Source organism: Nocardia sp. NPDC052566 (assembly GCF_044547285.1).
Taxonomy (GTDB): Bacteria; Actinomycetota; Actinomycetes; order Mycobacteriales; family Mycobacteriaceae; genus Nocardia.
In genome coordinates, this window is sequence record NZ_JBIUAF010000007.1 from 1 (window position 1) to 115343 (window position 115343).

The window sequence follows — 115343 nt, forward strand, 5'->3', positions numbered from 1 at the left end:
CGGCCCGCCGCCTCGCCCGTCACCCCCCCATCGGTGATACTGGGCCCCGCCCGGCGCTTTGGGTTCGCCCCCCCCCCTACCGGGGGGGCCGGGGGGGGGGGGGGGGCCCCCCCCGCCCCCCACCGCTCGCGGTGTGCTCGTTCGCCGGCTAGATCGGGCGCAGATCGATCACCTTGCGCAGCCGGGCGCGATCGCGTTCGAGCTTGCGCGCCTCGTACGCGATCGGGAAGTAGCGCAGGCGTTCCGGCAGCAGCGGCACCAGGCGTGCGATCAGCCAGCCGATGGCGCGCAGCTTGCGCTCGTCTGCCTCGGTCCACTCGAGGCCGAGCTTGCGGCGGGCGACCTCGGGGGTGGTGCCGACGGTGACGAAGTGCTGCAGGCTGCCGATCGGCGCGACCGCGCGCCGCCAGACCGGCGCGAGCACCCGCGGCAGTTGCTTGGGCGGGGCGATCGATCGGCTCACTTTCAGGAAGTCGCGGGCGGTGCCGGTCGCTACGAGCCGGTGCTCCAGCACCTCGGCGAAGAACTTCTCGAATGCGGCGAAGTTCTCCGGAATCTCCTTGGGCGCCACCGAGAAATTGCGCATCAGCTGCACGGTCTCCTGGTAGTACGCCTCCTTCTCGGCCGAGGTGAGCGGGCGGCGGCTGAAGTACTTCGCGTTCTCGGTGAAGGCGAAGGTGCCGGTATGCAGCACCCAGGCCCACGGCGCCGACGACAGCGCGGTGTGCCGTACGCCGTGCGCGTCGGTGGTGTTGAGCGAGGCGTGCATCGCGCGCAGCCGATCGGCCTCGGCGAGCGCCTCCTCGCCGCCGTACACCCACATCATCACCGACCCGATGCTGCGCACCGCGCGCCCGACCGGATCGGTGCGGAACGTGGAGTGCGCGTCGACCACCGCGGCGATGGTCGGCTCCATCGTCTGCAACAGAAAGGCGGCCCCTCCGGTCAGCGAGAAGGTGACCAGGCCGGCTTCGTCCCACATCCGCGTCCCCGGTTCGATCGGACGCCGAGGCGGCAGCCTGCGCGTGCCGGTGGACTCGACTACAGCGGACGCGGTCATCGCGATCTCCTTTGATCGACCAAGCTCGAAGCGTGAGAGTATTAGGCTAGCATTCTCTCATCGCTTCGTGCGAGACCGAACAAGGCGCTAGATCGGGCCGAGGACGCGATCGATGTAGTCGTTGGTGAAGGTGCCCTTGGGGTCGAAGCGGCGGCGGACCTCGGCGAAGCGGTGCCAGTCGGGGTAGCGGTCGCGCAGGGTTTCCGCGGTCTGGAAGTGGCGCTTGCCCCAGTGCGGGCGGCCGTCGTATTTGTCGAAGACCGCTTCGCAGGCGCGGAAGTACGGCTCGAAGTCCATGCCGCGGTACTGGTGCACGGCGATGTAGCAGGTGTCGCGCCCGCCCGCGGGGGAGAGGAACGCGTCGTCGGGGGCGACCCAGCGCACCTCGATCGGCATCGGCGTATCGAATCGCGTACCGAGCTCTTTGATTTCGCGAATGGCATCGACGGAATGCGCGCGCGGGATGGCGTACTCCATCTCGGTGAAGCGAATCAGCCGGGGGGAGGCGAACACTCGGTAGGAGCGGTCGACCTGGCGGCGGTAACTGCCCGCGTACGCGGCGCCGCGGTGGATCCACGGCACCATGCGCGGCTGGCGGCGGCCGAGGCGGCAGAGCGCGTCGAAGGTGTAGTTGGACATCAGGATGTCGGCGAACCAGTCGACGGCCTTGCCGCGCGGCTGTTCGGGCAGTTCGGTCCTGTTGTTGCGCTTGGTCATCGCCAGCGGGCTGTGCGCGAACATGTAGAACTCGAAGTGCTCGTTGTCGTCGACGTAGGAGTCCAGGTCGGCGAGCAGATCGTCCACCGGAATGGGACGCTCGATGCCCTCCAATACGAAGGAGGGCACCAACTGCACTGTCGCGGCGGTGATGACGCCGAGCGCGCCGATGCTGACCCTCGCCGCGCGCCAGCCGTCGGGATCGGTCTCGGCGTTCAGCTCGACCCGGCTGCCGTCGGCCAGCATCAACTCGATGGAATGCAGTGCGGCGGAAAGGTTTTGCAGCCGCGAGCCGGTGCCGTGGGTGCCGGTCGCCGTCGCGCCCGCGACGGTCTGTACGTCGATATCGCCGAGATTGGGGAAGGCGAGGTCGAGCGGGTGCAGCGCGTTGCTCGCGGCGTTGAGGGTGATGCCGGCCTGGACCCGCACCCGCCCGGTGGACTTGTCGACGTCGAGGATGCGGTTCAGGTTCGACAGATCGAGCAGCACGCCGTCGGTGAGCACGGCCTCGGTGAAGGAGTGGCCCGCGCCCGCCACGCGGACGGGCCTGCCGCTCGTGGCGGCGTTGCCGAGTATCTCGGCCACCTCGTCCACGCTGCGCGGGGTGGCGATGGTCGCCGGCGCGCAGGTTTGATCGCCGGCCCAGTTCACCCACGAGTTGGTCATGTGACCAACTGTAGGGGATCGGATGTGACCTGCGCTACCTCTGGCGGGTGTGTCTTATCGCTTACGCCCCTGGCAGACGGCGGCCTTGGCCCGTTCGACCTCGTCGTCGGTCAGCGGCGGGACCAGTAGCGGGCGCCGCGGTGTCGAGTCGGCGCGCACGCCGTTGAGGATGATCGCCACGTAGCGCTGCCAGACGTCCGGATTCGCGGTCCGCGCGAAATCGGCGATGCCGTCGACCATGTGGATCAGCGCGAAGAAGTCGGAGGCTTCGATGCCGGGGGCTACGGTGCCCGCCTCCTGTGCGCGCTCGACGATGCTGGCGACGCGCGGCTTGATCCGCTCGCGGACCATGGTGAACCGCTCCATATCGTCCTCGAGCTCGAGCATTACCTCGCTGAAGCCGCGGTTGGTGGCAAGGTACCGGCAGGCGTACTCGAAGAATTCGACGAGTCCCTGCCAGGGATCGGGGTGCTGATAGGCCTGATCGGCCATATCGGCGAACTCCGCGAGGTTCTGCTCGAAAACCTCGATGATCAGTTCCTTCTTGTTGGCGAAGCGCCGGTAGACCGTGCCGACGCCGACTCCCGCGCGTTCGGCCACGTCGTCCAGGGTGATCTCGAGTCCGTGATCGGCGAACAGCTGGCGGGCCGCGGCGATGATGCGCTGCTGGTTGCGCGCGGCATCAGCTCGCAGACGTCGGGGTGGAGACGGTGCCGTGGCGTGATTCACACCCACAGGGTAGCAAGTATCGGGATTAAGCGGAGGCGATATCTCCGTTATGGTGGTAGCTTTCACGGTAAGCGGAGAGGCGATCTCCGGATCAAGGCTTGAGACAAAGGGGACATATGACTACCACGATCAACCGTGGGGCGCCCGCCCCCGAGAAGTCCGCCGCGGGGCGCCGCGGATCACACGCTCTGCGCTGGTGGGTGCTCGCCGTCCTCGGCGTCGCACAGTTGATGGTCGTGCTCGACGCGACCGTGGTGAATATCGCGCTGCCCGCGGCGCAGCAGGATCTCGGCTTCAGCGACGGCAACCGTCAGTGGGTCGTGACCGGCTACGCCCTCGCGTTCGGCAGCCTCCTGCTGCTCGGCGGCCGCCTGAGCGACCTGTTCGGCAGGCGGACCACCTTCATCGTCGGCCTGGTCGGCTTCGCCGCCGCCTCGGCCATCGGCGGTGCGGCCACCAGCTTCGAGATGCTGGTCGCGGCCCGCGTCGGCCAGGGTGTGTTCGGCGCGCTGCTCGCGCCTGCGGCGCTATCCCTGCTCACCGTGACATTCACCGAGCCGTCCGAACGGGCCAAGGCCTTCGGCATCTTCGGTGCGGTCGCCGGTGCGGGCGGTGCGATCGGGCTGCTGCTCGGCGGCGCGCTCACCGAGTGGGCCTCCTGGCGCTGGGTGATGTTCGTGAATCTCGGCTTCGCCGCGGTCGCGCTGGTCGGCGCGGTGCTGCTGCTGGCCAAGCACGTGACGACCGAGCGGCCGAAGCTGGACATCCCCGGCACCGTCGTGGTGACCGCGGCGCTGTTCGGCATCGTCTACGGCTTCTCCCGCGCGGAATCGCACGGCTGGACCAACACCTGGACGCTGGCCTTCCTGATCGGCGGCGCGGTACTGCTCGCGGCGTTCGTCTGGATCGAAACCCGCGTGGCACATCCGCTGCTGCCGCTGCGCGTCGTGCTCGACCGCACCCGCGGCGCGTCGTTCCTGACCGTGTTCGTCATGGGCATCGGAATGTTCGCGATCTTCCTGTTCCTCACCTACTACATGCAGCTGACGCTGGGCTACTCGCCGATCATCACCGGCGTGGCATTCCTGCCGATGGTCGCGGGCATGGTCCTCTCCTCGACCACGGTGCCCTCGCTGCTGCTGCCGAAGGTGGGCCCGAAGATCGTGGTGGCCGGTGGCTTCCTGGTCGCCGCGGCGGGTATGGCCTGGCTGACCCAGATCGGCCTGGACACCGGCTACGCGACGCATATCCTGCCCGCGCTCATCCTGCTCGGCCTCGGCCTCGGTGGCGCCATGTCGACCGCGTTCCAGGGCGCGACCGCCGGGGTGCACCACGAGGACGCGGGCGTGGCCTCGGCGACGATCAACACCAGCCAGCAGGTCGGCGGCTCGATCGGTACGGCACTGCTCAGCACCATCGCCGCCTCGGCGGCGTCGGACTACCTGTCGAGCCATCAGCCGGGCCCGGCCGCGGTGGCGCAGTCGTTCATCGAGAGCTACACCACCAGCTTCTGGTGGGCCACGGCGATCTTCGTGGTCGGCGCCGTGCTGGTCGGTGTGCTGATGCCGAATGCGGTTCCGGTGCCGTCGGAAGGCGAACCGGTTCTCGCGCACTGATATTCGGTACGAACGACAGCGACCCGCGGCATTGCCGCGGGTCGCTGTCGTTCTGTCTGGAACTCTGCTGTCCGTCAGCAGTTGCTCGGCGCGGGGATACCGGCGAACCGGTCGGACAGGTAGCCGTATGCCCGCGGCGCGCCCTGGAAGATCGCGGAGCCGTGATCGGCGCCGGGGATCAGATCGAGCAGCACCGGCGTGCCCGACGCGCAGTAGCGGCCCATCACCTCGCGTGCCAGCCATGGATCGACCTGGTCGTTGGTGCCGTGCCACTCGTAGACCGGCACGCGCGGCACGCCGGGGAAGGTCTCCAGGCTGTTCTCGTGCAGGATGCGGATGGTCGTCGCGTCCGCGTCGAACATGTTGCCGTAGAAGACATCGTTGAAGCCCTTGTTGGCGCCCGCGTTGATGATCTCCTGGGTGCAGGCGTTGGCGACCTGATCGCGCAGCGCCCAGCCCGCCGGATTGAGGATCCGCTCCATCGGCAGCTCGGCCGGGTACTCGCGCTCGAGCCCGATGCCCGCCGCGAAGCCGAGGCCGAACAGCGGGCTCGGCTGCAGGCCGACGTCGCGGGCCAGCTTGCCGATGTTCACCGGCACGCCGCCCTGGGCGACGCCGACGATCGGCAGCTCGGGCGCGTACTCCGGGGCGAGCGCCGCCGCGAATCCGGTGGCCATGCCGCCGCCCGAGTAGCCGACCAAGCCGACCGGGCTACCCGCGAGATCGGCTGGGGGGAAACGCTTTACGGCGCGGATGCCGTCGAGGGTCAGCCTGCCGCCGAGCCGTGCCGCGCCGTAGGCGCTGGTCGGGCCGAGATGGTCGGGGACGGCGACGGCCCAGCCGCGGGCGAGCAGCAGGTTCAGCGCGGGCGCCTCCTGCATGGTGCCGTTGAACAGGCTGTGCGAGGGTGCGCACTGCATGCCGAGCGAGTTGACGAACGGCTGGTAGGACACGATCGGCCGATTGAGGCCGCCGCCCGCCGGAATCAGCACGGTGGTGACGGCGGCGATCGGCTGGTTCGCCGAATTGCTCGACCGGTACAGCAGCTGCCACGCCGTCGCGCCCGCGTACGCGCCCGTCGGCATCGGCCTGCTGCGGATGACATCGCCCGGCGCGAAATTGCCCACGTCGCCCGGCGCCCAGTAGAACGGATCCGGATCCGCGATCGGATAGATCGGCGTCGCGGTGGCCGGTGGCGCGTAGGCCAGGGCGGCCGCGGCGACCGACAGCGCTATCGCGGCAAGTCGCCGCCAGCTGCCAAGAGATTGCTGGCGCCCGGGTCGGCGAGCTGACGCCGGATCCCGGTGCGCGTTCGGTAGAGCTCGTCGTGCCGCCATCGTCGCTCCCGAGCTAGGTCTGTGAGGGGTGATGGCACTTCGGCAAACCTTCAGTGAATTCGTACGTGGTCGACGGCCGCATGTCAATGAACGAGGCTGTTCATCATCAAGCGCGGTGCGCCCAACCGAACAGACCGGGCGGTACACCGATACCATTGCGGCGGTCGCATCCAGGTCGGCAGGAGGTCAGGTGGTTCGGAGATCTCACACCGCCGCCGTCGAACCCGCGGTGCTGCTTGTCATCTCATTGGGCGGCGGGCTCGGTGCCGTCCTGCGTTACACGATCGGCGCCTGGTGGCCCGCGCAACCGCACCGCATCCCCTGGTCGACGTTCGTGGTAAATGTCATGGGATGCTTCGCAATCGGGATACTGATGGTTCTGATCACCGACGTATGGGTAGCCCACAGACTGCTACGCCCGTTTCTCGGCGTCGGTGTGCTCGGCGGCTTCACCACTTTTTCCACCTACAGCGTCGAGGTTCGTACACTGCTCGAATCGGGTGCCGCGATCGAGGCGTCGGAGTATCTCGGGGGGACGGTGCTTGCGTCACTGGGGGCGGTCGTGCTCGGTATGGGCATGACGCGATGGACAACTGGTACGACACGACGGACAACGTGAGCGGCGCGACGGAAGGGGGTCAGGCGATGAACGAAGCGACCGGACAGTGGCAGGCGGCGGCCCGGCTCACCGTGCTGCTCGACGAGGACGACAAGTGGCGCCACGGCCCGCTCTATCACGAGATCGTGGGGCGAGCCAGGGACGCGGGCCTGGTCGGCGCGAGCGTGTGGCGCGGCGTCGAGGGCTTCGGCGCCTCCTCGCGCATCCACACCAGCCGCATCCTCGATCTGGCCGAACATCTGCCCGCGCTGGTGATGGTCGTCGACGAGCCGGAGCGGCTGCGCGCGTTCGTCGAGCAGAACGCGGAACTGTTCACCACCGTCAATGTCTCCCTATCCCCGGTCGAGGTATGGCACGGGGCCGCCCGATGACGGCGGCGCTGGTCATCCTCGGCGGCATGCTCGGCGCACCGGCCAGGTACCTGATCGACCGGACGGTGGCCACACGTTTCGAATCCCTGCTGCCACTCGGCACTTTGACCGTTAACATTGTCGGTTCAGCACTGCTCGGCGGTTTGATCGGCGCGGGCGCACACAGCTGGCTGCTTGCGCTCGCGGGTACCGGCTTCTGCGGTGCGCTGACCACGTTCAGCACGTTCGGCTACGAGACCATCCGGCTCGTAGCCGACGGCGCCTACGCCTATGCCGCGGGCAACGTGTTGATCAGTGTCGTGGCCAGCCTGACCGCGGTGTACGCCGCCGCGTCCGCAACCGAGTGGTTGTGGACATGATCCTGATGACGAGCCGGGCGCAGCCGATACGGAAGGGAGACCCGAGCATGGCCCATGATCGAGCCGGGCGTCCCGCGCGACCGACCGACCTCGAGGACATCGCGCACCTGGTGACCGCCTACTACAGCCGCATCCCCGATCCGGCGGATCCCGCGCAGCTCGTAGCGTTCGGCACCTCGGGCCACCGCGGCTCCAGCCTGGACAGCGCGTTCAACGAGGCGCACATCCTGGCCATCACCCAGGCGATCGTCGAATACCGGGCCACCCGTGGCATCGACGGGCCGGTGTACCTGGCCCGCGATACGCACGCGCTGTCCGAGCCGGCGTGGACCACCGCGCTCGAGGTGCTCGCCGCCAACGACGTCACCGCGATCATCGACGCGCGCGACCGCTACACCCCCACGCCCGCGCTGAGTCATGCTGTGCTGCGCCACAATCGGGGCGGCACCAGGCACCAGGCCGACGGCATCGTCGTCACCCCGTCGCACAATCCGCCGCGCGACGGCGGCTTCAAATACAACCCGCCGCACGGCGGCCCCGCCGATACCGTCGCCACCGACGCCATCGCCGACCGCGCCAACGAGTTGCTGCGGACCGGGCTCGCCGGGGTCAAGCGCACCACGCTGCGGCATGCGCTCGACCACAACGTCGAACGCTACGACTACCTCGACCACTACATCGGCGACCTGCCGAATGTGCTGCACCTGGACGCGATTCGCGGTGCGGGCATCCGGCTCGGCGCCGACCCGATGGGCGGGGCGAGCGTCGACTACTGGGAGGAGATCGGGCAGCGCTACGACCTCGAGCTCGAGGTCGTCAACCCGTTCGTCGACCCGACCTGGCGATTCATGACCCTCGACAGCGACGGCAAGATCCGGATGGACCCGTCCTCGCGCTACGCGATGGCCTCGCTGGTCGCGATCAAGGACGACTACGACATCTCCACCGGCAACGACGCCGACGCGGATCGGCACGGCATCGTCACTCCCGACGGCGGGCTGATGAACCCGAACCACTTCCTCGCGGTCGCCATCGAATACCTGGTGGCCAACCGGATGGGCTGGGACGCGCTCACCAAGATCGGCAAGACGGTGGTGACCTCCTCGATGGTCGACCGGGTGGTCGGGGTGCTCGGCCGTGACGTGCACGAGGTGCCGGTTGGATTCAAATGGTTCGTGCCCGGATTGTTCAGCGGCAGCCTGGCTTTCGGCGGTGAGGAGAGCGCGGGCGCGTCGTTCCTCCGGCACGACGGCACCGTGTGGACCACCGACAAGGACGGCATCCTGCTCGCACTCCTCGCCGGTGAGATCGCCGCAGTGACGGGTCAGAGCCCGTCGGCGCGCTACGTCGAATTGGAGCGCCGCTACGGCAGCCCGGCCTACGCGCGCATCGACGCGCCCGCCAGCACGGAACAGAAAGAGCTGCTGGCGAAGTTGACTCCGGACATGATCAGCACACAGGAGGTCGCGGGCGAACCCATCACCGCGGTGCTCACCAGGGCGCGCGGCAACGGCGCGCCGCTCGGCGGGCTCAAGGTGACCACGGAGAACGCCTGGTTCGCGGCGCGGCCCTCGGGCACCGAGGACAAGTACAAGATCTACGCGGAATCGTTCCAGGGCGCCGAACACCTCGCACAGGTGCAGGCGGCCGCGCAGGAGTTGGTGGGACAGGCGCTCAACGGTGCGGAGTAGATCGGCGGGTAGAGCCCAGGCCCTGCCCACCGAGATCTGGGTGCTGGTCGGGGCCGCCTTCGTCATCGCGATCGGATTCGGGCTGGTATCGCCGGTGCTGCCGCAGTACGCGCGCAGCTTCGGCGTCGGTGTCGCGGCCGCCTCGGCCATCGTGTCGGCATTCGCGTTGATGCGGTTGCTGTTCGCGCCGATGAGCGGGCGGCTGGTGCAGAAGCTGGGCGAGCGGTGGGTGTACCTGGGCGGGCTGCTCATCGTCGCGGTGTCTACGGGCGCCAGCGCGTTCGCCCAAAGCTATTGGCAGCTGCTGGTGTTGCGGTCGGCCGGCGGTATCGGGTCGACCATGTTCACCGTGTCCTCGCTGGCACTGGTGATTCGGATGTCACCGCCCGAGCAGCGCGGGCGGGTGTCGGGGTTGTGGTCGTCGAGCTTCCTGATCGGCTCGGTCAGCGGGCCGATGGTCGGCGGTGCGCTCTCCGGGCTCGGGCTGCGCGCGCCGTTCCTGATCTACGCGGTGGCGCTGCTCGTCGCCTGCGCGATCGTCTATGTGAGCCTGCGCAATTCGACACTGGCCGCACCGGAACCGGTCGGCGGGCTGCGGTTGATGACCTTCAAGGAAGGGTTGGCCCGACCCGAATACCGCGCGGTGCTCCTCTCCAACTTCGCCAACGGTGCGGCGGTCTTCGGTGTGCGGATGGCATTGGTGCCGTTGCTCGTTGTCGAAGTGCTCGGGCAGCCGTCTGGAATGGCGGGTGTCGCGCTGACCGTCTTCGCGGCGGGCAATATGACCGTGCTGTTCACCGCAGGCCGACTATCGGACCGCTTGGGCCGCAAACCTTTCCTCGTCGCCGGATCGCTCATCTGCGCTGTCGGCACGGCCGGGCTCGGCATCGCACCGAGCCTGCCGTGGTTGCTCGGCACGTCGTTCGTCGCGGGTCTCGGTTCCGGCATGTTCACCCCGACCCAGCAGGCCGCGGTGGCCGACATCATCGGGCCCAAAGCCCGCGGCGGCCCGGTGCTCGCCGGTTTCCAAATGTCCGCCGACCTGGGCACCGTCATCGGCCCGGTCGCCGTAGGCGCCCTCGCCCAACAGATTTCGTACGGGCTCGCCCTAGCCGTAACCGGTGCGCTATTGGCCGTCGCCGCTGTTGTCTGGGCAGTAGTTCCCGAACCACTGCACCGCCGAGCCGCCGTCCTCGATATCCCCGAGGACGCCGCCGCTGAGCCGCCGGGCCCCAATCCGGTCCGCATCCCCCAACCCGCCAACCCTGCCACCGACGCACCGGTGCGCAAGTAGCGCGGTGCGCCGAGCGCAGTCAGATGGTCGTGCTCGACGGCGTGCCGGGCCACCATTCGACTGCGCTCGATAGGGTCAGCCGCCCGGTAGTACCTCGGGCTCGGGCAATACCGAGGGTTCGGGGGGCAGGGTGGGGGTTGTGTCGTCCTCGTCGGGGACGCAGACCCATTTGGCGCCGGTCCAGTTCCAATATGCTGGTCGGCCACCCGGATACGGGCACGGTTCGCCCTGCCTGGGCTGGTCGGGCGATTCGTTGGGGACACAGACCCATTTGGCGCCGGTCCAGTCCCAGTGTGCTGGTCCGCCGCCCGGGTACTGGCACGGGGCGCCCTGACGTGGGCCGGGTTCCGGTGGAGGTTTCGGCGCGGTGGTGCGCGGTGGTGGCGGAACCGGCTGGCCGGTCGGGCGCGGGGTGCCGGGGACGGGTGCTGCCGGTCGAGCGGAGGTAGTCGTCGCGGTGGTCGTCGGCGGCGCGGTCGTCGACGTCGCCGGCTTCTCGTCGCCGGAGTTTCTATCCGAGCGGGTCAGCACGACGGTCACGACCGTCAGGGCTGCGAGGATCGCCACCGCCACAGCCATCGCTGCCCATTTGCCGTTCTTGCCGCCATCGGGCGTGCCGAACCCATCGGATGACTGCGTCATTGCCTCGCCCTCGCGTCGTAGTGGGACCAACCTCAGGACAATCGCATCCGTCGGCACCGTAACAAGGTTGCCGATCACCAGCCCGTAGCCGCGCCGACGCGCACCGTCGAAGGGTGTTGCTGCACTCGCCGTACAGCACGGTGCGGCGCGCCGGGGGAGGGGCGGTGGGAGTGGTCGGGCAGAGTGTTGGGGTGAGCGAAACGCGGTCGAATTACACGCCTCGTCCGATGTCCAACCGGACCACGTATGCGTTGGGGGCGGTGGCCCTGGTGTTGATTGCGGGGATTGTGGTGCTGGCGTTGAAGTGGGGGCGGGACGGGGTTGCCATTCGCAACGACGGGTATGGGCCGGTACGGGATCCGGGGGTGCACTCGGTGTTGGCGCCGGATGGGACGATCACGCTGGGGAAGGCGGATGCGGCGAAGACGATCGATGTGTACGAGGATCCGATCTGCCCGGGGTGTGGGTCGATGGAGCGGACCTACGGGCAGGAGATCGCGCAGAAGATCGACGAGGGGAAGTTGGCAGTCCGCTATCACCTGGTGAACTTCTTGGATCCGAAGTCGGGCAGCAAGAACTACTCCACGAGGGCGATCGCGGCGAACGAGTGTGTCGCCGAAGCGGGTTCGGGGCCGGTGTACTCCAAGTTCCACGAGCTGCTGTTCACCAGCAAGCAGCCGAAGGAAGGCGGCGGTGATCTGAGCAACGACGAACTCGGCGCGATCGCCCGCGAGGCGGGCGCCACGGAGCCGGTGATCCAGTGCGTCACCGCGGGCACCAAGGTCGCCGCCGCGAAGATCAACGCCAAGACCGCCATGGACGCGCTGACCGCCAAGCTCGGTGACAAGGCGGCGACACCCGCGGTCTACGACGGCGACACCAAGATCGACGTCAACGACTCCGAGTGGGTGGTTTCGCTCACCAAGTGAATGGGGGACCGGGCCGTCGCTTCCACCGTCGACGGCCCGGCCCGCTCGACCGGTTCGGTCCGACTCCCAGATTCGGTACCGCCGTTGTCGAGCATGTGATTGGTCAGTGGATGGTCCGCCGGCGCCAGGACCTGGGGTCCACGGCGATCGGTCCGGTGGGTAGATGTTGTGGATGGATCACCCGGCCGGTCGATCCTTGCGTAGTGGGCGATCGGTTTCGTGCCTCGTCGTACCGCATGGTGTGGTCCGTGTGCGCCTGGTCAGCGGGCGGCGTTGTGTGCGGGAGTTGGCTCGTCCTCGGGGATTTCGTTGTCCTGGGCGATCTGACGGAGTTGACCGTGTACGACGACGTATCCGTTGAGCGGGTAGAGGAGGTCTTCGGCGGTGGGGCGGTCGGGGGAGTACGACGTATCGCCTGGCGGGGATTCGGTGCGGTGTAGTCCGGCGTAGGGCGGTGTCGGCGCTTCGATGTCGGTGTGCGGGAACAGGTATCGCGCGCCCTCGCGGACGGTGGTGTAGACGTCGCCTGTCGGTGCGGTCCATTGGAGTCGGTCCGTATCGGCGCGCCATACTCGCCAGGGGTGTTTCGCGTTGTCCGCCAACGTTTTCAGGCGGTGGTGGCGCGAGCACAGTACGGCGAGGTTAGTGCGTGCCGTATTGCGGTGCGCCGGAAGCAGTTCCGTGCGATCCAGTGCCGATTCGGCGGCGGGCATGACACACCCGGGGAATCGGCACATGCCGTCCACCGCGCGCACTTCGCGGTCCAGCCGCGGCGACGGCTGCCAGTGTGCCGCCGCGTCGGATTCGGCGACCTCGTCGGCGTCCGAGCGTTCCGGAATGACTTGGAAGCGTGCGTGTTCGGCGAGAATGCGAGCGAGTGCCGCATCGATCGGCCCGTAACCGGCGAGGAACGCGGGCGCTTCCTGCATACCGAGGAGCGTGTCGGCCGGGATGCCGATCTGGATCAGCGGCCTGCGCGGCGCCTCGATCGGCATATCCGACTTCGGACACCGTGCACCGCGCCCGCAGCGGCAGCGCAGATGCCCGGATCCGTCGGCCAGCGCCACCAACGCGTCGGCGCGGCGCTGCGGCATGGTCCGCGGGTCCTTCGCGCACACCTGCAGGCTCATCTCCCGCAGCCGCATCGCCACCGTCTGCGCGCCCGGTGCGGGTAGCAGTCCATCGAAGACGGCCATGCTGTCCTGTACCGCCCTGATCCGCACGTCGCGATCATCCTGGCGGCGCTCCCTGCGCCGCTGCGCGCCACCGGGATCCAGCCGAGCCACCCATCGCCGCGCCGCTTGCCGCAGCCGCACCGGATTCGTCCGGCCCGCCGCTTCGACCAGACGCGGTTCGACATCGTCCAGCACATCCCTGGCAACCGATCGAGTGTTGTCGATGATCACCCGCACTTTGGCGAGATCGATCCGGCCCGCGGCGAACGCGGCCCTGGTGCGCGGCAACGAATCCTCCAGCGCCATACCTATATCGATCAGCGCACCGGCCGTCGCCTCGTCGGCGTGCAGCGCCACCGCCGCCTCCGTCGCGGCGAATTCACCGGCCCGCACCCCGCCCGGCCCCGGCTCGGCGCTGTCCGCGCGATGCCGTCGATACAGCTCCCGCGCCGCGAACACCTCCGCCGCCTGCGCGACCGCGGCCGCCCCATGTGCCGTCCGAAGGGCGTCGATCAGCCCCTCATCGCTCATGGCCTGAAAGTCCATAGCCGAGAGATCGCTTCCATCGAACATGTGTTCGAGTCTACGTCCCTCGCTTCCCCCGCACCACCCCCGAATCCAGGCGATTTGGTTGCCGACACGCCATTGGTGTAACTTTCTTGAGGCGCGAGGGAAACACCCCGAAGCGCAGATCACCAGGGGCTATGGCGCAGCTGGTAGCGCACCACACTGGCAGTGTGGGGGTCAGGGGTTCGAGTCCCCTTAGCTCCACCGAAGATCCCGTGTTCGAATCCGAACACGGGATCTTTTGCGTTTCGGGTCTGGTTGTTCGAGGGTGCTGGCTGTGGTGGGCCGCTGAGGATGACGGGTGGTCAGGCGGCGGCTTCGAGGATGACCTGGGTGACGATGTCGGGGTGGGAGACCATTACCGAGTGGCTGGAACCTTCGACATGGGTGGTCTTGGCGCCCATTCGGTCGGCGAGCCATGCTTCCAGTTGGGGGCTGATGATTTGATCGTTGCCTGCGACGATGTACCAGGAGGGGAACTCGCGCCAGGCGGGGGCGCCGGAGACGAACTCGAAACGTGCTGCGTCACTGGGGCCTTGGACGGCGGCCATGATGCGCGCCTGCACCGGATCCACATCGGGGGCGAAGTATTCGACGAACTTGTCCTGCGGCAAGGTCACCCGCCCCTGGGGGTCGACGGAGAAGAACGCGGCCGAGGGCGGTTCGGGGAACTGGGCGCCGTGCTGGGCCACGGTTTCTCCTTCGTCGGGTGCGAAAGCCGCCACGTAGACCAGTGATTTGACGTTGCGCGCACCGTGGGCGGCGTTGGTGATGACGCAGCCGCCGAAGGAGTGTCCGACCACGACGGTGGGCCCGTCGAGAATGGCGAGCGCCTGGCGCACCTTGGTGACATCGTCGGGTATGGACGACAGCGGCTGCTGGGCGGCCACGACGTGGTGTCCGGCGTTTTGCAGTGCCGGGATGACCGCGGACCAGGACGATCCGTCGGCGATGGCGCCGTGAACGAGCAAGATGTTGACCATATCGACCTCCGGAAGGATAGGTTGCCGCTTGCTTGCCATGTGATCGAAAAGAGTATTTACCTGCCTATATTCAGTGTGCTGGATGCGGCCTGATCGCATTCCGGAACGGCGAAGATCGCGTAGTGGCAGGGCTGGACGCCGCGAGCTCGCCGGTCGCGTGCGTACTCAGCCGGTTTCGGATCCCGCGGCGAACGTCTCGACCCGATCGAGGCCGTCTTCGACCACCATGGTGTCGGCGGCGTACGTGATGCCGGGCCCAGGACCGTTCACTGAACACCGCGTCGCCTTCGTAGTGGCGCGTGGTTGACAGATCATGGGAGCTTAGGTGATAGTTCTCGCAGCGATATAGTTGCGCCCTCATCCCGAATTCACGGGAATCCATTCTCCTCCAACAACTTCGGCGATAGCCCCAGCGAAGCCCCGATCCGCGCAGGATCGGGGCTTCGCTCGTTCACGACGTTATTCGTGACGCGGGATCGGTGACAGGGGAGGGCGCACGCCACTCGCTACTCCCCAATTCCCCATTCTGGAGGCATTCATGCTGTTCAAATCCGCGCTGTCGACAAGCGATCCGGATCCCAACGACCGTGTCGCAGGCGCACAGAAGAGAAGGCCGGTTCACCGGAAGCTGGGCGCGGCGATCATGAGTTCGGTAGTTGTCGCAGCGGCGATGGTAGGGCTCAGTGCGGTGGGGGCGACGGCCGCGACCGGGTGTATCGCGTCGGGTACGGAGGCGGACATCAATGCCGCGCTGACCGGCAGCGGCGCCAAGGCCGTGCTGTGTCCCAATGCCGTGTTCACCCTCGCCGCCCCGGTCATGTTCACGGCGCCCGACCAGGAGGTGTCGACACAGGGCAATCCGACCGATCAGACCCGGGCGGTGCTGCTCGTCAACGGCAGCAAGCAGACGACGGCGGTCAACGGCGCCGGACAGAGCGGCGCCGTGCTGCGCAACGTGCAGGTCGACGGAAACCGGCCTGTACTGGGAAGTTTGAAGGGTGAGGCGCTCATCGTGATGGGTGGCGCGGGCACGGATCAGACCGTGCGGGAGATCGCCGCACGCGAGCCACGGAGCTGGTCGTCGCTGCACATCTTCGAGGGCGCCGTCACCGATGACGTGCCCCAGTGCCAGCGGGCGACCATCGTCGACAACCAGATCGGGCCGTCGGGCCAGGCCGACGGGACCTGGGCCGACGGTATCTCGCTTGCCTGCGGATCCAGCCTCGTCCAGGGCAACACCATCACCGACGCCACCGACGGCGCCATCGTCGTTTTCGGCGCCCCCGGCTCCACGATCCAGAACAACACCATCGTCGCCGTCTCCCGCCAGCTGCTCGGCGGCATCAACATGGTCGACTTCGCTCCGGTGGGCGGCAACTACACCGGGACCGTGGTCAGGAACAACGTGATCGACGGCAAGAGCCACTTCATCAAGGTCGGCATCGCGATGGGCCCCGCCATCTGGAACTGCGCGAGCGAGATCAACTACGGCGCCACCGTGACGGGTAATACGCTGCGGGGCTTGAACATCGGCTACGGCTACGCCGTCAACGGTGTCAGGAACTGGACCGTCACCGACAACGTCGACCAGGCGCGGCATGTCGGTGCTCCCGGCTTCGGCTGCGGCGGTTTTCCGTCGGCGCCGGGCGGCTTCCAGGTCGAGTCGTCGGCCTCGAGCACGCTCCAGCCGGAGTTCCAGAACGCGAAGCTCGGGTACGTGCTCGGTATCTCCGAGCCGCCGATCCTGCGCGTCCCCGTCACCGCACCCGCAGGCTGCGGGGTCGTGCGTGCCGACGAGGGCTTCGCCCCCGGTCAGTCGCTCTCCTCGTGCGACGGCCGCTTCACGCTCGCCCTGCAGAATGACGGCAATCTCGTGCTCTCGCAGTCCGGCAACCCCATCTGGGGCACCGCGACCAACGGCCGCGGCAGCGTGGTCGCCATCATGCAGCGGGACGGCAACTTCGTCATCTACAACGCGGCGGGCGAATCGGTCTGGTCGACCGGCACGAACCCCAACGGCTCGATCCTGGCGGTGCAGAACGACGGCAACGTCGTCGTCTACACGGCAGATGGCAAGCCGTTGTGGTCGTCGAAAACGGGCGGTCGCTGAGTCGCAACCTGCTGTGTTCCATGTCAGTTGATGTGTCAGGTCGCTGTCAGGTCGCTATCAGTCGGCCTGGTCAAAGTGTGTCCATCGAACAAAACACCGGGACCGACACGGAACCGGTTGAGATCGCCGGAGATTCGAAGGAGACAACAATGTCCATCACCCTGACCGACCAGGACAACAGCACCATCCGCACCGCCGCCTACGGTGCGCTCGCTCTGCTGTCCGCCGCTGGTGCGCCGCACAAGGGCAGCAGCCAGGGCTCGATCGCTCTGACCTCGGCGACCGGTGCGGTCGGGCACGTGCTCTCCGCTCGGGCCCGTGACATCCACTTGGACGGCAAGAATGTCGCCGAGCTGGCTGATCAGGTCTTGCCCGCGCTGACCGCCGCGATCACCCTGCTCGGCGAGCAGGACCCGGCCGAGGCCGCCAACTTCCGTGACACCGTGCTGGTCGCCGTCGACGCGACCGCTCAGGTCAAGGGCGCGCCGAGCCCGGCGGTGGCGGCGATGGCCCGTAAGATCGCCGCAGCCCTCGACGCCGCGTGACCCGTTTGCCGAGCCGACCGTGCACGGCCGGAAGTGGTTGCCGGACTGTTGATTTCCCCGGTCGTACCGGCCGGGGAGGGTGGAAGATCAGGAGGAAGATGTGACACGCGAATTGGTCTATACGGGCTTCATGTCGCTCGACGGCGTGGTCGATTCGCCGGGCGGTAAGGCCGAGGGCCACCGCAGTGGCGGCTGGGTGATGGAAACCGAATTCGTCCCCGAGGCCTACTCGCTCAAGGCCGAGGAGCTCGCCGACCACACGGCTCTGCTGTTCGGCCGACGCAGCTACGAGGCGTTCGCCCCGTTCTGGCGTGAGTCCGAGGACCACGCCGCGTACCAGGACCTCCCGAAGTATGTCGTTTCGACCAGCATCTCCGACGATGACATGGTCGACGGGTGGGGCCCGACCACGATTCTGCGGTCGATCGAAGACATCGCCGCGCTGAAGGACACCGACGGCGGCGCCATCTTCATCCACGGCAGCGCCGAACTGGCCCGCAACCTGGCCGACGCCGACCTGATCGACCGCTACAACCTGCTCGTCTTCCCGGTGCTGCTCGGTGCGGGCAAGGGGTTGTTCAGCCATGCGGACCGCGACAAGCAGAACCTGCGGCTGCGCGAATCTGCGTCCTACGCCAACGGTGTCACCAAACTGATTTACGACGTCGTGCACTGAGCAAGGCCCAGTTCTGCTCAACGATCCCCAGGTCGATGACCTGGGGATCTTTGTGCGTTATGCGGCCGACTCGTTCATCGCGCGGGAGGCAGGGTGAGGGCGGTGTGTGCCGGGCGGGCGGAGGTTGTGGAGGAGAGGTTGCGGAGGTTGGTGTTGCGGGTTTCGAGGGCTTCGGCGGTGGTGGGGAACAAGGTCGCTTCGCCGGTGGCGACCTGGGCCTGGTTCAGTTCGACGAAGGGGCGGGTGTGGTGTTCGTAGGCGGCGAAGGCAGTGGTGTGGTCGGGGTGGGTGGCCAGTGCGTCGGCGAGCATGTAGGCGCCGGCGAGGGCGAGGCTGGAGCCCTGGCCGGTGAGGAACGACGGGGCGTAGGCGGCGTCGCCGAGGAGCGCGATGCGGCCGCTGGACCAGCGGGGCATGCGGATCTGGCCGACGGTGTCGAAGAACAGGTCGTTCGAGTGGCGCATAGCGGTGACCATGGCAGGGATTTCCCATCCGTCGCCGGCGAAGGTGGTGGCGACGAGGTCGCGTTGTGCCTCGGGGTCGCGCAGGATTTCGGCGGGGAGCTCGGGGTGGGCGAAGGTGAGGAATGCGTGGAGCTCTTTGCTGTCGCCGACCGCGTAGAGCGCCGCCGCCCGCCCCGGAGTGTTCCAGAGCAGTACCTCGTGGGCGAGCCCGAAGGTGTTGGGCATGGTGAAGATCGCGAAGCAGTACCCCAGATGGTGGTGGAAGTGCTGCTCCGGGCCGAAGGCGAGTTCTCTTGTGCGCGAGTGCAATCCGTCCGCACCCAGGACCAGGTCGAAGCTGCGCTGGGCGCCGCCGCGGAAGGCGACGTCGACAGCGTGCTCGTGTTGGGTGAGCGTATCGATGGAGTCGTCGAATATGAACTCGACGTCGGCACGGACGGCCCCGTAGAGCGCTTCGGTCAAATCCCCGCGACGCACCTCGACGTCGCGTCCTTCGACCCCACCGGACACCGCCTGCGGGTGAACCACCGCCGCCGCAATGCCATTCGCATCGAGGAACGTCAACCGGCGCGACGCGATATGCGCCTGCCGCAGCCGCGGCAGAATGCCCATTCGGCGCGCCACCTCCACCGCGGTGCCGCGTACGTCGATCGGGTAGCCACCGTCTCGTACCCCGCTGGACTTCTCCACCACCGTGACCGCGAATCCGTGCCGGTGCAGCCAGAACGCCGCGGCGGGACCGGCGATGCTCGCGCCGGAAATCAGGACGGTTCTGGTATTCATTCGTGAACTCCCAAGTTCGAGAAAGAGATTCATCACGCCGCGAGCGACGATGAGTCGAGGCGGGTACGTCGAACGAGCGCGATGGCCAGCACCGTCGCGACCGCGAACGCGACGGAAGCGATTGCGACACAGCTGAATACGCCCGTGGCCGAGTTCACCTGCTCGCCGTCGACGACCACCGCGGTCGATTCGAGCACCGCGGCGCCGACGAAGTTCAACACCACCGCCCCGATCGAGACCATGACCATGACCAGGCTGGACACGATGCCCTGCCGTTCGGCGGAGGCGAAGCCGCCCGCCACGAGGAAACCGGATGTCCCGAGCGCGCCCACCGTGACACCGAGCAGGAACGCGAAGCAGAGCGCGGCGGGGAGCTGGGCGACACCGAGGAACATCCCCATGGTGACCACCGTGCCGAGCATGACCGCCCCGGCCAATGTCGAGGCCGGTCCGATGCGTGCGGCCAGCCATCCGGCCACCGGCCCGCCGAGCATGACACCGAGGCTGGGCGCCGCGAGCAACAGTGCCACCGATCCCTGGTCGGCCAGTCCGTATCCGAGGTGCTGAGCCGTCGAGACGTCACCGATGAGCGGGATGAGCTGAAGCATGCTCTGGTAGGAGCCGGCCGCGAGGAAGACGACGAGGAGCGTGAGCACCAGTGGTCCACCGAGATCCCTGACGTCGATCAGGGAATCGGGCTTTCGGCTCGAGACCAGGAACCAGCGGGCGGATGCCGCGACGCCACCGCCGAGGAGGGCCAGCGGGCCGACGGCGAGCCAGCCGAGATCCGAGCCCAGGCTGATGTAGCCGAGCATCCCGCCGAGGCCGCCACCGAGCAGGAGCGCACCGCCGACGTCGATGGCGCCCGGTGTGGTGATCGGGGATTCGGGAATGACGTTGCGTACGCAGATCGCCATCGCGACCGCGACGAAAGCCGCTATGAGGAACAGGATCTGGAAACCGAACTCCACTGCCAGCTTCTCGATGAGGAAGCGCGACGCGATATTGAGCACCGCGGAGCCGGAGGTCACGATGCCGACGATCACCATCGCGATGCGTGGCGCGCAGACGGCGCGAACGATTGCGACGGAAAGGAATACGGCGGCCAGCGCCGCTCCCTGCAGCATGCGTCCCGGCACGAATACCCAGATGCTGGGAGCCATGGCGCATACGAGGGCGCCCGCGCAGCTGAGGAGCAACGTAACCACGAGCACCCTGCGCTTGCCGTAGATGTCGGCGCTCTTGCCGAGCAGGGGCGCCCACATCACGCCCGCCAGCATCGCGGTGGCGTTGAGCCACGCCGCCTGGTCGGTACCGAAGTGGTCGAGCATGTCAGGCAGGACGAGCAGCGGCGCGGTGATCGCCTCGTCGACCACGAAGTTCACCATGACCAGGACGGCGACCAGGCCGATGAGCCGCCCGTTCCATCTCGTATGCAATCCGGTGCTCACACGAACTCCCTTAAGATACGTTTTAGTTTCTTATCGGCCAGAGTAGGGTGCGCGATAAGAAACGTCAAAGGATCTAAGGAGTGTTGTGGGACGGCGGCGCGGCGAAGCGCTCGAGGCGGCGATCCTCGAAGCGACCTGGGACGAGTTGAGTGAGCGTGGCTACGCGAACCTGACGGTCGACTCCGTCGCCCAGCGCGCGGGCACCAGCAAACCGGTGCTCTATCGGCGCTGGGCGGACAAGCGCAAGCTGGTCGAGGCCGCCGTCGTGCACCGCAACGCCGTTCAGCCGATCACCCCGCCCGACACCGGTTCCCTGCGCGGTGATCTGATCGCCACCCTCACCGAATTGAGCGAGAAGCGCGGGCCGTTCCTCGCCCAGCTCGGCCTGCTGCTCGCCGGCTACTTCGCCGAGACCGATACCGGTTTCGCCGAGCTGCGCGAGCTGATCCTCGCCGGACGCCGCTCCGGCCGCGACGAGATCATGCGGCGCGCCATCGAACGCGGCGAACTCGATCCGGCCAAACTCACCCCGCGAATCGCGGCCCTCCCCTTCGACCTGCTTCGCGGCGAGGCGATGATGACGCAGCGGCCGGTCGCGCCCGAGGTGATCGAGGAGATCGTCGACACGATTTTCCTCCCCCTGGTCCGCTAGCGGCGCGGTGTCTGACACTTCATCGAATCGCACTGCGGCGCAACAAGATCAAGAAATAGTTTTCCGGGTTCGCGGGCGTGGGAGGTGGGAGGCTTGGTGTTGTCGATGCTTGTCTCGTGCTCGAGGGGTGCCCCCATGACCATGCCCGCTGACGCCATTCCGGCGGCCCGGTTCTCCATCGTCGTCGACGGTCACGAGATCGCCTCGTTCTCCGATCTGCAGGGGATCGTCGCCGAAGTAGAGCCCTTCGCCTACCTGGAGGGTAGCGACAAGGAGGTGCGTTACAACCAGCTTCCCGGCAGGCTCAAACCGCCGCAGGTCGTCCTGAAGCGGGGGATGAACGGGAGCATGGAGCTCTGGGCGTGGCATGAATCCGTGCGCAGCGGAAACATGAAGGCGGCCAGGCGAAGTTGTTCGCTCATCATGTACAACACCGACGGCAAGGCGGTCGCCAAGTATTGGCTGGAGCGAGCCTGGCCCGCAAAGGTGGACATCTCGGCCATGAAGGCGGGCGCCTCCCAAATCATGTACGAGACAGTCACATTGGTCTGCGAGTACATGCAACGCATCGCCCCCTGAGCGTCGCCGGACTCGGCTGAGGACGACCGGGATGAGGGAGGCAAATAGGAGGATCCCGGCCGCTCGAAGCGGAGGCGCCTGACCAGGTCGAACCTGGAGTCATGGCAGCCGCGGATCGAGCGCAACCTGCGGCGGCTGCGCGACGGTGTATCCGGTCAGCCGCACCTACGAAATCTCGGCGTCGACATGGAAACCTCCGCGTGGCCGGAGGGGTGCATGGGAGCTGTCCCGCAACGTGATTCGTGGGCGATCACGGGTCATGCCGCGCGGCGGTAGGTAGAGTGAGGGGTATGTGGAGACCTCGGTTCCACCGCAGTCGGGCGACCATGGCGACCTTTTCGGTCGGGGTGGTCGTGTTCCTCGTCGGGGCGACGGGGTGTGGGGCGGTGACGAAGGGGGAGGCCTCGTCGGAAAAGCCCACTGGTGATGCGACATCGGCGGTTTCGAGTGTCGAGCTCGAGCAGAGTGGTGGGTTTGCCGGGGTTGTCGAGAGTTTTGTCGTTGATCGGGGGGTTGCGGATCAGCGGCGCGAGGAACTGTTCGGAATGGTTGGTAGTCAGCAGTTTCGGGCGCTGAAGGAGACGTACTCGGTGGAGAGTGGCTGCCGTGATCAGTTCTCCTATCGCGTGGTCGTGGCGTATGCCGATGCGACGACAAAAGAGGTGAGCACCGATGACTGCAGCCAGTCGCCGCAGTTGTTGACCGATGTGCGCACCCTCGTCAAACAGATCGGCGTGCCACGCAAGTAGGTGCCGGGTTCGATCGGCGGCGTCGTTACCTTTCGCCGCCGCGCCACGTCAGTGTCGGTAGCGATCGGAACACGGTCGCTACCAACCGAGTGCGAGGAGACCGAATCCGATGACCTTGCGTATGACGAACCCTTACTACCTGCTGCCCGAGGCGGGTGCGATTCCGGTGGCGCTGGAAAAGGCCGTCTCCGAAAGCGGCATGCCCCTGTCGACTTTGGCGATCGCTGCGATGCGGGCCAGTCAGATCAATCGTGGTTCCGCCTGCCTGTGGGCCGAGGTGAACTTGGCGAGGAAGGAAGGCATCACTGAGGATCAGCTCGCCACCGTCGCGGCATGGCGGGATTCGCCGTTTTTCGACGACGCCGAACGTGCCGCACTGGCGTTCGCCGAGGCGGTCACGGAAATGGCGCACAGCGGCGGTGACCTGGTCTCCGACGAACTCTGGGACACGCTGTCGCGCCATTACGACGAGCGGCAGCGCGCGGCGCTGATCCTCTGGCTGGCCGGCGGGACGATGTTCAACATCGTCAACAACGTGGTCCGGGAGGAGGCCGGGCAGGTCTGGGACAACGGGGTGCTCTAGCGCTGCGGCGATTTCAGCTTGTGGGCAGGCCGAGGATTCGGGCGGCCGCGGCGGCGGCGGAGACGCTGTCGCCGGTCGGGGAATCGGCGAAGCGCGTTGTACTCCGCCAGAACCGTTCGCCGTAGGCATACCAGTCTTCGGCCTGTGCGCCGATACCGAGCGGTGCGAGGTCGTCTGGGACGGCAGGGAGCGAAAGGCCCAGCGGCACTACTCTTTCGAGCTGTTCGAAATAGTGCTCCCAGCGGGGCTTGTAGTAGGCGGTGAGCAGGCCGGACCATTCGCGGTTGGCGTAGTCGAGTAGTCCGACCTGCCATCTATTGGCCCAGGTGGTCAGCACCAGCCGGGCGTCCTGCTCGAGTGCGCCGCGTTCGGCGTCGTCGGTCCCGGCGGCGATCGCCGCCGAAATCCACCGGCCGAGCAGGAATTCCGGTCGGGTGGCCGCCACGCGGTCCTGAATGTCGAACAAAGCGAGGAATTCCTGGGACTGCTGCCGGAATCGGTTCGCATCCCTGGCCCCGAAGGCCGCTTTTATATGGGGGAGAAGGATTCTGGCGCGATCGGCGATCATCTGCCGGGTCACGTCGATCAGGTCGTAGCGGTACGGATCGACAGCCCGCAGCCGGTCGGCGGCGGCGAGTAGCGCGGTGACGGCGGGCTCGAGCGCTCCCGGTGCGTAGACCAGATCCGGTGGCGCGGTCGAGCCGGCGACTCGGGCATCCAGGTCGGGCGGTGCGGTGAGCAGTGATCCGGCCCCGCCCTGATATTTCGGTAGGCTGCCATGGCTGTACGCGGTGTCCAGCAGAATGCGCCAGGCAGCCAGCGCGTCGGCATCTTCGGCGCCGTAGCGTGCGGTGACGAAATCGCGCAGCCACGCGGAGACGTCCGGTCGTGATTGTCGCCAGAACATGCCGGTGAGGAAGGACCATACGACAGGGTTGGTGTCGGTGCCCTCGGAGGTGATGCCGACCCCGCACAACGCACCGTGGCTCGGATCCGACAGTGCCGCAGTCCATTTGACCCCGTACTCGGCCAGCGGCCCGTACAGCTGCATGCGCTGGCCGAAGTTCTGCAACGCGCCGCACACCCAGTCGTGCGGCGCGTAGTCGCGGCGGGCGGTATGTGCATCGCCCGTCAGGTCGACCACCAGGGCCCGCCCGGCCGGGACGGCATCGAGGATGCTCTGCAGGGGCGCATTCAGCCACCCTTCCATCACCCATTTCCAGTCATCGCCGTCGTGGGCCAGTGCCTGCTGGATGCCGCGCGCCGCGGCGGCCGGATCGTAGAGTTCGGGCAGGGTGACGTTCTCGTGGAACATCGGAATGTACTTGAATGGTGTGTGTCCGAACCGAGTTCGCTGCGCTCGATAGAACAGTTCCGCGAGCCCGGCATAGCCATCGGTCCGTGGATCGACCAGGTCGGGGGCGGGACCGGCGACCCAGAGCCCGCCGGGTAGCACCTGCGCACCCGGATTCCGATCGGCGAATCCGGGCGGCACGATACCGCTGTAACCGGGCACCACCGGGGTGATGCCCAGTTCGCGCATCCGATCCAGGATCCGGCCGCCCAATTCGGCGCGGCGCTGCGCGTATTCCCAGCCTGGGTAGCTGCCGATACTCGCGCAGTTGCCCGCCCATTGCCAGGGCAGATGCGCGGGGCCGGTAAGCCAGCCGACGATCTCGTCGCGGGTGTAGCCGCTGGCGGTGAACGCGTCGATCCAGCAGATCTCCTGGCCGATCAGCATCAGTGCGGTATTGATTCCGCTGTACGCCAGAAAGTCCAGTTCTCTTTCCCACTGGCTCCAGTCCAGGTAGGGCGTTTGGTAACCGGCGGCGGTCATGTTGTATGTGTAGCGGAGGGGATATGGTGAGGACATCTCGATCCGGGTTCCCGGTACGATGAGCCGCGGCGAAATCCGATCGCCGTGGCGCGAAAGATGGCCGACGCCAGTGCTTTCGAGATAGTGACGCAATGCGCTGAGCAATGCGATGGTTGAGGTGCCCGACAGCACGACCGCACCGTCGCGCCCTTCGATGCGGAAGGTGTCGGTTCCGGTGCTCGGCAGCAGGCGCACAGTCAGCTTGCCCGACAGTTGCGGTACCAGGCGATCCATCGCGGCCCGAGCCGCCTCCGCGTCGTCGGTGGCGACAGCGCGCGCGGCGCCGCCTACGGTGCTCAGCAAGGCGCCGAATCCCACTGCGGTACTGCCCGTGAGCAAGGCCCGGCGGGACAACCGATATCCCCGGCCGGGGTCTGTCGTGAACCGCTCGCTGCCGGAGTTGTTGTCAGGATATTCGCGCATCCGTCAATGCCTTTCGCCACTCCGCGACAGAGTATGGCCAGGGCCGAATGTTTGAAATCCATCATTTTCACTGTCTTGGCGGCGCGAGATGGATGGGTCAGGCTGCGTCGGAAAGCTTGGTGTCGGTGGGCGGGGATTGACAGCGGCGGCGGGCGCGCAGGACGTGTTCCGGGGCGCCCGCGGCGCGGTCGAAGGCGAAGAAGACCAGTTTCACGGTCAGGGTGCGCCAGCGGTGCAGGAATCGGTTCGGGCGTGGGATGCCGAGTTCGGCGGCGGCCCAGGTGGGGAGCATGCCGAGCAGTGCCGACAGGAGGATGTTGGCGCAGAACCAGATCGGCGGGCGGGCCAGTGCGGCAATGATGGTGGTGCAGGGGCGGCCCCAGCGGGCGAAGAGGTTGCCGACGCGGTGGGAGCCGTCGCGGGCGACGGAACCGTGCCAGGAGCCGACCTCGTGCATGATCCACTGCGCTTCCGCCCGTGCGGCTTTCCGATCCGCGTCGTGCTCGGCGAGGTCGCCGCGGATATCCGCCCAGTACCTGTCGATGTCGGCCCCGGTGCGGGGAACCGATGTGCCGCCGAGCTTTTCGCCGATGGGGGCGATATCGGACCAGTACCGGTCGACCTCGTCGGTGCTCAGCGGGCGGCCGCTGAGTTCCTGGTAGCCCGTGAGGAATCCGCCCCAGATGGTTACGTGCACCCAGGTGATCAAGTCGGGGTCGGCGGCGTGATAGTCGCGGCCGTTCACGGTGCCCGCCACCGGAATGTGCATGCGGTTCACGGTATCGATGACCCGCTCGGCCACCGGTGTGGCGGAATAGGTTGTGGCACGGACGAATCCGGCGGTGCGAGCGAGGCGGGCGAGCGGATCCTCCCGCAGCGTCGTGTGTTCGAGGGTGCCGTGCAGCACCACCGGATGCAGCGTGCCGACCATGAGCCCGACGACACCGCCGAGCAGCGCCGCGGGCTCATGGCCGAGTACCCGCCATGCCGGACTGTCCGGACCGGTGATGCCCTGTTCGCCGCGCGGTTCGTCATAGGATTCCCACGGCAGGTAACCGGCGTCGAGGATGAGCACCGGCAGCCGATGCAGCAGTGGGCGCGGGCTGAAGCGGCCCCACACGCGTGTCGTTGATCCCATGGGCCCCTCCTGAGACTTCCTCCGAATAGTAGGACGCGCTGTCTCTCTCGGGAGTCGAATAACCTGGATCAGGGATGGTCCGCGGGTGGTTGGGGCCAGGCGGGCTGCGGCGGGCGCGCTTGTTCGAAGGCGGTGGCCAGCTGGAGGACGCGGACGTCGTCGAAGCGCCGGCCGACGAGCTGGACGCCGATGGCGGTGCCGTCGGCGGCTCGGCCACAGTCCATCGAGATGGCGGGATGTCCAGCGGGATTGAAGGGGACGGTGAAGGCGATGTGGCGGAAGGGAAGTATCGGATTGTCTTCGGGGGCAACCTGTTCGATCGGCCAGGTGGTCACCGGTGAGGTCGGCGTGATGAGGAAGTCCACCAGGTCCAGCCGGCGATCCACGGCGACGGACATGGCGTCGAACTGCGAGTAGCCATCGAAAATCGCGGCGGCGCCGAGGTTTTCCGCGCCCGAGCACCAGCTGAGGATGTACGGCAGGATCTTTTCCCTGCGGTCGGCGGGCAGTGACCGGATCTGGGCCCACTGGCGGATGCGCCAGAAATCGTTCAGTCCCGACAGCATGTCGTCGGTCATGAGGGGAGCGACGGGTTCGATACGGGCGCCGAGCGATTCGAGGAGTCCCGCGGCCGCGGCGACGGCCGCCGCGACCGCGGGCTCGACGGGCAGTCCGGTACCGGCCTCGGACATCAAGCCGATCCGGACGCCGGTGAGATCGAGTGGCGTCGACGCCATCGACCAATCCTGCGGCAGCGCGGGCGCGGTGGTATGGTCTCGCCGATCCGGCACCGCCGCGACCGCTGTCGCGAGCGCCGCGTCGGCGACGGTGCGGGTCAGCGGTCCGATGGCACGGCCGAGATAGGGCGGGACCACCGGGATCCGCCCGAAGCTCGGCTTGAATCCCACCAGCCCGCACCAGCCCGCGGGCAGCCGGATGGACCCGCCGATATCGGAGCCGAAGTGGATCGGCCCGTATCCGGCGGCGCCCGCGGCGGCGGCGCCCGAACTCGAACCACCCGGATTGCGCGCCAGGTTCCACGGATTGCGGGTGATGCCATGGAAACTCGACAGTCCGCTGGAGGACATCCCGTAATCGGGCATCGTGGTCTTGCCGAGCACGATGCCCGCCGCCTCCGCCACTCGATCGGCGGTGGGGCTGTTCTCGGTCGCGGGTATGAGCTCCGTGGCCGCCGAACCGAAAGGCGTTGGGCAGCCAAGGGTTCCGATGTTCTCCTTCAGCGTCAGCGGGATGCCGTCGAGCGCGCCCGCCGGTTCCCCGCGATGCCAGCGGGCGGCGCTGGCGACGGCCGCGGCGCGGGCGGGCTCCGCGTCGAAGGTGTAGAGCGCGTTGATATGCCGCTCCCAGCCGTCGACGCGAGCCAAGACCGCGTCGATCACCTCCACCGGCGAGAACACACCGTCGCGGTAGCCCGCCAGCAGTGCGGTGGCAGAAAGATCGGCCAGGTTGGTCATGATCGTTCCTCTCGCCGATGGGCGTCGATGACGCGGACACCAATCCCGCATCGTATCGACGGCCTCTGAAATGGCGGGCCGACTTCGCCGGATCGGCGGCACTGATCAGCCGAAACGCTTGTCCGGCAGCCGCTTCAGAGCGCTTTGACAGACTGCGCCTGTCCGGTACGGCCCAGCTGTAGGGGAGCGCATGTCCACGGAGACTTTGGGATCGCTGACGTTGGCGTTGCTGTTGCTGATCGGTGGCGCGAACCTGCTCGGGCTGCTGGCCGCGAAACTGCGGCAGCCCAAGGTCGTCGGGGAAATCCTGGCCGGTGTCCTGCTCGGGCCGTCGCTGCTCGGACTACTCGCGCCCGATACCGTCGCGCGGATTTTCGGTGACGGCGACCAGGATTCGGCCACCGTGGTCCTCGGCTTCCTCTATCACCTGGGGTTGCTGCTGCTGATGTTCGTCTCGGGCGCGGGCGTGCGCAACGTGCTCGGCAAGGAGAATTGGAAGCCGACCGCCTGGATTCTCGGCCTCGGCACCCCGCTGCCGTTCTTCCTCGCACTGTTCCTGGCTCCGCTGCTGCCGCTGGAGGAGTTCATGGGTGCGGCGGGCAGCAGACCCGCGGTGATCCTGGTGTTCGCCATCGCCACCGCGGTCACCTCGATTCCGGTGATCACCAAGATCTTCTACGACCTCGGCATTCTGCACACCCGGTTCGCCGGTCTGATCCTCGGTGCGGCGGTCGTCGAGGATATCGTGCTGTGGGGTGTGCTCGCGCTGGCCACCGCCATTGCCTCGGCCACCGTGACCGCCGGGGGCGGCGCACTGGCGGAAACCGTTTCGGTGCACGTGGTCGCCAATAGTGTGTACGTACTGCTCGCCATGACGGTGCTGCCGCCGCTGCTGCGCCGGCTCGGTCGCGCCCGCTGGAACATCATCGCCCAGCACACACCGGTCGCGTGGATCGTCGTCGTCGTGTTCGGTTACGTGAGTGTGGCCGCCGCGCTGGACGTCACGCTGGTCTTCGCGGCCTTCCTCGCCGGATTCGGCATCGTCGGCGGCATGAAAAGCACGGAGCATCAGCGCTTTCGGGCACCGCTGGAGGCGATCAACCATGTCTCCGGCGCGGTGTTCGTGCCGATCTACTTCGCCATCGTCGGCTACCGGCTCGACTTCACCAGGGGCTTCTCGCCGCTGATGATGGTCGGGTTCCTGCTCGGCTCCTCGGTGGTTGTCCTGTGCTCGATCGGCCTCGCGGCCAGGCTGGCCGGGTTCCGCCGCCTCGACATCATCAACCTGGCCGTAACCTGCAATGCCCGTGGCGGTCCCGGCATCGTGCTCGCCAGCGTCGCCTACGACGCGGGCATCATCAACGCCGCCTTCTTCACCACCCTGGTCCTCACCGCGGTGCTCACCTCCCAGGCCTGCGGCGCCTGGCTCGACTTCGTCCTGCGCCGAGGGTGGCCGCTGCTCGCCAGCGAAGGGCCGGTCGAGCAGCGCAGGCCCGAGGCCGCGGCACGTGGGACATGACGTGGCCTCAGTGTGGGTGCTGTGCCGCGTATTTCGCGCGTTCGAGTGCCCGTCGGCGGGCGCGGTCCGGGTTCTCCAAATCAGCAGGCAGGCCATGCTTGGCCAGTCGATGCGCACGGTTCATCGGCATGAAGGCCGTGGTGTAGAACAGGGCGAGGAGCAGCGCGAGCAGCACCATCGAACCGCGCAACCACAGTTCGCCGGGAAAGAGCAGGAATGCGGCGAAGAGGGGAGTGAAGGGCACCATGCCGCGGACGAGATGGCGTGGGGTGGCGTACTTCCCGGTGAGGTCGCGCCGAACCCAGTCACGCATCGAGTCGGGCAACGTGCGGCCGAACGCGTAGCCGACCCACTGAATCGGGTTGGGCCGCTTGCTCATTCGCGTGCTCCCTGCTCGCCGGTCGTGCCGGACCGGCGGGCGGCTACGTTGACGCGCGTGAGGACGTCCCGCAGTTCCTCGAGATCGGCGAGGCCGACACCGAGCCGCTGCACCACCGCTGCGGGGATGGCTTCGGCCTGCTGCCGCAGTGCGACGCCATCGGGAGTCAAGTTGATGACGAGGTTCCGCTCGTCCCGGTGATCACGATCCCGCCTGATCAACCCCGCGGCCTCGAGCCGCTTCAACAGCGGCGACAGCGTCGGCGAATCCAGCTGGATCGCCTCCGCGATCGCCTTCACCGACATCGGCGCCTCGCCCCACAGCGCCAGCATCACCAGATACTGCGGATGCGTCAGTCCCATCGGCTCCAGCAGCGGCCGATAAACCCCGAGCACCGCCCGGTTGGCCACCGCCAACGCGAAACACACCTGCCGATCCAACCGCAGCGGATCCTCGACCTCGGTCTCCATCCATCCTCCTAGACAACTCCCCGTCAGATTAGCGCATGAATAGTTCATGCGTTAACTGTCGGTTGCGGAGAGGCGCCCGGGTGGATACTTCGCGGTTCGGGGGACCGGCGGGAGCCGAGGCTCCCGCCGGTTCGGTGTGTCCCGGGGTGGGTCAGGTGGTGGTCAGTTCGACGGCGAAGGGGGTGTCTTCGGTGTCGAGTAGGCGTTGACGGGCCAGGCGCTCGCCTAGTTCGGGGATGGCGCCGGGCGGGGTGCCCGCGAGGTCGTCTACGCAGCGGCGGACTATGCCGCGTACCTGGTCGCGGGAGAACTGATGCTCGAACTCTTTGGTGAGGCGGTCGACCACTTGGTCGGTTACGGAGGGTGTGCGGGTCGCCGGGATATGGTCTTCCATCGTCCGTGCGTTGGTCACGGACCCAGCTTGCCGGGTCGAACGGCCCCGCGTCAGGGCCGAAAGACCTCGATGATCCATGTCACACTCGCGACACCGACTTCGGTTCGGCGCCTTTGTGATTCAGCGCACCAGTGCGGCGCACCCGTTGTCGAACGGCGTGCCGTCGAACCGGGACTGGAAGAAGGGGATGGTGGCCGGGATGAAGAGGAGGCCCGCCGCGAAGTGGTCGGCGCCCTGGTACTCCAGGTAGCGGACCGGGACGCCGCGGCGGCAGTACTCGGCGGCGAGTTCGCGTTCGTCCTTGGTCACGATGACGCCGTCGCCGGTGCCGTCGGCATTGCCCGCACCCAGGAGCAGCGGGCCCTTCGGGGTGCCCGAGTTGCCCATTCGGCCCTGTTCGATCATCGGCGCGAACGCGGGGATGGCGGTGAAGTCCTGATACTGCGGCAGCAGGAGCTGTTCGATGCGCAGGCCCGGGAATTTGGGTCCGTCGGGCGCGCACTGATCGGCAACCTCGGCGATGACCTGTTTGCCGTAATCCGAGAGGTACGGCGCCAGGTCGATGCCGAATCCGCGCGCCGAGCCCTCCAGCACGTACGGCAGCAGCGTCGCCCAATCCTGCTTGCCGTTGATGTAGTTCACGGTGTTGACGAGGTCGACCGGGTAACCGCCCAGCGCCGCGCCGGCGATGTTCAGCTCGGGCGCGTACTGCGGCGCCAGCTCGGCGGCGAACTCCGTGGCGATCGAACCGCCGGAGAAACCGGACATGCCGATCGGCGTCGACGACGGGGCGTCGAGGGTGCGCAACGCGGCGCGGATGCCGTCCAGCGTGGCGTACCCGGATTTGCGTCCGGCGCCGTATGCGCGCTCCGCGCCCTCGTAATCGCTGGTGACGACGGTGAATCCGGCCGCGAGATACGCGGCGAACAGCGGCGTGTCCGCGACCGCGAGCGCGCCGCCGCCGCGCACCGTGTAGGACGGATCGCAGCGCGCGCCGAGCGCGTCGTACGCCTCCTGGTAGGACACGATCCGCAGCGGACCGGATGCCGACGGTGGCCGGATGACGGTGGCCACCGTGGCCGCGGGCTCACCGAGCTGGCCGGTTGTCCGGTACAGCACCTGGGTCGCTTGGAGCGGCAACTGCGTACCCGTCGGCGCGAGGCCGACGGACCGCGTCCGCAGCACCGTGCCCGGCGCGACATCGGTCAGCGGTACGTCCGCGCGGTAGAACGGGTCGTCCGTCGGCAGCGGCAGCGCACTCTCCGCCTGTACCGCAGGTGCCGCGGCGAGCGAAAACATCGGCAGCGCAACGAGTGTCACCGCTACCGCAAGCATGCGCCGCCACCGCGGCCGGGAAACCTCGTTCCTCACCTGACATTCCTCATTCGGTTGTCTCCCACATGATCTCGACTCGCCGATGCTAACGCACATCTGGAAAGTGTCGTGACCACATTTCTGTGGGGAGGCGTCAGTCGCTGAGCGGTTCCGGCGCGGGCGCCGGTGGTTTGGCCGTTCTGGCCGCCATGGCGAGCAGCGGTTCGACGACGCGCGCGGCGACCGGGCCGAGTACGGCCATGAGCAGTACGTAAGTGGTTGCCAGAGCGGCGAATTCGGCGGGCACGACGTCCGCGGCGACCGCGAGTCCGGCGATGACGATGGAGAATTCGCCGTGCGCGACGAGTGCCGCACCGGCGCGGGCGCGACCGTTTCGCGATGCTCCGGCGTGTTTGGCGGCCCACCATCCGGTCGCGATCTTCGTCGCGGTGGTGACCACGACGAGCAGGCACGCCCAGCCGAGCACCGGCGGGATGGTGGTCGGGTCGGTGGTGAGGCCGAAAAGCACGAAGAACAAGGCCGCGAACAGGTCCCGCAGCGGTTCGAGGATCTTGGTCGCGTCCTTGGCGGTGGAGTCGGAGATCGCGATGCCGAGCAGGAAGGCGCCGACGGCCGCGGAAACCTGTACCGCGGAGGCGAATCCGGCCACCAGCAGCGCGGCGCCGAGGAGTTTGAGCAGGAAGATCTCGCGGTCGTCGCTGGCCACCACCGCGGAGACGTATTTGCCGTAGCGCAGGGCGATCACGAGCACGACGGTGACGGCGACCAGTGCGATACCGAGCGTTTTCAGGCCCGCGGCGATGCTCGCGCCCGCCAGCACGGCGGTGAGCACGGGGAGGTAGCCCGCCATCACGAGGTCCTCGAAAACGAGGATCGACAGAATGACCGGGGTTTCCCGGTTACCTAGTCGGCCGAGGTCGTTGAGTACCTTCGCGACGATGCCGGAGGAGGAGATGTAGGTGACCCCTGCCATCGCGATGGCGCCGGGGAAGCCCCAGCCGAGCGCGATGGCGACGACGACGCCGGGCGTCGCGTTGAGCGCGATGTCGAGCAACCCGGCCGGCCAGGATCTGCGCATCCCGGTAACCAGTTCCGGCGCACTGTATTCCAGGCCCAGTAGCAGGAGCAGCAGCACGACGCCGATTTCGCTGGCGAGGTGGATGAATTCGTCGACATGGCGTAGCTCGATCAATCCGCCTGTGCCGAAGATCAATCCGCCGATCAGGTAGAGCGGGATCGGTGACATGCCGATCCGTGCCGCGATCCGTCCGAGCACGCCGAGGCCAAAAAATACCGCGCCCAGCTGGATCAGCGCGAGCGCGGTTTCATTCGCCATCACGGGATCAGCCGTCGGTTAGGAGCTGGCCCGCGGCGTCCAGTCCCTCGGTCGTGCCGACGATCACCAGCAGATCCCCCGCGGTGAAGGTGAAGTCCGGGCCCGGTGAGGCGAGCACCTGCCCGGCGCGCATCACCGCGACTATGGATGATTTTGTCCGAGTACGCATTTCGGTCTCCCCCAGGGTTCGTCCGTCGTACGGCGAACCGTGCTGGATGGGGAACTGCCTGGTGTTCACGCCGTCGAGTTCGCCGTGCTCGGCGCGCAGTCGAGCGACCAGCTGCGGTGCGCCGAGCAGATTGGCCAGCGTTGCCGCCTCATCGGCGGTCAGCGCGATCTGGTCGGTGACGTCGGGGTTGTCGGCCCTGCTCGAGATCAGGTCGATCGTGCCGTCCCGATGGTCGATGACACCGATTCGTCGGCGACCGCTTTTGATCGGAAAGTCTTTGCGCACACCGATACCCGGCAGGGGCGTCACCTCAACGTTCACCCCGCCAGCCTAGCTTCGCCCTGGTCGCAACCCGACGACGGGGTGTCCGAATTGTCTGAATCATGTTACTCGCCAGGTGCTGACCGCAGAGCCTTTTCGAGTTCGGTATGCGCTGTCTGCTCGACGGTGCCGCGAGCCTCGTGGAAGGATCGGAGAGGTGACCAGCACACCCACCGAGTCGCAGCGCCTGAGCGACCTCGTGCGGTTGCGCAAGGTCCGCGATCGGATCGACCGGGAATACGCGCAGCCGCTCGACGTCGAGGCACTGGCCCGCGACGCCCATATTTCGGCAGGGCATCTGAGCCGCCAGTTCAAGCTGGCCTACGGTGAATCGGTGTACGCCTACCTGATGACGCGCCGCATCGAGCGGGCGATGGCGCTGCTGCGCATCGGCGAGCTCAGCGTCACCGAGGTCTGCTTCGCGGTCGGCTGCTCCTCGCTCGGTACCTTCAGCACCCGCTTCACCGAACTGGTCGGCATGCCGCCGAGCGCCTACAGGCGCGAGGCCGAACTGGGCACCGAGGGCATGCCCGCCTGCGTCGCGAAACAGGTCACCAGACCGATCAGGAATCGAGAAGCGTAGGCCGCCCGGCAAGCTTACGGTGATCCATATGGACCTCACCATTCACCAGACCTACCTGCCCCAGGACGACCCGGAGGCCGCACTGGCCTTCTACCGCGACACCCTCGGCTTCGAGGTGCGCAACGACGTCGGATACAACGGCATGCGCTGGATCACGGTCGGCCCCGTCGGCCAGCCCATGTCCATCGTGCTGCATCCGCCTGCCGCCGATCCCGGCATCACCGACGAGGAGCGCCGCACCATCACCGAGATGATGGCCAAGGGCACCTATGCCAGCATCAATCTGGCTACCGACGATCTCGACGGCGTCTTCGAGAAGCTACAGGCCAGCGACGCCGCCGAGGTGGTGCAGGAGCCGACCGACCAGCCGTACGGCGTGCGTGACTGCGCCTTCCGTGATCCCGCGGGCAACATGGTGCGGATCAAGCAGCTGGGCTAGCTCCGACCAGGTTGAATGGAGACACCATGACCACCGCCGCGAAGAAGAACAGCAAGGCGCCCGTGCCGTCCGCTGCCGACAGCCATGAGGTGATCCGCGTGGTCGGTGCGCGCGTGAACAACCTGAAGGACGTCAGCATCGCGATCCCCAAGCGCAGGCTGACGGTGTTCACCGGTGTCTCCGGCTCCGGCAAGAGCTCGCTGGTGTTCAGTACGATCGCCGCGGAATCGCAGCGGCTGATCAACGAGACCTACAGCACCTTCGTGCAGGGCTTCATGCCGACCCTGGCGCGGCCCGAGGTCGACGTGCTCGAGGGGCTGACCACCGCGATCATCGTCGACCAGCAGCGGATGGGCGCCGATCCGCGTTCGACGGTCGGCACCGCCACCGACGCCAACGCGATGCTGCGCATCCTGTTCAGCCGGATCGGCAAGCCGCATATCGGCTCTCCGCAGGCCTTCTCCTTCAATGTGGCCTCGATCAGCGGTGCGGGCGCGGTGAAGATCGAGCGGGCGGGCAAGTCCGTGCGTGAGCGCCGCAGCTTCAGCATCACCGGCGGCATGTGCCCGCGCTGTGAGGGCCGCGGCTCGGTCTCCGATATCGATCTCACTCAGCTGTACGACGATTCGAAGTCCCTGGCCGATGGCGCGTTCACCATTCCGGGCTGGAAGTCGGACAGCTTCTGGACGGTGCGGGTGTACGCCGAATCGGGCTTCGTCGACCCGGACAAGCCGATCCGCAAGTTCACCAAGAAGGAGATGAACGACTTCCTCTACAAGGAGCCGGTCAAGGTCAAGGTCGACGGCGTCAACCTGACCTATGAGGGACTGATCCCCAAGATCCAGAAGTCGTTCCTGTCCAAGGATCGCGAGTCGATGCAACCGCACATCAGGGCGTTCGTCGACCGGGCGGTCACCTTCACCACCTGTCCCGACTGCGCGGGCACCCGGCTCACCGAGGCGGCCCGGTCCTCGAAGATCAAGAAGATCAGCATCGCCGACGCCTGTGCGATGCAGATCAGCGATCTCGCCGAATGGGTGCGCGGACTGAACGAACCGTCCGTGCAACCGCTGCTGGACACGCTGGGACGCACGCTCGACTCCTTCGTGGAGATCGGGCTGGGCTACCTCTCGCTGGAGCGCCCGTCGGGCACGCTGTCCGGCGGTGAAGCGCAGCGGGTCAAGATGATTCGCCATCTCGGGTCCGCGCTCACCGACGTCACCTATGTATTCGACGAGCCGACCGCCGGACTGCATCCGCACGATATCCAGCGGATGAACAACCTGCTGATCCAGTTGCGCGACAAGGGCAATACGGTCCTCGTCGTCGAGCACAAGCCGGAGACGATCGAGATCGCCGACCACGTCGTCGATCTCGGCCCCGGTGCGGGTTCGGCCGGCGGCACCATCTGCTTCGAGGGCTCCGTCGCGGATCTGCGGACCAGCGGCACCAGCACCGGCCGCCATTTCGACGATCGCGCGGCGCTCAAAGAGCAGGTGCGTAAAGCCGACGGCAAGGTGGAGATTCGCGGCGCCACCCGGCACAACCTGCGGAAGGTCGACGTCGACGTCCCGCTCGGGGTGCTCTGTGTGATCACCGGTGTCGCCGGATCCGGTAAGAGCTCGTTGATCCACGGCTCGATCCCGGCGTCGGCGGGTGTGGTGTCGGTCGATCAGGCGCCCATTCGCGGTTCGCGGCGCAGCAATCCGGCGACCTACACCGGGCTGCTCGACCACATCCGCAAGGCGTTCGCCAAGGCCAACGACGTGAAGCCCGCGCTGTTCAGCGCGAATTCCGAAGGGGCGTGCCCGAATTGCAACGGCGCCGGTGTCATCTACACCGACCTCGGCATCATGGCGGGCATGGAGACCACCTGTGAGGTGTGTGAGGGCAAGCGTTTCGACGCGTCGGTGCTCGAATACCACCTCGCCGGACGCGATATCAGCGAGGTGCTCGCGATGTCGGCCGCCGAGGCCGCGGAGTTCTTCGGCCCGGGTGCGGCGAATATTCCTGGCGCGCACGCCATTCTCGAACGGTTCGTCGATGTCGGGCTCGGCTATCTCACCATCGGCCAGCCGTTGACCACGCTGTCCGGCGGCGAGCGGCAGCGGCTGAAGCTGGCCACGCATATGGCCGACAAGGGCGGGGTCTACGTGCTCGACGAGCCGACCACCGGCCTGCATCTTGCCGATGTGCAGAATCTGCTCGGCCTGCTGGATCGGCTGGTCGAATCCGGCAAGTCGGTGATCGTCATCGAGCACCATCAGGCGGTGATGGCGCATGCCGACTGGATCATCGACCTCGGCCCCGGCGCGGGTCACGACGGCGGCTCGATCGTCTTCGAGGGCACGCCCGCCGACCTGGTCGCCGCGCGGTCCACCCTCACCGGCGAGCACCTCGCGAGCTATGTCGGTGCGCCTGTGCCCAAGTCGCGAGCCCGCCGCTGACCGGCGCCTGATCCACCGGACCCGTCGCTGGGCGGTGTACGAGTTCTTCTCGTGCACCGCCTTTTTCATGGGTGTGTCGGCTTACGATGATTCCGGCCGTCCGGTTCTGCCTCCGAGATTGCTGTTTCGCCTTGGCGATCACGAATGCTGGTGTCCAAGTGGGAGATTCGTGGAGCGTCAAGGGCGCTGATCGAACCGTTCGGACCTCACTCTCGTGGTGTAGAGCGTGCCGCCCGTGTGGTCCCGCTCAGCTAGGTCGATCATGAATAATGTTGTCTCCCTTGCCCTGCGAGGCCGCGCGCTGCCCACTGCGGTTCGGTATTCGGTGAGGAATGAATATGGTTGATTTCGGTGCCGGAATTTGTCGGTTTCCCGTCGCGTACGACGCCGAGGCCGGGGCTTTCTGGGTATGCGGACACGCGTTGCCGAATGCCACGCGATTCTCTTCGAGCTACTGCGGGGAAGTCTGCCTCGATCCCGACGCGCGATTGCGCAGGCACGACAGCGTGACCGCCCTGCGGCGAGAACGAGAGTTGCGATCGGAGGTCATCGATCCGACCGGGGTGGACGGCGGCTGTATCCGGCGACGGGTTCGAGATCGCCAGTAGGAAAATGGAGACCCCGGGATGATTACAAAAGTCTCGAAGAAGATGAACGCGCACAAGACTTTCGATACGCACAGCTGGGACGGCGCGCCCAAACTCGCGGTCGAAGCGATCGGCACGTTCTTTCTCGTCTTCACCGTCGGCGCGGCGGTGCACAGCGGCGGTACGCTCGCGCCGCTGGCGATCGGTGCGGTGCTGATGGTGATGGTCTACGCGGGCGGTCACATCTCCGGCGGGCACTACAACCCGGCGGTGACGCTGGCGGCCCTGGTTCGCGGGCGCATCGAACCGCTTGTGGCCGTTGGTTACTGGCTCGTCCAGGTGGTGGCCGGTCTGGTGGCGGCGCTGGTCGTGCGCCTCGTCGTCGGCGACGCGCACGGCGACGCGTTGAATCCGTCCGGGCATATGCTCGCCGACGCGCTCGCGGTGGAATTCCTGTTCACCTTCGCGCTCGCCTACGTCGTGCTCAATGTGGCCACCAGCGCGGATCATCCGAACAACTCGTTCTACGGTCTCGCCATCGGATTCACCGTCGCGGCGGGAGCCATTGCGGTCGGCGGCATTTCCGGCGGCGTATTCAACCCGGCCGTGCTCTTCGGCGGGCTGGTGATGGGCTTGTTCGGTGCGTCGACGCTGCTGTACCTGATCGTCCAGCTGCTGGCGGGCGCCGCGGCGGGCTTGGTCTTCCGCGCGCTCAACCGCGCCGATGCGTGAGCGCTGGTGTCCCGGGCTACGTCGAGCGCAGTCATATGGCCCGCAATTACGGCGTGTCGCAGGGCCATTCGACTGCGCTCGACGGTCGAGCCGGTGCTAGGCGAAGTGGAACAGCGGAGGGAAGGCGAGTACGACGATCCACGCCCAGAGGGCATAGACGGCAAGGTATCTGGTTTGCCAGCGTTCGAGGCGGGTGAACGGGAGGCGATGACGGACGAAGCCGAGTAGCAACCAGGCGGACCAGGCCAGGTTGGTCAGCAGAATGATGTTCTCACCGAGTGCGGCGATTTTGTTCGGTGTGGAACCCCATTCGGTGATGCGGCCGGTGATCGCCGCGAGCACCAGCGCGTCGACGACGAGCGCGCTGACCACCAGGGCCAACTGCAACTTGTCGAACACCCCGGGCTCGGTCGCGGCATCGCGGGCGGAGATGGCGTAGAGCAGCAGGCCGAGTACCACGGCGAGCAGCACATCGAACAGGATGAGCGCCTCGCGATCCACGTGAATTCCGCTGCTGCTCACGCCGATTCCGACGAGCAGCGCCAGCAGCACGGCGGTGAACAGCGGCGTGAACACCTTGGTCAGCACCGGGGCCATATTCTCGATGACGCTCTGTTTCGCCTCGACCAGCCAGGCCGCCACGACGACCGCGGCGACACCGCCGCACGGCGCCAGCCAGTCGCCGAGGAAATGTTCGACGTCGATGCCGATCGCGTTGAAGGTGCCCGCCGTGATGCCCATCAGCACGCCGCCGCCGAACCCGATGAGCACCAGGTAGATGAACCATTCGCCGGTGAAGCGGATGAAGTCCATCCGCCTGCGATCCGAGCGCCATTGCCCCGCGACGTAGGCCACGCCGGTGGCCAGCCACAGCGCGATCGGCAGGTGGATCGCGCTGAGCACCACCGACTGTGAATCATCGGCCAGCCGATAGGCATTGGCGCCGACAGCGCCGAGCGCGAACAGCACGACCAGCGCGGCGATCGCACCGGCGCCGAGCCGCCGCCGGATCGCGAAGTAGAGGGCGAGGGGCGCGAACGCGAACAGTGCGAGGTTCCTGCCGAAGAACTCCGCATCGTGGTCGAAGTCGATACCGAACAGGTACGGGACCTTGATGGCGAGTGCGGCGACGGCCGCGCACGCGATCATCACGAGCAGATCAGGGCGGGAACCCTTGGCCCGTGGCGTATCCGGCTCACCCGCGAGCACGAGCTGCTTCCACAGCCGCCCCGAATGTTCGCGGGCGAACTCGCGCGACAGCTCATCGAGGCCGCCGAGCCGTTTCACCGCGACGAGGAATCCCTCGTCCGGTTGCAGGCCCGCCTCGGTCAATTCGGTGATGGTGCTGCGCAAGTGGTCCTCGAGCTCGTCGGCGTCGGGGCCGGTCAGTGTGCGCCTGCGTCGCATGTACGCCCGCCACTGCGCGATCTGTGCTTCGAGTTCGCTGTCCGCGGTCACGTTTCATCCCTCCGCGGGCCGAATCGCGCCCGGCCCTGCCTGAGTCAGCTGCCAGATACCTTCCAGCGCGTCCACCACCGCGGCCCACTGCTTACGATGCTCGGCCAGTTCACCACGCCCCTGCCCGGTGATGCGGTAGTACTTGCGCCGCCGTCCGCCCTCGGGTGTATCCCAGAACGATTCGATATGTCCCACTCGCTCGAGCCGATGCAGCAGCGGATACAGCAGCCCATCGCTCCACTCGAGGCGTCCACCCGACAACTCGCCGATCTGCTTGAGAATCGCGTACCCGTAACTCTCCTCCCGAGCCAAGATCCCCAGCACGAGAGGCGTCGCGGAGGCCGCGACCAGATCCTTGGGTATATGCATCGCCCGACCACCTCCTTGAACCCTAGAACTGCTAGGGATAGTAGCTCTAGGTATCCGGTCGCGCCAGCCCTCCGGGCCGATCCGCGAGTCGTCCCCTACATTCGGAGCAGGGGTCGGTTTCCCTGCGCCGAGCGCAGTCGAATGGCCGTGCGATACGCCGGTACATGGGGCCATTCGACTGCGCTCGACGAAAGTCTCAGCGGCACACCGAGGTCTGCGGCGCCGTCAGGTGTGGGAGCGGGCTACGTCGGGGCTGAGGTAGGCGGTTTCCGGGATGTTGGCCAGGGTCGAGGGGGTGGTGCGGGGGCCGAGGCCGTAGAAGTGCTGGAAGCTCATGATGAGGGGGCGCCAGAGGTTGGGGTCTATCCGGTTGGTGGTGCCTGCCAGGCGGATTTCGTCGTGTGCCCATACGCGTTGGACGCGGACTTCCAGGACGACGATGTTGCCTTCCAGATCCTTGTCGCCCTCGGCGAGTGGATGCGCCGCTTCGAGTACGGCCTCCATGGCTACGGGGCATTCGGAAACTCGGGGTGGTGCAACGGTTTCCGACTCGACCGGATGCAGGCCGGAGGTGCCGAACTTGTCGGGTTCGTAGCGGTAGCCACGATCGTGCTTCCACTGCGGCACCGGGGTGGTGCCCGTGGTCATGGCGAGCCGGTCGACGGCGGGGGCGAGCGCGTCCGACGGCAGATTGAGCACGCACTCGCCGGTGCGGAGCAGATTGCGCACCGTCTGCGAGCGCGCGGCCATCCCGAGAATGCCACGCCAGCCCAGCCAGAACGCCGACGACATCGGCGCGAGATTGGGTGTGCCGTCCGGGTTGACCGTCGAGATCAGCACGACGGGTGTGCCCAGGTAGAGGATCGCGGGTTCGATGCGGGTATGTGTCGCGGTGAGTTCCACGCTCCCGAGCCTGCTGCACGAGATCAGTGGCGGCTGGCGGGAATTCGACCACGCGTTACCGAAGCGAAGCCGAACACGCAAGCCAGGTGGCAGCGGATGGTATGCGGGAAGGCCAAGCTGCAGTTGTCGGGGAACATGGCGGCCAGGGAGCGGCCAACACTGAGCACGGTAGCCAAGGTGCGACCAGCAACGAACGCAGCATCGAACAACCCGCACATGGAGCTGCTGATCCAGAGAATGTAGCCCCGGGCGCGCGTCCCACGAGCCCTGTACTAAAAACCGATGCGACCGTCGAACTCGCACAATCCCGAGTCGCGACCTCAGAGGCGGCGGCCGAGACGCCAGGCGCCCGATCGGCCCCATCGACACGACCTCGTACACCAGTCGAAACGCCTGGAGGAGCCACCGGCAAACCGACCGTCAACGGGAAACCAACCGTCGACACGACAAGCCCCCAGGTACCAGCAGATACGCGCGGATGACTTTGACGAACTCGCGGTACGAAACCGCGAACTACGCTCCAAAGGGCTCGATGACGTTCGGACGATAACGAGCAAAGACCCCGATCTGGACAAAACGCGTAAACCGCATAAACGCACACTCACAACCGTCCGCTATCACATGGACGATGGGAAAACTGGTGACTTGTTCGGCTACAGCTGGCGAAACCACGACTGGTCGCCAGCCGACAAGGGGCCGATTCGCCCGAGCAAAGACCGGAGGTTGTTTGAGGACAAGCCAGTCGCAACTTATGATCCGAAATCTCCAAATATAGAATCATTGCGACGCCAGCCTCGTACGAACGACTCGGAAGTTCAGTTGCTGGAAGAACTTGCTCGTAGGCATTTAGAGGACGTAAGCGGCTACAGCAGGAAACAGGTCGAGACTGCAATATGGCGGGCGGTCAAGAAGGTCACCAGAGACATCGAAAATGGACGTGTCACATACGAAGCGGGCGTGCCCGGCGAGATTGCCCGCACCAAAGACCGTGTCCTGGAAGCCATCAACGAGCTGAACAAGATCGGCCTGCGCGACGCCAACCGAGCCGGAACCGAATACGTTCCTGTCACTGTCGGAGATATCACAGGCGACGTCCGACTGGTGATCGACTTTCCACATGGGCGCAACTTCCCGGCGTACAGGCAGATCTGCGAATCTTGTTCCGATGTGATCGAGGCCTATCAGAAGGCCTTCCCCGGGATACGCTTTGAAGCACGCAACCTTACTCAGGAGAGACTGGGCTGATGATCAGCAATGAACGTACTGCCGTTGACGCGGTCCATGCGACCTTCGATCGAGTGATCGCTGAGGGCTTGAAGCCGGACGCAACGGCAGCTGCTTCCGACGAACAAATCGATGCTTGGGCCGCCGTGCAGGGCGTCTCGGTCGTCCCCGCGGCCGTTCGAGAAGTGTTGCGACTGATGGGACATGGACACAGCGTATGGTTCGCGGGCAGCGCGTTCGGTTTGGACACCGTTGACGAGGAGACCAAGCCAGACGCCCTTGGCGCATTGCCTCAGCTGCAGAACGCCATGGTTGATGCTGCCGGGATGCTGGTGCTGGTCGATCACCAAGCGTATCAGTATCACGTGATCGACGGCGCCGACCTCGCCCAACCCAACCCGCCTGTGTGGTTGATCAGCGAAGAGGAAATGGCCGAGGCGGTTTGGCCATCGGTTACGGACTGGTTCGATGCCAATGCACCACGAGTCAAGGACCAGCTTGAGCGCTTCAAGCGAATGCGAGAGTCCGGTCTCTGGGTCGACCCGGCACGATTGGCCTGTTACGAACTCGGCTAAGCGATAGGTTGGATGGATACTGTGCCGGATTTCGATGTGTCGTACTCGTATTCAGCTGCGATGCAGGGAGTCTCGATGCAGCCGCAACTTGCCCGGCATGTCAACATGTAGGTTTGTCGCGCTCTGGTGTGATGGCTGCGTGCCGGAAGGCATTCCCCACAACTAAAATTGAATGGAGCGCAAGACTGTGGCGATAGAGTCCGCGAATGAGTCTTCTGCGGTGATCGAAAATTCTTTCGTGTGGACGGTTCATATGGGATTGGATCTCGACAGGGTGGCGGGGGCGTTTGACGACGACATCACCGCGATGGCCGCAGATCAGGGCGTCTCTTGTGTTCCTGAAGCTGTGCGCGCAGTGCTACGATTGATCGGCGTGCGCCCAGGCCCCTATGAGCTGGCAGCCGGATCGCTCGGTGTAAATGCTGTAGGCACAGAATATAAGCGTCTAGCCGTTGAGCTGCTAGGTGAATTGCCGCTCGAGAAGATGCGGCTTACGGATCCGGAGAATGTTCTTGTCCTTGCAGTGTACGAGGATGAGGAGTTCAGCATAATCGACGGCTCTCGACTGCTCGATCCGAACCCTCCGGTGTGGGACCTTCGCGGCGACTACGATCTCAAGCAACGCTGGTCGTCGGTTACCGAGTGGTTCGCTGCAATGTCCGAAGAAGTTATCCGGATTCTTTAATGCTGATCGACTTCCGATGTCCAGCAATGAACCTACTTGGTCCATGCAACCTTCGATCGAGTGATCGCTGATGGGTTGAAGTTGGATACGACAACGGCCGCCACTGATGGCCAGATTGACGCCTGGGCGGCTGCGCAGGGTGCTTCGACGATTCCGCTGGCGGTACGGGAGGTGTTGCGGCTGATCGGGCATCGGCACAGGCGATGGCTTGCTGGGAGTGCGTATAGTTTGGAGGGCGTTGATAAGCAGACCAAGCGATCCGCGATTGCTCATCTGGCCGTGATGGAGCACAGCATGGTCGATCCTGCTGGGATGCTGGTGTTGGTCGAGCATCAGGCGTATGAGTTCTATGTCATTGACGGGGCTGACCTGAATGAACCCGATCCGCCTGTGTGGTGGATCAGTGAGCAGGAGGCGGCTGAAGTGGGTTGGTCGAAGGTGACAGATTGGTTCGAAGCCGTCGCCCCGAACGTCAAGGACGATATGGCGCGCCTCGAGTTGAAACGCCAGTCTGGCAGGAGAATCAGCCCAGGGTGGGCAGAATGCTACGATCTGGAGTGGTTGAAGAATTACAACGGCTAATCCTCCATGTGGGTAGGAGCAGAAGGTCATCGCCAAAGGCTGGCACCCTCTCGCTGGCTGTGAGGGCATAGAAGGTGCTTGTGTTGCGTTTATACAGGAGTGGTGAAACCCTGACCTGGTCAGAGTATTAACATCGATGATCAAAGAAGGCTGCGAGTTTGATTTCGATCCCCATCTATGAGGGTGATGCTGTTGATCGTGTGTGTTATCTCCGCGTCGACCATAGCACCGGCGCGTTCGAGGAAATGAATGAGGGCGATGCGTTGGGGCGCCCCACCCTGACGGTAGGGGCTTATTCTGGCTCAAGGATGGTCCAGAAGGTTAATTTTATTAACGGCGCAGCGGCAAATGTCGAGTATTTCGATGTTTCAACCCCGGAAGTGGCTCTTGAGTGGCATAGTGAAAACTTCGCCAAAGCTATCGGTCGTGCATGGAGTTCGTATGTGAGGAATGACTCGGGGTCTCGTCGAGTAGGTTACGTCGTATCGAACGGGCGGCGCACCTTCGGCGAGCTCATAATTGAGCAACTGGACGCCGATGACGATATTCTTTCAGAAGAGAGGCGCACGCCTGATGGACAGTTGATCGAGCGTCTCGAATATGGGTACGACGACGATAAAGAGATTGCCGAGACTCGCATTTATGGCAGGGATGGAAGTCTGATCCAGTTGGATCGGCATGATGACTAGGATTTCCTTGGAAAGTCTGTGGTCATCGAATTCGTGACGCATCCCATGTTGGGGTGAATTCGGCTCTCCTGACTGAAGCCATTGTCATAGTTGACGCCGACGGCGGCGCGCGAATGGCCACATGCGGAAATCCAAAGGCGGTTTACCATGATTACTTCATTCCCTCCCGTTGGGCAATGTATGGATGATGCTCTCAAAAGATTAACTCGCTCACGTGATATTGACGCGTCTAACTCCGGCGAGAACGCTATCCGCATTACACTCTTTGCTGATGCGATGACGGCATTGGTAGGGGTTCATATTGGCATGTCTGCGGGTTTTGCTCCGAGCTCATCGGAACTTGATTCCTTTCGATTCAAAGTGGCAGCCCTCGTTCAAGCTAACAGCCGCAGTCTGTTTTCCTACGTGCACCGCTCGGTAGACTCAGCTATCCGTTCGAGAGTGGATGGATGGTATGACCCTTGTCTACGACGCTCGGCAATTCAAATACTGTTGGATGAGTTTCCGGGAGCTGCGGACGCTTTCGATCAAGAGGATCGAGAATCCATCGAGGAGATGGATGAATGGCTGCGAGATCGTGCGCCGGATATCCTTTCTCTGCCTGAGCGGATTATTCCCACCGGGTTACCGGCAAGCCATTGGTGGTGGCGCCTTCCAGCTGCAAATCTGTAAAAGCGCCTACCAGAGGGGACAGCCGAGGCCGCCGCTTGATGACGTATCGCACTACTTCAGCATGGGCAAGAATTCTGCATATCTTCGACTCGACGACTTGCCTACTCCGATGAAGGTGATGATCGAGAAGTATATTGAGAAACCGTGACGATCAGTTGATTGGATGGAAGCATGGCGATTACATACGAGAATGCCCGCGAGTTGGTTCGTGCTCGACTTGAGCCGAATTGGATTCATGGAACATTCTGCTTGGACGATCGGGAAATAGTCGAGAACGATGAATTTTATGTTTTCAATGTTGGCGCGCGTGAGTACCTTGTCGGCGGAGATGCAGATTTCAGAATCGCGGGTGGGGTTCCGGTGGTGTATAAGGATACTGGAGAATTGGGTTCGCTCGCATCGGTCGTCGTAGCAACTGACCCTAGTGTTCGCGTCAGGCCGAATCCGAGCCCGATGTTCGACAGCGCGAAACGGTCTGAGTAGAACACCTATCCGCGATCGGGCTCGGTCTCCGTGAGCGAGCTGCACGGTTGGGAGAATGACATGGAGAACCCCATAGACCTGCTCAATCAACTATTGCGTCGACCGCCCGCCGAGGTCGAGCTGTGGCTGCGGCGGTCGGGGGTGCCCACTGGCTTCAACTGGCTCGGCCTGGCAGGGGTGGCTGGAAACAACGCGACGCGCGGAGATGGGGGTCGCAGCCATAACGGCACGCCCCGACGACCAATCATCGCGCAGACCAGGAGAATTCGACACCGATGTCTGGATCGATCGGTTGACCAGCAGCGGGCACTTCGCCAGCACTCGCATCGAGCAATTTTCCTGGATGATCGAACTGAGCGCCGAGCAGATCCACGACCTGTTCACCACCTTCAGCAACTGGACGGCTGCCGAAGTCGACGAAGCAGCCCAAGCCGCGAACGGTCTCGGCGGCAATGTCGTCGAACACTACGTCACACCGCTGATCATTCTGGAACGCGTCGCAACCGACGACGACTCACAGCAGACCGCGGAAATGCCATCGAACTGAGACGGTCACCGCTGGCCACCCCGTGAGACAACCGAGAAACACCCAGGTCACGCCGTCGGCATTGGCCACGAATTATGAGACCCTACACAACAGAACCGGGGCACTCCGCGTAGCTTTCCTACTCGGGGTGCCCCGGTTCTTTGCTCTATCGTGATTGCTACGACAGCGGGTCGCGACGGCTTGGCGACGAGCGCCCACGATGTTCAGGCCGAGATAGACCGACCAGGCGCTGTGGCCAGAATCACATTGCCGATGAAGTTGCAGGTCAGGCGGCTATCCTCATCTATTTTCCCAGGTCAGATCACTTCCCCGGGAAAGGTGAGTTGATGGTGGTGAAGTACTGGACGGCCGCCATGATCGCGACCGGGGCGGTGATCAGGATCTGGCCCGCGACGGTGCCGAGGGTGCCCATGGCGAGGATGCCCGCGATGCAGCCGACGGCGCCTGCGGGGAACATGCCGATGATGGTGGGGGAGGCGATGCCGGCGCCCGCGATGCCACCGAGGATGCAGCCGACGGCGGCGCCGCCGATGCCGCCGACGAGGGTGCCGATGCTGGCGCCGAGGGAGATGGTGCCGGTCATCCGGCTCCATGCGGCCTGTTCACGGTCGTATTCGGACTTCCACGGCGCCTTGTCCTCGTACGGCAGGGCGACCGGCTTGTACTGCGCGTGCGCCAGATCGAACTGCGGGGTCAGTGTCGCGGTGCGACCGGTGATCTCGGCGGCGATGGGAAAGAGGAATTCGTCGACCCGGAAGCTCAATTCGGTGCCCGCGACGGTGGTGCCGTTGGCGGCCTTGATCTTGAACACGCCGTCCTCGACCGCGAGCGAACCGGCGTCGGTGCTGATCACGGTGTTCGTCTCGGTCTTCGTCTGCGTGACATTGATGGCGCCCTGGTCGGCTGCTGCCTGCGGCGCGGCGTAACCGGCGGCCGCGGTGATCGTCAGCGCGGTGCCGACAGCGGTTGCCGCCAGTACGACCTTGGTGAATTTCACGTGCGATGAACCTCTTTCTGTTCCCTCATCACGGCATGCGCCGTAGACCCGACACCAAGGCATTCCAAATGCGGTGTGGGCCAATGAATTCGACATCGTCCAGTGGCGTCCGGATGCTCGGCTAGCCATCGCCAGATCGCGGCGACGCGACAAACCGGACACGCGACAGACTAGGGTAGGTAAGCCTAAGCTTTCAAGACCTTCGTATGCCGAAGCTTTGCCACCGACGCTCGAATCCTTGGAGAGAACAACGCGATGGACAGTCCGCCCGCACGCCTGCGGCGCTGGTCGGGATGGTTGCTCGCGGCCGCCGTCCTAGCGCTCGCCTGCCTGCTCAGCCTGCTGGTCGGCACGAAATCCATTCCGGTTGCCGATGTTTGGACCGCGCTGTGGGGCGACGACGGCTCACCCGATCACCTGATCGTCACCGGCTACCGTGCGCCGAGGACCCTGATCGGGCTACTCGCCGGTTTCGCCCTCGGCGTCGCGGGCTGCCTCATGCAGGGCCTGACCCGCAACCCCCTGGCAGACCCCGGCCTGCTCGGCATCAATGCCGGCGCGGCGTTCGCGATCACGATCGCGGTCGCGTTCTTCGGTGTCACCGAGATCACCTCGTACGTGTGGTTCGGTTTCGCCGGGGCGGCACTGGTCTCGCTGGTAGTCTACCGGCTCGGCACCGCGGGCAGGCAGGGCAGCGATCCGGTGCGCCTGACCCTGGCCGGCGTCGCGGTCACCGCCGTGCTGTCCGGGCTGACCAAGGGCTTGATCCTGCTGAACGCCACCGCATTCGACCAGATGCGGCAGTGGGATTCGGGTTCGCTCACCGATCGCGGTTACGGCGTCATCGCGGGCGCCGCCCCGTTCATCGCCCTCGGCCTGCTCGCCGCGGTGCTCGCCGCGCGCTCGCTGAACGCGCTCGCCCTCGGCGACGATCTGGCGCACGCGCTCGGCGTGCACGTCACCCGTACCCGCCTGCTCACCGCCGCCGCGCTGACGCTGCTGTGCGGCACCGCGACCGCCGCGGTGGGCCCGATCACCTTCGTCGGTCTCGCGGTGCCGCATATCGCCCGCTGGATCGTCGGCCCCGATCAGCGGTGGATCGTCGCGTATTCGATGCTGCTCGCGCCGATTCTGGTGCTCACCGCGGATGTGCTCGGCCGCGTCGTCATTCGGCCGGACGAGATACCCGCGGGGCTGGTCGCGGCGTTCCTCGGCGCGCCTGCGCTGATCTGGCTCGCCCGGCGCGCACGGGTGAGTTCGTCATGACCGGAATAGATTTCGGCCGGTCGGTCATGGTGGTGCGGTCGCGCGGTGTCAGCGCGCGGGTTGGCGTCCGCACGCTCGTGGTGTGCGCGGTGCTGCTCGGCGCGGCGCTGGTGGTGGCCGTGTTGTCCCTCGGCACCGGCGATTACGCGATCGCGCCGGACCGGGTGCTGCGCGCGCTGTTCGTCGGCGATCAGCGTTTCGATCGGCTGGTGGTGTGGCAGTGGCGGTTACCGCGCGTGATACTCGCGCTCGCGCTCGGCGCCGCGCTCGGTGTCAGCGGCGCGATCCTGCAGTCGGTGACCCGGAATCCGCTGGGCAGCCCCGATATCGTCGGCTTCAACACCGGCGCGTACACCGGTGCGCTGATCGTCATCCTGACCTTCGGCGGCGGCCAGCCGCAGACCGCGGCCGGTGCGCTGATCGGCGGGCTCGGCGCGGCACTCGCCATCCAATCGCTCGCGTTCCGGCACAGCGTGACCGGCCTGCGCCTGATCATCGTCGGCATCGGCGTGAGCGCCATGCTCGCCTCGGTGAACGCCTGGTTGATCCTGCGCGCCGATCTGCCCGCGGCGATGTCGGCGGCCGCGTGGGGCGCGGGTTCACTGAACGGGTTGTCCTGGCCGCAGGTCGGGCCCGCGCTGGTCATCCTCGGCGGGCTCACCCTCGTCCTGATTCCGGCCGCAGGGCGGCTGCGGGTCCTCGAACTCGGCGATGATCTGGCGCGCGCCTTCGGCATTCGGGTGGGCCGGGCGCGGCTGCAGCTGATCGTGCTCAGCGTCGCGCTCACCGCGGTGGCCACCGCGATCACCGGCCCGATCGCGTTCGTCGCTTTGGCCGCACCGCAATTGGGCCGCCGATTGGCCCGCACGCCGTCGACCGCGCTCGCCCCCGCCGCCGCCATGGGTGCGCTGCTGCTGGTGACCTGCGACTGGGTCGCCCAGCGCGCGTTCGCGCCGACCGCGCTGCCGGTCGGTGTGGTCACCGTGTCGATCGGCGGTCTGTACCTGGCGTATCTGCTGGTGGCCGAGGCCAGAAGGAGTTAGAGGATGCACGACGCGACACAGGCACGGCTGCGGGCGGACCGGGTCCGGCTCGGCTACCGGGGGCGCACGATCAGCGACGAATTGTCGGTCGATGTTCCGGACGGCACCTTCACGGTGATCATCGGCCCGAACGCGTGCGGTAAATCCACGCTGCTGCGCGCGCTGGCCCGCTTGCTCGCGCCCGAGTCCGGGTCGGTGCTGCTCGACGGCAAGGCGATCACCGCCTATCCGGCGAAGGAGGTGGCGCGCCGGATCGGGCTGCTGCCACAGACTTCCACCGCGCCGGACGGCATCAGGGTCGCCGATCTGGTGGCCCGCGGCAGGTATCCGCACCAATCGCTGCTGCGGCAGTGGTCACGGGCCGACGCGGACGCGGTGGCCGCGGCGATGGCCGCCACCGGCGTCACCGACTTGTCCGCGCGCTCGGTCGACGAGCTGTCCGGCGGTCAGCGCCAACGGGTTTGGATCGCGATGGTGCTCGCGCAGGAGACGCCCATCATCCTGCTCGACGAGCCGACCACCTATCTCGACATCGCCCACCAGATCCAGGTGCTCGACCTGTGCCGTGCGCTGAACCGGGAATCCGGCCGCACGATCGTCGCGGTGCTGCACGACCTGAACCAGGCGGCGCGCTACGCCGACCATCTCATCGCGATGAAGGACGGCGCGGTGATCGCGGCGGGGCCGCCGAAACAGATCGTCACCGCCGAACTCGTGCGCGAGGTCTTCACGCTCGGCTGCCGCGTCATCGACGATCCGGAAACCGCTGCGCCGCTGGTCATTCCGCTTGCCGAGCAGGCGGCCCGAGTGAGCTGAACGGCACAATGCGGACGAAGCTCACCCATTGTTAGTTAAGTTAGGCTAACCTTCCTAACGTGCCATTTGCAGGCGATGTCGTTGGTGAAGGGAGTTACCGGGTGGAGCGGGACGATGCGACGGCCGGTGCTGCCGGTTTGCGGCTGACCGGGCCGCAGCTCGGCATCTGGAACGCGCAGCGTTTCGATCCCGAATCCGGGCGCTACCTGGTCGGTGAGGTGCTGGAGATCGCGGGTGACGCACCTATCGATGTCGAGCTGCTCGCCGAGGCGATCCGGCGCACCGTGGCCGAGGCCGAGAACATGCGCCTGCGCTTCCGGGAAACCCCGCAGGGCCCAAGGCAATTCGTCATCGATGTGGCAGCGGAGCTGCGGCCGGAGATCGACCTGCGCGCGGCCGCGGAACCGCTGGCGCTCGCGCACGAGGCCGTGGCGCTGGAGCGGCAGCGCGCCGCCGAGCACTGCCGCGGCATGGTGGACCGCCAGCTGTACAACTACACACTGATCCGGCTCACCGACTGTCAGGTGTGGTGCGTGCAGCTGTATCACCACCTCATCGTCGACGGATACAGCGCGGCGCTGCTGTCGCGCCGGGTCGCCGCGCACTACACCGCGCTGCGCCGCGGAATCGACGCGCCCGCAGCGACTTTCGGCACCATCGCCGCGCTCGTCGCCGAGGAGCGCGAGTATCGCGCTGGCGAGCAGTTCGAGCGGGACCGGCGCTTCTGGCGCGAGCAGCTCACGCCGTGGCCCGAACTCGACGGCCGCGGCAGGCAGCTCGGTGGCCAGGTGGAACGGACCATCCGCGCCGAGGCGGTGCTGCCCGCCGAGGTGCTCACCTCGCTGCGCGAATGCGCCGACCGGCACGGCATCACCTGGGCCGATGTGCTCGTCGCCTGCTACGCCGCCTTCTTGAACCGGCAGCTCGGCACCTCCGATGTGGTGGTGTCGATGCTGCTGATGGGCCGGGTCGGCCGGGCCGCGCTGACCACACCGGCGATGGCGGTGAACGTACTGCCGCTCCGGTTGACCGTGCGCGCGGACGATCGGCTCGGCGAACTGGGGCCGCGGGTCGCCGCCGCGCTGTGCGAGATCCGGGCCCATCAGCGCTACAGCGGTGACGACCTGGCCAGGGACTTCCACGGACTCGGTGCGGGCGAACTGCTGCACGGGGTCGGCATCAACCTGAAGGTGTTCGACTTCTCGCTGGATTTCGACGGCGCACGCGGTGTACTGCGCAATGTGGCCGGTGGGCCGCCCGAGGATCTCGGGCTCACCGTGACGCCGCTCGCCGACGGCACGGTGCTGCTCGGCTTCGAATCCGATGCGCGAACCAATGATTCGGCCGCGGTGCAGCGGCGGATCGGCGGCCTGGTGCGGGTGATCGAGGCGTTCACCGGTGCGGACAAGCCGCCGGTCGGCGCGCTCGAACTGATCGAGCGAGAGCGGCGGGAGACGCTGCTTGCCGATCGCCGTGGGCCGGTGGCGCCGGACTCGCTCGAGCTGATACCGCATGCGCTCGACCGTTTGATCGCCGAGCGCCCCGCGGAGACGGTGCTCACCGTGAGCGGGAAACACTGGACGGCAGCGGAATTCGGTGATCAAGTGCATCGTCTCGCTTGCTACCTGCGTGCACGCGGCATCGGACCGGACGCGATCGTCGGCGTCGCGCTGCCACGCGGCGCGGAGTTCGTGACGGCGATGTTCGCGGTCTGGCGCGCCGGTGGCATCTGTCTCCCGCTGGATCCGGAACACCCGGTGCCGCGGCTACGGGCGACGATCGACGACGCCGCACCGGAATTGGTGCTCAGCGCGCAGGGGCTCGCGACGGACCTGGGTGCGCTGGCCATCGACACCCTGGAGTTCCGTGACGAGCTGGCGCGGTACGACACGCCGCCGCACGTGGACCTCCAGCGGAGCCACGGCGCGTACCTGATCTACACCTCTGGCTCGACCGGCCGCCCCAAAGGCGTTCTGGTCGACCATGGCGCCTTGGCGCGACTGCTGGCCGCGCACCGTGTCGGCATGTACGCCGAGACGGCGGCACGGGTGGGCGATCGCCGGCTGCGCGTGGCGCATACGACCTCCTTCGCCTTCGACGCCGCGCTCGACCCGCTGCTGTGGCTGCTCGACGGCCACCGTATTCACGTGTACGACAGCGAGATTCGCCGCGATCCGGCCGCGCTGGTTGCCGCGTTCGCCCGCGACCGGATCGACGTCGCCGACGGCACACCGGCTTTCGTCACCGCACTGCTCGAGCACGGCCTGACGGAGCTCGCACTGCTCGTCCTGGGCGGCGATGCGTGCCCGCCAGGCCTGTGGCAGCGGATTCAGCGCGCCGGTATTCCCGCGGTCAACCTGTACGGACCGACCGAGGCCACCGTCGACGCGCTCGGCGCGCCGGTTCGCGGCACCCGCCCTGCCATCGGCACACCACTGCCGGGCACGCGAATGTACCTGCTCGACAACGGCTTACAGATTGTCGCCGACGATCAGGCCGGCGAGCTGTATCTCGCGGGCGCGCAGCTCGCCCGCGGCTACCTGGGTCGGCCCGATGCGACGGCGGAGCGGTTCGTGCCCGACCCGTTCGGGCCGCCGGGTGCGCGCATGTACCGCACCGGTGATCGGGCGCGCTGGATTCCGGGCCGCGGCTACGAATATCTCGGCCGTGCCGACAATCAGGTGAAGATCCGCGGGCACCGGGTGGAACTGGGCGAGGTGGCCGCCGCGCTCGGCGAATTGGCGCCGGTGCGGGCCGCGGCGGCGGATATCCGCGAGATCGCCGGGCGGCCGACGCTGGTGGGATATGTGGTGCCCGCCGGGGACACCGTGCCGGAGGCCGTCGAATTGCGTTCCCTGCTGGCCGATCTGGTGCCCGACCACATGGTGCCGTCCCGCCTCGTCGTGCTCGATGCGCTGCCGCACACCGTCAACGGCAAACTGGACCGCGCCGCATTGCCTGCGCCGCCGTCGGACGGGGGCGGGCGGGCGCCGTCCACCGCCGCCGAACACGCGGTGTGCGAGGTGGTGGCCGCGGCGCTCGGCCGCGAGAGGGTGAGCGTCGACGACGACTTCTTCGGTGTCGGCGGTGACAGCATCACCGCGATCAGCGTCAGCAGCAGGCTGCGCGAGCGCGGGCTGCGGCTGGCGCCACAGGAGCTGCTGACCCGGCGTGGATTCGGCGAACTCGCCGCAGCGGCAGCGGGTTCCGCCGCGCACGCCGAGCGGACGCCGGTGCGCCGGACCTCGATGACGGTGCCGCAGCGGCAACTCGACGAGCTGACGGCGCGCTACGGCCCGATCGCCGACGTGTTCGCGCTGTCCCCGCTGCAAGAGGGGCTGCTGTTCCACGCGCTGCGCGACGGCGCCGCCGACGTCTACACCATGACGGCGTCGTTCGAGCTGGCCGGCGCGGCCGATCCGGATCGGCTCGCCGTCGCGTTCGAGCGGATGGCCGCGCGTCACCCGAACCTGAGTGCGGCATTCTGCTACGAGGAGTTCGATCAGCCGGTTCAGGTCGTGCCCCGGACGCCCCAACTGGCTTGGCGCGTAGTGGATTTGCGTGGCCTGCCCGTCGAGGAAGCCGAACGCGAGGCCGCCGAGCTGGTGCGGCGTGCCGGCGCCGAACCGTTCGACATCGGCCGTCCACCGCTGCTGCGCGTCCTGCTGCTCCACCTGACCGGCGCCAGGCATCGGCTGATCCTCACCGCTCATCACCTGCTCGCCGACGGCTGGTCCATCCCGATCATGCTGCGCGAGACGCTCGCCCTCTATCACGGCGACGACGAAAAGCTGCCTGTCCCCGGCTATTACGGCGACTATCTGGCCTGGCTCGGCGCCCGCGACACCGCGGCCGACGTCGAGCGGTGGCGCGGGTACCTCGCCGGTCTGCCCGCACCGTCGCTTGTCGGCGTGACCGGGCGGCGGGCACCGACGCTCGGGCTGCGAGTTCCGTTGCCGGACAGCACGGTCGCGGCGCTGGAGGGTCTCGGCCGCGCGCGCGGCCTGACCATGAACACGCTGTTGCACGGCGCGTGGGCGATGGTCCTCGCCGACCATCTCGGCCGCACCGACGTGGTGTTCGGCACGGTGGTCTCGGGCCGCCCCACGGAGCTGCCTGACGTCGAGACCACGGTCGGCCTGTTCAGCAATACGGTGCCGGTCCGGTTGCGGCTCAATGTCCGGCGGCCGCTGCTCGATCAGCTGGCGGAGTTCCAGCGGACCTCGCTCGACATGCAGGCGCAGGGCTATCTGGGGTTGGCGACGGTCGAGCGCGCGGTCGGCCTCGGCACGCTGTTCGACAGCCTCGTCGTCTTCGAGAACTTCCCGAAATCCGGTGTGCGCCAGCCCGAGTCGTACGACCTGCGGGTCGCCGACGTGGCGGTGCACAGCCGCACGCACTATCCGGTGACGATCACCGCGCTGCCCGGCGAGCGGTTCGACCTGATGCTGCACCACGATCCGGCCGCGGTGGCCGAATCCTCGGCCGCGTGGCTGGCGGACCGGCTCGCCGCGGTGCTCACCGCGGTGGCCGCGGATCCCGCCGCCACCGTCGCGGTGGTGACCGAAACGACCAGGCGTTGCGACACACACGGTGACACGCTCGCCACCTGGGCGTCGACGGCACCGATCGGCGCCGACTTCCCCGCGCTCAGGGCGGGCGATGCGACGATCAGCTACGGCGAATTCCACGCCAGGGCGAACCGCCTTGCGCGCTACCTGATCTCGCGCGGCATCGGCCCGGAGACGGTGGTCGCGGTCGCCATGTGTCGCGGCATCGACTCGGTGATCGCGGCGCACGCCATCGTCCGATCGGGTGGGGTCTACCTGCCGGTGGATCCGGAACAACCGCGCAGGCGGATCGAGGCGGTACTCGAAATCGCCGCTCCGGCACTGGTATTGACCACCGCCCCGGACGGGTTCGGTACCGGGCAGGCGCCGTGCGTCGCGCTCGACGAGCTCGACACCAGCGAATTCGCCGACGACGCCGTCGCCGATACCGAACGGCTCGCGCCGCTGCGGTCGGCCAACACCGCCTACCTGCTGTTCACCTCCGGCTCCACCGGCGTCCCGAAGGGGGTGAGCGTCGCGCACGAGGCGATCGTGAACACCTTCGAATGGCTGCAGCGCGAGCACCGGTTCGGTCCAGGCGACACGGTGCTGTATCGGACGCCGCCGATCTTCGACGCCTCGCTGCTCGAGCTGTTCCTGCCGCTGCATGTCGGCGCGCGGATCGTGCTGACCAGACCGGACGGCCACCGCGACCCCTACTACCAGGCCGAGCTGATCCGCGACGAGCGGGTGACCGCCCTGCAGATGACCACCTCCATGCTCACCGTGCTCGCCGAGGAGGGCGATCTGGCCGGATGTACGTCGCTGCGCACCGTATTCACCGGCGGTGAGGCGCTGCCGCCCGCCACCGCGCACCGCATGCGCGAGCTCACCGGCACCAAGGTCACCAACCTGTACGGCCCGACCGAAGCGGCGGTGTGCATCACCTACCACGAGGCCACGGATGCCGATATCGCCTCGGTGCCGATCGGACGCCCCGCACGCCGCGCCGGGGTCCGGGTGCTCGACGAGCGGCTGCGGCCGGTACCGAGCGGCGCCATCGGCGATCTCTACCTGACCGGTGTGCAGCTGGCCCGCGGCTATCTGGCCAGGCCCGAGCTGACCGCAGGCGCGTTCGTCGCCGATCCGGCGGGCGGCGGCGAGCGCATGTACCGCACCGGCGATCTGGTGAAGTGGAGTCCGCACGGCGAACTCGAGTACGTCGGCCGCGCCGACACCCAGATCAAGCTGCGCGGCCAGCGGATCGAACTCGGCGATATCGAATCGGCGCTGCTGGCCTGCGCGGGCGTTGCCCAGGCGGTGGTGCTGCTGCGCGAGGACACGCCGGGGGATCAGCGTCTGGTCGGGTACCTCATCGGCAAATCGGGTGTCGCGCTCGATCCGGCCGCGGTGCGCGCGGCGCTCGTTACGGCGTTGCCCGCCTACATGATTCCGGCCGTGTTCGTCGTGCTCGACGAGATCCCGCGCACCGTCAGCGAGAAGATCGATCGCAAGGCGCTGCCCGCGCCCGCCGACCAGCGGGTGCTCGCACCGGTCGCCGCACCGGCCGAGCTCGGCGCTGTCGACGACATCCGTGCCGCCATGGCCGCGGTGCTCTCGATCGCCGAAATCGGTACGGACGAGGACTTCTTCGCCGCGGGCGGTCACTCGCTCAGCGCGGTGCGCCTGGTCGGCAGGCTGCGCCGCGCGGGGGCGGCGGTAGTACTCGACGACATCTTCGCGGCGCCGACCCCGCGCGCGCTCGCGGCGCGGATCGCCGCGCCGTCGGCGGCCGAATCCACCGGCGGCCTGGCCATGCTCGGCAGCCGCCTCGACCATCTGCTGGCGCTGCGGCCGACCGGATCGGCCGAGCCGCTGTTCTGTGTCCATCCGGTGGGTGGCACGGCATGGCAGTTCGGGCCGCTGGCGCGGTTGTTGCGCGCGGATCGTCCGATCTACGGTCTGCAGCTACCGACGTTGAGCGGCACCGATTCTCGGGCGCGGACCATCGACGAGCTGGCCCGGCACTACCTCGCGACGATTCGTGGCATTCAGCCCCGCGGTCCGTATCGCCTGCTCGGCTACTCCCTCGGCGGCAATATCGTGCACGCGCTCGCGGCGGCGCTCGTGGCCGAGGGCGAGTCGATCGCCTTTCTCGGACTGATCGATTCCCATCCGCTGCGCAACCTCGCCGAGCAGGCAGGCCGGGCACTGGCCGATCCGGCCGCGCTCGACCGGCTGCTGCCCGAACTGCCCGACGACGCACCGGAACTCGCGGCGCTCGTGCGTACGGCGGCGACCGAGCTGCTCGGATTGGTCACCGCGTCCACGGCGCCGCACTACGACGGGCCGATGGCGTTGTACGCCGCCGATCCCGGCACCGAGCCGGGATGGACCGACGCGCAGCTCGCGGGCTGGCGCGCCGATGGCGCCCGGCTCGTGGTGCGCCGACTTCCGTACTCGCACTTCGACATCGTGTCCGCGACCGGCTGGACCGAGGTGGCCGCGCTGCTCGACGTCGACCCGGCGATCCGTGACTGAGCCTGTCCCACAACGAGAAAGAGAGATCACCCCACCCATGACGTCGCACCGAACGACGGCACGCCTGCGCGCCGCCGTCGCCCTGCTGATCCTCGCCGTGGTCGCGGTAGCCGGCTGTAGTTCCGCCTCGGACGACGCGGCGAAATCCGGGACGCGGCAGGTGCAGACCGAGCGTGGAGCCATCACCGTCCCCGCGGATCCTCAGCGCATCGTCGTCCTCACCGGCACATTGGCCGGGTACCTCTACGATCTCGGCGCGCCGGTCGCGGCCGCGGATCCGCGCGTGCTCGGCGTCAGCAACCGCACCGGCGAGTTCCCGCCCGCGTGGGCCGAGGACGCGAAAAAGCAAGGCACCAAGGCGTTGCCGATCGGCGAGAGCGTCAACCTCGAGTTCATCGCTGGCCAGCATCCCGATCTGATCATCGGTGGCGGACAGGGGTACACCGCGCAGCTGTCCATCAATGCCTATGACCAGCTGACCGCGATCGCGCCGACCGTGCTCGTGCCATCGAGCGCCACCGACTGGCGGGAACAGTTGCGCCTGGTCGCCACCGCGGTCGGCCGGACCGACCGGGTGGATGGGCTGCTCGGCGCGTACCGGGACAAGCTGGCGAAGGTCAAGTCCACCATCAAAGTGCCGCAGGGCGATGCCGCGTTCATCCAGTCCCGCAAGGACAACAGGCCGACGCTGATCCTGCCGTCCGCGACGTTGCCGTCGCTGCTCACCGAGGTCGGTTTCAGCGTCGACAACCAGGTGCTGGCCAAGGCGGGCAATCCTTCTCGCCCCGAGGCCGCCGACTGGTTCGGGTTCAGCCCGGAGTTGCTGACCAAGGTCGTCGACGCACCGGTGCTGTTCGTGCTCCCGGCCGACGGCGGCCGCAGCGCGGCACAGCTCGCCGAGGACCCGATGTATCAGCAGCTGCCTGCCTTCAAGGCGGGCAAGGTCTTCGAGCTCCCCGGCACGAGCTACCGTCCCGACTACCGCGGTGTGATGAGCACGCTCGACCTGATCGCGGAGCGCTACAAGTGACAGCAGGCGCCGGTCTGCTCATCGATATCTCGCCACTGCGGGCCAGCCGTCCGTTCCGCTGCGCGTTCGCGGCGCGGCTGGTGTCGGTGCTCGGCATCGGGCTGCTCATGGTGGCGCTGCCGGTGCAGATCTATCGGCTCACCGGATCGACGCTGCATGTCGCGGGCGTCACCACGGTGACGGCGCTCGCGCTGTTCACCGGGAGCTTGGCGGGCGGGGTGATCGCCGATCGGTACGACCGGCGCACGGTGATCCAATGGTCGCGCACCGCAGCGGGTTTAGGGTTTCTCGCGCTCGGATGCAATGCGCTGCTGGCGAATCCGCTGCTGCCGGTGATCTATGCCGCCGCTGCCGTCGACGGTCTTGCGGGCGGTATCAGCGGAACGGCGCTGATGGCGCTGGTTCCGCTGCTCGTCGGCCGGGACAAGGTGGCCGCCGCGGGCGCGCTGACCGCGCTCACCTCCGATCTCGGCACCATGATCACCCCGGCGCTGGCCGGGCTGCTCATCGGCGAAACCGGTGTCGCCCTTGCCTTCTTCCTCGCCGCGGGGGCGACGGTCGCGACCGTCGGACTGATCACGGCGATCGGACCCGCGCCGCCGCCCGCCCGCGCCGTCGGTCATCCGCTGCGCGAGCTGTCCACCGGTATCCGGTTCGCGGTGCGGCACGGCACCATTCGCCTCGTCCTGCTCGTCGGGTTGATCGCGATGCTGGTGAGCGGCCCGCTGGTGTTGCTGCCCGCGTTCGCCGATGTCGAGCTGGGGGCAGGGCCCGCCACCCTCGGGCTGCTGTATGCCGCACCCGGCGCCGGCGCCGTGATCGGGTCGCTGACCAGCGGCTGGATGGGCCGGACGAAGCGTGCGGGTCGCGCGCTGCTGATCTCGCTGGTGCTCATGCCCTTCGGGGTGATCGTGGCAGGTATCTCACCGCACGCCGCGTGGGTCTTCCTCGGTCTGGCCGGTTTCGGGCTGGCCAGGGCGGTGAACATGGTGCTGCGCTACACGCTGCTGCAGCAGCACGCGCCGGAGGACATGCGCGGTCGGATGTCGGGGCTGCTGATGGTGCAGTCGGTGACCGGAACCGCGGTCGGATCGATGGTGGCCGGTGTGGTCGGCCAATTGTTCACGCCCGGAACCGCACTCGTGGTCTACGGGGTATCGGTGCTTGTGCTCGGCGGGTTGACGATGGCCATCGCCGGACCGCTGAACGGAAAGGAACAGATGTGACGGATCGAGCCGATTATGCCGACCGCATCGCCGAGGTGCTGGCCGGCGCCAACGGTGCGAAGGTCGGCTATCCGATCGGGCTGTGCGAGGTGGCGGTCGTCCGGAAGGAGACACTCGGCGCCGGGCTCCTCCGGCTGACCTTCGGCGGGCCGGAGCTCGCCGGATTCCACAGCTACGTGCCGGATGAGCATGTGCGCCTGGTCTTCCCGGACGACGAGGGCGTGCTGCGGTTGCCGCGCAGGGACGGACTGTCGCTGGAGTGGGGCAGCCCGCGGCCGGTGTCGCGCGAGTACACCGTGCGTCGGCACAGCGCCGAGGACTGTGAACTGGATATCGATTTCGCGATCCACTCCGGTGGCCTGGCCTCGGAGTGGGCGCTGGCCGCCGCTCCCGGCACCAGGATCCATATCGCGGGTCCGCCAGGGGGCGTGGTTGTTCCACGGACCTATGACAAGTATCTGTTCGCGGGCGACATCACCGCGCTGCCCGCGATCGCCCGCTGGCTCGAGTGGCTGCCGCGTGCGGCGTCGGGATGGGCCTTCATCGAGGTTGTCGGCGCGGCCGAGGAGATCGCGCTGGACGCGCCGCCGGGCATCGAGGTGCGGTGGGTGCATCGCGGCGCCGCGGCGCCGGGTGACGGCGATGCGCTGGAGAAGGCCGTGCGGACCGTGGAAGTGCCGGAAGGGCAACGGGTTTACGTCTGGATGGCGGCCGAGGCCGGTTGCCTGCGCCCACTGCGGCGGTGGGTGCGCGCCGAACTCGGTGTCGGCCCGAAGGACTCACTGATCGCCGGGTACTGGAAGCGCGGCATCGCCGATTTCGACCGAGAGGAATGACGGAGCAATGACGAACGTGATCGACGACGTGGCAGCGGTGCTCGGGGTGCGCCCGGACGAGCTGTCGGCCGAGACCAACCTGCTCGACGCCGGACTGGATTCGGTGCGCATCATGTCACTGGTGGAGAAGTGGCGCGCGGCGGGCCACGACCAGATCGACTTCCCGACGCTGGCCGCCGACCCGGTGCTCGGCTCCTGGCTCGCCGTCCTGTCGTGACCGGTGGCGCGGCCGCGTCGGTCTCCCGAGCGGTCGCGCCACTCTGTCCGTCAATACTGGTGCGCCCCGTCTGCAAGGAGCCGGCGCAGGTCTTTGCGGCTGGTCTTGCCGACCCCGGTCTCGGGGAATTGATCGACCACCACCACGGCATCCGGCATCTTCCACGCCGCGACGCCGCGCTCGCGGACGAACGTGCGGACCGTGAGCAGCGTCGGCAGGGCTTCCCCGTCGACGGGTTGCACGAAGGCGCAGATGCGTTGCCCCAGTACCGGATCCGGCATGCCGACGATCACCGCGTCACGCACGGCCGGATGTTCGAGCAGATGGGCCTCGAGTTCCTCGGCCGAGACCTTCTCCCCGCCGCGGTTCACCCAGTCACCGGCCCGGCCACGCACCACCAGGTTGCCGTCGGGCCGCAGGCACACCATATCGCCGGTGCGATACCAGCCGTCGGCGGTGAAGCTGCGGGCATTGGCCGCCGGATTGTCGTAGTAGCCGCGAATCGTGTACGGGCCCTGGGTGATCAGGTTGCCGTCGGTGCCGGGCGCCACCTCGACGTCGTTGTCGTCGACCACCTTGACCCGGTCGTACTCCGACATCGGGCGGCCCTGGGTGGCGATGACGACGTCGAGCGGATCGGTCAATCGCGTGTAGCAGACCAGTCCTTCGGCCATGCCGAAGACCTGCTGCAGGCGCGCACCGAGCGCCGGGCCGATGCGCCGGGCCAGTTCCTCCTGACAGCGGGCGCCGCCGACCTGGAGCACGCGCAGGCTGGACAGGTCGGGGATATCCCCGGCCTCGGCCCGCTCCACCCACAGCCGGGCCAGCGGTGGCACCAGGCCGGTGATGGTGACGCCGAACCGTTCGATCGCCAGGAAGGCCGTCGCCGGTGTGGGATCCGGCGTCATGGCCACCGTGCCGCCCGCCCACAGCGCGCCGAGGATGCCGGGCGAGCTCATCGGAAAGTTGTGTGCCACCGGCAAAGTCGCCAGATAGACGGTGTCGCCGCCGAGTTCGCAGATCTCGGCGCTGCGCCGCACGCTGTAGAGGTAGTCGTCGTGGGTGCGCGGAATGAGCTTCGGTATCCCGGTGCTGCCGCCGGACAGCTGCAGGAAGGCGACGTCGCTCGCGGCGAGCACGGGCAGATCGCCCGGCTCGTCACGGAATTCGGCGAGGTCGTGCGCGCCGGCGGGCAGCGGTGCGTCGGCGTCATCGGTGAGTACCAGGAGATGGCGCAGGGTATCGACCTGCTGGCCGATCGAATCCGCCAGCGCCGCATAGTCGAACCGCTGATGGACGCCGCAGGTGATCATCGCCGTCGCCGCGCTCGCGGTGGCGATGGGCACCAGCTCCGCCTGCCGATGTGCGGGCAGGCAGAACACCGGCAGCGCGCCGAGGCGGAACAGCGCGAAGATCACCTCGACGAATTCGGCGCGGTTGGGCAGCTGGACCAGCACGCGGTCGTGGCGGCGGAGGCCGAGGCGGGCCAGGCCGGTGGCCAGCGCGCGCGAGCGGTGGTCGAGTTCGGCGTAGGTCCAGCGGTGCGCGTCGTCGACCACGGCGATCGCGTCGGGGGACGTGGTCGCCCGGGCGGTCAGTACGTCTCCGAATGTCTCTCCAGTCCAGCAGTTTTCATCTCGGTACCGGCGTGCGTCTGCGGTCGGCCACGGGGTGAAGCCGTGGAGCGCGGTCGAGGGCATGGGTGCAGCCACCTCTTTCGTCGGAAGTCACAGCGGAAATATGAACGCATCACATTTTTATCAGGTTAGGCTAACCTTATGTTCATGATCGATTCGGAGGAGCGGGTGGTCGTGGTCACGGGAGCGGCATCGGGAATCGGTGCTGCGGTGGCCGAGGCATTGGTACCGGACGCACGGGCCGTCGCCCTGTGGGACCGCGACCCGGAGGTGCATCGGGTGGCGCGCGAAATCGCGCTCCGCACAGGCGGATCCGTGCACGCCACCGAGGTGGATGTGACCGATGCGCGCGCGGTGGCCGACGCCTTCGACGAGCTCGTCGCCGAATACGGTCCCGCCGACGCGCTCGCGCATGCCGCCGGTGTGATGAATCCCGGTGCGGCGCTGGATATCACGGCGCAGGAATGGGAGCACTGCCTGGCCGTAAACGCCACCGGCACGATGCACGTCACGCAGCGAGCCGCCCGCGATATGGTTGCCGCGGGCCGAGGCTCGATCGTGGTCGTATCCTCCAACGCGGCGAGTACGCCGCGCGTCGGCATGGCCGCCTACTGTGCGGCGAAGGCCGCCGCGACCGCGTACACCCGCGCACTCGCCCTGCAGGTCGCCCCGCACGGTGTGCGGGTGAACCTGGTGTCGCCCGGCTCCACCGATACCGCCATGCTGCGCGGCATGTACGGGGCCGGGCCGCTCGACGAGGCCGCGACGGCAAGCCTGCTCGGCGGTGATCCCGAGGCCTACCGCCTCGGAATTCCCCTGGGGCGCATCGCCGCTCCCGCCGATGTCGCCGCATCGGTCCGCTTCCTGCTCTCCGGCGACGCCCGCCACATCACCATGCACGACCTGCGGGTCGATGGTGGCGCGACGCTCGACATGTGACCCGAAAGGATGATCATCATTTCCGCTGACATATCCGACGCCGCCTTCGTGCTGGCCCGTCCCGATCGGACGGTGCTCGCGAAAGGCGCTGGGCCGGTGTTCCGCTCCGCGGCCGCCGCGGTGACCGCGCTGCGCACCGGGCAGGTGCGCTACATCGTCGGCGCACTGCCCTTCGCGCCCGGTGCGCCCGCGGCGCTGTGGGCGCCCGAATCGTTCACGGTGACGGCGGGGCGCTATCGGCCTACGGCGCCGAAGGCGCTGCCGCGCTTCGAGTTCGAGTCGGCTGTGCCGAGCCAGGACGCGCATCTGCGGCGGGTCGCCGCGGCCGTCCGGCTGCTGGAGAATCCGAGTCATCCGATTCGGAAGGTCGTGCTGGCCAGGGCGATTCGGGCGCGCGCGGCGAGCCCGGTAGCGGCGGGCGCGCTGCTCGAGCTGCTGGTGTCGACCGATTCGGTCGGCAACGGGTTCCTCGTCGATCTGTCCGCCGCTGGATCTTCCTATCGCGGTAGACATCTCGTCGGCTGCAGCCCCGAGATCCTGGTCCGGCGCGACGGCACGCGGGTGCTCAGCCATCCGCTGGCGGGGTCGGCCCGGCGGATCGCCGAGGACGAGGCGGATCGCGCGGCCGCGCGCGAGCTGCTCGGCTCGGCCAAGGATCGGGACGAGCACCGGTATGTGGTCGATCAGGTCGACGGTGTGCTGCGCGACAGGTGCGCCACCGTGCGCACCCCCGACGCGCCGGAACTCACCGGCACCGCCGAAATGTGGCACCTCGGAACGCCGATCACCGCGACGGTGCCGCTCGACGGGCCCTCCGCGCTGGAACTCGCCGCCGCACTGCATCCAACGCCCGCGATCTGCGGTACGCCCACCGCCGCGGCCGCGCGCCTGATCGCCGAGCTGGAGGGGGATCGTGGCTTCTATGCCGGCGCGGTGGGCTGGTGCGATGCCGAGGGCAACGGCGAATGGATGGTGAGTATCCGCTGCGCCGAACTGGCCGCCGACGGTATGCGGCTGCTCGCGCACGCGGGCGGCGGCATCGTCGCCGATTCGGATCCGGCGGCCGAATTGGCCGAAACCACCGGGAAATTCCAGCGCATTCTCGGTCCGCTCGGCATCGGCGACCGCACCGTCCCCGTCGCCTGACCGCGGCCGACCACACCACACGCACACGACGAACCGGAGGATCAGCCATGCCCATCCCCCCGATCGCGCCCTATGCGATGCCGACCCTCGACGAGGTCGCCCCCAATCAGGTGTCCTGGGAACTCGACCCAGGCCGTGCCGCGCTGCTCATCCACGACATGCAGCGCTATTTCCTCGCCGCCTACCAGGCCGATCGGGAACCGGCGCGCACCTTGATCGCCAATATCGCGCTGTTGCGAAATCGCTGCCACGACTTGGGTATTCCGGTCATCTACACCATGCAACCCGGTAGCCAGCATCCGTCGCGGCGCGGCATCCTCGCCGATTTCTGGGGTGCGGGCATGGCCGTCGGCCCCGATACCGAGGTCGTCGCCGAGCTCCGGCCCGACCCGCGCGACATCCAGGTCACCAAGTGGCGCTACTCCGCCTTCCAGCGCACCGACCTGCGCGATCTGCTCTCCTTCTACAACCGCGACCACCTGATCGTCACCGGCGTCTACGCCCACATGGGCTGCATGCTCAGCGCCGCCGAGGCCTTCATGAGCGATATCCACCCCTTCCTCGCCCTCGACGCCACCGCCGACTTCACCCGCGAAGAACACCTGATGGCCCTCAACTACACCGCCCGCCGCTCCGGCGCCATCCTCCCCACCACCGCCCTGCTCGACCAACTCGGTGATGTCTCGGCCGCAACCGGATCGGGGGTGGTCGACGCAGCGCGCTGACGCCCGATCAGGGGAAGGGGAGGGTGCGGGCGAGGAGGGTGACGAGGATGAGGACCGCGGGGAAGCAGGCCAGGAACATCACGAAGGTGTAGCCCATGATGTGGCGGGCCTTGAGGCCGAGGATGGCCAGGGTCGGCAGCATCCAGAAGGGCTGCAACAGGTTCGCGCTTGCTTCGCCGAGGTCGTAGACGACGACCATCCAGCCCTGGTTGACCTGTAGCTGGTTGGCGGCGTCGAGGACGTAGGGCGCCTCGATAACCCATTTGCTGCCGCCACTCGGGACGAAGATGCCGAGTACGCAGGAGTAGACGCCGATTACGGCGGGGTAGAAGAAGTCGTTGGAGAGGTTGACCAGCCAGCCTGCGATGGTCTTGGACAGGCCGGTGTAGGCGATCATGCCGAAAATGCCGCCGTAGAGCGGGAATTGCAGCAGGACACCCGAGGCGGCGGGTGCGGCGTCGCGCACCGCCGTCACGAGATTCGCCGGGCGCCAATGCAGCAGCAGTGCGAGCAGGATCAAGATGAGGTTGATCGTGTTCAGGTCGAGTGCGTTGAGCGCGCCGGACTGGGCGTGCTGGAAGTAGCGGATCAGGTACCACAGGCCGAACAGGGCCAGCAGGATGCTGAAGACGGGGCTGTGCTCGAGCCAGTCGCCGGGGCGGCGCGGGCCGGTGCTCGCGGCGGTATCATCCTCGCGGATCAGGGGTTTCAGGTCGACGCCGAGATCCGCTGCGGATTTCGCGGCGGCGCCGGTGGGCGCGATGAGCCAGGCGACACCGACCGCGACGAGGAAGACGATCAGGGTGGCCAGCATGCCCTGCCACAGGAAGATGGTGTCGGTCAGTGGAATGATGCCGCTGCCGCGCCCGGCCTTGATCACGTCCTGCACGGCCTTGGGGCTCGATCCCGCGCTGGCCACCTGGAGCGCGGCCGAACCCGAAAGGCCCTGGGCCCATACGGTTCCCAGTCCGAGGAAGGCCATGGCGCCGATCGCTCGATAGTCGACGCCGCGCAAGACCCTGGCGATCTCCCTGGCCAGGATCGCGGTGAAGATCAGGCTGAACGCCCAGTTCAGGTACGAGGTGATCATCGAGATCGCGGCGGTGAACGCGATCGCCGTCCGCGGTGTGCTCGGCACCCGCGCCAGTCTGGCGATCAGCCGGGCCACCGGTGGTGACACCGCGACCGCGTAACCGCCGATGATGATCATCGCCATCTGCAAGGTGAACTGGATCAGGCTCCAGAATCCCTTACCCCAGGCGTCGACCAGGCCGAATCCGCTGGAGGCCGTGGCGTCTTTCGGCAGGCCGACGATCGGCACCCCGGTGGAGAGCCCGAGCGCCGCGATCAGGAAGGTGCCGATGAGCACGAACCCGAAGGCGTCGGGCAACCACCGCTCGGTGAACGCCGTGAACCACAGCGCGATCCGTGCGATCCGCCCCTCCTCCTCGGCCTCCGGCTGCGGCTTCTCGATCTCATCCGCACCCGGCGTCGTAGCCATGAGGATCTCCACTCAATCGAACATCACTATCGATCCGGAAGGCTAGAACAATTCGCCCATACCGGACTGCAAATTCCCCCTTTTGTTCATACTGGTCGCTCGGGTCAGACGCTGCCCATCGGTGGCGGCTACTTCACGGCGGCGAGGATGCGGCGGCGGCCGTATTGCCAGATGGTGCCTGAGCTGTGGAAGCCTGCTTCTCGCAGCAGGGTCCGGTGTTGTTCGTAGGTGACGTTGTTGTTTTCGGGGTGATCCCAGCGGCGGCGGTCGCGTTCGGCGACGGCGGTGGACAGTTCGGGTTCGGCGGTGATGGCGGTCCAGAAGTCGGCCCAGTTCTCGCGGTCGCCGACGCCTTCGCGTTCGATCTGACCGGTGCCGACGGCCTGGTCGAGGTAGTCGATATCGACTGTGTGCGTTGCCATGTCGTCGCCGTTGAGCAGGATGCCGCCGGGGCGGAGCAGTGTCGCGGCCTGTGTATAGAAGGCGGCAAGCTGGTCGGCCGGGAGCCAGTGCAGCGCGGTGGTGCTGACGATCGCGTCGACCGGTTCGCCGGGTAGTGCGCTGAACCATGCCGGATCGCCGAGATTGTGGTCGACGAGTTCGAATCCATATGCCGCGCGGGCCAATTCGAGCAGCACCGGATCGGTGTCGATCCCGATGACACGGGCCGACGGCAGCCGATCGCGGATGCGGGCGCCGAGCGAACCGGGGCCGCAGGCCACGTCGAGGACGAGGGGCGCGGGGTGATCGGTCTGCGCGGTCACCGCGTCCGCGATGACCGCGAACATGAGTTCCCGATCCGGCAGGTAGCCCTCCTGCTGGCGATCCCAGCGCTCGATCCAGGTGTGGGCGGTGGTGAGGGTGAGCGACATGAACGGCTCCTGTTACTGTCATAATTATCAACGACAGTAACGAGAGTAGCGAAAGGGTGGTGACTGATCAAGTGCTTTTAGGCAGTCACACATTGGGTGTGGTCGACGACGGCGTCGCGCTCGTGAACGTCGCGGTGCCCGGGGAGCGCCGAGGCAAGCCGTATCCGCCCGCGGCCGACACCGAGGAATTGCGTCAGCGGCTGGACAGCGTGATCTTCGCGGCATACGGCTATCCCGTCCGGCTGGAAGAAGCGCGGGACCTGGCCCGCGCCGCCGACCAGATCCGGCAGATCTTCGGCGCGGTCGCCGCGGGTGACACCGACGATGCCGCCGCGCGAATCAACGCGATGATCACCGAATACCACGCGCGGCCCGAGCTGATCCGGCGCGACGATCAGCCGTGGCGGCTGCATTTCCACTCCCCGGATGCCTCGCGCGTCTCCGGGATCGCCGCGGCGGTCGCGGTCGGCCTCGCCTTCGTGCTCAGCAGTGCGCACGCCGACCGGATCGGTGTCTGCTCGGCGGCCAACTGCGACCGCGTCTACCTGGACACCTCCCGCAACGGCACCAGGCGGTTCTGCAGTACGGCATGCCAAAACCGTTCGAAGACAGCGGCATTCCGTGCCCGCCAGGCCACGGAGGGCTGAGCGGCGAAAACCGAGTTGCGGCGCGGCGGTGCGCTGCTGTTGTCTGGACGCAAATGGCGCACATAGAGGTCACCGACGTCGATTACTTTCTCCCCGATGGGCGACAGCTGCTCAACGGGGTCTCCTTCCGCATCGGTGAGGGGGTGAAGGCCGCGCTGGTCGGCCCGAACGGCACCGGCAAAACCACCCTCATCCGGATCATCGCCGGCGACATCACCGCCGACGACGGCGCGGTGACCCGGTCGGGATCGCTCGGCGTGATGCGGCAGTTCATCGGGCAGGTCCGCGACGAATCGACCGTGCGCGACCTGCTGCTCTCGGTCGCCTCGCCCGCGATCCGGCAGGCTGCCGCGGCGCTCGACGCCGCCGAGAACGCGCTGATCGAACAGGACGAGGAGCGCACCCAGCTCGCCTACGCGCACGCGCTGTCGGACTGGGGCGATATCGGCGGCTACGAGATCGAGGCGTTCTGGGATACCGTCACCACGACCGCGCTCGGCATCGGCTTCGATCGGGCCAAATGGCGTGCGGTGCAGACGATGAGCGGCGGCGAGCAGAAGCGCCTCGTCCTCGAGGCCCTGTTCGCCGGTCCGGATGAGGTATTGCTGCTCGACGAGCCGGACAACTATCTGGATGTGCCCGGCAAGCAGTGGCTGGAACGCACCATCGCGGCCTCGCCCAAATCGGTGCTGTTCATCAGCCACGATCGTGAGCTGATCGCGAACGCGGCCACCAGGATTCTCACCCTCGAACCCGGGGCGAGCGGCGCGATGTCGTGGGTGCACGGCGGCGGATTCGCGAGCTATCACCAGGCACGCGAGGATCGCAACGCGCGCCTGGACGAGCTGCGCAAGCGCTGGGACGAGGAGCATGCCAAGCTGCGCGCGCTGGTGTTGCGGCTGCGCGAGAAGGCGAAGTTCAACGACGGTGTCGCGTCGCGCTATCACGCCTCGCAGACCAGGCTGGCCAAATTCGAGGAAGCCGGCCCGCCGCAGGCGATTCCGTTGCGGCAGAACGTTTCCGTGCGGCTGCGCGGCGGGCGCACCGGCAAACGCGCGCTGGTGTGCACCGAGCTGGAGCTCACCGGTTTGATGCGGCCGTTCGACGCCGAGATCTGGTACGGCGATCGGGTCGCCGTGCTCGGCTCCAACGGCTCGGGTAAGTCGCACTTCCTGCGGCTGCTCGCCGCGGGCGGGACCGATCCGGAGATCGAGCACCGCCCGATCCAGGCGCTCGATCTCGCCCCGGTGCGGCATACCGGCGGCGCGGCGCTCGGCGCCAGGGTGCGGCCCGGCTATTTCGCCCAAACCCATTCCCGCCCAGACCTTTCCGGCAACACACTGCTGGAGATTCTGCATCTGGGCAATGAGCACCGCGACGGCATGGGGCGCGAGGCGGCGAGCCGGGTGCTCGACCGCTACGGGCTCGCGGGCGCCGCCGAGCAGCGCTACGACGATCTGTCCGGCGGACAGCAGGCCCGCTTGCAGATCCTGCTGCTCGAGCTGTCGGGCGTCACGATGCTGCTGCTCGACGAGCCGACCGACAACCTCGACCTGCACTCCGCCGACGCACTCGAACAGGCCATCGCCGAGTTCGCCGGCACGGTCGTCACCGTCACCCACGATCGTTGGTTCGCAAAGGGATTCGACCGATTCCTGGTCTTCGGCTCCGACGGTGTCGTCTACGAGAGCGAAACGCCGGTGTGGGACGAGGCGCGCGTGCAGCGCGCACGGTGATTCAGGCGGGCACCAGGTCGTCGAACGGCGGGTAGGTCTCGCTGCCCGTTCGCTCGGCGGCGTCGATGTAGTCGGCGAGCGCGTTGCGGGAGTGCGCGAGCACTGCCATCTGCTGGTCCAGCCGCTGCAACCGCGACCGCATCGCGGCAAGCAATTCGGGACAGCCGGGCAGCACGGGCGCCTCGCCGACCGCGCAGGGCAACAGGTATGCGATGTCCTCGGAGGACAGACCGGCACCGAGCAGATGCCGGATCTGCTTCACCCGCAGCACGGCGGTCTCGTCGTACTCGCGGTAGCCGTTCGCGCCGCGCTCCGGCTCCAGCAGGCCCTGTGCCTCGTAGTAGCGCAGTTGATGGGCGTTGACGCCCGCCCGACGACTCAGTTCCCCGATCAGCATCGAAAACCTCACTTGACCTTCACACCGGTATCAACGTTGACGATGGTGCCATGACCAACACCGAAACACCCGTGACAGTCCTCGGACTCGGACATATGGGCCAGGCGCTCGCCGGTGCGTTCCTCAAGGCCGGGCATCCCACCACCGTGTGGAACCGGACGGCCGCGAAGGCCGACAGGCTCGTGGCCGAGGGGGCGCGGCGCGCGTCGTCGATCGACGACGCGCTCGCGGCGGGTGCGCTGACGATCGTCTGCGTCACCGACTACCAGGCCATGTACGAGCTGCTCGGCGCGAGCGAGCTCAGCGGTGCGATGCTGCTCAACCTGACCTCGGGCAGCTCGACCCAGGCCAGGGCGGCCGCCGGATGGGCCGAGCAGCGCGGCGCCCGCTACCTCGACGGCGCCATCATGGCCATCCCGTCGGCGATCGGCACCCCCGAAGCCGTTGTCCTGCACAGCGGACCGCAGGCGGACTTCGACGCGTACTCCTCGGCCCTCGAATCACTCGGCACCGTCACCTATCTCGGCCCCGACCACGGCCTCGCGTCCCTCTACGACGTCGCGGGCCTGACCATGATGTGGAGCATCCTCAACGCCTGGCTGCACGGCACCGCCCTGCTCAGAACCGCAGGTATCGACGCCGCCACCTACGCGCCGTTCGCACAGCAGATCGCCACGGGCGTAGCCGAGTGGCTCCCCGGCTTCGCCCAGCAGGTCGACACCAACTCCTTCCCGGCGGAGATATCCACCTTGCAGAACGACGTCCACGCGATGGACCACCTGATCGAGGAGAGCGAAACAGCAGGCACCAACGCCGAACTCCCGAAACTGATCAAGGCCATCGCCACCCGCGCGATCGCCGCAGGTCACGGCGCAGAGCAATACCCCGTGCTCATCGAAGAGTTCAGCAAACCCGCCTAGCTCGGAGGTGGTGGCTGAACCGGCAAGTCAGGCCCGGTGAGATACCGGGCCTGACTTGGTGATCGGGGTCAGAGCTTTTCGAGGTCGATGGTGGCGGCCATGGCGCGGTAGCCGTGGTCGTTGGGGTGGAGGTGGTCGCCGCTGTCGTAGGGGGTGGCGATCTTTTCGGGGTTGGTCGGGTCGGCCAGGGCTCGGTCGAAGTCGACGACGGCGTCGTATTCGCCGGAGGTGCGGATCCAGGTGTTGATGGTGTGGCGCTTGGCGGCGGCGCGGGCGGAGTAGTGGTCCGAGTCGCCGAAGGGGAGCAGGGTGGCGCCGATGGCTTTGATGCCGCGGGCGTGGGCCTGCTTGATCAGGGTGCGGTAGCCGGCGATGATCTGCTCGGCGGAGACGTCGGCGCTCGGCTTGTAGGTGGGCTTGTCGGTTTCGCTGAAGCCGATGTCGTTGACGCCTTCGAGGATGATCACACTGCGGACGCCGGGCTTGGCGAGCACGTCGCGGTCGAACCGGGTGGCGGCGCGTTCGCCGTACCAGGCGGAATCGTTGACCACCAGATTGCCGCCGATGCCCTGGTTCAGCACCGCCCGCTGCTTACCGGAGGCGGCCAGTCGATCGGCGAGCGCGTCCGTGTAGCGCTGGTTGGCCCCGGTGGTCGAGCCGAATCCGTCGGTGATCGAATCACCAAGGGAGACAACGGTATCCCGGCGGGCCTTACCGCCGGAGACCTCGACATCGGTCAGGTAGTACCAGGAATTCGTGCGCTCGGTGAACGCCGCGGCGCCGGTATCCGCCGCGTGATCGCCGGCGGCGCGGTAGGTATCGGTCCATGCCTGCGAGTGGAAGGTGGCCGGGCCGGTGGTTCCCGCGAAATAGAGCGTGACGGCAACTGATTCGAGCGGTGCCACCCGCAATTCCGCCGCGTCGCTCGACATCTCGGCACCCGGCGGGATGACGACACGCTTCGCACCACCGAATGTCAACGGCCGCAGCGACTCCGGCTCGGTCGCCGCCTCCGCGAGGTGCACGGCGATTGTCGCCCCGTCGACCTCGAGCGGTCCGGCGCCGAACCGGTTGGACAACCGGATTCGCGCCTTGTCGCCACCATTGGTGACCCGCACGATCTGGCGGACCGATTCGCCGGAGAACCCCTGCTCGGACCAGTTCGGTCCGAACCCCGCCGCGGGCCGCTGTGCCGACGCGGACCAGGCCGCCGACCAGGCCTGCTCGGCTGCGCTCGATGCCGCGCCATCGTTGTCCGTACCGCACGCCGACAGCGCCGCCGCGACGACCATCACCACTGCGGGTGCCAACAGACGGCTCATCGACTTCTTCCTCATCGCGGTCCCTCTCGTTCTTAACGGGTCTGTAGTCCCGTTACTGATGTTGAGGAGCGTAGCAGAGGGATCCGACTAACGGAACAGTGGTGCCATTTGCGCCGCCTCGGCGGGCCATGCTCGGGCGGGGGCCCGCCTCTGCCGGCTCGCGCGGTGGAGTCGTGCGTGAACGCGACTTTATGTATCGAATTCAAGAAATGCGGCGAATAATCGCAATGCGAACAATGTCCGCTACGGGCGAATTCGCACTGGAGAGTGAGAGGCTGCACAAAATGGTCGACCGGCTATAACTCCCGATCGAGACCGCTTTTTGTGGCGCGCTCGATATCTGATCGTTACCGGTCGCCGTGTGTTCATATTCCCGATAAGTCATCGGATGATTCTGAGCGTCCGTTGTAGTATCCGGATGACAGGAGTTCCATCGTGTTCGAATTGCTCACCGCGATCGTCGGCGTCGTGGCCGAGATCGTCAAGGTTGTCGGAATCGGCATCAGCGCCAGCGCCGCCTAGCTGCATCGATCCGAGCGGAGGGCGTCTACTTCACGATTCGCATCAGTCGCTCGAGTGCGACGATCTGGTCGTCGTAGGCGCCCTCCACTTTGGCGAGCAGCGTCGATATTCCAGCCGAGCGATAATGCTCGACACGCTCGGCGATCATGTCGGGTGTGCCGACCAGATTCGTGTGGCTGCCGAGTTCCAGCGGCACCTCGAGCCGCGCCTGATCGTGGTTTCCCGACTGCCATAATCGCGCGACCTCGGCGACCGCCTCGCCGAATCCGAGGCGGGCGAACGCCTCGTTGTAGAAATTGCGTCCCGACGCGCCCATTGATCCGATGGTGAACGCATAGCCGCTCGCGTGTTTGCGGATCGAGGCGGCGGCGCCCACCTCATCGTCGGCGAACTCGACCGCGACGGGCGCGACCAGATCGATCTCGGCCAGCGTGCGGCCCGCGCTCTCGGCGCCCGCGCGGATCGGGCCGAGAAAGACCTCGGCGGCCTCGGGGATGAACGCGTTGCCGAGCCATCCGTCGGCGAGCTCGCCGGTGAGGCGCAGATTCGCCGGGCCCATCGCCGCGACGTAGACGGGCACATGATCGGGACGGACCATCGGCCGCAGGGCACGACCTTCGCTGTGCGGCAACGGAAGTGGATAGATCTCGCCCTCGTGCTCCAGCCGCTCGCCCCGGCTCACCGTCCGGATGATCTCGATGGTCTCCCTGGTGGTCCGCACGGGGCGGCGGAAACGCACACCGTGCCAGCCCTCCATCACCCGCGGACCGGAGACGCCGACGCCGAGGGTGAACCGGCCGCCGGACAGTTCCTGTAGGCTCAACGCCGAGGTGGCGAGCAGAGCCGGTGTGCGCGAACCCAATTGGGCGACGAAGGTGCCGAGCCCGATGGTGGATGTTCTGGCCGCGAGGTAGGCGAGTCCGGTGAGCGCGTCGTAGCCCCACACTTCGGGGACCCACAGCGAGCTCACGCCGATCCGCTCGGCCGCGATCGCGAATTCCGTCGCGCCGGGCAACCGCGGTTCGATGACGACGCCTACGCGCATGCTGTTGCTCCTTATGCCCTACCGGCTCTATGGTCCCTGCCATACTTTAGTGGCTGATCGGCACGTCGTCGTGCCCCGACGGACAGGTACCGCATGCGTTATCGGGATTGCCCGACAGTGGAAGTGACCGAAAAGATTTCGTGTACACCGGCGCAGGCGTGGGCGCTTGTCACCGATATCGGCCTGCCGCCGCGCTTCTCCACCGAGGTCGAGGAGGTGGCGTGGCTCGACGGCGCGGACCGGGTCGCGGTGGGCGCGCGGTTCCGCGGCCGTAATCGGCACGCGGCGATGGGCGCATGGGAGACCGAATGCGAAGTGGTCGAGGTCGAACCCGAGCGGCGCTGGGTATGGGCCGTGCGCGGCCCGGAGGCCGTCGGCGCGACCTGGGGTTTCGAGATCGATCCCGCGCGTGACGGGGTGATCGTCCGCCAGTGGGCCCGCATGGGTCCCGGCCCGTCCGGGCTGAGCATCGCGATCGCCGCGATGCCGGACAAGGAGGCCAGGATCGTCGCGGGCCGCCTCGCGGAATGGGAGACCAATATGCGCGCCAATCTGGCAGGCATCAAGGCACACTTCGACCGCTGACGAAGGCCCGGTGCAGGCGACCGGGCCTTCGTCGGTGGTGCTCAGGTCATTTGGCGGTCGCGGGGCTGTCGAGGAACGGGGTGATCAGGGGCAGCAGCAGGTCGGCGCGGTACGTGATGTCGTAATGCGTTGTGCCAGGCACGACTTCGAGGCGCGAGCGCGAGCCGCTCGGCGTCTTGCTGCCGAGCAGCGCGGTTAGGTCGCGGATGTGCTCGCGGTACAGCGCGTCGTTCTCGGCGGTGAGGAACAGGGCCGGTGTGGACACCGTGGCCATTTGCGCTGTCCAGTCGTAGTTCTCGGTGAGCAGCCGCCTGGTCTTGGTGACCAGTGCGCGCCAGTCGCCCGGGTTGGGCGCGGTGCGGGCGTAGACGTCGTGGATGGGGGAGCCGAACATGGCGTCGGGATCCATGGCGGCCATGCCCGCCCGTGTTTCGGGAACCCAGCCATCGCTGCGGTAGGTCGCCGAGGCGACGATCATCTTGTTCACCAGATCCGGTGTGCGTGCGGCGAGTTGGAGTGCGACGCCGCCGCCGAGGGAGTAGCCGAGCACGTCGGCTTTGCCGAGGCCGAGGTGGGTGATCAGCGCCGCGATATCGTCCGCCAACCCCTCGTAGCGCAGGGGCCGATCGATATCCGGGGTGTGGCCGTGCCCCTGAAGGTCGACGGCGACGACCTTCCTGGTTTTCGCCAATTCGGGCAGTAGCGCGGCGAAGTTGGCTTCGCCGGTGCTCAAACCGCCGTGGATCAGCACGAGTGGTCGCCCCGCGCCGTGGATTTCGTAGTAGAGCCGCTGACCGTTGACCGGTGCGTAGAAGCCTTTGCCGTCGGCGCTCGCCGTGTCGAGGACGGCCGCGGTGGATTTCGCCGCCGCGGTATTCGTGTCCGTTGTCTCGCCGGTGGTGCATGCGGTTGCCAGAAGCATGGAAAGGGTAACCGCGGCAAGGGTGAACGCGGCCTTCTTCATGGTTTTCATTGATCCACTTCTATTTTCGAGCAGGTGCGGATATGGCGCGACGATCAGGGGTGCAGGGGCGCCCATTGCGCGTATTCCGCGGTACCGGTGAGGAATTCGCCCGCGGGCGGCGTGATGATGTCGAGATTCGGGTTGTGGCTCAGCTTCGCCAGTTCCACATGCCTGGCGTCGGGCAGTAACCCGGCGATGGCTTTCGCACCGGTGCGCAACAGCGCGCCGCTCTTTTCACCCGCGATCACCAGGGTCGGCACGGTGACACCGGCCCAGTCCTTGGCGCGCAGCGGCACCCCGCGCATGAACTCACCCATGATGGCCCAATCGTGCGCGGTGGCGAACGCGGTGGACCGCAGGCCCTGCCACATCGGCGTGAACCGCATGATCTCGGCGAAGGCGCGCGGCATGCCCATGGCCTTGGTCATGTAGAACGGCACGATCTTGCCGCGGTTGCCCGCGGCGATCATGTCGTGCAGCCGGGGCGCCACATCGGCTGGTGGCACGAAGTTCTCGCGGTCGACGATGAACGGCGGCTCGAAGGCGACCACGCGGGTGATACCGGGAATCCGCCCGGAGTTCGCGGCGCGTAATGCGAGTCCGGCTCCGGCGGACCAGCCGAACAGCGCGGCCGAACCGCCCGCGGCGTCGACAAGCGCCGCGAGATCGTCGATTTCGTTCTCGACGTCGTATACGCCGGGGGAGTCGGTGCTGTCGCCACGACCGCGCCGGTCGTAATTGATGACGGTGAGGCCGTATTCGTCGGCAAGTCGATCGGCCAATTGCACCAGCTTCGGGAATTTGCGGAAGCTGAAGGCGCCGCCGATCAGAATCACCGTCGCGGTGTCACCGCCCACGTGGCGGTCGAATGCGAGCTGTATGCCGGCGGGAGTCGTGATGGTTTCCATTGATCTGCTGCCTTCCATTCGTGCGAGTCGGCGACCGTCGGCGTGTGCGCCGTCATGAGGGAAGACGGCGGTGGGTTCCTGGATTCATCGCGGCACGCGGAATGGTTGATGTGACCTGTGACACAACGGATTACCGTTCGCGTGCTGACCGATTTCCAGGTGCGGAACGCTACGGCGCGAATGGGGGCCGATCAATACAGGACATCGCTGCGAATGGCATTATCGCAGGCTGCCGCGTCGACATCGGAGCAATGGTGGTGTCCGCGAACGCAATTACGCCGCAGTGGCGTTGCGATGATATGAGAACGAATGCACGCCGGGTGTTGTCCGGCGGTCGAGCCGGGGCGCCGGATCGACGCCCCGATTCGACGGCCGCTCGGGCTCGCGACGGAAAGGCGTTACGCCACTTCGACGATCAGGGCATCGCCCTGGCCGCCACCGCCGCACAGCGCGGCCGCGCCCATGCCGCCGCCGCGGCGGCGCAGCTCGCTGATGAGCGTGACGGTGATGCGAGCGCCGGTGCACCCCAGCGGATGTCCGACAGCGATGGCGCCGCCGTTGACGTTGACGATGTCCTCGGAGATGCCGAGATCGTCGACGGCGGCCATCGGCACCGACGCGAACGCCTCGTTCAGCTCGTACAGGTCGAAGCCCGCCGGGTCGAGTCCGAGTTTGGCCGCGGCCTTGCGAATCGCGTTGGCAGGCTGGGGAAGCAGCGACAGCGGGCCCGCGGTGGCGCCCCACGCCTTGATGGTGGCCAGCACCGGCAGGCCGAGATCCGCCGCCTTGGCGCGCGACATCAGGACAAGCGCGGCGGCGCCGTCCGAGGTCTGTGAGGCACTGCCCGCGGTGATGGTGCCGTCGGGGGTGAACGTCGGGCGCAGCGCGGCCAGCTTCTCGACGGTGGTGTCGGGGCGGATGCCCTCGTCCTGATCGAAGACGACCGGATCGCCCTTGCGCCGCGGCACTTCGACGGGGGCGACCTCGTCGGCGAACGCGCCACTCTTCCACGCGGCGGCGGCACGTTCGTGCGAGCGGGCCGACCACTCGTCCAGCCGCTGCCTGCTGTAGGCATGTGAAATCGCCTGGTACTCCTCGGTGGCCAGGCCCATCAGCTTCTTGTCGAACGGGCAGGTGAGCCCGTCGAACTGCATGGTGTCCTTCAGTACGCCGTCACCCGCGCGATAGCCGAAGCGTGCCTTGTCGAGTACATAGGGTGTGTTGGACATCGACTCCATGCCGCCGGCGGCCACGATGTCGAACTCGCCGAGCGCGATCAGCGATGCCGCGCGCTGGATGGCCGAGGTGCCGGACAGGCACACCTTGTTCATGGTCTCGGCGGGGACGTCCAGCGGGATGCCCGCGCCGAAAGCGGCCTGGCGCGCGGTGATCTGGCCCGCGCCCGCCTGCAGCACGTGTCCCATGACCGTGTAGTCGACCTGATCGCCTGGTAGCTGGGCGCGCTCGAGCGCGGCGGCAATGGCCTTCGATCCGAGTTCGGTCGCGGCGAAGGACGAAAGCCCCCCGCCGAACTTGCCGATCGGAATGCGTGCGTATCCGACGACGACGGCCTCGTTCATGAATCACTCCTCTATAGCAGGCGCGGTGTGCGCCCTGGGCGTGCGCAGTGCATGGTGCGGAATGGTGCACGGCTCCGTGCGAAAAACAGGGTCAACGTTACTAGTACGAATTCGCCGTGCGCATCCGATTACAAAACCGACCGGTCGGAAATCTGAAAACTACCCCCGAATGGGGGGTTGTCAGAAATTCTGGCTATATTTCAGAATAGCGAGCTATATACGCGGGGGTGAAAGAACTGTCTGAGCCCGGTTCATTGTTCACTCGCGGTCGACCGCTCCAGCTACTGCCCGGATACTCTCCCGTGGCCGGAATGCCGGAGATAGAACGATTCCGAAGGAAAATATTCGGCGCGGCGCTACGCGATGGCAACCGAACTTAATGAACAATGATCGACGGCTGACGCGACCCTTGCGAAAAGGCGTCGGATCACTTACGCTGGCAATAGTCTTTAGGGGGAGGGTATAAAGACTTAAAACCAGATACTTATAGCGTCATGTTCGTGAATCGGACCGGACGTTGTTCGAGTGTGCAGAAGTGAGATGGTTTTGAAGATTAGTTCTCCAATGTCGGAGAAGATCAGATGACCGATTCTGATCTAGCGCACAAGCGCGCCGCCGGTGCCGTCGATCCGGCCCGCGTGCTGGCGATGTGCAGCGGTATCACCTTCATGGCGTTCCTGGACTTCACCGTTGTCAATATTGCTTTCCCCGATATTCTCGCCGATTTCGAGAACACCTCGATCAATACGCTGACATGGATCGTCAGCGGCTACGCGGTCATGTTCGCCGCGCTGCTCGCGCCCGCGGGCCGGATCGCCGACAGCGTCGGCAGGCGGCCCGTTCTCCTCTGGTCGCTCGCACTGTTCACGATCGCGTCGCTCGTCTGCGGCGTCGCGCCGTCCATCGGATGGCTCATCGCGGGCCGATTCCTCCAGGGTGTGGCGGCGGGCGGGATGATCCCCGCCGCGCTCGGCCTGATCCTGTCCACCACGCCACGCGAGCGCATACCGCGCGCGGTCGCCACCTGGTCCGCGGCCTCGGGCTTCTCGGCCGTCATCGGGCCCGCGGTCGGCGGTGTGCTGCTGCGCGTACTCGACTGGCGGTGGGTGTTTTTCATCAACCTGCCCATCGGCGCGGCCCTGCTGGCCGGCGGTTTGGCGGTGCTGCCGGGGCATGTCAAGGGCTCGGGTAGCCGGCTGCCCGATGCCATCGGCAGCATCGCGCTCGGCCTCGGTATCGCGGGCATCGTCAGCGCGCTGACCGAGGGTGACAAGTGGGGTTGGCTGGATATCCGGACCATCGGGCTCGGCGCCGCCGGGCTCGCGCTCATCGGGTTCACCGTGCTGCGTTCCCGCGCGCACGAGGCTCCGGCGATCGATATCGCGCTCTGGCGTAGCCCCGCCTATACAATCGCCAACGTTGCGCTCGCGATGCTCAGCGCGAATATGTTTGCGTGGAACCTGGCAGCGCCGTTGTTCGCCACGACAATATGGCACTGGACAATCCTGGAAACGGCCGCGGCACTGTGCGTCGGCGCCGTCGCCTCCATGATCGGCTCACTGGCCGCAGGGCGGCTGACCAGTCCGGCAATGCATGGGAAGATCGCGATTCTCGCCTGCCTGCTGTTCGCGGCCAGCAATGCGATCTGGGCCTCGAATCTATTCGGATCCACCTCGAATTTCCTGGGCGGCTGGTTGCCTGCCGCCATTCTCGGCGGCGGTGGCCTCGGCCTCGGTTTCACCTGCCTGTCCACGCTCGCGGCCGGCGCGCTCGCCCCGCTGAAATTCGCGGGCGGGCTCGGCATGACGGTATCGGTGCGCCAGGTCGGCGGCGCCGTCGGTGTCGCGGGATTCGCCGCCATCATGGTGTCGAGCGCGACGCCGGGCAGCCTTTCGGCTTTTCATCACGTATTCGTGGCCGCAATGGCGTTGAACATCATTTGCGCCCTCGTGGTGAGCGTATTGATCAGCCCGCGGTTCAGCCGTCCCGCCGGCGCGCGGACCGCCACCGGCGCGTGAAGCGCCTGCTCCATAACTAAAAGTAATCTCGTGGAAGAGTTTCGATGACTGCTTCAGATTCGATCTTGATCGGTGCCGGTAGCGTACTCGCTCGCTGCGGCGAAGTGCTCCTCGCGAAGGGGCAGAGAATCCGGGCAGTAGTGGCGGGGGACGCTACGGCACGCGCATGGGCGATAAAGGCGGGCATTCCGAGTTATGAACTCGACGAGGCCGTCGAACTCGCGCCGCGGTGGGATTGCGATCTGCTCTTCAGCATCGGCAACTACGCGATCGTTCCCGACGCGTTGCTGAGCTGTGCGCGGCGGATGAGCATCAACTATCACTACGGTCCGCTGCCCGAATACTCCGGCCTGTACGCGCCGTCCTGGGCCATCGCCGATCGGGTGCGCGACTACGCCATCACCTGGCACCGGATCGGTGAGCTGGTCGACGGCGGCGATGTGCTCGCGCGCGTCCCGGTGCCGGTGGCCGCCGACGAGACCGCGCTCTCGCTCGGGCTGAAATGCGACGAAGCGGCCGTCACCAGTCTGGCCGACCTGATCGACGAACTCGTCGAAGGCCGCGAAACGGCGACACCCCAAGACCTTTCGGCACGCCGCTACTTCTCCAGGCATACCCAGTTCCCCGCCGAGGGCCTCATCGACTGGCGGCGTACCGCCGAGGACGTCGTCGCCATGGTCCGCGCCGCGGACTACGGCCCGTTCACCGGCCCGCTGGTCTGGCCCAAGGTGCGGATCGGCGATCGCTTCGTCGCCGTCCGCGAGGCCAGGGCCGGCGCCGCCACCGACGGGGTGCCCGGCGAGGTGCTCGCCTGTGACGACGCGTCGGGCCTGCGGGTCGCCACCGCCTCCGGCACTGTGCACCTGACCCGCCTGAGCACAGCGACGGGCGACGCGCTGTCCGCGGGTGAGTGCGTCGTGTCGCCGGGCACGATCCTGACCACTCCCGACGACGACGTCGCGGCCCGGATCACCGCGGCGGGCACCGCCGCGTCGAAGGCGGGCGCCTACTGGCGCGAGCGCCTGACCGATGGCAGGCCGTATCGCCTCGGCTACACCGCGCCGCTCGCCGGTGACGACCCGGACGCCGGCCCGGTCACCGTACGCGCCGTGCCGATCGGCGACCTCGCGGGCGCCTGGTGCACCTTCCTGGGCCGGGCCACCGGCGAGACGGATATCCATCTCGCCGTGGCCGCGCCGCGCGCGGGCCTCGACACGGACTATCGCGACCTGTTCGCCGCGTGGCTGCCGCTGCGGGTGCGCGTCGACGCGCAGGAGTCGGTCGCGCAGAACCTGCGGGCGATCGGCGACGAGTACTCCGTCGGCCAGCGGAAGGCGTGGCTGCGCCGCGACATCTTCGGGCGCGACGAGGCGCTGCGCAAGCTGTGGCACAGCGGCGACATGCTGCCCGACGTACTGATTTCCACGGCCGCCGCGCCGTTCGGTGACGAAGCCGGCCGCCCCGCGCTGGAACTGATCGCCGGAGACGACGGGACCGTCGAGTTCCGCTACGACGCGACGCGTGTCGCCCGCCGCGATGTCGTGCGGCTGGCCGAGCAGTTCGGCGACTGGTGCGACCGGTTACCCGCGCTCGCGAACGAACCGCTGGCCGTCGCGGATATCCTCCCGGCGAGCGAACGCCGCATGCTGATCGAGGAGTTCAACGCCACCGACGACGACGGCCTGCTGGGCCAGCGCCTGCACCGGCTCTACGAACGCGCCGCCGAGGAGCACGCCGGCAGCATCGCCCTGATCTGTGCCGACACCGCACTGACCTACGCCGAACTCGACGCCGACGCCAATCGGGTCGCCAACACCCTGGTCGCGCGGGGCGTCGGCCGTGGCGATCTGGTCGGCGTCGCACTCGACCGCTCGATCGACCTCGTCGTCGTGCTGCTCGCGGTGCTGAAAACCGGTGCGGCCTATGTGCCGATCGATCCGAACTTCCCGGCGCAGCGCATCCGCCAGATGATCGAGGACGCCGAACCGAAGCTGGTGCTCACCCCGGCGAGCACGCCGGAAAGCCTGTCGGCGTGGGCATCCCGGTGCCTGAGCGTCGACGACGCGCGCGCATCCGGCGCCGGGGCACTCGATATCGAGGTGGCGGCGGAGGATCTCGCCTACGTCATCTACACCTCCGGTTCGACCGGCAGGCCCAAGGGCGTCGAGATCACCCACGGCGCGCTGTGCAACTTCCTGTCCTCGATGCGGCAGCGGCCCGGATGTGGCGAGGCGGATCGGTTGCTCGCGGTCACCACCGTCTCCTTCGATATCGCGGTGCTCGAGCTGTTCCTCCCGTTGCTCTCCGGCGCGACCACGGTCATCGCCCAGGCACACGAAACCATCGACGCCAGTGCGCTGCTCGGCTTGATGAAGCGCCACGCGATCACCATGATGCAGGGCACGCCCGCCACCTGGCAGCTGCTGCTCGATTCGGGCTGGCGCGGCGCACCGCGCCTGGCGAAGATCCTGTGCGGTGGCGAGGCGCTGCCGCGCAGGCTGGCCGATCGCCTGCTCGACTGCGGTGACGCGGTCTGGAACATGTACGGCCCCACCGAAACCACCGTGTGGTCGAGCGTCTGGCAGGTGCGCGCGGGCGACGATGTCCGCATCGGCGGCCCGATCGCCAACACCCAGCTCTATGTGCTCGGCGCGGATCTGTCGCCGGTGCCGGTCGGCTTCCCCGGCGAGCTGTACATCGGCGGCGCCGGTGTCGCGCGCGGCTACCACAACGACACCGAGCACACCCGCGCCCGGTTCGTGGACAACCCGTTCGGCGACGGAACCCTGTACCGCACAGGCGATCTGGCGAGGTTCGTCGAGCCTGGGCAGCTCAGTGTGCTCGGCCGTGACGACGACCAGGTCAAGCTGCGCGGCTACCGGATCGAGCTCGGCGATATCGAATCGGCCATCACCGGTCACGCGGACGTCTCGCGCGCCGTGGTGATCGGCCGCAACGAGCAGCTGGTCGCCTACGCCGTGCGCGATTCGGCGCGGGCCGCCGCGGGCCGGGCCGACAGCGCCGCGCTCACCGAATGGGCGGGCGCATGGGACCGCGCCTACGAGACCGAGGCCGAGGACGCCACATTCAACCTGGCGGGCTGGCACAACAGCTATGACGGCCAGCCGTTCTCGAACAGTGAGATGCGCGACTGGCAGATGAGCTCGGTCCGCCGGATCCTGTCGTACTCGCCGGAGCGGGTGTTCGAAATCGGTTCCGGCAGTGGCCTGATGCTGTTCGGCATCGCGCCGCACACCAGCGCCTATCATGCCGTCGACGCCTCGGAACAGGCCGTGCGGATCACTCGCCGCCACCTGGCGTCGCTGCCGCATGTCACCTGCGAGCATCGCCCGGCGCACGCGCTGCCCGAGGTGGCCGACGGCGCCTTCGACACCGTCATCGTCAACTCGGTGGCCCAGTACTTCCCATCCATCGACTATCTGACCACGGTGCTCGAATGGGCGACGAAGGCGATCGACAAGGGCCGCGTCTACCTCGGGGATCTGCGTGATCTGTCGCTGCTGGCGGTGTTCCACGCCGATGTGGTGAACTTCCGTGCGGGCGGCAAGATCTCGCCCGACGAACTGGCCACCCGCGTCGCGCACGCCATGCGCGCCGATCGCGAATTGGTGATCTCCCCGGAGTACTTCGCCGACCTGCCGAGCCTGTTCCCCCGGATCACCCGCGTCGATGTCACCCTGCGCGACGGGCGCTACGTCAACGAGATGACCCGCTACCGCTTCGACGTCACGCTGCACATCGGCGAGCCGGCGCACAGCGAAACCCCGGTCACCGAACGGAATTGGCGCGCCGACGGACTCGAGGCGGCCGCGCTGCGCGAGCTGCTCGCCGCGACCGGCGATACGGTGGTGCGGCTGAACGACATTCCCAACGGCAGGTTGCGCGAAGTGCACGGCCGAGTGGGGCGGTCCGAACCCGCCGCGGCGTGGATCGACCCGCAGGATCTCGTCGGCATCGCCGCCGCGGCCGATCTGGATATGGCGTTGCTGCCCAGCCGTTCCGGCGACAAGTGGTGTATCGACGCCGTGTTCTGGCGTGCGGGCGCGCATCCGGACCTGCGCCTGCGCCCCGCCGCGGCGATGGACCGCGCCGCGCTGGCGCACTACGCGAACGACCCGGTCGTCGGTGAACCGGCCAGGGTCGCGCTCGGCCGGGCGCTGCGCCCGTGGCTGGCCGAGCGACTCCCGGCCTACATGGTGCCCGCCTTCTTCGTCGAACTCGACGAGTTCCCGCTGACGCCCAACGGCAAGATCGACCGCAGGATGCTGCCGGATCCGGTGGCGGGCATCGAGGTGACGGCCAAACCCGCCACCGAGCTGGAGCAGGATATCCTCGCCATCTGGTCCGATGTGCTCGGCCACGATCGCATCGGCATCAACCAGAACTTCTTCGAGATCGGCGGCGATTCGCTGCGCGCCGTGCGCGTGCAGACGGAGCTGGAGCGGCTGCTCGGCAGGCCGGTGTCCTCGGCGAAGCTGTTCGAGCACTTCACCATCAAGGCGCTCGCCGCCGATCTGGCCGGCGCCGAGAAGTCCGGCGGTGAGCTCGTCACCGCGCACCGGCGCGCCGCCAACGACGAGGACATCGCCATCATCGCCATGGCGTGCAGGCTGCCCGGCGACGTGAATACGCCCGAGCAGTACTGGGATCTGCTCGAGCGCGGCGGCGACGGCATCGTCGAGGTGCCGAAGGACCGCTGGGACGCCGATGCGCTGTACGACGCCGATCCGGAGGCGCGCGGCAAATCGTATTGCCGCTCAGGCGGTTTCGTCACCCCGATCGACCTGTTCGACGCGCCCTTCTTCGGCGTCGCCCCCCGCGAGGCGCGCTCGCTGGACCCGATGCAGCGCATGGTGCTCGAGACCTGCTGGGAGGCGTTCGAGCGCGCGGGCTACACCATGGAGCGGCTGCGCGGCAGCCAGACCGGCGCGTTCATCGGCGTCGGCAAGAGCTCGGCCTATCACGAATACGGCCTGACCATGGCCGGTGGCCTGACCGATCTGGACGGCTATGTCGGCCCCGGCTCCGCGGGCGGCACCATGTCCGGCCGGGTGTCCTATGTGTTCGGCCTCGAGGGACCGACGCTGACGCTGGACACGGCATGCTCCTCGTCGCTGGTGACCACCCACCTGGCCTGTAATGCGTTGCGCCAGGGCGAATGTGACCTCGCGGTGTCGGCGGGTGTGAGCGTCATGCTCACGCCGGAGCTGCACGTGGAGTTCAGCCGCCTGCGCGGTATGTCGCCGGACGGCCGCTGCCGGTCGTTCTCCGCCGATACCGAGGGCACCGGCTGGAGCGAGGGTTCCGCCGCGGTGGTGCTCAAGCGACTGTCCGACGCGCAGCGCGACGGCGATCCGATCCTGGCGGTGCTGCGCGGCACCGCCGTCAACCACGACGGTCACGCCGCGAGCCTGACCACGCCGAGCGGTCCGGCCCAGCAGCGCGTGATCCGCTCGGCACTGGCGAATTCGGGCCTGCAGCCGGGCGATATCGATTACCTGGAGGCGCACGGTACCGGCACCAAACTCGGCGACCCGATCGAGGGCACGGCGCTGGCCGACGTGTTCGGCGGCAGCCACACCGACGAGCACCCGCTGTGGGTCGGCTCGGCCAAGTCCAACCTGGGCCACACTCAGGCGGCCGCCGGTCTGGCAGGCGTGATGAAGGTCGTCCTGGCAATGCAGCACGACATGCTGCCCAGGACACTGCATGTCACCGAGCCGACACCGGCGGTGGATTGGCACGGCGCGAAAATGGCGCTGGTACAGGAGGAACGGCCGTGGCTCCCGAACGGGAGGCCGCGCAGGGCCGGGGTCAGCTCGTTCGGCATCGGCGGCACCAACGCCCACGTCATCGTCGAGGAACCGCCCAAGCGCGTCGTCGCGGCCGAGCCGTCGGCGCCGCTGCCGCCCGCGGTGCCGGTGCTGGTGTCCGGCTACACCGATACCGCGCTGCGCCAGCAGGCCGAGGCGCTGCACCGGCACATGGGCATGAACATCCACGACCGCATCGGCGACGTCGCCCGCTCGCTGGCCACCACCCGCAGCCAATTCCGCAGGCGGCTGGTGCTTTTGGTCAAGGACAAGTCCGAACTGCTCGACAAGCTCGCCTCCTTCGCCCGCACCGGCGAATCGCCGGTGGGCGCGGCGCGCACCGGCGAGCACGCCGAAGAACCGCGGGCGGCACTGCTGTTCACCGGCCAGGGCAGCCAGCTGCCCGGCATGGGCAAGGACGTCGCCGAGGTGTATCCGGTCTTCCGCGAGGCGCTGACCGAGATCGCCGCTCAGTTCACCGACCTGAAAAAGCCACTGCTGGAGGTGATGTGGGCCGAGGCGGACAGCGCGGACGCCGCACTGCTGCATCGCACCGATTTCACCCAGTCCGCGCTGTTCGCGCTCGAGGTGGCGCTGTGGCGGCTGTGGGAGAGCTGGGGTGTGCGGCCGGAGCTGTTGCTCGGCCACAGCATCGGCGAAATCGCGGCCGCCCACGTCGCCGGGATATTCGACCTGTCCGACGCGTGCAGGCTGGTCGCGGCGCGCGGCCGGTTGATGCAGGCGCTGCCGAGCGGCGGCGCGATGGCGTCGCTGGAGGCCGACGCGGTCGAAGTGGCCACGGCCATAGAGGCTTTGGGGCTCACCGGCAAGATCGATATCGCGGGCCTGAACACCCCGGCGCAGACCGTCGTCTCCGGCGATGCCGACGGTGTCGAGCGCGCGGCGGCGTATTTCGCCGAGCAGGGCCGCAAAGCCAAGCGGCTCACGGTGTCCCACGCCTTCCACTCGCACCACATGGACGGCATGCTCGCGGCATTCCAGGCCGTGGCCGAGACCGTGCAGTTCAACGCGCCACGGGTGACCATCGTCAGCAGCCTGACCGGCGAGCTGGCGAAGCCGGGCGAGCTGGAGCGGCCCGACTACTGGATCCGTCAGGCGCGCAGGGCCGTTCGCTTCGCCGACGGCATCAAGACGCTGCATCAGAACGGCGTGAACGTCTACCTGGAGCTCGGCCCGCAACCGGTGCTGTCCGGTATGGGCGCGGCCTGTCTGGCCGACGAGAAGGCCATCGCCTGGGTACCCTCGCTCGTCGCGGGCAAGGACGGCGCCTCGGTCGTGCAGCGCAGCCTCGCCGAACTGCACGTGCTGGATGTGCCGCTGGATTGGCGCGGTTACTTCGCGCCGTTCGGCGGCGAGCGGGTCGCGCTGCCCACCTACGCATTCCAGCGTGAGCGCTTCTGGTTCGAGCCGCCGCCGGTGCGCGAGATCGGCGCCGGTCTCGACGACACCGACCACGCGCTGCTCGGCGGCGGCGTGCGCATCGCGGGTACCGAGATGTCGCTGTACACCACCGTTGTCGCGGCGGACGAACCGGTCTGGGTGCAGGAGCACAGGGTGATGGGCGCCGTGCTCATGCCGGGCACGGCGTTCTTCGAAGCCATGCGCGCCGCGGGCGATGCCACCGAGGCGGGGGACTGGGACGTCGCGGACGTCGTCCTGCTCGCGCCGCTGGTGCTGACCCCCGGTGTGCCGGTGCGCCTTCAGGTCACGGTCGGCGCCGCCACCGGCGGCGCGCGCCCGGTGCGGGTCTACAGCTCGCCGGACGGCGGCGACGGTGAGTGGCAGCTGCATGCCGACGGCAATATCGTTGCCGCGCAGCATGATTCCGGTCCCACCGTGGCGCTGCCGCCGCGCGGCGCCGAGCGTATCGACGCGGCGGCTCTGTACGGCGATCTGGACGCGCTCGGCTACGGCTACGGCCCGACCTTCCGGGGCATCGCCGAGGCATGGCATGTCGGCGGTGAGGTGTGGGCCAGGGCGGCGCTGCCGGAGGGCGCGCAGTCCGCGGCCGCGGGCTACGGCCTGCATCCCGCGCTGCTGGATTCGGCCATGCACTCGCTGCTGCTGACCCAGCGCCTGCAGCACAAGACCGGCGACGATCTGATGGTGCCCTTCGAGGTCGAACGCCTCGCCCTGCGCGAGCGCGGCCTGTCCGAAATCTGGGTCAGGGTAGCCGAATTCGAGCTCGGCGACGGCGAGTTCTGGGCCTCGCTCGATATCTACGACGGCGCGGGCGTCAACGTCGGCAGGATGCATCGGCTGCACGCCAGGCGAGTCGACCGGGCGGTGCTGCGGCGGCTGGCGCAGGCCGGGGTCGACCGCTTCCAGTTCGATGTCGACTGGCGGCCCGCCGATATCGACGGCGTCGAATTCGGCGGCTCGTGGGGTCTGCTGACCCCGGCCGGTGACGTCGCGTGGGCTCGGGAGGTGCGGACCACACTGTCCCGCGCCGGTATCCAGGTGATCAAGGTCAGGACGCTCGAAGACGCTGACGAGCTGGATGGTCTGCTCTGTCTGTGGGATTCGGGCGCTGACCCGATCGCTCAGGCGCACGAGTTCACCGCGAAGGCCCTGGCTCAGTTGCAGGCCGCGGCCGAATCCGGCTTCGCGCCGCCGCTGGTGTGGCTCACCCGCAACGCGGTGGGCACGGCCGCCGACGACATGGTCTCCGGGCTCGGCGCCGGACCGCTGTGGGGCCTGATGCGCACGGCGCGAAACGAACATCCGGAATTGAGCCTGCGCCTGATCGATCTCGGCACCGAGGAAGCGGTCCGTGCGAGCCTCGCACCGGCATTGATGCTCGGTGCCGAGCCGGAATGCGCGCTGCGCTACGGGCAGGTACTCGTGCCCCAGCTGCGGCGCGTCGCCGCGGCCGCGGACCTGCAGATTCCGGCCGAGGGCGGCTGGCAGCTGGAGATCGCCGCCAAGGGCCGCTTGGACGAACCGTTGAACGTCAAGTCCATGCCGCGAAAGTCGGTGGCCAGCGGTGAGATTCGGGCCGAGGTGAAGGCCGCGGGGGTGAACTTCCTCGACGTGCTCAACGCGCTCGGCATGGTGGAGATCCCGGCGTTCGGCCTGGAATTCGCCGGTGTCGTCACCGAGGTCGGCAGCGCGGTCAAGGATCTGCGGGTCGGCGATCCGGTCCTCGGTCTCGCCCGCGGCTCCTTCGCCTCCGAAATCGTCATGGACGCACGGCAAGTGGTGCGGATGCCGGACAACCTCACCTTCGAGGAGGCCGCCACCGTCCCGATGACCTTCCTGACGGCCTGGCTCGGCCTGCACGAACTCGGTGCGCTGCGACCGGGCGAGCGGGTGCTGATCCACTCCGCGGCGGGCGGTGTCGGCATGGCGGCGGTGCAACTGGCCAGGCTGCACGGCGCCGACGTCTACGGCACCGCGAGCGAGCCGAAGTGGCAGGCGCTGCGCGAGCTCGGCCTGGCCGACGATCATCTCGCCTCGTCTCGCGATCTCGGCTTCGTCGAGCGGTTCGGAAAGACGCTGTCCGGCAAGAAGTTCGATATCGTGCTGAACTCGCTGGCCACCGAATTCATCGACGCGAGCCTCGGCATGCTCGGCGACGGCGGCCGGTTCCTGGAGATGGGCAAGATCGATGTGCGGGAGCAGTCCGCGATCGACGCGAGCCATCCCGGCGTCACCTACACCGTCTACAACCTGCCCGAGGCGGGGCCGGACCGCATCCACGCGATGCTGGTCGCACTGGCCGACCTGTTCACCGCGGGTAAGCTCGCGCCGCTGCCGCTGCGCACCTTCCCGATGACCAACACCTCCGACGCACTGCGCTTCATGGCGCAGGCGCGCCATATCGGCAAGGTGGTGCTGGTCCCGGCCGAGCAGCGGCAGTTCCTGCGCTCCGACGGCGCGGTCCTGATCACCGGTGGTCTCGGCGATCTCGGCCGCCGGGTGGCCACCTGGCTGGCGAGCGCGCACGGCGTGCGCGATCTGGTGCTGACCTCCCGGCGCGGCATGGAAACGCCCGGCGCGGCGGCGTTCATCGACGAGCTCGCCGGGCTCGGCGCGAAAGCCACTGTGATCGCCGGTGATTCGGCGGATCGCGCCAGCGTCGAATCGGTCATGACCCTGTTCGATGTGGACCGGCCGCTGCGCGGTGTTGTCCATGCGGCGGGCGTACTGGACGACGGCGCGCTGTCGGCCATGACGCCCGAACGGATCGACGGCGTCTTCCTGCCCAAGCTGGACGGTGCGTGGCATCTGCACCAGCTGACCCAGGACATGGAGCTCGACCTGTTCATGATGTTCTCCTCCATCGCCAGCGTCATGGGCGCGCCGGGGCAGGGGAACTACGCGGCCGCCAACGCCTTCCTCGACGCGCTCGCCCACCTGCGGCGTGCCAAGGGACTCGCCGCCACCTCGGTGGCCTGGGGTCCGTGGGAGGGCGATGGCATGGCCGCCGGGCTCAGCGACACCGATCGCGTGCGCTTCGCCCAGCTCGGCCTCGACCGGCTCGCACCGGAGGAGGCGCTCGAGCTGTTCGAGCTGACGGCGCGGGCGGGCCGCCCGCTGACGGTGGCCGCCGCCTTCGATCTGACGCGGCTGCAGCGCTACTACGAGGAACGGGGCGGCATCCCGCCGCTGCTGCGCTCGCTGCTGAGCGGTGGCGGCGGCCGAACCCGCGGTGGCGGAGCGGATCTGCGCAAACTGCTCGGCGAGGCCGCGCCCGAGGAGCACGCCGCCCTGGTGCTCGGCACGGTCCGCGAGGAGGTCGCGAAGACGCTCGGTTTCGCCTCGCCGGACGACGTCGACGTCGATCTGCCGTTGCAGGACATCGGCATCGACTCGCTGACCGCGGTGCTGATGCGCAACCAGCTGGCGGACCTGACCGGCCTCGCCCTGCCGGCCAAGATCGCCTTCGATCATCCGAACCTGAAGGCGCTCGGGCAGTTCCTGCTGGCGAAGCTGCTCGAAGCGGGCGCGGGCGTGCCCACGGAGCAGACGGCGGCCACCGCGGACATCGCCGAGGCCACCGGCGCCGCCGCGTTGAACATGACGACGGTCAGGAAGGGTTTCCTCGATCCCGGCCTGCGTTTCGACAACGCGGCAACGGCGGCGGCCACGCCGAAGACGGTCCTCGTCACCGGCGCCACCGGCTTCGTCGGCGCGTTCCTGCTGCACGAGCTGCTCGCCTCCGGCATCGTCACCTACAGCCTGGTGCGTGCCGAGAACGCGGGTGCGGCCATGCAGCGGCTGGTCACGGCGCTCGCGGGCTACGGCCTGTGGCAGCCGGAGTACGAGCCGCTGCTGAATCCGGTGGTCGGTGATCTGACCCAGCCGCTGTTCGGGCTGGACGAGGAGCTGTTCGACCAGCTGGCCGACCGGGTCGACGCCATCTGCCACTCCGGTGCGCTGGTGGACTGGATGCGGCCGCTGGAGGATTACATCGGCCCCAATGTGGTCGGCGCGCACGAAGTTCTGCGCCTCGCCTCCCGCGGTCGCGGCAAGACGGTGCACCTCATGTCCACCTTCGCCACGCTGCCCAAGTACCTGGGCTACGAGGTCACCGAGGACGACAGGGAGTACGGCTACCTCACCTCCAAGTACATGGCGGAGCGGATGGTCGCGGCGGCTCGCTGGCGCGGCGCCAAGGCGTCGGTCTACCGGCTGCCGTTCGTCGGCGCCTCGGCGGCCACCGGCCACTTCCGGCTCGACCGCGGCGACTTCCTGCACAACCTGATCGTCGGCGGCCTCGCCATGGGCAGCTTCCCCGCACTGGGAGTCGGCCTTTCGGCCGTGCTTCCGGTCGACTACCTGGCCGCGACCGTCGTCGAGGTGCTGAAGAACGATCCGGCGCGCATCGGCTACGACTACGACTTCGTCAACTTCCGTGCGCCGAGCTTCGACAGCTTCTTCGCGCTGATCGGCGCGGTCGGCGGCGGCACCGAGCTACTGCCGTTCGACGAATGGCGCAGTCGCGCACTGGATTACGCCCACGCGAACCCGACGAGTCCGCTCGCCCGCATCGCCGCGGTCGTCGACGACCTCAGTGCCGAGAGCGTGGCAGCCATGCTCGAGGGCCTGCCGCTCGGCGAGCACGTCTTCGGCGCCGACCAGTATCCATCGCCCGCGGTCGACGAGCAGTTCGTCCGGAACTACGTCGACCGCATCGAATCGGCGAATCCCTCGATCCTCGTTGGAATTTCAGGAGAGTAGAGCGCAATGAGCGACACATTGACCCCGGCCGCCGAACCGGCGGTGACGGGCACCTACCAGCAGTCCGGTACCTTCCTGCACTCCTCCGCGGGCGCGCACGCCGACAAGCTCATGCCCGTGCTGGACAAGTATCCGGTGAGCGCCGCCGACGTGGCACTGCGGCTGCCGCCGAACCGCGCGCTCAACCCGAGCTGCTTCTATCCCGAGACCACGCCGACGGTGGTGCAGCGGATGAACCTCGACGACGACCTCGCGGACCATCTGGCGCGCCAATTGCGGTGTCAGGCAGTCATTCAGGAGAGTTTCGCGGAAGCATCGATCGGCAACTACTTCCCGTTGTCGACCATGTTCGAGAACTGCGTGCTGTTCATCCCCTCGGCCAAGCGCTTCTACGACCTGAACCAGGACATCGTCTACGACCACTTCCCCGAGGTGGAGACGGCGGTGGTGAACGCCTTCGTGGTCACCGCGAACAAGCGGTCCTATGGCACGCACGCGGCAAGCGGTATCGCGCTGCAGATCCCGTCGCTGGTGAAGAAGCAGCTCGGATTCCCGACCGAGTACCGCAGCTTCCACACCGCGCTGACCCCGACGCCGCTGGACCGGCAGCCCTTCGTGATCTTCGAAGAGGCCGAGGTCGAGGCGCCGAACCTGCAGTTCGTCTACGAGAAGATGCTCGAATACGGCCTGGACGCCGCGGAGAAGGCCGCGGTCGACAAGGCGCTGTACCTGTTCCTCGAGGGCAAGCTGTCCGAGATCGACCTGCCGACCGTGCGCGACTTCCTGATGGCGAAGTACTGGTCCAAGCGCTACGCCGAGACACCGTCACCCGGCTACTACTGCGACTCCAGGGTCGGTGACGCGCTGGTGTTCGACAACTACCGCGCGCACGGCGACGGTACGCTGCCGAGTTCGCCGAAGGACCGGCTGACCATCGACTTCCGCTGCTTCAACAAGGTGCACTACCCGCCGGGCATGACCGGCGGCCTCGACTTCATCGTCGATCCGGACGAGCGGAACTACCAGATCAGGCGCAAGCGCGCCTCGCTCGAATTCCTGCTCGCCACACTGGGTTACGAGAACATCGACGAGTTCCTGCGGCTGGTGTTCGGCAGCAGGCACAACGAGAACATCAATCCGTTCGGACTGATGACAGATCTCCAGTTCGGTGTGTATAACAAGTCCGAGTACCACCTTTTGGACCAGAACCTCGATGACCATTACGAGCGCGTCGAGCGCGTGTACGAGCAGATCGAGAAGGATGGGGAGTTCGTGCTCCCGAGCCACGCCAAGGCGATGCTCGACGCGCTGTACAGCGAAGGACCCGCAGTATGAGCCGTACCGTCGAAACGAGCTATCTCGTACAGGAGTGGTTCCGGATCGCCAAACTTCCCCATGATCCGGCCACCAAGGATTTCCTGAACCGATGCCAATCGCACACCGTCGAGGTCGGCGGGAAGTTCTTCAAGTACTACCAGAGCGGTAGCGGCCCGACGGTACTGCTCGTGCACGGTATCCGCAGCAACCTCGGCAGTATGGCGGCGATCGCCGACAGCCTGCTCGAATCGAACTATCAGGTGGTGCTTTTCGACGCGCCCGCGCACGGCGAGGCGCTCGGCACGTCCACCGATCCGATCGAGGTGCGCGAGGTGATTCGCGCGATCGCCGCCCAGTTCCCCGAGCTGCGCGCGGTGGTCGGGCATTCACTCGGCGCCATGTGGTCGGTGGGCGCGTGGCATCACGGCTTGCGCGCGCGGGCGTTCGTCGCGATCTCGGCGCCCGCGTCCATGCGGTTCATCGTCGACAAGATGGCCGATTTCTATCCGATGGCCGACGGTCAGCTCGAAGAGCTGCGCGCGGAGATCGAGCACCGGCTCGGCGCACAGGTGTGGTCGGAGTTCTCGCCGTCGGAGGTCGCCGCGGAGATCGATGTGCCCGGCCTGATCGTCCACGGCGCGAAGGACGATTACGTGACGCCGGACAATGCCGAGGTGATCCATGCGAGCTGGCCGGGATCCAGCGTCGAGTTGATCGACGGCGCGGATCATTTCGGCATCGTCCGATCGCCGGACGTGCTGAAGCTCATCGCCGCCCATCTGGCGGCGGTGCAGTAGGCGAAGCAGGTCAGACGGCCCCTTGCCGCAGCCGGTGCCCGACCTCCGTGGCGGGCAGGGGGTTCGGCTCGGCGCGCGAATCCGTCTGCAGGAAGGTCAATTCCACGACGGCGGGGCCGATGATGGTGGCGTGGCACTCCTGCGCGCCGAACGCGCGCGCCAGGTAGGTGGTGCGGTTCTCCCAATCGGCGGGGCACTGCCCGGCCAGCATGCGCACCTGCACCCGATCCGCCGCGCGCCCGATCTCCACGTTCAGCCGCCGCGGCACCTCGGCGTCGCCGTCGATGGTGATGATCAGGTGGCAGGCGCCGAGCAGCCGGGCCCAGCGGCGGCTGTAGCGCCACCAGGGCAGGAACCTGGTCCGCGCGCGCCGAGATACCCATCGGTCGAACATCTTCGGCAGTACCGCGCGCCAGAGCGTCAGCGTCGCAAGGAGAACCCCCACGATCACGGCGCCCCACAGCCAGCCGACGAGCACACCGACCGTTACCGCGATGGCGAGCGGCACCGAGACCATCGGGAACAATGCCGCCCACCACAGCATCGCCACCACGCCGATCACGAGCCACCACATCGCATTACGGGCAGGCAACCGAGTCCAATCGAACGGATCACGCGCGTTGCTCTTCGTGGTCATGACCGCCTCCCTTCGGGCAGGCACTTCGGCTGCGCCTGTGCTGGAGCCGTCAGCGCCACAGAACAAGTCGGTCACATATAAGCATCGCCTAACCTCATACCGGGCGGCAACCGTGTCCTGCATGTCGCAGGCCGAACACGCCGGGTGAATCCCGGTTCTAGGATCGTGATCATGAAGGTTCTCGGCGCGTGCCCACTCGACTGCCCCGACGCCTGCTCGTGGGTAGTGACCGTGAGCGACGGCGCCGCCGTGCAGTTGCGCGGCAACAAGGAGCATCCGGTCACCAGGGGCGCACTGTGCGTGAAGGTGAACAGGTATCTCGAACAGCTCGACTCACCGGATCGGATCCGCTATCCGATGCGCAGGGTCGGGCGCAAGGGCGAGGGGAAATTCGAGCGGATCAGCTGGGACGAGGCGCTCGACGAGATCGCCGAGCGGCTCACCGGTGTCATCGCCGAACACGGCGGTGAGGCGATCTGGCCGTTCCACGGCACCGGCAGCCTCGGATACATCCAGGGGCAGGAGGGCTATGCCGGGCGGCGGCTGTTCAACTCGCTCGGGGCCAGCCTGCACGAGGTGACGATCTGCTCCATCGCGGGCACCACGGGGCTGCGCTACACGCTCGGCACCGCGGGCGGGATGGATCCGGAGGATTTCGCCAAGTCGAAGCTGATCATCCTGTGGGGTACCAATCCGCTGACCTCCGGACATCACCTGTGGAAGTTCATCCAGGACAGCGGCGCGTACACGGTGGCCATCGATCCGGTGCGCAGTCGCACCGCCGAGCGCTGTGACGAACATCTCGCGCCGCTGCCCGGCACCGACGCCGCGCTCGCGATGGGGCTGCTCAACGTCATCGTCGGCCTCGGTGCGGAGGACACCGAGTTCATCGCCGAGCAGACCGTCGGCTGGCCCGAATTCCGGGACCGGATCGCGGAATTCACCCCGGAGCGGGTGGCCGGGATCACCGGGCTGCCGGTCGAGCAGATCGTCGCGCTGGGTGAGCGGATCGCCACCACCAGGCCGACCGCCATTCGCGCGTCGCAGGGCATGCAGCGGCACGCGGGCGGGGGAATGGCGTTGCGCGTGCTCGCCTGCCTGCCCGGCGTCACCGGCGACTGGGCGATTCCCGGTGGTGGACTGCACTATTCGACCAGCGGGCACTACCGGCTCGATGATGCCGAGTTGCAGCGGATGGATCTGCTGCCGCATCCGGTGCGCACGCTGTCCATGACCAGAATGGGCGAGGCGCTGCTGACCACCGACGATCCGCCGGTGCATGCGCTGTTCGTGATCGCGGCCAACCCGGTCGGCTCGAATCCGGACCAGTCGAAGGTGATCGAGGGCCTGTCCAGGGAAGACCTGTTCACCGTTGTGCTGGAACACTTCCCGACCGATACCGTCGACTACGCCGATATCGTGCTACCCGCCACCATGCAGCCCGAACACCTCGACGTGATCGCGGGCTACGGCCATCTGTATCTGGTGTGGAACGAACCCGCGGTCGCGCCACCCGGTGAATGCCTGTCCACCACAGAGACTTTCCGCCGGCTCGCCCAGCGCATGGGGTTGACCGAGCCCGCGCTGTACGACTCGGACGAGGAACTGGCCAGGCAGCTGCTGAAGGGCCACGACATCGACCGCCTGCGGGCCGAGGGGTTCCTCAAGGTCGAGCCGGGGCCGGTGCCCGCGGGCAAACTGGAATTCGTCTCGGCGCGCGCCGCCGCGGATGGCCACGATCCGCTGCCTACCTACACCCCGCCCGCCGATCCCGGCGACGGCCTGGTGCTGATTTCGGCCGCCTCGCACTACTTCCTGAACAGCACCTTCGGTGCCAACCCCGAATTGCGCCGCCGCGCAGGGGAATCCAAGATCGCCATCCACCCCGAGGACGCCGCCGCCCGCGGCATCGCCGATGGGGCGCCGATCCTCGTATCCAACGCGCGCGGCAGCTTCGAGGCCTTCGCCGAGGTGTCCGACCGCGTCCGCCCCGGCGTCGCCGCCACCCCCAAGGGCCGCTGGGCCAAGCACAACAACGGCGCCACCGCCAATATCACCATCGCCGAACGCGACTCGGACTTCGGCGGCGGCGCGGTCTTCCACGACAACCGGGTGCAGATCACGCTGCGCGGATAGCGACGGCTCGGGTTCGGCCGAGGAGACTCGGATCAGGTGATCGGGCGTCGGCCGCGCCGACCACGGCGCTGAGTGCCGCGGCGCCGTCGAGTAGTGCGCCGGCGCGGGCGGTGATGTTCGCGTCGCGGGCCGCCAGTGCGGAGTGGAGGTCCCCGGCGCCGTCCGCGTGCCGCAACTGCGGAATTACCGTGCGCAAATGCTCGATTCGATATCCCGCTTTGCGGAGTTGATGGACGATGCGGACGTCGCGGACCTGGGTCGGTGTGTAGCGGCGCGCTCCCTGGGCGGTGCGTTCGGGGCGGACGAGTCCTTCGATATCCCAGTGCCGCAGGGTCGACGGCCGGACGCCGAGCGCCTCGGCGAGTTCGGCGATGGTCATCGCATCGGCGCTGTGCACGGCCTCGATCGGCTCGGCGGAGATGGCGTCGGCGGCCCGTTGGGCGTGCCGGAGTTCGACGCGTTCGGTGTGCAGGCGGGCGTGTACCGCGTCGAGCATGGCGAGTGCTTCGTCGATCGCGCCGGTGTGGACAGTACGCAGGATCCGCTTGGCCTCGGTGGGGCCGGTGCCCGCGGCGAGCGCCCGGTAGGCGAGCGCCGAGTGCAGGTGGATCTCGCCATAGCTCCGGTGGCCGGTGGCGGTGCGGGTCGCCGGGGGCAGTACACCGTCGCGTTCCAGGTTGCGCACCTGCTGCACGGAGTACCCGGCGGCGCGTGCGATATCCACCGTGCGCTTCACCCGCGACTTGAGGTTTTTCACGAAGATCTCCTGGTAGATCCGGCTCAAGTCCACACAAGCACTTGAATGAGACGCTGGAATCTATGACGATAGAGGAAATCATCGACTTGATCGCGGGACTCGACGGCGTGCTCACCTTGCGCCCGGCGCCCGGTGACGGCTCGCCGGAGATCAGCTGGGGCGACGCGTTCTTCTACTACGCACCCGACGGTGTCGTCCCGACCACGCGGCAACCCTTCGCCACCATCGTGACGAAGGACTATCCCGACGACCGGAGCTCACGCCTGGACCGGCCGGACACCTTCCGCGTGAACATCGCCGCGGGCAAGGAGGCGTTCGTCGAACGGCTCGGCCGCGCGCCGCGCGAGCAGGCGGCCGACGAGGTGGATGCGGGCACCGCCGACGCCGTTATCGCGCATCCCGTCTACGGCGGCGCGGGCTGGCTTGCCGTGGTGAATCCGGGGCCACGCACCGGCGAGGTGCTTCGCGACCTACTGCGCACGGCGCACGACCGGGCACGTTCCAGCTATCGGCGCGGTGCCGAAGTCCGGCCGCGCTGATCGGAATTCGCCGATCAGACGACGACTTCCACCACGTCGCCGGGGGACAGGTGGTGGAAGGTCCGCTCGGCGCCCTCGGGGGTCATCCTGATACAGCCGTGGGATTGTTCCTCGATGGGGCCGATGTGGGTGGCGATATCGCCGTTGAAGAAGACGGCCCATTTCATCGGGACGTTGTGCAGTGTGCTCCAGTGGTCTTCGCGTTTGAACGCGACGCGGAAATTGCCGGGCGGTGTTTCGTAACCGGGCCTGCCGTGCGAGATCGGGGTGGGGCCATAAGTCGCCTTGCCGTCTTCCATCAGCCAGCCCTCATTGGTGGACAGGCGTAGGCAGAACCGCGCTTTCGCCGAACACGGCGCGATCGGTGCGGGTGGCGGCGGTGGCGGCGGGATGATGGCGGGCAGACCGGGAATGTCCGGGCCGCCCGGCCATAGTGGCGCCGCCGGTGCGGGCGCCGCCATCGCCACGCCCGCCGCGGCGATGGCGGCGAGTGCTGCGGATCGAGCTGTCCAGTTGCGTAATTGCTTGCTGCTCATGACGTTTCCAGCCTCTCGACAAGGCGAGGCATCGGATGACGCCGAAGTGCCTGCCGTCAGGTGCGAAGCGGGACCGTCGGTATCGCCATCGTCAGACTCGGGTAACCCTTGATCGTACTGTCCGGCAGTATGTTTCAGGAGCTGATCAACGAAACCGGTACGGGCCAGGCGCTGGTCACGCCGAGGGGAGCAGGCGGGGGCGGGCCGCCCGCGGCATCAGGGAGCGGCGAAGCAGCCGCAGCGCGGGCACCGCGAAGGTGCCTGCCAGGCGGGTGTAGGGCCAGATTCCGATGAGTAGCAGCAGGATCAGCGCGCGGGCCTGATAGATGAACGGCGCGTCCCGCATGGCCTCCTTGTTCGGATGCAGCACGAGCAGGGAGCGGAACCAGGTGAACAGCGTCTCGGCGGTGCGGTAGTGGATATCGGTGGAGTTCGGATCGAATTCGATGATGACGGCCGTGGCCAGGCAGGCGAGCAGTACCGGCAGCGTCAGGCGGTCGACCGGGGTCACCGCCGGGCGCGGGCCCGCCGCGATCAGCGGCGGGATGAGCAGCAGCCCGGCGCCGATCGTCGCGAGCGGTAGCGCGATCATCTGGGCGACGGACAGCGCGACGTGGGGCGCGCCCTCCGGTTTGGTATGCGGTCCCGTGGTGAATATTTCGACGATGCGCGTGGTGAGTACCAGCCCGACGCCCGCCCGGAACAGCATCAGCCCGAGCCGCTGCGCCTCGTCCACGTAGGGGTCGGCGCGGAATCGGTCATGGCGGAATCGCCACACGTGGCCGAGGACGAATGAGAGAAAGGCGCTGTAGGGCAGGAAGATCCATAACAGGTACGTCATGTTCCGACTTCCTTGTCAGTTCCGTTCTTCCAGGCGCACCACTCTCGCAGGGACATCGACGACGGAAAAGAGCCGAAAGACTCCGATCCGTCGATCGGCTGTCCGAACCGGTCGACCAGTATGCGTGCAGCCTCCGATCGACCCGAGATGGTCGCGCGGGAAAGCTTATCGGTGCGATTGCCGCACTCGGTTGGCTACCATGAAACTTTATTGTTTCGTGGCTAATTCGCTTTGGCGGTGCCGAATGACTGTGCAGCCGATGAACAATGGCAGCTGGCCGGTAATGCGTGCGGCCTGCTCGACCGCGGGTGTCGAAGCAACAGGCGCGCAACCGATCCGCGACGGTCACGGCGACTATCGCCTACCCGGCGGCGTGCTGGCCAGGGTCGGCAGGCCGGGACAGCAGCGTGCGGCGCGTCATGCGGTCGAGGTCGCCAGGTGGCTGGAATCGGCCGGCGTCGATGCGGCGCGGGTGGTGCCCGAGGTGCGCCAGCCGATCACCGTCGACGGTCGTGCGGTGACCTTCTGGCGCGAGCCGCCGCCGCATCGGCCCGCCACGCCCGCCGAGGTGGCCGTGGCGCTGGCCCGGCTGCATCGGGTGCCGCCGCCGACCGGGTTCGCGCTCGGCACGCTCACCCCGCTGGTCCGGCTCGCGGAGAGCATCGATGCCGCCGATTCGGTGTGTGCGGCCGATCGTGACTGGCTCCGTGGGCATTTGGCGGAGCTGTGCGGTCGCTGGACGGCGCTGCCCGCCGGGTTGCCGTGGTCGGTCGTGCACGGCGCGCCGCGCTGCGGGAGCGTCGTCGTCACCGAGGACGGCACGGCGATCCTGCTCGATCTGGAGCAGATGTCGTTCGGGCCGCCGGAGTGGGATCTGGTGCATGCGGCGATCGAGTGCTGGTCGCTCGCCCGGATCAGTGCCGCGCAGTACGCCGAGTTCTGTCGCGGCTACGGCCGCGACGTCATGCGCTGGGACGGCTTCTATCTACTGCGCGATATCCGGGAGTTCCGGATGACCACGCTCGCCGTGTGCGCGGCCGCGACGCATCCCGGCTATCAGCGCCAGGCGCTGCGCAGGCTGGCGTGTATTCGCGGCGACGAAGGGCCGCGGCCGTGGGACGGCTGGACGGAGCTGACGTGACAGGGTTCTTACTATCTGAATGCGGATTGTGGCGGCGGTCACTGCCGCCGCGAGTGTTATCAGCTGGCGCTATAAACCCTCGCTAGCTGATATTTTCCTGGCAATTCCCGACTGGAAGCGTAGGGCTTATGTCAGATCATCTACTATGTAACTCAGTAGATAGAGAGGCAATGACGCCCATGACACAACATGTACGGACGAAAACCAGGACCTTCGCGCTGATCGTCGGCGCGCTCACCGCGGGCGCACTGGCCGAGGCCGGAGTCGCCACGGCCGAGCCGTCGGCGCGCTCCGGCAGCTCGACCAGCTCCGGATACTCGACCAGCGACGGCGACCGCGATCAGACCGGCATGCACAGCATCGATCCCTTCGGCTTCCACCACAGCGAGAACGATCCGCGGCTGGAAGCGCAGCATCAGGACGCCCAGCGCGACTACTTCCGCGACCAGAACCAGCGTCAGGCCGCCGACACCGGGCTCGGCGGCGGCGCGGGCGCCGCGACCTGGGCCAGGGTGCCGCGCCCCGACGGCGACGGTTGGACCGTATGCCGTCCGCAGGCGAGCTGGTGTGGCTGATGCTACGACCGAAACACACGAAAGCACTGACCCTGCTTGCGATTACCGCGCTGCTCGGGAGTGGTATCGCCGTCGGCGCCGGTGCGGCGGGCGCGGGCACCGTCGCGGGCTGCCTCTGGGCGGGCGCCACCCACGCCCAGGGGGCGACGGTCACCGCGGGCGGCTGGAACTTCCGCTGCGGTACCGACGATCGCGGTGCGCCGTACTGGTTCCGCGGCGCCGCGGTGAAACAGCCGAGTACCGTGCCGAATCCGGGTTCGTACGCCGCTCCCGCCGGCCGCTTCAGCGCCGGTGCGCGCCAGCCGGGCACCGCGTACAACGACTACTGCGTCGGCAGTCAGCTGATCGAGGGCACCGAGGACGTCTACCAGGTCATGTCCGATGGCCGCGGCGCGCTGTTTTGGAAGGCCGCGGCGCCGATCTCGCACTGGAGCTTCGACAACGACGCCGAGCGTCCCGCCCCGACCTGGCGCACCGTTGGCCTCTGCTACGACGGCAACCTGACCTGATCGGTCATTTCGTCGGCTGCAGCGTGTACATCCACCAGGGCCGGTAAGGGAATTCGAAGGTCAGCACGGACATCGACATGGTGCGGAACCCCTTGCGCAGTGGGTCGAGGATCAGCGCGGGCGGGCGATCCACCTCGGCGGGCGGAATCTCGGTGTTCCACATCCGCTCCCACTCGGGCGCCTTACGGCACGCGCGCACGATGTCCTCCCAGCGTTCGGCCGGGACCAGCCCCGGTGACATGATCCGGAAGGCGTTGACCATCAGGTGCGCCTCGCGATCCCACTGGCCGAGTATGTCTTTCGCGCGTGGATCGAGCATCGTCCACTGGAGTATGTTGCCGCCGGGCTCGAGCCCGCGAAATGTTCTGCGGTAGGCATAGTTCGCGGCGACCAGGTCGAACGAGGGGACGCTCTGATACCAGGCGGGGAACGGAAGGTTGTCCAGGAAGGCGAGATCCGTGGACTGCGGCACCTGCGGTCCGTCGCCGAGCGCGGTGATGAACAGGCTCTGCCTGGTGAGCGCGACGATGTGATCGCGGTAGGCGAACGGTACGCACAGCGCGTCGAACAGCGCGTGCAGTGTATCCGGTGCCGGCAGGCGCGCGCCCTCCTCGAAATCCGCTACGAGCGTCGGCGATACGCCACCGGCCTTGGTGGCCAGTTCGGCAACGGTCAGCCCGGCCGCGGTGCGGCGCTCCCGGAGATACCGTCCGATCGGCGGACGCATGGAACTCCTCCTTGCTGATAGTGGGTCTCGTACGGCGCGTGCCGGTTCCGGAAACGACGTGCTCACACGATCAGAATATGGAGAACACGGTGTGCGCCCATCACATTCCGATCACTCCGGCACCATCGCAGCTACTCATCGCGGCGGCACCGCGACGGCGTAGCGGGGCAGTAGCCGACAGCCGAGCCGCGCCTTGACGTCGTCGAGCCCCTTGCCCCAGACGAGCCCGTGCTTCTCGGCGGCGATCGCCCACCCGACGGTGCGGCGGAAGCCGTCGAAGTACAGGTGCTTGCGGCCGCCCTCGGTGGCGGGCAGCGCGCCCCAGTAGTGCGCGAGCGGCCAGCTCGGATGATCGAGGATGGTGAACGCCGCCACCAGGTTTCGCTCGGTGTCGCGGTAGTACACCGCGCGCACTTCGGGATCGGCCAGCAGCGTGCGCAGCCACGCGTCGGACATGCGCGGCGTGCGCCCAGGGCCGTTGTACTTCGCTTCGGTCCTGCGGATCAGGCCGATCAGCTGATCGGCGTCGAGCTCGTTCGCCGGTCCGCTCGCCGCGACGAGGCCGGTGTCGCGCGCCAGCGCTCGTGCGCCCTTGCGCAGGCTCTTTCGCCGATTCGCGGTCAGCGTGCGCAGCCAGCCCGCCTCGTTCGGCCATTCGATCGGCATGACCGCGAGCGGATGCACCGCGCGGGTCAACCGGATACCCGTGAAGGCGTCGGCCTGCTCGCCGTCGAGTTCGCGCCACAGGGTGCCGAGCGTCGCGTACCGGAACCGGGCGAGCAGCCCGCGGCCGAGCGCGCCGAAAAGTTCGGTCTGCCTTGCCGAGTCGGCGACCCACCAGCCGGGCTGACCGGTACTGCCCGGCGCGATGACATGGACGACACCGAGGCGCCATCGCGCCGTCGCCATGGCGACGAGATCGGCGCCGTCGTGCACCGCGGCGATGCCGAGCCGCGGCCCCGCGGCGGCCAATGTCTCCCACGCCCAGGTCGCGCGGAGTCCGGCCGAATCGCGAAGTGGTTGCCACCACGGCGGTTCCGGATCGCGGCGCGGATCGAGGACCTCGGTCTGCAAACTCATGCGCGCCTCCTCAGGCGGGGCAGGGTCGATGCCGCGAGCACGGTGTAGGAGGCGACGAGCGCGAAAAGCGCCGCGGGCGGACCGTGTGCGGGCACCAGCAGCGCGGCGAGCACCGCGACCGCGGCGAATTGCGTTGCGGCGGCGGTGGCCGCGAGGATCAGTTCACGGTCGCCGGTGTTCTCCATGACGAACAGCGCCAGGCTCACCGCCGCGTGCAGCGGGATCTCGAAGGCGAGCAGCAGCACGAGAACCGCGATGCCCGAGACCGCTGGACCGTTGCGGAACAGGGCGGCGGCGATCGCGCAGCCGGTGAGCCCGGCGATCGATACGGCGAGCAGCAGCCTGCGCGTGAGCGCGCGGCCGGTGCGCGCGCCGGCGCCGCGCAGGCGCACCGACGACGCGGGCTGGTAGACGCGTAGTAGGTACAGCGTGCCCGCGCCGATGACGCTCGACACCAGCAGCGCGAGATAGAGCGTCGCGCTGCCGTCGCGCCGACCGCTCACCGCGAGCGCCACATAGAGCACGCCGACGCCCGCCGCACCGAGCGGCTCGTACAGGCCGAGCAGCAGTTCGGACCGCACGATCGCGGCGGTGGGCGTGCGCGGCGCCGCCGCGACGGTGATGCCGCGCATCGACAAGGCCGCGACGACCAGTGTGCTCACCGCGGCGGCGAGTACCGCGCCCACCGGCGAGAACCCGGACGACGCAACGGCGGTCGCCGCCGCGGGCAGCAGGACCGCGAGCAACAGGAACCCCTGGCTGTCCCTGAGGGGCCTGCCGGTAGCGCGGTGTACCGCGACCGCCACCCCGAGCAGCCCGAGCCCGGCGCTCCACAGCGCGGCGAGCGGATAGATCACCGCGGGCGAACCGGCCATGGCGGCGGTGCCCGCCGCGGCGAGCAGCACCGGCACGCTCGCGGTCAGCAGCGCGGTGCGCACCACCGCCCCCGCGAGGCGCGGCAGCCGCGGCACCAGCTTCAGTACTGTCTTCTCCGGCCCCGAACTCAGTAGCGCCAGCCATGCCGTCGCACCGACGGCGCCGGCGTAGACGGCGAACCGCTCCGTGCCCCAGATCGCCAGCAGCGCAAGGGCCGTCGCGTGATAGGCGATCCGGAATGTCCCGCGCCCCGCGAGCAGCGACAGGACCGTGCCTGCCCTGGGCACGGTCATCGGCGCGCTGGCGGCAGCCACCATCAGCGGCGCCGCGCGGGTGCGCGCCGGCGCAGGCCCGCGCCGAGGCGATGCCACAGCCGGTCGGGCGCCGCGATGATCGCCGCGGCGATCAGCAGGTGGACGGCGATGAACACCAGCGCCTCGGTCCGGCCGGCGATATGGCCGAGGAAGACGGTGATGTGATCGGCCCAGTCCCACCGCTCGGCGATCGGGTCGCCGCGCAGCAGCTGGAACGCCAGATCCTCGATGCCGGACAGCATCACGAGGATGCCCGCGTAGCTGACCCGGCGCGCCGTCGCGGGCGGTGCGCCGCCGAGCCGGAGCATGAGCGCGAGCGAAAGGATCAGCAGCGGGACGAGCAGCCGCATCCAGGCGTAGTGCCGTTCGAGGTCGTTGTCCATCGCGGCGGCGAAGATCTTCGGCACCAGGAAGCAGAACACCACGGCGAACGCGCCGAGCGCGGCCAGTTCGGGCAGCCTGCCGCGCCAGAACCACTGCGGCCGCAGGCTCGCGATGGTCTCGGTCGCGAAGACGAAGGGGACGAGCGAGGCAAGCAGCGTCCAGAGGTTGTCGACGTCGTGCTCGCGCCCGGACACCTGCCAGACGATGCCCGCCGAGACCACCGCGAGCGTGGCGAGTATCGCGGTGCGCACGGCGGGGTTCATGCCGCACCGGTGAGGTCGAATCGCACTGTCGCGCGGACCGTCTCGGCGGCAGCGGCGGCCTGATCCGGACGGTCGGCGACGACGACGAAGTGGCCGAGTTTGTTCGCCGCGGTGTGATACGGCCGCACCGGCTGCCCGGCGCCGGTGAACAGGGTCAGCTGCACCAGTTCCGGCACCTCGGCGGCGGCGTCGAGCCCGTGCACCCCGGTGAGCACGCCCGCGCGTTCGGCGTAGAGGACCTCGGATATCGCGGCGCGCGACCGGGTGGGGGTAACCGCGGCCGGTTCGCCGGTGGCGGCGGCGATGGCGGCCGCGACGGTGTCGACGCCGTAGGCGTGCTCGACCAGCTCGCCGAGGCCGTTGCCGCCGACCCTGGCGCCCATCTCGATCAGATGTATCCGGCCGTCCGGATCGATGAGCAGATCGATGGTCAACGGCCCACGCGCGTAGCCGAGTTCGGCGACGACCGCGTCGAGCATCGCGCGCAGTTCGCGATGCGGGCCCTGGTCGAGATCGGCGGGCACGCGGTGCGTGGTGGTCACGAAATACGGTGCCGCCGTGAGTGTTCGCGCGCTGACCCCGACGAAGGCGATCCGTCCCCGATCCACGAACGCCTCCGCGCTGTAGTGCCGCCCGCTGAGCAATTCCTCCACGATCACCCCTCCGTCGTTGGCGTAGTGCGCCGCGCCGCGCGCCGCGAGCGCGACCTCGGCGGCGGTGACACAGATCCGGATGCCGCGGCTGCTCTGCGCGTCGAGCGGTTTCACCAGCACCGGAAAGCGCAGGGCGGTCGCCCGCGTCGACAACTCCGGATCGGGACGGCCTGCGACGTAGCCGTATCCGGTGAAGCCGAGCCGATCGCAGGCGGCGCGAAAAGCGGATTTGTCCTGCGATGCCGTCACCACCGGTAGCGGCGGCGGATCGGGTAGTCGCCACCGCATGGCAAGCGCGCGCTGCGCGGATAGACCGGTGTCACTGGCCGGTGACAGCACCCCGACGATCCGCGTCTCCGGTGAACTGTCTTGGCGGGCAGCGAGTTCGGCGGCGATGCGCTCCGGATCGCGAATGCTGGCGTGCACGAACGCGTCGGCGAGCGGTCTGGCCACCGCGTCCTGGCGGCGGTCGACACAGATGGTGCGGTAACCGAGTTCGCGTGCCCGGCGATAGGTGGACACCGCGCCGTCCGCGCCGCCGAGGATCACCAGCGTGCCGATCACCGTGCACCGCCGCCGATCCGGTTGTGCCCGAGGTGCAGCCGATCGGATTCGTCGATGGCCAGGTCGGATTCGCGGACGTAGTACAGCGCCGGTCCGCCGCGACCGGCGGCCATCGCCGAATAGCGCAGCAGCAGAGCCACGCTCGGCAGCGTGACCAGGTACGCGAACAGCAGCACCGCCAGCGCGGCGGCCGACCCGATGACGCCGAACAGCACGAGTGCCGCGCACGCGGCGAGCATGCCCGCGCACAGCAGGATCGTCGCGCCGGTGGCCGGCGCCGTCGAATGCCCGACGTACAGGTCGAGCGCGTGCCCGGCCAGCCGGGCGACGGTGAACTTGGAGGTACCGGCTCGGCGGGCCCGGTGCGCGGTGCGCACCGTGACGTAGCGGTCGGTGATCCTGGGCAGGGTGGCCAGGAAATACGGTGCCGGACGCCGCAATTCGACGACACGACGGGCGATTCCGGTGCGCACCAGCCGAAACGAGGTGGCGCCCTGCGGCAGTTCGATACCGAGCAGTCGTCGCGCGATCCAGCCGGAAACCGCCGAACCCCAACGGCGCGACCACGGATCGGCCCGCTGGTCACGCACGCCGAATACCGCGTCGACTCGTTCGGCGGCCGCGGCGATGAGCCGGTGCGCCTCGGCGGGATGGCTCTGCAGATCCGCGTCGATGTGCAGGACCCACGCCTTCGACGCGTACTTGTAACCCGCGGCGAACGCGGCCTCGAAGCCGAACCGGCGGGCGAACGAAAGATAGTGCACCCGGTGGTCGTTGGCGGCCAGTTGCTGCACGAGCGCGAGCGTCGCGTCGGTGCTGCCGTCGTCGACGAAGACGATCTCCAGATCGTGCCCGCCGAGTTCGCCGGTGATGGCGTGGTAGGCCGCGTCGACGTTGTCCTCCTCGTCGAGGCACGGCACGACAACGGTGAGGCTCAACATAGGGAGACGGATACGGTCTGCGGGCTCCAGTGCTCGCCGCTGGTCTCGATGAACCACTCGATCGTGCGCCGCATGCCTTCGGCCAGCGGCAGCAGCGATTCCGGATCGATGCCGACGGCGGTGAGCGTCGACGGATCGGCGCGCACCGTGGCGCCCGGCTCCTCACCGGGGCGCATCGGCAGGCTCACGATCGGGACGCGGGGATAGCCGAGCTCGACGCACTGGTCGATGATCAGTTCGGCGACCGACCTGATCGTCTGCGACGTCGCGGGCCCGACCTCGACCACCTCGTCGGGCACCGTGCCGCGCTCGGCCGTCTCCAGCGCCGAAACCAGTGCGCGCGCAACGTCGCCCACCCACACCATGTCCGACTGCTGCACGCCGCCGCCGTAGAGTTCGACGGGCCAGCCCGACAGGGCGCGGCAGATCACCGCGGGGGTGAACTTGCGCACCTTGCCCGCGCCGAACGGCGCCGCCGCGGTCTGGCGCGGACCGTAGGCGTTGACCACGCGCACATTGGCGACCTTGGTGCCGCGATACGCGTTGAACATGTGCACGAACCGTTCGACGGCGGTCTTGGATATCGAATAGCTGTTGTTCATCCAGTGATTGCCGACGCAGATGTAGACGCCGGGCAGATCATATTGCGCCACCGCCTCCAGGAAGTTCAGTCCGCCACTGAGATTGGTCTCCGCGGCGGGCTGCGGCCTGCTGATCGTTTCCTGGGTCCCGAGTACCGCGGCGAGATGGATGATGCCCTCGCAATGCGCGGCGAGTTCGGTCATGGCCGTCGCGTCGCGGATATCGCCGAGCATGATCTCGTAGGGCGGGGTGCCCGCGCGGCGGCGGTGGTCGAAGATCACCGGCTCGTGACCTCGTCGGGCGAGTTCTTCGCAAACGTACGAGCCGATGAATCCCGACCCGCCAGTGACCCCAACCCTCATCTGTCGCCTGCCTTGCGCTATTTCCGGCTACCCGCCGGTTATGCCGACACAGGGGCGGTTCGTGGTCGCATATGTCGGATTTTCCCGTTCTTATCAGTGCAGTTTAGGCAGCGTGTCATGGCCGGGAAGCCATGATTCACGGGGGCAATAGGCAAGGGGGATTAACGGATGCCGGGGGTGGCCGGATCGGGGCCGGCGCAGCCCAGAATGAAGCAGCCGGGCGGCCAATTCGCGAAGGGCGCCGACATCGGCCTGCCCAAGCAGGACAGCGGAGTACAGCCGGGGTAGACCGAGGGGCCAAGGCCGAGCGCGGCGAGCGTGGCCGTCGGGTTGATCATCATCGGGTCGGTCAGCGTGGTGTCCGGGCCCTGTACATGCGGTGGCGCCGGGTCGAGCCGCGGTACGCGGAAGGAGGCGCCGACGGCGCTGAGCACATCGTGCGGAAAGCTCACCGCGCCACCGGGAACGGTGATTCCGGTCCAGCTGACCAGCAGGCCGAGACTCGGCACGATGAAGTTGTCCTGGCGCATCATCCCCGACATCATCACCGCGTCCGACGGCAGGCCGGGGAAGATGCTCTCGCATCCCGGCCCGTTCACCACGAAGAGGAAGCCGTAGCACGGGTTGGCGGGCGCCGGTGTCGTCGCCATCTCCAGGTATCGGGTCGAGATGATCTGATTGCCTTGCCACGCACCATGATCGGCGATGAGCAGGCCGAGCTTCGCGAAATTCTTGGGCGGCATCAGCAGGTGTGCGTACCCGTAGGTGTTGCCGCTGCGATCGCGTCCCCAGAAGTAGTCGGAGCGCTTGATGCCCAACGGATCGAACAACTTTCGCTGCGCGTACGCCTGGAAGTCCTCGCCGACCGCCTGCTGTACGATGTACGCGATCAGGTCGACACCGCGCTGGCTGTAGCGCCATTCGATGCCCTGCTGCTGATCGATCGGTGTCGCCAGCGCCTGTGCGACCACGTTCGAGTCGAGCTGAGCCAGGCCGGTGATGCCCTCGGACACGATGGCGACCTGCATGCCCGCCGTCTCGTTGAGCAAGCTGCGCAAGGTGATCGCACGATGCGCCGCGTCGCCGACCCCGGCGGGCAGATGTCTGCCGATCGGTTCGTCGACGTCGAGGCGCCCCTCGTCGGAGGCGATGCCGGTGACCATGGCGACCACACTCTTGGTGCTGCTCCATAGGTTCCACGGGATACCGCCCGCCGAGTCGTTGTTCTGCCCGGTCGCCACCAGGCAGTTGTTGCGGAATATCTGGAGCGTGAACCGGGTCGGATCGGCCGCGAAGGTGGCCGCCGCGCGCAATGCGACGGGATCGAGCCCCACCTCCTCCGGCGCCGCCGTCTGCGGGCTGCGCCCGCTGCTCACCTCGCACTGCTTCAGTGCGCCCGTATCCGCGTGTCCCGCACCCGCCATGGCTATCCCGGTCACCATTAAGGCTATTGTGATCGCTACCACCGCAATGCTTTTCACGCTATGACGCACCCTCTGATCCACTCCCGACGAATACAGTTGGCACATCGGGGAACCGCCGACCGCGGTTACTGTCCGGTATGCCCCAACTTGTTGGGGCCTCAGCTCGTGGGGCGTGGCCGAAATCCGCCTGACTTCGCGGCGGCCGTGCTCTAGCGTGCGGTGAATGGTGGAAGGTATTCGGTCCGGCGATCGACTAGCCGTGGTCGCGGCGGTCATTTCGGTCGTGCTGTGGGCCTCGGCGTTCGTGTTCATTCGTGCCGCGGGACAAGACTTCTCGCCGGGAGCGCTGGCGCTCGGGCGATTGCTGACCGGTGCGATCGCGCTGGTCGCGATCCTGCTCGTCAAGCGGGAGGGGCTGCCGCCGCGCGCCGCGTGGCCGGGCATCCTGGTCTCCGGCGTCCTGTGGTTCGGCGTCTACATGGTTGCCTTGAACTGGGGCGAGCAGCACGTCGACGCGGGCACCGCGGCGATGGTGATCAACATCGGACCGGTGCTGATCGCGGTGCTCGGCGGATGGTTTCTGCGCGAAGGGTTTCCGGCCCGGCTGATGGCGGGCATCGCGGTGTCGTTCAGCGGCGCGATCGTGGTTGGTCTGTCGAACTCCGGCGGCGGCAACGCGGCGGTGCTCGGCGTCGTGCTCTGCCTGATCGCGGCGGCGACCTGGGCGATCTCGGTGGTGGCGCAGAAACCGGCGCTGGCGCACGCGTCCGCGTTGCAGGTGACGACCTGCGGCTGTGTCATCGGCACGGTCGCCTGCCTGCCGTTCTCGGGTCAGCTCATCGGCCAGGTCGCCGAGGCGCCGGTGTCCTCGACGCTGAGCGTGGTGTACCTGGGCGTCTTCCCGACCGCGCTGGCCTTCACGACGTGGGCCTACGCGCTGGCCCGCACGACCGCGGGAAAGATGGGCGTGACGACCTATGTGGTTCCGGCGCTGGTCGTGCTGATGGCCTGGCTCGCGCTCGACGAGGTGCCGACCCCGCTGGCCGTGGTCGGCGGCCTGCTGTGCCTGAGCGGCGTGGCGATCACCAGGTCCGGCGGGCCCGCGAAACCCGAACCCGAGCTCGTCGACGCTCAGGTCGACGCGGTGGCGGACGGGTCGACGCGCGGCTGATTTCGCGCTCTGTTGATTTCACGACGTACGGGTGTGGCGCGAAGCATTCCCAACAAGATTGTGCACAATATAGTTGTCCGTTATTGTATTGAGTGTGACCGATCATCTCACCCTCGACGAGCAGCTGTGCTTTCCGCTGTACGCGGCGTCCAGGGCGATGACGGCGGTCTACCGCCCGCTGCTGGAACGCCTCGGGCTGACCTACCCGCAATACCTGGTCATGCTGGCGCTGTGGGAACGCGACGACCGCAGCGTCGGTGATCTCTGTGCCGCGCTCGCGCTCGATTCCGGGACGCTGTCGCCGCTGCTCAAGCGGCTGGCGGCGGCCGGATTGATCGAGCGCAACCGCTCGGCCGCCGACGAACGCCGCGTCGATATCCAGCTCACCGACCGCGGACGTGCGCTGCGGGCCGAGGCACGCGGCATCCCCGGGTGCATGGTCGAGGCCACCGGCCTCTCGGCGGACGACGCGGCGACGCTGCGCGACATCCTCCGGCGCATGACCGAATCGCTCACGTCCCACCCGATCGAAAGGAAGTAGATATGAAGGTCCTCTACACCGCCGAAGCGCTCTCCACCGGCGACGGCCGCAACGGCAACGCCCGCGCCACCGACGGCAAGCTCGACGTGACGCTGGCCTCGCCCAAGGAGATGGGCGGCAGCGGCGAAGGCACCAACCCGGAGCAGCTGTTCGCCGCGGGCTATGCGGCCTGCTTCCATTCGGCGCTGCGCCTGGTCGGCAAGGCGGCCAAGGCGAACGTCGACGATTCCGCCGTCGGCTCGAAGGTCAGCCTCGGCCAGAACGACGCGGGCGGCTTCCAGCTCGCCGTCACGCTCGAGATCTCGCTGCCGCACGTGGCCGCCGACGAGGCGCGGGCGCTGGTGGACAAGGCGCACCAGGTGTGCCCGTACTCCAACGCCACCCGCGGCAATATCGACGTCGACCTCGTCCTCGCGGAGGACTGAACCGTGCGCGCGGTAGTCATCGAACGGTTCGGCGAGCCCACCGAGGTGCTCGCGGTCGCGGAGCGCCCGACGCCGGAACCGGGTCCCGGTGAGGTGCGTATCGCGCTGATCCTGGCACCGATTCACAATCACGATCTGGCGATCGTGCGCGGCGTGTACGGCTACAAGCCGCCGCTGCCCGCGATTCCGGGCACCGAGGCGGTCGGCCGGATCGACGCCGTCGGTCCCGGCGTGACGGATATCGCTGTCGGACAGCGGGTCAGCGTTTCCGGTATCAACGCGGCGTGGGCCGAGTACTTCCTCGCGAAGGCGGCACAGGTGGTGCCGCTGCCGGATTCGATCTCCGATGACACCGCGGCGCAGTTGCTGTCCATGCCGCTCAGCGCGCTCATGCTGCTGGAGGATCTGCGTGTATCGGAGGGCGACTGGATCGCGATCAACGCCGCCAACGGCGCGGTCGGCCGTCTGGTGAACGTGCTCGCCCGGCAGCGCGGGGTCAACGTGCTGAATCTGGTTCGCGGACCGGCGTCGGTGAAAGCGCTACTGGCGCAGGGCTTCGACGAGGTCGTCGACACCGAGACCGCCGACTGGTTCGACCGCGCGGCCGAACTCACCTCCGGCGCACCGATCATTCGCGCCGTGGATCAGGTGAGCGGGCGCGGCGCGGGTGATCTGCTGTCGCTGCTCGCACCGAACGGTGAGCTGATCTCGTTCGGCGCGCTGTCCGGGCAGCCACTCACCATCAACCCTGGCGACCTGATCTTCAAACAGGCCGTCGTCAAGGGTTTCTGGGGCGCCAAGCGTGCCGAGAACACGGGCAAGGACGAGCTGCGCAGGCTGATCGGTGAGCTGGTCGGGCTCGCGGCACGGGGCGCGCTGCGTCTCGACGTCGAGGCCACCTTCGGGCTGGAATCCGCCGCCGAGGCCGCCGCCGCGAGCGAAAGCCGGGGCCGCAGTGCCAAGATCGTGCTTGCCCCGAAGCAGTGAGTGCCGAAGCAGTGCGTACAGGGCAGTAGCACTGAGCAGTACCGAGAGGCCGGCCGCGCACCGCGGTCGGCCTCTAGGCGTCGGTGGAGTTGTGTTCGCGGTGACGCGAACCCTGTCGCCGCGGAATTCGTCCTGCGAATCTTGACGCCGACCACAGTGCGATCCGGCCTGCGCCGGACCGTTCCTGTGACCGAGCGGTACAAGAGAGGCATTCCATCGATGGCAAGCGACAACGAACCACTCAAGTCGAGTTCGGCTGTCCCCGAACCCGATCCCGTGGATCCGGACGAGACCGATGATCTCGAGGCGCCGGTCGAACCGGAGGCGCCCGCGCTGTCGCGGCGCAAGCTGTTCGCCGGGGCCGGCGTCGCCGCCGCCGTGGTTGCCGGTGGCGGATTGGCCGCCTGGCTCACCGTCCGGCGGACCCCGGGTGCGGGAAATGTCAGCCGCGCGTTGAAGATCGGGTACGGCGGCGATGTCTGCGAGGCGCCGCTGTATGTCGCGTACGAGCAGAAGATCTTCGAGAAGTACGGGCTGAATGTCGAGATCATCAAGACCGGTGGCGCGGCGATCAAGGACGCGGTCGGCGCTGGCAAGCTCGACGCGGCGCCCGGCATCTTCTTCTCCTGGCTGAAGCCGATCGAGCAGGGCATCGACGCCAAACTGGCCGCGGGCCTGCACGAGGGCTGCCTGCGCATCGTTGTGCCGACCGACAGCCCGATCAAATCCGTTGCCGACCTGCGTAACAAGCCGATCGGGGTCGGCGCGATCGGCAACTCGGCGATGTCGTTCTTCTCCCTCGACCTGCTCGACGCCGGTCTCAACCCGGCCGAGGATGTCGACTGGCGGGTGTTCGACGGCGATCAGCTGCCCGATGCGCTCGCCCGCGGTGAGATCGTCGCGATCGCGGCGAGCGACCCCACCGCGCTGCTGCCGACGCTGAAGGGCAAGGCGCGCGAGCTGACCAACAACAGTCACGGCGCCAACCGGCAGCTGTACTGCTGCGCGACCGCCATCAACGGCACACTGCTGCGCGAGGATCCCGAAACCGCGCGGAAACTGGTCACGGCCTGGGCGGAG

General features: G+C 67.6%; 99 protein-coding genes and 1 tRNA gene (1 of these 100 running past the window's edge). 57 read left to right on the forward strand and 43 right to left on the reverse strand.

The window, feature by feature from the left end:
* Window positions 1-148 precede the first annotated feature (148 nt).
* From ACIG5A_RS34690 to ACIG5A_RS34700, 3 genes are all read right to left on the reverse strand, one after another.
* Window positions 149-1060 carry an oxygenase MpaB family protein gene (locus tag ACIG5A_RS34690; protein ID WP_397248036.1) on the reverse strand — a complete coding sequence of 304 codons (912 nt, stop codon included), beginning with the start codon at window positions 1058-1060 and terminating at the stop codon, window positions 149-151.
* Between the two features lie 87 nt (window positions 1061-1147).
* Window positions 1148-2443: a D-arabinono-1,4-lactone oxidase gene (locus ACIG5A_RS34695; RefSeq protein ID WP_397248038.1), complete on the reverse strand. Its 1296-nt coding sequence runs from the start codon at window positions 2441-2443 to the stop codon at window positions 1148-1150.
* A gap of 54 nt (window positions 2444-2497) precedes the next feature.
* Window positions 2498-3172 carry a TetR/AcrR family transcriptional regulator gene (locus ACIG5A_RS34700; protein WP_397248040.1) on the reverse strand — a complete coding sequence of 225 codons (675 nt, stop codon included), beginning with the start codon at window positions 3170-3172 and terminating at the stop codon, window positions 2498-2500.
* Between the two features lie 116 nt (window positions 3173-3288).
* On the opposite strand from ACIG5A_RS34700, the gene ACIG5A_RS34705 reads away from it, so the two are divergent.
* Window positions 3289-4788, forward strand: coding sequence for an MFS transporter (locus ACIG5A_RS34705; protein ID WP_397248042.1), 1500 nt, complete (start codon window positions 3289-3291; stop codon window positions 4786-4788).
* Between the two features lie 74 nt (window positions 4789-4862).
* On the opposite strand, the gene ACIG5A_RS34710 is transcribed toward ACIG5A_RS34705, so the two are convergent.
* On the reverse strand, window positions 4863-6125 hold the full coding sequence (locus tag ACIG5A_RS34710; protein ID WP_397248044.1) for a lipase family protein: 1263 nt from the start codon (window positions 6123-6125) through the stop codon (window positions 4863-4865).
* 190 nt (window positions 6126-6315) lie between these two features.
* On the opposite strand from ACIG5A_RS34710, the gene crcB (ACIG5A_RS34715) reads away from it, so the two are divergent.
* The 5 genes from crcB (ACIG5A_RS34715) to ACIG5A_RS34735 are packed head-to-tail and all read left to right on the forward strand — an operon-like array spanning window position 6316 to window position 10459.
* Window positions 6316-6744, forward strand: coding sequence for a fluoride efflux transporter CrcB (crcB, locus tag ACIG5A_RS34715; protein ID WP_397248046.1), 429 nt, complete (start codon window positions 6316-6318; stop codon window positions 6742-6744).
* Window positions 6745-6770: 26 nt separating this feature from the next.
* Complete coding sequence (locus tag ACIG5A_RS34720) at window positions 6771-7115, forward strand: DUF190 domain-containing protein (RefSeq protein WP_397248048.1); 345 nt, start codon at window positions 6771-6773, stop codon at window positions 7113-7115.
* A complete protein-coding gene (crcB, locus tag ACIG5A_RS34725; RefSeq protein ID WP_397248050.1) occupies window positions 7112-7474 on the forward strand; it encodes a fluoride efflux transporter CrcB in 363 nt (120 codons plus the stop codon). The genes ACIG5A_RS34720 and crcB (ACIG5A_RS34725) overlap by 4 nt, the downstream gene beginning before the upstream one ends.
* Before the next feature lie 47 nt (window positions 7475-7521).
* Window positions 7522-9165: a phosphoglucomutase (alpha-D-glucose-1,6-bisphosphate-dependent) gene (gene pgm, locus ACIG5A_RS34730; RefSeq protein WP_397248052.1), complete on the forward strand. Its 1644-nt coding sequence runs from the start codon at window positions 7522-7524 to the stop codon at window positions 9163-9165.
* Window positions 9155-10459, forward strand: a complete 1305-nt coding sequence (locus ACIG5A_RS34735) for an MFS transporter (RefSeq protein ID WP_397248054.1) — start codon at window positions 9155-9157, stop codon at window positions 10457-10459. The genes pgm and ACIG5A_RS34735 overlap by 11 nt, the downstream gene beginning before the upstream one ends.
* A gap of 75 nt (window positions 10460-10534) precedes the next feature.
* Here the strand turns inward: ACIG5A_RS34735 and ACIG5A_RS34740 are convergent, their stop codons facing one another.
* Window positions 10535-11101 (reverse strand): hypothetical protein, encoded by a 567-nt coding sequence (locus ACIG5A_RS34740; protein ID WP_397248056.1) that lies wholly within the window; start codon window positions 11099-11101, stop codon window positions 10535-10537.
* Window positions 11102-11328: 227 nt separating this feature from the next.
* Here ACIG5A_RS34740 and ACIG5A_RS34745 point away from each other — a divergent pair, with 227 nt between their 5' ends.
* The gene (locus ACIG5A_RS34745) at window positions 11329-12030 is read left to right on the forward strand and encodes a DsbA family protein (protein ID WP_397248058.1); all 702 of its coding nucleotides are present in this window, start codon (window positions 11329-11331) and stop codon (window positions 12028-12030) included.
* Between the two features lie 260 nt (window positions 12031-12290).
* On the opposite strand, the gene ACIG5A_RS34750 is transcribed toward ACIG5A_RS34745, so the two are convergent.
* Window positions 12291-13778, reverse strand: coding sequence for a DUF222 domain-containing protein (locus tag ACIG5A_RS34750; RefSeq protein ID WP_397248060.1), 1488 nt, complete (start codon window positions 13776-13778; stop codon window positions 12291-12293).
* 125 nt (window positions 13779-13903) lie between these two features.
* On the opposite strand from ACIG5A_RS34750, the gene ACIG5A_RS34755 reads away from it, so the two are divergent.
* A tRNA-Ala gene (locus tag ACIG5A_RS34755) sits at window positions 13904-13976 on the forward strand.
* Between the two features lie 101 nt (window positions 13977-14077).
* Here the strand turns inward: ACIG5A_RS34755 and ACIG5A_RS34760 are convergent.
* Window positions 14078-14755 (reverse strand): alpha/beta fold hydrolase, encoded by a 678-nt coding sequence (locus ACIG5A_RS34760; RefSeq protein ID WP_397248062.1) that lies wholly within the window; start codon window positions 14753-14755, stop codon window positions 14078-14080.
* 643 nt (window positions 14756-15398) lie between these two features.
* Between ACIG5A_RS34760 and ACIG5A_RS34765 the strand changes: the two genes are divergently transcribed.
* The 3 genes from ACIG5A_RS34765 (at window position 15399) to ACIG5A_RS34775 (ending at window position 18086) form a co-directional block, all read left to right on the forward strand.
* Window positions 15399-16865, forward strand: coding sequence for a right-handed parallel beta-helix repeat-containing protein (locus ACIG5A_RS34765; protein WP_397248064.1), 1467 nt, complete (start codon window positions 15399-15401; stop codon window positions 16863-16865).
* Between the two features lie 149 nt (window positions 16866-17014).
* Window positions 17015-17410 (forward strand): hypothetical protein, encoded by a 396-nt coding sequence (locus ACIG5A_RS34770; RefSeq protein ID WP_397248066.1) that lies wholly within the window; start codon window positions 17015-17017, stop codon window positions 17408-17410.
* A gap of 100 nt (window positions 17411-17510) precedes the next feature.
* Window positions 17511-18086 (forward strand): dihydrofolate reductase family protein, encoded by a 576-nt coding sequence (locus tag ACIG5A_RS34775; RefSeq protein ID WP_397248068.1) that lies wholly within the window; start codon window positions 17511-17513, stop codon window positions 18084-18086.
* Between the two features lie 74 nt (window positions 18087-18160).
* Here ACIG5A_RS34775 and ACIG5A_RS34780 read toward each other — a convergent pair whose 3' ends face one another.
* Complete coding sequence (locus ACIG5A_RS34780; RefSeq protein ID WP_397248070.1) at window positions 18161-19333, reverse strand: FAD-dependent monooxygenase; 1173 nt, start codon at window positions 19331-19333, stop codon at window positions 18161-18163.
* 32 nt (window positions 19334-19365) lie between these two features.
* Window positions 19366-20784 carry an MFS transporter gene (locus tag ACIG5A_RS34785; protein ID WP_397248072.1) on the reverse strand — a complete coding sequence of 473 codons (1419 nt, stop codon included), beginning with the start codon at window positions 20782-20784 and terminating at the stop codon, window positions 19366-19368.
* A gap of 85 nt (window positions 20785-20869) precedes the next feature.
* Here ACIG5A_RS34785 and ACIG5A_RS34790 point away from each other — a divergent pair, with 85 nt between their 5' ends.
* The 4 genes from ACIG5A_RS34790 to ACIG5A_RS34805 all read left to right on the forward strand — a co-directional run bounded on the left by ACIG5A_RS34790 (window position 20870) and on the right by ACIG5A_RS34805 (window position 23347).
* Window positions 20870-21436, forward strand: a complete 567-nt coding sequence (locus tag ACIG5A_RS34790) for a TetR/AcrR family transcriptional regulator (protein ID WP_397248074.1) — start codon at window positions 20870-20872, stop codon at window positions 21434-21436.
* A 135-nt stretch (window positions 21437-21571) separates the two neighbouring features.
* Complete coding sequence (locus ACIG5A_RS34795; protein ID WP_397248076.1) at window positions 21572-22015, forward strand: phage tail protein; 444 nt, start codon at window positions 21572-21574, stop codon at window positions 22013-22015.
* A gap of 386 nt (window positions 22016-22401) precedes the next feature.
* A complete protein-coding gene (locus tag ACIG5A_RS34800) occupies window positions 22402-22764 on the forward strand; it encodes a protealysin inhibitor emfourin (protein ID WP_397248078.1) in 363 nt (120 codons plus the stop codon).
* Window positions 22765-22873: 109 nt separating this feature from the next.
* The gene (locus ACIG5A_RS34805) at window positions 22874-23347 is read left to right on the forward strand and encodes a carboxymuconolactone decarboxylase family protein (protein ID WP_397248080.1); all 474 of its coding nucleotides are present in this window, start codon (window positions 22874-22876) and stop codon (window positions 23345-23347) included.
* A 13-nt stretch (window positions 23348-23360) separates the two neighbouring features.
* On the opposite strand, the gene ACIG5A_RS34810 is transcribed toward ACIG5A_RS34805, so the two are convergent.
* The 3 genes from ACIG5A_RS34810 to ACIG5A_RS34820 form a co-directional block, all read right to left on the reverse strand.
* Complete coding sequence (locus tag ACIG5A_RS34810) at window positions 23361-25646, reverse strand: alpha-N-acetylglucosaminidase TIM-barrel domain-containing protein (RefSeq protein WP_397248082.1); 2286 nt, start codon at window positions 25644-25646, stop codon at window positions 23361-23363.
* Between the two features lie 97 nt (window positions 25647-25743).
* Window positions 25744-26784 carry an oxygenase MpaB family protein gene (locus tag ACIG5A_RS34815; protein WP_397248084.1) on the reverse strand — a complete coding sequence of 347 codons (1041 nt, stop codon included), beginning with the start codon at window positions 26782-26784 and terminating at the stop codon, window positions 25744-25746.
* A 68-nt stretch (window positions 26785-26852) separates the two neighbouring features.
* A complete protein-coding gene (locus ACIG5A_RS34820; RefSeq protein WP_397248086.1) occupies window positions 26853-28259 on the reverse strand; it encodes an amidase in 1407 nt (468 codons plus the stop codon).
* A 190-nt stretch (window positions 28260-28449) separates the two neighbouring features.
* On the opposite strand from ACIG5A_RS34820, the gene ACIG5A_RS34825 reads away from it, so the two are divergent.
* Window positions 28450-29778, forward strand: a complete 1329-nt coding sequence (locus tag ACIG5A_RS34825) for a cation:proton antiporter (RefSeq protein WP_397248088.1) — start codon at window positions 28450-28452, stop codon at window positions 29776-29778.
* A 7-nt stretch (window positions 29779-29785) separates the two neighbouring features.
* Here the strand turns inward: ACIG5A_RS34825 and ACIG5A_RS34830 are convergent, their stop codons facing one another.
* From ACIG5A_RS34830 to ACIG5A_RS34855, 6 genes are all read right to left on the reverse strand, one after another.
* A complete protein-coding gene (locus tag ACIG5A_RS34830; RefSeq protein WP_397248090.1) occupies window positions 29786-30157 on the reverse strand; it encodes a DUF5313 family protein in 372 nt (123 codons plus the stop codon).
* Window positions 30154-30627 (reverse strand): MarR family winged helix-turn-helix transcriptional regulator, encoded by a 474-nt coding sequence (locus tag ACIG5A_RS34835; RefSeq protein WP_397248092.1) that lies wholly within the window; start codon window positions 30625-30627, stop codon window positions 30154-30156. Before ACIG5A_RS34835 ends, ACIG5A_RS34830 begins: the two co-directional genes overlap by 4 nt.
* A 151-nt stretch (window positions 30628-30778) precedes the next feature.
* Window positions 30779-31039 (reverse strand): three-helix bundle dimerization domain-containing protein, encoded by a 261-nt coding sequence (locus ACIG5A_RS34840; RefSeq protein WP_397248094.1) that lies wholly within the window; start codon window positions 31037-31039, stop codon window positions 30779-30781.
* Window positions 31040-31141: 102 nt separating this feature from the next.
* Window positions 31142-32392 carry a lipase family protein gene (locus ACIG5A_RS34845; protein ID WP_397248096.1) on the reverse strand — a complete coding sequence of 417 codons (1251 nt, stop codon included), beginning with the start codon at window positions 32390-32392 and terminating at the stop codon, window positions 31142-31144.
* Window positions 32393-32489: 97 nt separating this feature from the next.
* The gene (locus tag ACIG5A_RS34850) at window positions 32490-33692 is read right to left on the reverse strand and encodes a cation:proton antiporter (protein ID WP_397248098.1); all 1203 of its coding nucleotides are present in this window, start codon (window positions 33690-33692) and stop codon (window positions 32490-32492) included.
* Window positions 33693-33699: 7 nt separating this feature from the next.
* On the reverse strand, window positions 33700-34182 hold the full coding sequence (locus ACIG5A_RS34855) for a cation:proton antiporter regulatory subunit (RefSeq protein ID WP_397248100.1): 483 nt from the start codon (window positions 34180-34182) through the stop codon (window positions 33700-33702).
* A 157-nt stretch (window positions 34183-34339) separates the two neighbouring features.
* Here ACIG5A_RS34855 and ACIG5A_RS34860 point away from each other — a divergent pair, with 157 nt between their 5' ends.
* The 4 genes from ACIG5A_RS34860 (at window position 34340) to ACIG5A_RS34875 (ending at window position 38970) form a co-directional block, all read left to right on the forward strand.
* Window positions 34340-34765, forward strand: coding sequence for a helix-turn-helix transcriptional regulator (locus ACIG5A_RS34860; protein WP_397248102.1), 426 nt, complete (start codon window positions 34340-34342; stop codon window positions 34763-34765).
* 28 nt (window positions 34766-34793) lie between these two features.
* Window positions 34794-35204: a VOC family protein gene (locus ACIG5A_RS34865; RefSeq protein ID WP_397248104.1), complete on the forward strand. Its 411-nt coding sequence runs from the start codon at window positions 34794-34796 to the stop codon at window positions 35202-35204.
* A gap of 26 nt (window positions 35205-35230) precedes the next feature.
* Window positions 35231-37651 carry an ATP-binding cassette domain-containing protein gene (locus tag ACIG5A_RS34870; RefSeq protein WP_397248106.1) on the forward strand — a complete coding sequence of 807 codons (2421 nt, stop codon included), beginning with the start codon at window positions 35231-35233 and terminating at the stop codon, window positions 37649-37651.
* A 626-nt stretch (window positions 37652-38277) separates the two neighbouring features.
* On the forward strand, window positions 38278-38970 hold the full coding sequence (locus ACIG5A_RS34875) for an aquaporin (RefSeq protein WP_397248108.1): 693 nt from the start codon (window positions 38278-38280) through the stop codon (window positions 38968-38970).
* Window positions 38971-39066: 96 nt separating this feature from the next.
* Here ACIG5A_RS34875 and ACIG5A_RS34880 read toward each other — a convergent pair whose 3' ends face one another.
* The 3 genes from ACIG5A_RS34880 to ACIG5A_RS34890 all read right to left on the reverse strand — a co-directional run bounded on the left by ACIG5A_RS34880 (window position 39067) and on the right by ACIG5A_RS34890 (window position 41700).
* The gene (locus ACIG5A_RS34880; protein WP_397248110.1) at window positions 39067-40428 is read right to left on the reverse strand and encodes a permease prefix domain 1-containing protein; all 1362 of its coding nucleotides are present in this window, start codon (window positions 40426-40428) and stop codon (window positions 39067-39069) included.
* Window positions 40429-40431: 3 nt separating this feature from the next.
* Window positions 40432-40797: a PadR family transcriptional regulator gene (locus ACIG5A_RS34885; RefSeq protein ID WP_397248112.1), complete on the reverse strand. Its 366-nt coding sequence runs from the start codon at window positions 40795-40797 to the stop codon at window positions 40432-40434.
* 225 nt (window positions 40798-41022) lie between these two features.
* Window positions 41023-41700 (reverse strand): flavin reductase family protein, encoded by a 678-nt coding sequence (locus ACIG5A_RS34890; protein WP_397248114.1) that lies wholly within the window; start codon window positions 41698-41700, stop codon window positions 41023-41025.
* Between the two features lie 621 nt (window positions 41701-42321).
* On the opposite strand from ACIG5A_RS34890, the gene ACIG5A_RS34895 reads away from it, so the two are divergent.
* The 8 genes from ACIG5A_RS34895 (at window position 42322) to ACIG5A_RS34930 (ending at window position 47157) form a co-directional block, all read left to right on the forward strand.
* A complete protein-coding gene (locus tag ACIG5A_RS34895) occupies window positions 42322-42945 on the forward strand; it encodes a hypothetical protein (RefSeq protein WP_397248116.1) in 624 nt (207 codons plus the stop codon).
* Window positions 42945-43499 (forward strand): hypothetical protein, encoded by a 555-nt coding sequence (locus ACIG5A_RS34900; RefSeq protein WP_397248118.1) that lies wholly within the window; start codon window positions 42945-42947, stop codon window positions 43497-43499. The genes ACIG5A_RS34895 and ACIG5A_RS34900 overlap by 1 nt, the downstream gene beginning before the upstream one ends.
* Window positions 43500-43671: 172 nt before the next feature.
* Window positions 43672-44184 (forward strand): hypothetical protein, encoded by a 513-nt coding sequence (locus tag ACIG5A_RS34905; protein WP_397248120.1) that lies wholly within the window; start codon window positions 43672-43674, stop codon window positions 44182-44184.
* A gap of 60 nt (window positions 44185-44244) precedes the next feature.
* A complete protein-coding gene (locus tag ACIG5A_RS34910) occupies window positions 44245-44766 on the forward strand; it encodes a hypothetical protein (RefSeq protein ID WP_397248122.1) in 522 nt (173 codons plus the stop codon).
* Window positions 44767-44924: 158 nt separating this feature from the next.
* Entirely contained in the window at window positions 44925-45455 is a 531-nt protein-coding gene (locus ACIG5A_RS34915) for a hypothetical protein (RefSeq protein ID WP_397248124.1), read from the forward strand.
* Between the two features lie 147 nt (window positions 45456-45602).
* Window positions 45603-46127: a hypothetical protein gene (locus ACIG5A_RS34920; protein ID WP_397248126.1), complete on the forward strand. Its 525-nt coding sequence runs from the start codon at window positions 45603-45605 to the stop codon at window positions 46125-46127.
* A 171-nt stretch (window positions 46128-46298) separates the two neighbouring features.
* Entirely contained in the window at window positions 46299-46610 is a 312-nt protein-coding gene (locus tag ACIG5A_RS34925) for a hypothetical protein (protein ID WP_397248128.1), read from the forward strand.
* Window positions 46611-46902: 292 nt separating this feature from the next.
* Complete coding sequence (locus ACIG5A_RS34930; protein WP_397248130.1) at window positions 46903-47157, forward strand: hypothetical protein; 255 nt, start codon at window positions 46903-46905, stop codon at window positions 47155-47157.
* Window positions 47158-47458: 301 nt separating this feature from the next.
* Here the strand turns inward: ACIG5A_RS34930 and ACIG5A_RS34935 are convergent, their stop codons facing one another.
* Window positions 47459-48154 (reverse strand): hypothetical protein, encoded by a 696-nt coding sequence (locus ACIG5A_RS34935; RefSeq protein WP_397248132.1) that lies wholly within the window; start codon window positions 48152-48154, stop codon window positions 47459-47461.
* A gap of 255 nt (window positions 48155-48409) precedes the next feature.
* Here ACIG5A_RS34935 and ACIG5A_RS34940 point away from each other — a divergent pair, with 255 nt between their 5' ends.
* The 8 genes from ACIG5A_RS34940 to ACIG5A_RS34975 all read left to right on the forward strand — a co-directional run bounded on the left by ACIG5A_RS34940 (window position 48410) and on the right by ACIG5A_RS34975 (window position 61679).
* Complete coding sequence (locus ACIG5A_RS34940) at window positions 48410-49420, forward strand: FecCD family ABC transporter permease (protein WP_397248134.1); 1011 nt, start codon at window positions 48410-48412, stop codon at window positions 49418-49420.
* The gene (locus ACIG5A_RS34945) at window positions 49417-50463 is read left to right on the forward strand and encodes a FecCD family ABC transporter permease (RefSeq protein ID WP_397248136.1); all 1047 of its coding nucleotides are present in this window, start codon (window positions 49417-49419) and stop codon (window positions 50461-50463) included. The genes ACIG5A_RS34940 and ACIG5A_RS34945 overlap by 4 nt, the downstream gene beginning before the upstream one ends.
* 3 nt (window positions 50464-50466) lie before the next feature.
* Window positions 50467-51279, forward strand: coding sequence for an ABC transporter ATP-binding protein (locus tag ACIG5A_RS34950; protein WP_397248138.1), 813 nt, complete (start codon window positions 50467-50469; stop codon window positions 51277-51279).
* A gap of 101 nt (window positions 51280-51380) precedes the next feature.
* The gene (locus ACIG5A_RS34955) at window positions 51381-58370 is read left to right on the forward strand and encodes an amino acid adenylation domain-containing protein (RefSeq protein WP_397248140.1); all 6990 of its coding nucleotides are present in this window, start codon (window positions 51381-51383) and stop codon (window positions 58368-58370) included.
* A gap of 37 nt (window positions 58371-58407) precedes the next feature.
* Window positions 58408-59400 carry an ABC transporter substrate-binding protein gene (locus ACIG5A_RS34960; RefSeq protein WP_397248142.1) on the forward strand — a complete coding sequence of 331 codons (993 nt, stop codon included), beginning with the start codon at window positions 58408-58410 and terminating at the stop codon, window positions 59398-59400.
* Window positions 59397-60626 carry an enterobactin transporter EntS gene (gene entS, locus ACIG5A_RS34965; protein ID WP_397248144.1) on the forward strand — a complete coding sequence of 410 codons (1230 nt, stop codon included), beginning with the start codon at window positions 59397-59399 and terminating at the stop codon, window positions 60624-60626. Before ACIG5A_RS34960 ends, entS begins: the two co-directional genes overlap by 4 nt.
* A complete protein-coding gene (locus ACIG5A_RS34970) occupies window positions 60623-61462 on the forward strand; it encodes a siderophore-interacting protein (protein ID WP_397248146.1) in 840 nt (279 codons plus the stop codon). The genes entS and ACIG5A_RS34970 overlap by 4 nt, the downstream gene beginning before the upstream one ends.
* 7 nt (window positions 61463-61469) lie before the next feature.
* The gene (locus ACIG5A_RS34975; protein ID WP_397248148.1) at window positions 61470-61679 is read left to right on the forward strand and encodes a phosphopantetheine-binding protein; all 210 of its coding nucleotides are present in this window, start codon (window positions 61470-61472) and stop codon (window positions 61677-61679) included.
* A gap of 50 nt (window positions 61680-61729) precedes the next feature.
* On the opposite strand, the gene ACIG5A_RS34980 is transcribed toward ACIG5A_RS34975, so the two are convergent.
* Window positions 61730-63379 carry a (2,3-dihydroxybenzoyl)adenylate synthase gene (locus tag ACIG5A_RS34980; RefSeq protein WP_397248150.1) on the reverse strand — a complete coding sequence of 550 codons (1650 nt, stop codon included), beginning with the start codon at window positions 63377-63379 and terminating at the stop codon, window positions 61730-61732.
* Between the two features lie 78 nt (window positions 63380-63457).
* On the opposite strand from ACIG5A_RS34980, the gene ACIG5A_RS34985 reads away from it, so the two are divergent.
* Genes ACIG5A_RS34985 through ACIG5A_RS34995 form a run of 3 tightly spaced genes read left to right on the forward strand, consistent with a single transcriptional unit; the run spans window position 63458 to window position 66126 of the window.
* Window positions 63458-64255 carry an SDR family oxidoreductase gene (locus tag ACIG5A_RS34985; RefSeq protein ID WP_397248152.1) on the forward strand — a complete coding sequence of 266 codons (798 nt, stop codon included), beginning with the start codon at window positions 63458-63460 and terminating at the stop codon, window positions 64253-64255.
* Window positions 64256-64264: 9 nt separating this feature from the next.
* Window positions 64265-65401, forward strand: a complete 1137-nt coding sequence (locus ACIG5A_RS34990; protein ID WP_397248154.1) for an isochorismate synthase MenF — start codon at window positions 64265-64267, stop codon at window positions 65399-65401.
* Window positions 65402-65448: 47 nt separating this feature from the next.
* A complete protein-coding gene (locus ACIG5A_RS34995) occupies window positions 65449-66126 on the forward strand; it encodes an isochorismatase family protein (RefSeq protein ID WP_397248156.1) in 678 nt (225 codons plus the stop codon).
* A gap of 7 nt (window positions 66127-66133) precedes the next feature.
* Here the strand turns inward: ACIG5A_RS34995 and ACIG5A_RS35000 are convergent, their stop codons facing one another.
* Window positions 66134-67627, reverse strand: a complete 1494-nt coding sequence (locus ACIG5A_RS35000; RefSeq protein ID WP_397248158.1) for a short-chain fatty acid transporter — start codon at window positions 67625-67627, stop codon at window positions 66134-66136.
* Window positions 67628-67755: 128 nt separating this feature from the next.
* Window positions 67756-68499 carry a class I SAM-dependent methyltransferase gene (locus tag ACIG5A_RS35005; RefSeq protein ID WP_397248160.1) on the reverse strand — a complete coding sequence of 248 codons (744 nt, stop codon included), beginning with the start codon at window positions 68497-68499 and terminating at the stop codon, window positions 67756-67758.
* A 59-nt stretch (window positions 68500-68558) separates the two neighbouring features.
* Here ACIG5A_RS35005 and ACIG5A_RS35010 point away from each other — a divergent pair, with 59 nt between their 5' ends.
* Both ACIG5A_RS35010 and ACIG5A_RS35015 read left to right on the forward strand, forming a co-directional pair.
* Complete coding sequence (locus ACIG5A_RS35010; RefSeq protein ID WP_397248163.1) at window positions 68559-69146, forward strand: CGNR zinc finger domain-containing protein; 588 nt, start codon at window positions 68559-68561, stop codon at window positions 69144-69146.
* Window positions 69147-69199: 53 nt separating this feature from the next.
* The gene (locus tag ACIG5A_RS35015; RefSeq protein WP_397248165.1) at window positions 69200-70882 is read left to right on the forward strand and encodes an ABC-F family ATP-binding cassette domain-containing protein; all 1683 of its coding nucleotides are present in this window, start codon (window positions 69200-69202) and stop codon (window positions 70880-70882) included.
* Between the two features lies 1 nt (window position 70883).
* Here the strand turns inward: ACIG5A_RS35015 and ACIG5A_RS35020 are convergent, their stop codons facing one another.
* Entirely contained in the window at window positions 70884-71279 is a 396-nt protein-coding gene (locus ACIG5A_RS35020; protein WP_397248167.1) for a MerR family transcriptional regulator, read from the reverse strand.
* Between the two features lie 50 nt (window positions 71280-71329).
* On the opposite strand from ACIG5A_RS35020, the gene ACIG5A_RS35025 reads away from it, so the two are divergent.
* Window positions 71330-72199 carry an NAD(P)-dependent oxidoreductase gene (locus tag ACIG5A_RS35025; RefSeq protein ID WP_397248169.1) on the forward strand — a complete coding sequence of 290 codons (870 nt, stop codon included), beginning with the start codon at window positions 71330-71332 and terminating at the stop codon, window positions 72197-72199.
* Window positions 72200-72267: 68 nt separating this feature from the next.
* On the opposite strand, the gene ACIG5A_RS35030 is transcribed toward ACIG5A_RS35025, so the two are convergent.
* On the reverse strand, window positions 72268-73521 hold the full coding sequence (locus ACIG5A_RS35030) for an SGNH/GDSL hydrolase family protein (RefSeq protein WP_397248171.1): 1254 nt from the start codon (window positions 73519-73521) through the stop codon (window positions 72268-72270).
* A 547-nt stretch (window positions 73522-74068) separates the two neighbouring features.
* On the reverse strand, window positions 74069-75088 hold the full coding sequence (locus tag ACIG5A_RS35035) for an LLM class flavin-dependent oxidoreductase (RefSeq protein WP_397248173.1): 1020 nt from the start codon (window positions 75086-75088) through the stop codon (window positions 74069-74071).
* A 93-nt stretch (window positions 75089-75181) separates the two neighbouring features.
* On the opposite strand from ACIG5A_RS35035, the gene ACIG5A_RS35040 reads away from it, so the two are divergent.
* Window positions 75182-75673 (forward strand): SRPBCC family protein, encoded by a 492-nt coding sequence (locus ACIG5A_RS35040; RefSeq protein WP_397248175.1) that lies wholly within the window; start codon window positions 75182-75184, stop codon window positions 75671-75673.
* A 46-nt stretch (window positions 75674-75719) separates the two neighbouring features.
* Here the strand turns inward: ACIG5A_RS35040 and ACIG5A_RS35045 are convergent, their stop codons facing one another.
* The 3 genes from ACIG5A_RS35045 to ACIG5A_RS35055 form a co-directional block, all read right to left on the reverse strand.
* Window positions 75720-76646, reverse strand: a complete 927-nt coding sequence (locus ACIG5A_RS35045) for an alpha/beta fold hydrolase (protein WP_397248177.1) — start codon at window positions 76644-76646, stop codon at window positions 75720-75722.
* A 44-nt stretch (window positions 76647-76690) separates the two neighbouring features.
* Entirely contained in the window at window positions 76691-77545 is an 855-nt protein-coding gene (locus ACIG5A_RS35050) for an alpha/beta fold hydrolase (RefSeq protein WP_397248179.1), read from the reverse strand.
* A 398-nt stretch (window positions 77546-77943) separates the two neighbouring features.
* Window positions 77944-79125: an acetyl-CoA C-acyltransferase gene (locus tag ACIG5A_RS35055; protein WP_397248181.1), complete on the reverse strand. Its 1182-nt coding sequence runs from the start codon at window positions 79123-79125 to the stop codon at window positions 77944-77946.
* A gap of 581 nt (window positions 79126-79706) precedes the next feature.
* Between ACIG5A_RS35055 and ACIG5A_RS35060 the strand changes: the two genes are divergently transcribed.
* From ACIG5A_RS35060 to ACIG5A_RS35075, 4 genes are all read left to right on the forward strand, one after another.
* Window positions 79707-81143, forward strand: coding sequence for an MFS transporter (locus tag ACIG5A_RS35060; protein WP_397248183.1), 1437 nt, complete (start codon window positions 79707-79709; stop codon window positions 81141-81143).
* 140 nt (window positions 81144-81283) lie between these two features.
* Complete coding sequence (locus ACIG5A_RS35065) at window positions 81284-93184, forward strand: amino acid adenylation domain-containing protein (protein WP_397248185.1); 11901 nt, start codon at window positions 81284-81286, stop codon at window positions 93182-93184.
* A 6-nt stretch (window positions 93185-93190) separates the two neighbouring features.
* Window positions 93191-94519 carry a hypothetical protein gene (locus ACIG5A_RS35070; RefSeq protein ID WP_397248187.1) on the forward strand — a complete coding sequence of 443 codons (1329 nt, stop codon included), beginning with the start codon at window positions 93191-93193 and terminating at the stop codon, window positions 94517-94519.
* Complete coding sequence (locus ACIG5A_RS35075) at window positions 94516-95298, forward strand: alpha/beta fold hydrolase (RefSeq protein ID WP_397248189.1); 783 nt, start codon at window positions 94516-94518, stop codon at window positions 95296-95298. Before ACIG5A_RS35070 ends, ACIG5A_RS35075 begins: the two co-directional genes overlap by 4 nt.
* A 10-nt stretch (window positions 95299-95308) precedes the next feature.
* On the opposite strand, the gene ACIG5A_RS35080 is transcribed toward ACIG5A_RS35075, so the two are convergent.
* A complete protein-coding gene (locus ACIG5A_RS35080; protein ID WP_397248191.1) occupies window positions 95309-95935 on the reverse strand; it encodes a hypothetical protein in 627 nt (208 codons plus the stop codon).
* A gap of 171 nt (window positions 95936-96106) precedes the next feature.
* Here ACIG5A_RS35080 and ACIG5A_RS35085 point away from each other — a divergent pair, with 171 nt between their 5' ends.
* Window positions 96107-98071, forward strand: a complete 1965-nt coding sequence (locus tag ACIG5A_RS35085) for a molybdopterin-dependent oxidoreductase (protein ID WP_397248193.1) — start codon at window positions 96107-96109, stop codon at window positions 98069-98071.
* Here the strand turns inward: ACIG5A_RS35085 and ACIG5A_RS35090 are convergent.
* Window positions 98055-98828, reverse strand: coding sequence for a MerR family transcriptional regulator (locus ACIG5A_RS35090; RefSeq protein ID WP_397249405.1), 774 nt, complete (start codon window positions 98826-98828; stop codon window positions 98055-98057). The two genes, ACIG5A_RS35085 and ACIG5A_RS35090, sit on opposite strands and share 17 nt — an antisense overlap.
* 62 nt (window positions 98829-98890) lie before the next feature.
* Between ACIG5A_RS35090 and ACIG5A_RS35095 the strand changes: the two genes are divergently transcribed.
* Window positions 98891-99367, forward strand: coding sequence for a DUF6194 family protein (locus ACIG5A_RS35095; protein ID WP_397248195.1), 477 nt, complete (start codon window positions 98891-98893; stop codon window positions 99365-99367).
* Window positions 99368-99381: 14 nt separating this feature from the next.
* Here ACIG5A_RS35095 and ACIG5A_RS35100 read toward each other — a convergent pair whose 3' ends face one another.
* Together ACIG5A_RS35100 and ACIG5A_RS35105 are read right to left on the reverse strand one after the other, a co-directional pair.
* A complete protein-coding gene (locus tag ACIG5A_RS35100; protein WP_397248197.1) occupies window positions 99382-99903 on the reverse strand; it encodes a L,D-transpeptidase in 522 nt (173 codons plus the stop codon).
* Window positions 99904-100078: 175 nt separating this feature from the next.
* Window positions 100079-100744, reverse strand: coding sequence for a respiratory nitrate reductase subunit gamma (locus ACIG5A_RS35105; protein ID WP_397248199.1), 666 nt, complete (start codon window positions 100742-100744; stop codon window positions 100079-100081).
* A gap of 259 nt (window positions 100745-101003) precedes the next feature.
* Here ACIG5A_RS35105 and ACIG5A_RS35110 point away from each other — a divergent pair, with 259 nt between their 5' ends.
* The 3 genes from ACIG5A_RS35110 (at window position 101004) to ACIG5A_RS35120 (ending at window position 102969) form a co-directional block, all read left to right on the forward strand.
* On the forward strand, window positions 101004-101885 hold the full coding sequence (locus ACIG5A_RS35110; protein ID WP_397248201.1) for a phosphotransferase: 882 nt from the start codon (window positions 101004-101006) through the stop codon (window positions 101883-101885).
* 179 nt (window positions 101886-102064) lie between these two features.
* Window positions 102065-102460 (forward strand): hypothetical protein, encoded by a 396-nt coding sequence (locus ACIG5A_RS35115; RefSeq protein WP_397248203.1) that lies wholly within the window; start codon window positions 102065-102067, stop codon window positions 102458-102460.
* Window positions 102460-102969 (forward strand): hypothetical protein, encoded by a 510-nt coding sequence (locus tag ACIG5A_RS35120; RefSeq protein WP_397248205.1) that lies wholly within the window; start codon window positions 102460-102462, stop codon window positions 102967-102969. Before ACIG5A_RS35115 ends, ACIG5A_RS35120 begins: the two co-directional genes overlap by 1 nt.
* Window positions 102970-102973: 4 nt before the next feature.
* Here the strand turns inward: ACIG5A_RS35120 and ACIG5A_RS35125 are convergent, their stop codons facing one another.
* The 8 genes from ACIG5A_RS35125 to ACIG5A_RS35160 all read right to left on the reverse strand — a co-directional run bounded on the left by ACIG5A_RS35125 (window position 102974) and on the right by ACIG5A_RS35160 (window position 111157).
* Complete coding sequence (locus ACIG5A_RS35125) at window positions 102974-103696, reverse strand: helix-turn-helix domain-containing protein (protein WP_397248207.1); 723 nt, start codon at window positions 103694-103696, stop codon at window positions 102974-102976.
* Between the two features lie 135 nt (window positions 103697-103831).
* Window positions 103832-104776, reverse strand: a complete 945-nt coding sequence (locus ACIG5A_RS35130) for a hypothetical protein (RefSeq protein ID WP_397248209.1) — start codon at window positions 104774-104776, stop codon at window positions 103832-103834.
* Entirely contained in the window at window positions 104773-105969 is a 1197-nt protein-coding gene (locus ACIG5A_RS35135; RefSeq protein WP_397248211.1) for a hypothetical protein, read from the reverse strand. The genes ACIG5A_RS35130 and ACIG5A_RS35135 overlap by 4 nt, the downstream gene beginning before the upstream one ends.
* Window positions 105969-106613 (reverse strand): hypothetical protein, encoded by a 645-nt coding sequence (locus tag ACIG5A_RS35140; RefSeq protein ID WP_397248213.1) that lies wholly within the window; start codon window positions 106611-106613, stop codon window positions 105969-105971. The genes ACIG5A_RS35135 and ACIG5A_RS35140 overlap by 1 nt, the downstream gene beginning before the upstream one ends.
* The gene (locus ACIG5A_RS35145) at window positions 106610-107830 is read right to left on the reverse strand and encodes an ATP-grasp domain-containing protein (protein WP_397248215.1); all 1221 of its coding nucleotides are present in this window, start codon (window positions 107828-107830) and stop codon (window positions 106610-106612) included. The genes ACIG5A_RS35140 and ACIG5A_RS35145 overlap by 4 nt, the downstream gene beginning before the upstream one ends.
* On the reverse strand, window positions 107827-108771 hold the full coding sequence (locus ACIG5A_RS35150) for a glycosyltransferase family 2 protein (protein WP_397248217.1): 945 nt from the start codon (window positions 108769-108771) through the stop codon (window positions 107827-107829). Before ACIG5A_RS35150 ends, ACIG5A_RS35145 begins: the two co-directional genes overlap by 4 nt.
* Complete coding sequence (locus ACIG5A_RS35155; RefSeq protein ID WP_397248219.1) at window positions 108765-109715, reverse strand: NAD-dependent epimerase/dehydratase family protein; 951 nt, start codon at window positions 109713-109715, stop codon at window positions 108765-108767. The genes ACIG5A_RS35150 and ACIG5A_RS35155 overlap by 7 nt, the downstream gene beginning before the upstream one ends.
* 161 nt (window positions 109716-109876) lie before the next feature.
* Window positions 109877-111157: a serine hydrolase domain-containing protein gene (locus ACIG5A_RS35160; RefSeq protein WP_397248221.1), complete on the reverse strand. Its 1281-nt coding sequence runs from the start codon at window positions 111155-111157 to the stop codon at window positions 109877-109879.
* A gap of 205 nt (window positions 111158-111362) precedes the next feature.
* Here ACIG5A_RS35160 and ACIG5A_RS35165 point away from each other — a divergent pair, with 205 nt between their 5' ends.
* The 5 genes from ACIG5A_RS35165 to ACIG5A_RS35185 form a co-directional block, all read left to right on the forward strand.
* Window positions 111363-112310, forward strand: a complete 948-nt coding sequence (locus tag ACIG5A_RS35165) for a DMT family transporter (RefSeq protein ID WP_397248224.1) — start codon at window positions 111363-111365, stop codon at window positions 112308-112310.
* A 94-nt stretch (window positions 112311-112404) separates the two neighbouring features.
* A complete protein-coding gene (locus ACIG5A_RS35170) occupies window positions 112405-112851 on the forward strand; it encodes a MarR family winged helix-turn-helix transcriptional regulator (RefSeq protein WP_397248226.1) in 447 nt (148 codons plus the stop codon).
* Window positions 112852-112853: 2 nt separating this feature from the next.
* Window positions 112854-113276 (forward strand): organic hydroperoxide resistance protein, encoded by a 423-nt coding sequence (locus tag ACIG5A_RS35175; protein ID WP_397248228.1) that lies wholly within the window; start codon window positions 112854-112856, stop codon window positions 113274-113276.
* A gap of 3 nt (window positions 113277-113279) precedes the next feature.
* The gene (locus ACIG5A_RS35180) at window positions 113280-114263 is read left to right on the forward strand and encodes a zinc-binding dehydrogenase (RefSeq protein WP_397248230.1); all 984 of its coding nucleotides are present in this window, start codon (window positions 113280-113282) and stop codon (window positions 114261-114263) included.
* 219 nt (window positions 114264-114482) lie between these two features.
* Window positions 114483-115343, forward strand: partial view of an ABC transporter substrate-binding protein gene (locus tag ACIG5A_RS35185; protein WP_397248232.1) — the 5' portion only. The gene runs 252 nt beyond the window's last position; 861 of the gene's 1113 nt are visible here — the first part of the coding sequence; the start codon lies at window positions 114483-114485; its stop codon lies beyond the right edge, outside the window.

Bases quoted from the DNA above. Each gene is read 5' to 3' on its own strand.
- ACIG5A_RS34900 (WP_397248118.1), top strand. From the start codon at position 42,945: ATGATCAGCAATGAACGTACTGCCGTTGACGCGGTCCATGCGACCTTC.
- ACIG5A_RS35060 (WP_397248183.1), top strand. From the start codon at position 79,707: ATGACCGATTCTGATCTAGCGCACAAGCGCGCCGCCGGTGCCGTCGAT.
- ACIG5A_RS35110 (WP_397248201.1), top strand. From the start codon at position 101,004: ATGAACAATGGCAGCTGGCCGGTAATGCGTGCGGCCTGCTCGACCGCG.
- ACIG5A_RS34805 (WP_397248080.1), top strand. From the start codon at position 22,874: ATGACCTTGCGTATGACGAACCCTTACTACCTGCTGCCCGAGGCGGGT.
- ACIG5A_RS34865 (WP_397248104.1), top strand. From the start codon at position 34,794: ATGGACCTCACCATTCACCAGACCTACCTGCCCCAGGACGACCCGGAG.
- ACIG5A_RS34810 (WP_397248082.1), bottom strand. From the start codon at position 25,646: ATGCGCGAATATCCTGACAACAACTCCGGCAGCGAGCGGTTCACGACA.
- crcB (WP_397248050.1), top strand. From the start codon at position 7,112: ATGACGGCGGCGCTGGTCATCCTCGGCGGCATGCTCGGCGCACCGGCC.
- ACIG5A_RS35175 (WP_397248228.1), top strand. From the start codon at position 112,854: ATGAAGGTCCTCTACACCGCCGAAGCGCTCTCCACCGGCGACGGCCGC.
- ACIG5A_RS35100 (WP_397248197.1), bottom strand. From the start codon at position 99,903: ATGAGCAGCAAGCAATTACGCAACTGGACAGCTCGATCCGCAGCACTC.
- ACIG5A_RS34895 (WP_397248116.1), top strand. From the start codon at position 42,322: ATGGACGATGGGAAAACTGGTGACTTGTTCGGCTACAGCTGGCGAAAC.
- ACIG5A_RS34995 (WP_397248156.1), top strand. From the start codon at position 65,449: ATGCCCATCCCCCCGATCGCGCCCTATGCGATGCCGACCCTCGACGAG.
- ACIG5A_RS35085 (WP_397248193.1), top strand. From the start codon at position 96,107: ATGAAGGTTCTCGGCGCGTGCCCACTCGACTGCCCCGACGCCTGCTCG.
- ACIG5A_RS34705 (WP_397248042.1), top strand. From the start codon at position 3,289: ATGACTACCACGATCAACCGTGGGGCGCCCGCCCCCGAGAAGTCCGCC.
- ACIG5A_RS35030 (WP_397248171.1), bottom strand. From the start codon at position 73,521: ATGAGCCGTCTGTTGGCACCCGCAGTGGTGATGGTCGTCGCGGCGGCG.
- ACIG5A_RS35140 (WP_397248213.1), bottom strand. From the start codon at position 106,613: ATGAACCCCGCCGTGCGCACCGCGATACTCGCCACGCTCGCGGTGGTC.
- ACIG5A_RS34815 (WP_397248084.1), bottom strand. From the start codon at position 26,784: ATGGGATCAACGACACGCGTGTGGGGCCGCTTCAGCCCGCGCCCACTG.
- ACIG5A_RS34960 (WP_397248142.1), top strand. From the start codon at position 58,408: ATGACGTCGCACCGAACGACGGCACGCCTGCGCGCCGCCGTCGCCCTG.
- ACIG5A_RS34710 (WP_397248044.1), bottom strand. From the start codon at position 6,125: ATGGCGGCACGACGAGCTCTACCGAACGCGCACCGGGATCCGGCGTCA.
- ACIG5A_RS34870 (WP_397248106.1), top strand. From the start codon at position 35,231: ATGACCACCGCCGCGAAGAAGAACAGCAAGGCGCCCGTGCCGTCCGCT.
- ACIG5A_RS35150 (WP_397248217.1), bottom strand. From the start codon at position 108,771: ATGTTGAGCCTCACCGTTGTCGTGCCGTGCCTCGACGAGGAGGACAAC.
- ACIG5A_RS35095 (WP_397248195.1), top strand. From the start codon at position 98,891: ATGACGATAGAGGAAATCATCGACTTGATCGCGGGACTCGACGGCGTG.
- ACIG5A_RS34780 (WP_397248070.1), bottom strand. From the start codon at position 19,333: ATGAATACCAGAACCGTCCTGATTTCCGGCGCGAGCATCGCCGGTCCC.
- ACIG5A_RS35080 (WP_397248191.1), bottom strand. From the start codon at position 95,935: ATGACCACGAAGAGCAACGCGCGTGATCCGTTCGATTGGACTCGGTTG.
- ACIG5A_RS35075 (WP_397248189.1), top strand. From the start codon at position 94,516: ATGAGCCGTACCGTCGAAACGAGCTATCTCGTACAGGAGTGGTTCCGG.
- ACIG5A_RS34885 (WP_397248112.1), bottom strand. From the start codon at position 40,797: ATGCATATACCCAAGGATCTGGTCGCGGCCTCCGCGACGCCTCTCGTG.
- ACIG5A_RS35000 (WP_397248158.1), bottom strand. From the start codon at position 67,627: ATGGCTACGACGCCGGGTGCGGATGAGATCGAGAAGCCGCAGCCGGAG.
- ACIG5A_RS34740 (WP_397248056.1), bottom strand. From the start codon at position 11,101: ATGACGCAGTCATCCGATGGGTTCGGCACGCCCGATGGCGGCAAGAAC.
- ACIG5A_RS35045 (WP_397248177.1), bottom strand. From the start codon at position 76,646: ATGAAAACCATGAAGAAGGCCGCGTTCACCCTTGCCGCGGTTACCCTT.
- ACIG5A_RS34850 (WP_397248098.1), bottom strand. From the start codon at position 33,692: ATGGCGAATGAAACCGCGCTCGCGCTGATCCAGCTGGGCGCGGTATTT.
- ACIG5A_RS34695 (WP_397248038.1), bottom strand. From the start codon at position 2,443: ATGACCAACTCGTGGGTGAACTGGGCCGGCGATCAAACCTGCGCGCCG.
- ACIG5A_RS34990 (WP_397248154.1), top strand. From the start codon at position 64,265: ATGATCATCATTTCCGCTGACATATCCGACGCCGCCTTCGTGCTGGCC.
- ACIG5A_RS35040 (WP_397248175.1), top strand. From the start codon at position 75,182: ATGCGTTATCGGGATTGCCCGACAGTGGAAGTGACCGAAAAGATTTCG.
- ACIG5A_RS35125 (WP_397248207.1), bottom strand. From the start codon at position 103,696: ATGCGTCCGCCGATCGGACGGTATCTCCGGGAGCGCCGCACCGCGGCC.
- ACIG5A_RS34830 (WP_397248090.1), bottom strand. From the start codon at position 30,157: ATGAGCAAGCGGCCCAACCCGATTCAGTGGGTCGGCTACGCGTTCGGC.
- ACIG5A_RS35120 (WP_397248205.1), top strand. From the start codon at position 102,460: ATGCTACGACCGAAACACACGAAAGCACTGACCCTGCTTGCGATTACC.
- ACIG5A_RS34795 (WP_397248076.1), top strand. From the start codon at position 21,572: ATGACCATGCCCGCTGACGCCATTCCGGCGGCCCGGTTCTCCATCGTC.
- ACIG5A_RS35115 (WP_397248203.1), top strand. From the start codon at position 102,065: ATGACACAACATGTACGGACGAAAACCAGGACCTTCGCGCTGATCGTC.
- ACIG5A_RS34720 (WP_397248048.1), top strand. From the start codon at position 6,771: ATGAACGAAGCGACCGGACAGTGGCAGGCGGCGGCCCGGCTCACCGTG.
- ACIG5A_RS35105 (WP_397248199.1), bottom strand. From the start codon at position 100,744: ATGACGTACCTGTTATGGATCTTCCTGCCCTACAGCGCCTTTCTCTCA.
- ACIG5A_RS34950 (WP_397248138.1), top strand. From the start codon at position 50,467: ATGCACGACGCGACACAGGCACGGCTGCGGGCGGACCGGGTCCGGCTC.
- ACIG5A_RS35025 (WP_397248169.1), top strand. From the start codon at position 71,330: ATGACCAACACCGAAACACCCGTGACAGTCCTCGGACTCGGACATATG.
- ACIG5A_RS34825 (WP_397248088.1), top strand. From the start codon at position 28,450: ATGTCCACGGAGACTTTGGGATCGCTGACGTTGGCGTTGCTGTTGCTG.
- ACIG5A_RS34750 (WP_397248060.1), bottom strand. From the start codon at position 13,778: ATGTTCGATGGAAGCGATCTCTCGGCTATGGACTTTCAGGCCATGAGC.
- ACIG5A_RS35070 (WP_397248187.1), top strand. From the start codon at position 93,191: ATGAGCGACACATTGACCCCGGCCGCCGAACCGGCGGTGACGGGCACC.
- ACIG5A_RS34945 (WP_397248136.1), top strand. From the start codon at position 49,417: ATGACCGGAATAGATTTCGGCCGGTCGGTCATGGTGGTGCGGTCGCGC.
- ACIG5A_RS34745 (WP_397248058.1), top strand. From the start codon at position 11,329: ATGTCCAACCGGACCACGTATGCGTTGGGGGCGGTGGCCCTGGTGTTG.
- ACIG5A_RS34980 (WP_397248150.1), bottom strand. From the start codon at position 63,379: ATGCCCTCGACCGCGCTCCACGGCTTCACCCCGTGGCCGACCGCAGAC.
- ACIG5A_RS35005 (WP_397248160.1), bottom strand. From the start codon at position 68,499: ATGTCGCTCACCCTCACCACCGCCCACACCTGGATCGAGCGCTGGGAT.
- ACIG5A_RS35135 (WP_397248211.1), bottom strand. From the start codon at position 105,969: ATGGTGGCTGCCGCCAGCGCGCCGATGACCGTGCCCAGGGCAGGCACG.
- ACIG5A_RS34820 (WP_397248086.1), bottom strand. From the start codon at position 28,259: ATGACCAACCTGGCCGATCTTTCTGCCACCGCACTGCTGGCGGGCTAC.
- ACIG5A_RS35015 (WP_397248165.1), top strand. From the start codon at position 69,200: ATGGCGCACATAGAGGTCACCGACGTCGATTACTTTCTCCCCGATGGG.
- ACIG5A_RS35155 (WP_397248219.1), bottom strand. From the start codon at position 109,715: ATGAGGGTTGGGGTCACTGGCGGGTCGGGATTCATCGGCTCGTACGTT.
- pgm (WP_397248052.1), top strand. From the start codon at position 7,522: ATGGCCCATGATCGAGCCGGGCGTCCCGCGCGACCGACCGACCTCGAG.
- ACIG5A_RS34765 (WP_397248064.1), top strand. From the start codon at position 15,399: ATGAGTTCGGTAGTTGTCGCAGCGGCGATGGTAGGGCTCAGTGCGGTG.
- ACIG5A_RS34905 (WP_397248120.1), top strand. From the start codon at position 43,672: ATGGAGCGCAAGACTGTGGCGATAGAGTCCGCGAATGAGTCTTCTGCG.
- ACIG5A_RS35165 (WP_397248224.1), top strand. From the start codon at position 111,363: ATGGTGGAAGGTATTCGGTCCGGCGATCGACTAGCCGTGGTCGCGGCG.
- ACIG5A_RS35035 (WP_397248173.1), bottom strand. From the start codon at position 75,088: ATGCGCGTAGGCGTCGTCATCGAACCGCGGTTGCCCGGCGCGACGGAA.
- ACIG5A_RS35050 (WP_397248179.1), bottom strand. From the start codon at position 77,545: ATGGAAACCATCACGACTCCCGCCGGCATACAGCTCGCATTCGACCGC.
- ACIG5A_RS35160 (WP_397248221.1), bottom strand. From the start codon at position 111,157: ATGGTGACCGGGATAGCCATGGCGGGTGCGGGACACGCGGATACGGGC.
- ACIG5A_RS35130 (WP_397248209.1), bottom strand. From the start codon at position 104,776: ATGAGTTTGCAGACCGAGGTCCTCGATCCGCGCCGCGATCCGGAACCG.
- ACIG5A_RS34925 (WP_397248128.1), top strand. From the start codon at position 46,299: ATGGCGATTACATACGAGAATGCCCGCGAGTTGGTTCGTGCTCGACTT.
- ACIG5A_RS34985 (WP_397248152.1), top strand. From the start codon at position 63,458: ATGTTCATGATCGATTCGGAGGAGCGGGTGGTCGTGGTCACGGGAGCG.
- ACIG5A_RS34920 (WP_397248126.1), top strand. From the start codon at position 45,603: ATGATTACTTCATTCCCTCCCGTTGGGCAATGTATGGATGATGCTCTC.
- ACIG5A_RS34975 (WP_397248148.1), top strand. From the start codon at position 61,470: ATGACGAACGTGATCGACGACGTGGCAGCGGTGCTCGGGGTGCGCCCG.
- ACIG5A_RS35055 (WP_397248181.1), bottom strand. From the start codon at position 79,125: ATGAACGAGGCCGTCGTCGTCGGATACGCACGCATTCCGATCGGCAAG.
- ACIG5A_RS34940 (WP_397248134.1), top strand. From the start codon at position 48,410: ATGGACAGTCCGCCCGCACGCCTGCGGCGCTGGTCGGGATGGTTGCTC.
- ACIG5A_RS34875 (WP_397248108.1), top strand. From the start codon at position 38,278: ATGATTACAAAAGTCTCGAAGAAGATGAACGCGCACAAGACTTTCGAT.
- ACIG5A_RS34835 (WP_397248092.1), bottom strand. From the start codon at position 30,627: ATGGAGACCGAGGTCGAGGATCCGCTGCGGTTGGATCGGCAGGTGTGT.
- ACIG5A_RS35020 (WP_397248167.1), bottom strand. From the start codon at position 71,279: ATGCTGATCGGGGAACTGAGTCGTCGGGCGGGCGTCAACGCCCATCAA.
- ACIG5A_RS34760 (WP_397248062.1), bottom strand. From the start codon at position 14,755: ATGGTCAACATCTTGCTCGTTCACGGCGCCATCGCCGACGGATCGTCC.
- ACIG5A_RS34690 (WP_397248036.1), bottom strand. From the start codon at position 1,060: ATGACCGCGTCCGCTGTAGTCGAGTCCACCGGCACGCGCAGGCTGCCG.
- ACIG5A_RS34770 (WP_397248066.1), top strand. From the start codon at position 17,015: ATGTCCATCACCCTGACCGACCAGGACAACAGCACCATCCGCACCGCC.